We start from the raw sequence: 110,265 nt of genomic DNA, 5'->3' as shown, positions 1-110,265 counted from the left end.
TGTCACCCGGACATCTAGGCTTCGCAAGGCCCGTGCCATCGGCAGAAACGCTTTGATATCAATCAGTTGGATAATGACCCCGTTTGCACCGCACCAATCCTGTGCAGCAAACGCCCCAACCTGATCGCCCCCGCTTCATTGCAAGGCGAAGTACTCGCCTATCACCAGCATAGTCAGAGTTGATTTCACTGCCCGATAGTCGATACCGATAATCCGTGCATCCGCTGCAAAACCTGACCGAAACTTCCCTTTAGCCGCCTGCTCAGGCGGTTTTTTTTTGCGCCGGATTCTTGTTTCAGGGTTTTGCCGAGGGGATTGCCGGCCACACAAACGAAAACGGCCAACCCGAAGGTCAGCCGTTGCTGAGCGTTGTCACTGTTCATAGCATTATGCGAGTAGCCCTCGTACCTCCTGCTTGACGCCCCACCCTTCGATGATGCCGCCCAGAGGCTCGACCACTGCCTCGAAATCCTGCTCAAAGTCGCCAATCCCGTCATAGGTGGCATACATCACTTTGCTCAGTTCCAGGGCCCATGCGCCGTCATCGCGCACGCTGATTTGTGCATTCAAGGATTCACCACAGTAATGCCCTGCCGCCCTGCGTGCCCGCTCCTCATCCGGGAAAATGGCGTAGAACTCGATGGGATGGAATCGTGAAAAGTCAAAACCGCCTTCTTTCATGCGGCGCAACACGCTGCTGCTGATGTCTTCTTGATAGGCTGTGCTCATGAAACGTCCCCCTCAAATTGATGGATAGACTTTCCGTATTCCCGGCACTCGCAACCGATGGGTGCGAGCGATGCGGCAACGATGTTGCCGGTGGGAAGCAAGCATGTAGCTGACAAGACCAGACCTTAGCGATCCGTTCGCTGATCTCGAATGCAGAGTAGCCCCAACTCAGAGCCGCTGCCAAGGCCTGGTGTTTCAAGAATGTGCCAGAAGGTGTATCAGACGGGAGCAATACCGAGGATTTCAATGCTGTTTTGGGCTTTTAGACTTTTGACACTCGCATCAGCCGTTCGCCCTTCCAGATCATTCAGATCCAGTTTGGCGGCGACAGGAAAAAGTCTTTCCTTGAGGAGTTCGGCGGCTTTCTCGTTATCCGGGCAATCGTCGCACTCGAAGACTTCGTCGACTGTTTCACCGTGATCATCCACGAAAGTGATTTTCCACTTTTGCATCAGTGCCTCCTCGAACAAACCCGCAAATGGGCTTACCTCTATCTGGACTTTTGGCCTGACTGATCGTTCAACGGACTACACCGTAAACGCATGAAATATATAACCTGTGGGCGCGAGCCTGCTCGCGCCCACAGGGTCATGAGTACATCTTCAGTTTAGTCGTTGCTCGGCTTGTTCACGGCTTGCAGCACGTATTGCGGCAAGGCGAAGGAGCCGATGTGGATTTCCGGGTTGTAGTAGCGGGTGACGATGCCGCTGCCGGCGAAACGCTGTTGCAGGGTTTCACGGGACAGTTTGCGATACGCGGTATTGGTCGCGCCCCACGCAAAGGTCATCGAGCCACCGATGTAGGTCGGCACCGCGGCCTGATAGAAGTGCCAGTCCGGGAACAGGCTGCGCAAGCGGCCGGCGGTGGTTTTGACTTCTTCGATCTGCATGAACGGCGTGCCGTTCTGCGTGACCAGAATGCCGCCTTCGTTGAGGCAGCGACGGCACGCCTGGTAGAAGTTTTCCGAGAACAGCACTTCACCCGGACCGATCGGATCGGTGGAGTCGGAAATGATCACGTCGAATTTTTCAATGGTGGTGGCGACGAAACGCATGCCGTCGTCGATCACCAGGTTCAGGCGTGGATCATCGAACGCACCTTTGGAGTGGTTCGGCAGAAATTCCTTGCACATGTCGACCACAGTACCGTCGATCTCGACCATGGTGATGTGCTCGACGCCGCCGTGCTTGGCCACTTCACGCAACATGCCGCCGTCGCCGCCACCGATGATCAGTACGCGCTTGGCGCTGCCGTGCGCCAGGATCGGCACATGGGTGAGCATTTCGTGGTAGATGAATTCATCGGCTTCGGTGGTCTGAATCACGCCGTCCAGCGCCATCACTCGACCCATGCGCGGGTTTTCGAAGATCACCAGGTGCTGGTGTTCGGTGCGCACTTCGTGCAGCAGCTTTTCCATGCGAAAACGCTGGCCGTAGCCTTCGTAGAGGGTTTCCAGGTATTCGCTGGTCGGGGTCGTGCTCATGGGAAGTGCTCCGAGGAATGCGGATGGCAACGGACGGTTACCCGCCCATGATGGCCAATCGATCGGCACGATTGACCGGGAAAGGCGCGCATTCTACGTCGCGGAATATGACAGGTCGAACCTTCGTCGGCCGGGTAGACACAGCACATTGTGGGAGCGAGCCTGCTCGCGATGCCGTCACCGCTGTTATTCAGTCAAACCGCGTTATCGTTCATCGCGAGCAGTCTCGCTCCCACAGGGGAAAGCGAGTCTGTTTTGATTGCGTGCTCAGATTCGGACGTTACCCCGTGGCCCGGCAATGGCCCAGATGATCAGGCCCAGCACCGGCAGCAGCAGGATCAGCAGCACCCAGATGATTTTCATCCCTGTTTCAGCGCCACTTTTGAGCACGTTGATGATTGCCCAGATATCCAGGGCAAGAATGATCAGGCCAACCAGACCGTTGAACGTGGAACCCATGGTGTCGCTCCTAAGAGTGGTATGCACTCTTAGGATAGCCGGGCCTTGCGAGGGTTCCGTTATTTAAACGTGAATCGCGACTTTGAGGGCTTCGAGCGAAGGCGCGGCAGCGATTCCGACTTCGGCGCACAGCTCCAGCACGCGAGGCACGTCGTTGCCGAAGACCAGCACCACTTGCAACTCGTCATCGAGCAACTGACTGAAGTTCATCAGCGTGTAACCGCCGTTTTCCTTGTTCATGCTGCCCATCTGCACCTGAATGCGGTTGAGCGCGGTCAGGGCTTCGGTTTTCGCCAGCTGCTTGGGTTTGATGTTGAAATCCACCCCGGGGCCGAACGAGGCGACGATCTGCGCGAACAAATCCATGTAGGTGTCGGCCTGGAACAGCACGGTCTCCGGCAGGCTGCCGACAACCACCCACTCGCCCAGCGGAATCGGGAAGGTGTCGTCGTAGTTGATATCCGGATTGGCCGTCAGAAAAGCTTCGGGATCGGCGTAGGCCTGGGCCGCTTCCTCAGCGACTTTCAGGATTTCGTCATCGCTCATGCACCCGGAGCTGATTTTGCTGATGAGTTCGACGAGTGCGGCTTTCATGGGCGGATCCTGTAGCGAGTGAAATTTGAGGGCGCGAAGGATAGCGCATTACGCCCCCCAATCCGTAGCCGATCAGCCGAGCAGTTTCTGCAATTGCGCGGTGGTATCGACGGCGCCCATCGTTTTCGCAGCGTCCAGCGCCGACACGCCATTGGCGTCCCTGGCTTTCGGGTCGGCGCCTTTGCTGATCAGGTAGTCGACGATTTCGACGCGGTTGAACATCGCCGCCATCATCAGCGCAGTGCGACCTTCAAACGACGAGCCTTCGACTTGTGCGCCACCGTCCACCAACGCCTTGACCACCGCCAGGTCGCCTTTGAACGCAGCACCGGCAATCGGGCTCTGGCCGTTGTCGTTGCGGATTTCCGGGTCGGCCTTGTGTTCCAGCAGCACTTTTACCGTGTCCACATGACCGTGGTACGCGGCGAGCATCAACAAGGTGTCGCCCTTGTGGTTGCGCAGGTTCGGCGGCAGCCCTTTGCTCAGCAGCGCGGCCATCATCGCCGCATCGCCCTCGCGCGCTTTGTTGAAGACCTGCTCGGCAAATTCGGCGGCTTCTTCGGGGGTCATCTGGCGGCTTTGGTCTGACATCGGGCACTCCACGTTCGGTTATTCGCAAAGGCGACAGTTTCCCGAGCAGCCCCGAAGCTGTCACTTCTTTTTTCTCAAGCGCCGCCATAGCCACCTTCAATAGCGCTGCTTTCAATAACGAAAAGCGCCGCCGTGAATATCCGCCAGCAACTGCGGAGTGACTTGCACATAAGTCTGGGTGCCGGGCAGCCACGCATAGATCGGGTCGCCGCCGGTTTTAGCCGGGTCGAAGGCTTCGTCCTTGAGCCGGGTCTTCTGGTACTTGAAGGTACCGGTGGTCTCCATTTTCACTTTCACCCGCAGGAAAAGCGGCACTGCATACGCGGGCATTTGCTCGCGGGCAAACGCTAACAGTTCGCTGAAGTCCAGGGTCGCCAGGGACTCCGCCGGTGTGATTGCGGCCATGCCGGCTCGTCCGTTGGTGTTGCGGATTTCGACGCCGTAGGCCACGGCTTCGCAAATATTCGGGTGTTGCAGGAGGATGTTCTCGACCTCGGTGGTCGAAACGTTCTCACCCTTCCAGCGGTAGGTGTCGCCCAGCCGGTCGACAAATTGCGCGTGACCAAAACCAATGTTGCGCAGCAGATCGCCGGTGTTGAAGTAACGGTCGCCTTTAACGAACACGTCGTGAAGGACGACTTTCTCGGTCTTTTGCGGATCGGTGTAACCGTCCAGAGGCGCCTTGTCGTCAATCCGCGCCAGCAACAGGCCCTGCTCGCCTTTGCCGACTTTGCGCATGAACCCATTGGCGTTTCGCGTCGGCATGCCGCTGTCATGGTCGTAGGCCACCAGCTCCCAGGCCATCAAGGAGAAACCGATGGTGTTGTCAAAGTTGAGAATGTTGCTGAACCCGATGTTGCCGTCGCTGGCGGCATACAGCTCACAGATGTGCCCGACGCCAAAGCGCGTCTTGAATTCGCGCCAGGCGCCGGGACGCAGGCCGTTGCCGATCATCTTGGTCGCCGGGTGCTGGTTGTCGTCGGCGCTGGGTGGTTGATCCACCAGGTAGCGGCACAATTCACCGACATAGCCCAGGGTGGTCGCCCGATACTTGCGCACGTCATGCCAGAATTGGCTGGCGCTGAATTTGCGGCGGATGGCAAATCCTGATGCGCCGTTGATCGCCGAGCCCCAACACACGCAAAGCCCGGTGGCGTGATACAGCGGCAAGGTGCAATAGACCACATCCTCGGGCTGCATATTCAGGGCGATCAGGCCGAAGCTGACCGAGCTGCGCATCCAGCGACCGTTCTTGAAGACGCCCGCCTTGGGCAATCCGGTGGTGCCCGAGGTGTAGATATAGAAACAAGGATCGTCGAAAAAGACCTGCCGGCTGCTGACGGGGTTCTCGCTGGACGCGTTGGCGGCGTCAGTCATCAGATTGATGAACCCGGCGGGCGCGACACCGGGACGGCTGTAGGTGTCTTGATCGGCAACGAACCAGGTGCGCGTCGTCTCGATCGATACCCGTTCGCGGACCGCATTGAAGGCCGGGACCAGTTCTTCACCGACGATGATCGCCACAGGCGTCACCAGGTTCAGGCTATGGGCCAGTGTGTCGCGGGTTTGCGAGGTATTGAGCAAGGCACTGATCGCACCGACCTTGGCCACGGCCAATATCGTCACCAGCAGTTCCGGGCGGTTCTCGAGAAAAACCGCCACCACATCCCCCTTGCCGATGCCTTGGGCAACCAGGTGATGAGCGATGCGATTGGCCCACTGGTTGACCTGTGCATAACTCAGCACCACATCGCCCTGCAGCAACGCTGGGCCATCTGGATTGCGCAAGGTCGCTTGCTCGAACGTCCAGCCGAGGCCACACGGTTGGGTCGGGTCCTTGACGTTGGCGACCTTCATGCCTTTCACCACGCGGGGAATGGTTTTGGCAATGGTAGGCAGCTTACGGAGCATCATGCCCCAGGTAATCGTGTCGCTCATGCGTGCTCCCGTTAGTTCTTTTTTATTGTCGGGCGGCGTTCTATGAAACCGAAAATACGTCAGCGGTTCTTGAGCTGTACACGCGGTTTTTGAAATGTTTTGTATCTGCATAGCGGGTTGAAAACCGTGAACCTCAGCGCGGCCAAATGGTTCCATTGAATCGTGCCCGACCACGCAAAATGCAGGATGCACGATGGCCTTTCATGCAGTTTGCACGAATCCAAAAAACCACCTAAAAATTAACTCGTTGATTTATAAGGATTTTTAAAAAATCGTGTGCTGGCACAATCGCTGCAACTACCTCTCCATGCTTGCTAATCAAGTGCTAACGGAGCTGATAGACATGAGCCTGATCCAAGAAAAATTTACCTCCCTGTTCTCCAACTTCGAAGTGACCACCCAGCCGCGTCCTGACGGTGGCATCCTGCTGACCTTGCGCAGCACCGAAGGCAAAGTGTTCAAGCGTTCGATTTCCTACCAGCAATTGCATGCTGGCGATCAGTTGTCCTGGGTGATCAGTGCGATCCGTCGTGACCTGGCCGAACAAGCCAGCGAACTGCCGCAGATTTCCATGCTGCAAAGCCAGCAACGGTTTGCCCTGCCGACGTATCACTCGGCGTAAAACCTGCGGTTGTATAAGTCAGTACGCAGCAAACAAACAGGCCGTGAGCGCTTTCGCTCCACGGCCTGTTTTGTTTAAGACGGTACACCGATCCCCTGTGGGAGTGAGCTTGCTCGCGATGGTGTGTCAGGCGACATTAATATTGACTGATACAACGCTATCGCGAGCAAGCTCGCTCCCACAGGTTACGGGGTTGGACCTTAGAAAGTGGAAGGGTCGATCCGCGCGAAACTGTCGACGGTCGTATGCCCCGCCAGCTCCCCGCCCTCTCGCGCCAGCCCGCAAGTCGCCATGCCGGCCGTGCGCGCCGCATCAAGTTCTTCGACGATGTCGGACAAAAACAGAATCTGCGACGGCTCGACGCCGATGGCCTGGGTGATGCGCGCATAAGACGACGCTTCACGCTTGGGCCCCGACGTGGTGTCGAAATAGCCGCTGAACAGTGGCGACAAATCCCCCGCCTCCGAGCAGCCGAAAATCAGCTTTTGCGCCTGAATCGAGCCCGAGGAATAAACAAACAGTTTGAAACCTTCCTGATGCCAGCGCTTGAGCGCTTCAACGGCGTCCGGATAAACGTGGCCTTTCAACTGCCCGGCCTGATACCCCTGGGCCCAGACCATTCCTTGCAACGCCTTGAGCGGCGTGGCCTTGCGGTCTTCGGCGATCCAGCCCAGCAGAATGTCGATCACACGTTCGACGTTCGCGTCCGGCTCATGGCTGTCCCGGCGTACGGCCGTCAGTTGCTCGGCCACATCGGCGCGTTCGGTGTGTTGGCGAACGAAGTCCGGCAAGTGTTTGGCCGCGTAGGGAAACAGCACGTCGAACACAAAACTCACCGCGCTGGTGGTGCCTTCAATGTCGGTGAGAATCGCCTTGATCGACATCGGCTCAGTCCTCAAGACGCGGGAAGCGGTTGGCGATGTCTTCGCCGGTGAAGTTGGCCACCCAGCCTTCAGGGTTGTTGAACAGGCGTATCGCCACGAAATGCGGATGCTCGCCCATGTCGAACCAGTGAGGTGTGCCGGCGGGTACCGAGATCAGGTCGTTCTTTTCGCATAGCACCGCATAGACGTAATCGTCGATGTGCAGGGTAAACAGCCCACGGCCAGCGACGAAAAATCGAACTTCGTCTTCGCCATGGCGGTGTTCGTCGAGGAACTTGGCGCGCAATTCGGCTTTTTGCGGGTGATCACTGTTCAGGCTGATCACATCGACCGTGATGTAACCGCGTTCGGTCATCAGTTTGTCGATCTGCTCTTGGTACGCGGCAATCACTTCTTCCTGGCTGGCGCCGGGCTGGATTTTCGCTGTGGCTTGCCAGCGGTCGAAACGCACGCCTTGCTCGGCCAGGGTCGAGGCGATGTCTTCGAAATGGGTCAGCACCTTGTTCGGAATATCAGGGCTTGAGACGTGGTAAACGGACAGGCTGCTCATCAGGGCAACTCCTTAACGGTTCATGCATTACGGTTAAAGAGCGAGCGCGTCTTCAACTCGCACTCGAACAAAAATTCAAAGGCCTCGATCTGTCGCAGCGCATCGCTCATGCGTGCGCCCCAGGTGTAGAGGCCATGGCCGCGAATCAGGTAGCCGACGCAATCCGGATGGGCTTCAAGCCAAGGCTGCACCTTGGCGGCGAGGCGCGCAATGTCCTGATCGTTGTCGAAAATCGGCACACGCACCCGGGATTCATGGGTCGAGATACCACTGAAAGCTTTTTGCAGCTCGTAGTCTTCAAAGTCGATGAACTCACCCGGCGTCAGGCGTGACAGCACGGTGGCATTCACCGAATGGGTATGCAGCACCGCGCCGATTTCCGGGCGCCAGTTGTAGAGCTGGGTGTGCAGGAGGGTTTCGGCGGAAGGCTTTTTGCCCGGCTCCAGACTGTTGCCCGACAGGTCGGTGGCTAACACATCCTCCACACCGAGCTGGCCTTTGTGCTTACCGGACACGGTCAACAATGCTTCGGTCGCCGACAGGCGGGTCGAATAGTTGCTGCTGGTGGCCGGCGACCAGCCGCGGCCATACAGAAAACGCCCGGCGTCGATGATTTCCTGGGCGAGGTGTTCACGGGTAAGGCTCATGGCCTGTCCTCTTGCAATCGTGTAGCAATGATAACGGCAGCCGCCAGCGCTGCGAGGCTTGCAATACTAAAGGTCAATGTCGCGCCAAGGGCGTTCCAGCTGTAGCCGGCATATAAAGCGCCCAATGCGCCACCGGTGCCGGCCAGCGCGGCGTACAACGCCTGGCCCTGCCCTTGCTGGCGCGCGCCGAAGCTACGTTGCACGAACTGGATGGCAGCGGCGTGAAAGCTGCCGAATGTCGCCGCGTGCAACACTTGGGCAAACAGCAGCACCCACAGAAGCTCGGCGAACGAGCCCAACAACAACCAGCGCAACGCCGCCAGCAGAAAACTCGCCAGCAGCACCCGACGCACCGAGAAACGCGCGAGGATCTTGCTCATGGCCAGAAACATCAGGACTTCGGCAACCACGCCGACCGCCCAGAGCATCCCGATAACGCCACGGCTGTAACCGAGTCGCTCAAGGTGCAACGTCAGAAAGGTGTAATACGGACCGTGACTCATCTGCATCAGCGCCACGCACCCGTAAAACGCCAGTACCCCGGGGCTGCGCAGTTGCTTGAGAAACCCGTCCGCCGCGGGTCGCTCACCGTGAACGGGTTGGGCGTTGGGCACCCACAAGCTGCTCACGACGATCCCGGCCATGATCAGCACCAGCGCCACCGGGTAAATGTCGAGACTCAGCCATTCGAACAACCGGCCGAGCGCGACCACGGTGATGATGAATCCGATGGAGCCCCAAAGACGGATCTGACTGTAGCGCGACGTCTGCCCTTTCAAGTGTGCCAGGGTGATGACTTCGAACTGCGGCAACACCGCGTGCCAGAAGAATGCGTGCAAGGCCATGACCATCGCCAGCCAGGCGTAGGTCTTGCTGACGAAAATCAGCGAGAACGTCAGCAGCGTGCACACGGCGCCGAAGCGCACGATGGCCAGGCGTCGGCCGGTGTAGTCGCCGAGCCAGCCCCAGATGTTCGGCGCCACGCAGCGCATCAGCATCGGGATCGCCACCAGTTCGCCGATGCGCGCGCTGGAAAAACCCAGGTGATCGAAGTACAGCGCCAGAAACGGCGCCGTCGACCCGAGCAAGGCGAAATAGAACAGATAGAAACTGGAAAGCCGCCAGTACGGGAGCGCCGCCACGTCGTCAGACCGCAGCGGCATTAAGGTCAGCCATTAAAGCTGACCCAGCACCGGCGTGCTCACACGCACGTCGGCATTCTGCCCGCGATGACGCAACAGGTGATCCATCAGCACGATGGCCATCATCGCTTCGGCGATTGGCGTTGCGCGGATACCGACGCAAGGGTCGTGGCGACCTTTGGTGATGACATCCACCGGGTTGCCGTGGATGTCGATGGAACGGCCGGGTGTGGTGATGCTCGAAGTTGGCTTGAGCGCCAGGTGCGCAACGATCGGCTGGCCCGACGAGATCCCGCCCAAAATGCCGCCCGCGTTGTTGCTGAGGAAACCTTGCGGGGTCATTTCATCGCGGTGTTCGGTGCCACGCTGGGCCACGCTGGCGAAACCGGCGCCGATTTCCACGCCTTTGACCGCGTTGATGCTCATCAGCGCATGGGCCAGTTCGGCGTCGAGACGGTCGAAGATCGGCTCGCCGAGGCCCGGCATCACGCCTTCGGCGACCACGGTGATCTTCGCGCCGACCGAATCCTGGTCGCGGCGCAACTGGTCCATGTAGGTTTCCAGCTCCGGCACCTTGTCCGGGTCAGGGCAGAAGAAAGCGTTCTCTTCTACCGAATCCCAGGTCTTGAACGGGATTTCGATCGGACCGAGCTGGCTCATGTAGCCGCGAATGACAATGCCTTGGGTGGCCAGGTATTTCTTGGCGATTGCACCCGCCGCCACGCGCATCGCTGTTTCACGCGCCGAGCTGCGACCGCCGCCACGGTAATCGCGCTCGCCGTATTTGTGGTGGTAGGTGTAATCGGCGTGGGCCGGGCGGAACAGATCCTTGATCGCCGAGTAGTCCTTGGACTTCTGGTCGGTGTTGCGGATCAGCAGGCCGATGGAGCAACCGGTGGTACGCCCCTCGAACACGCCCGAGAGGATTTCGACTTCGTCGGCTTCCTGGCGCTGAGTGGTGTGGCGGCTGGTGCCGGGCTTGCGGCGATCCAGATCGCGCTGCAAATCCTCAAGGGAGATCTCCAGCCCAGGCGGGCAGCCGTCGACAATGGCGACCAACGCCGGACCATGGCTTTCGCCCGCGGTGGTGACAGTGAACAGCTTGCCGTAGGTATTGCCGGACATGCAGGACGCTCCGTGAAATGAACCTGAATACGTAATGCGCGCCAGTATACGCAGGCTACCCAAGTAGTTCATCCTCGAACCTTATGGGTGCCTGCGAGTCCAACCGGCACCTTTGTGAATGATGGCGTGATGATGCTGCGAGTTCTAGTCTTGACTCTTACCCTGTTTACCGGCTTTGCCCAGGCCACGGTCCTGCAACGCCCGATCACCCTTGATACCGGTAGCGGAGAGCTTTTCGGCTCGCTGTTGCTGCCAAAGTCCGACACTCCAGTGCCGGTTGTCCTGATCATTTCCGGCTCCGGTCCTACGGATCGTGACGGAAACAACATCGAAGGCGGACGCAACGACAGCCTCAAACGGCTGGCCTGGGTGTTGGCCAAACACAACATCGCCAGTGTGCGTTTCGACAAACGCGGGGTGGCGGCGAGCCTTGCGGCGACGCCAGACGAGCGCAACCTGTCGGTGGAAGCCTATGTGGCCGACGCCGAGGCTTGGGCCCGCAAGCTCAAAACCGATCCACGTTTCGGCCAGCTGATTTTGCTGGGCCACAGCGAGGGCGCGCTGATTGCCACCCTCGCCGCTCCGAGCGTCGATGCCGCGGCGGTGATTTCCTTGTCCGGCAGCGCCCGGCCGATCGACCAGGTCATACGCCAGCAATTGAGCAACCGCCTGCCGCCACCATTGATGCAGCGCAGCAATGAGTTGCTCGACAGCCTCAAGGCGGGCCACGCCGACGATAACGTGCCGCCGCAACTGGAGGTGATTTTCCGCCCGAGTGTGCAGCCGTACATGATTTCACTGTTCCGCCAGGATCCGGCCGCAGCCTTTGCGAAGCTGAAGATGCCAGCGTTGATCATCCAGGGCAGCAACGACATCCAGGTCGGCGTGGGTGACGCCAAAATGCTCAAGGCCGCCAAACCGGACGCCGAACTGGTGGTGATCGAAGGCATGAACCACGTCATGCGCATCGTGCCCAACGATGTAAAACGGCAACTGGCGTCCTACAAGGATCCACAATTGCCACTGGCCGCCGAACTCGGCACGCGGATCATCGAGTTTATTGACGGACTTCACACCCGTTAAGCGACCAGCCCTCCAGTCCTGAAAAAAACGGCCGATAAGCCTTTGTCGCCAGCGCTATGGCGGGCGACAAGCAGAGCTTGGACAGGACTCGCCGCGATGACAGATACCCAGACTTCACCCGACACCACCGCTGAAAAAGACGTACCGCCAGCGGTTGAGCTGCCGTGGGCGGACGTCCACGTCGAGCACCACAAGATGCTCCGCCTGGCGCCGCTGCAAACCGACCGCAACACAGGTGGCCGGCCGTTGCGCTTTGTCGAGTTCGGTTACGCCGAGCGTACCAGCAAGGAATACAGCCTGATGCGCATGAGCATCACGCTGCCCGGCCAGCGCGTGCGCAAAGAGCAGAATCATCTGGATGTGTGGGTCGATCACACGACCAAGTGTGTGCATTTCGGGCCGGACAGCGGCCTGCAGGTCGAACCGGTCAACCGTGGCATCGGCCGCTTCATGGCCGCGCAAGGCATCACTTGGGCGAAGAAGCGCTGGCCCGGCTACACCGTTGATGGCACTGACCTGAACAATAAAGATGCGCTGAACGAAGACACGCGCCTGCGCCGCGATAACTTTCTCAAAGCGCACGGCTTTGAGGTGGTGTACGCCGACGCCCAGCATCTGAAAGGCAGCGTCAAAGAGGTTCAGGTCGGCGACCTGAAGGGTGACTGGAACAGCGAAAAGCTGCAGGTGGTGGAAATCATCGAGGCGGCGCAGATGCTTCAGCAGGCCGAGCAGAATCTGGCCGAGCAGGAAGTGAAGCTCAAGAAACACGAAGAGAAAGTCAGCAAGTACAAGCGTGAAGACGCCGGGCTGCGCTTCACCATTACGTGCCTGGTGGCGTTTGCGGTGTTTCAGGCGGGGTTGTTGATCTGGATTGCGACGCACCGGTAATGATCTGAGACCGCGGCGCGGCCATCGCGGGCAAGCCACGCTCCCACAGGATCTACGTCGTGCTCAAATTACGCGGCACGACACAAAACCTGTGGGAGCGGGCTTGCCCGCGAAGGCGTCCTAAAGTCAGACGCGGGAAGCGAACAGCGCTTGATGATCGCGGCACTGCTCAGCCGTCAACATGAACACGCCATGCCCGCCGCGCTCGAAATCGAGCCAGGCGAAGTCGACTTCCGGGTACAGCGCCTCGACGTGCACCTGGCTGTTGCCTACTTCAACAATCAGCAGGCCCTTCTCGGTCAAATGATCCGCCGCCTCGGCGAGCATCCGTCGCACCAGGTTCAAACCATCATCGCCACAGGCCAGGCCCAATTCCGGCTCATGCTGGTATTCATCCGGCATGTCGGCGAAATCTTCCGCATCGACGTAGGGCGGGTTCGACACGATCAGGTCGAAACGCTGACCCGGCAAACCGTCAAAACCATCGCCCTGAACGGTGTACACCCGCTCATCCACGCCGTGACGCTCGATGTTCTGGTTGGCCACCTCCAGCGCTTCGAACGACAGGTCGGCCAGCACCACTTCGGCCTTCTGGAACTCGTAGGCACAGGCGATGCCGATGCAACCGGAACCGGTGCACAGGTCAAGAATCCGCGCAGGTTCGGCGCCCAACCAAGGCTCGAAACGTTTTTCGATCAGTTCGCCAATTGGTGAACGCGGGATCAGTACGCGCTCGTCGACGATGAACGACATGCCACAGAACCAGGCCTCGCCCAGCAAGTAAGCGGTGGGAATGCGTTGTTCGATGCGACGCTTGAGCAAGCGTTGCAGATTGACCACCTCGTCCTCTTCCAGATTGCAGTCCAGATAGCTGTCGGCGATTTCCCACGGCAAGTGCAAGGCACCGAGCACCAATTGACGGGCTTCGTCCCAGGCGTTGTCGGTCCCATGGCCGAAAAACAGATCCTCCCCATGGAAGCGGCTGACGGCCCAACGGATATGGTCACGCAGGGTACGAAGGCGGGAAGTGATCACGGGGGTAGACTCCAGAAAAAACGACTGGCGATTCTAACAGCCAAAACGCGCCACGACGACGCAGGAAAAATACCGGATCAGATGTAGGACATATCCATTTTTGCCCGTGGCTATTGAACAAAATGTGCATCTTGACAAGGCTGCACGCCAGCAACGACGGCGTTTGCGATAGTAGCGATTCACAGAACCGCTCAGCCAGAGGACAATGTCGCAAAAGCCCCACTCCAAGGAGCCCCAGAATGTCCGTTCCAAAAACGATGTTTCAACTCAGCGGCCGCGGTTACGCAGCAGCCAATCTGGGTCATGCGACCCTAGTCATCATCGATGCCCAGAAAGAATACCTCAGTGGTCCTTTGGCCCTGAGCGGCATGGATGCTGCCGTCGCGAACATCAAGCAACTGGTCGCCGCTGCCCGCGCGGCAGGTCGGCCGATTGTGCATGTGCGTCACTTGGGTACCGTGGGTGGCCTGTTCGATCCACAAGGCGAACGCGGTGAGTTCATCCCGGGGCTTGAGCCACAGGGCGACGAAACCATCATCGGCAAACTGTTGCCGAGCGCGTTTCATGGCACCCAATTGTACGATCGACTGCAAGAACTGGGCTCCCTGGACCTGATCGTTTGCGGTTTCATGAGTCATTCCAGCGTTAGCACCACCGTGCGCGCGGCGAAAAACCTGGGCTTTCGCTGCACGTTGGTGGAAGACGCCTGCGCGACCCGCGATTTGCCCTACAAGGGTGGCGTACTCACGGCCGAGCATGTGCAGCAAACGGAAATGGCGATCATGGCGGATAACTTCGCCACCCTCGCGCTGACTCACGATCTGATCTGATCGGCCTCGGTGAGCGGTCGATACCGCCGCTCATCCACAAAAGCCTCTGATTTGCTGCAATTGACTTAGCCTCAGGAACAACCCGGACAACTCCCGGTCGAAGGGCCGATACCCATTGAGGAAGGTCGGAATGAAGTTATCCGATGGTTTTGATGCACGCCGCCTGCGGCCCAAAGGGCAACGCAATTGGCGTTTTCGATTCGGTGCCGCGTTTGCGGCTTTGCTGGCAACCTGCGGTGTGTTGCTGGCCATGGCGGGTGCCGCCAGCCTGCTGGGTCGTCCACCGGCCCTGGGCGAGCTGAATGCCAGCCGGCTGGGTTCGGCGATCATTCTGGCCGTCGGCCTGTTGGTGCTCTATATCGGTGTGTGGTTGTGGCGCCGCTGCCGTCGCCGCTCGCGCCAGTCGCGAGAGTTGAACATCTCCCCGCACCTGATGAAAAAACACGACTGAATCCAGGCCCGCCCTTTGGCGGGCCTCAATTGTTATGGATAGCGCCCCGACTTGGGTAAACTGGCCGCCCTTCGCGGAGGCTGACATGCAAGACGACGATTTTTCCCTGTTCAAAAGTGCGATCCAAGGCGTCAAGCCGATCAAGCACGATCGCGCCGACACCGGCAAACCCAAGGCCGACCGCGCGCAAATCGCCAAGCTGCGCCAGGCCGCGACCGTGCGCACCGACGCCACTACCGTTGATGGCTTGTCCGATCAGTTCGTCATCGACGTCGGCCCGGAAGACGAGTTGATGTGGGCGCGTGACGGTGTTCAGGAAAGCCAGATGCGCAAGCTCAAGATCGGACAGATTCCGTTCGAAGGCAGCCTGGACCTGCATGGCATGACCGTGGAAAAGGCCCGGGAAACCCTCTGGGCGTTTCTGGCCGAAGCGACCAAATTCGAAATCCGCTGCGTGCGTGTCACCCACGGCAAAGCCGTGCGCCTGGACGGCAAGCGGCCGATGATCAAAAGTCACGTCAACACCTGGCTGCGCCAGCATTCGCAGGTGCTCGGCTTCACCTCGTGCCAACCCAGGCACGGTGGCGCCGGCGCCGTTTATGTGATGCTCAAACGAACCATGATGGAAGGCCGCGACGAGTAAAGCTGCCGCTTCACGCTTGCGGCGCCGTGCCTTATGGCAATTTTCCTTAAAACGACTCGACTGGCTTATTTGCCTGCTGATCCAGCTTTTTTTGGTCAAGCTTTGGAAAGGAAAACTTTAAAATCAAATAAGCATCTTTACCTACGCTATCGGCGATCAGATCTACAGTCCTCACATTGTCAGGCGCAAATTCCAATAATCGACGAAAACTTTTAGCATATCCAATCGAAACTCTATTATCTATGAAAGTATAAGTAACATGCCCTCCAGCCAAGGCCATACTTTCATAATTAGAAGCTCCGATTTTTAAAAACTCGGGTTTTGACACTTTGCTCGCCATCAAAAGTACATCGAAAGTATCTTGCCCATTGCCAATCACTACCATGCCAAAGCTCTTCCTAATGGCCGCCATGGCGCGCAGGTACAACTCACGCTCAAACGGGGAGCGTAGCGAAACCATCGAAAGCTTGTCATTTTTGAAAACTAGCGACGCTGTGAATTTATTTTCAATAAAAACTAATTCAGTACATTTAGCCGTCGTACCTACCTGCGACGAACAATCATAATAACCGTTAGTCTCAGTGTAATTTGAGATAGGTGAGTCATAAGCGTATTTCTTAAACAGGTAGTCAGTTGCAACTGCATTCTGCGCACCCGAGATAATGGCTACCATGGACAGGGCCAGCGCACAGGTTTTTTTAAACATGGATTCCATTCCTAGGATAGAGGGCAAGGGATAGCGCAATGCTATCAGCACCGGATCAGATTTGTCTCTTCAACCCAAGCAGGCCGGTGTGGTCTACAGATACCTCAGGTCAGCACCGACCGGATTGAAGGTTCACGCCCGCCGGCCATACAACTGCCGACACACTTAAGCTACCATGTGCAGCACGACGGGTATGAAACCCTGCAATCACTGCCTTTAAGCTCGGTCAAAGCGTCAGATGCTGTCGACCTATGCCCTGTGGACCTCCAGCACCAACCGGATGACCTAGGCAAACGAAACAGCTCGATTGATACAAAATTGGTACAGACAGAATAAGTACCCTCCTGAAACCCTTATGGAATCAGCCTCTGTGACACTGGAACAGAATTACACCGCGATTCTCGGCCAATTGGGCGAGGACGTCTCCCGCGAGGGCCTGCTCGACACGCCTAAGCGTGCCGCCAAAGCCATGCAGTACCTCTGCCGCGGCTATGAACAGACACTGGAAGAAGTCACCAACGGTGCCTTGTTCAGCTCAGATAACAGCGAAATGGTGCTGGTCAAGGACATCGAGCTCTACTCGTTGTGCGAACACCACCTGCTGCCGTTCATCGGCAAGGCTCACGTCGCCTACATTCCGAGCGGCAAAGTGTTGGGCCTGTCGAAAGTCGCACGGATCGTCGATATGTACGCCCGCCGCCTGCAGATCCAGGAAAACCTTAGCCGCCAGATCGCCGATGCGGTCCAGCAAGTCACCGGCGCCCTGGGCGTTGCGGTGGTGATCGAGGCCAAACACATGTGCATGATGATGCGCGGTGTGGAGAAACAGAACTCGTCGATGATCACCTCGGTGATGCTGGGTGAGTTCCGCGAAAACGCGGCGACCCGCAGCGAGTTTCTCAGCCTGATCAAGTAATTCGCAGCACGAAAAACCGGCATTCATCGCCGGTTTTTTTTCGCCTGTGAAAATCAGGTAAGCTGCGCGCCTTCTGTTTGCCCCTGTGAGGCTTATACCGTGTTCGTAAAAGCGCTTCGTGTCGGCCTTGGCCAACTGATCATCTTCATCGACTTCATCACCCGTCCAGGCAAGAAACAGCGTCCTGCCGAGGTTCAGGCCCAGGTCAACACGGCGGCCAAGAGCTTGACGCTGTATCAGTTTCACGCCTGCCCGTTCTGCGTGAAAACCCGCCGCACCTTGCGCCGTCTGAATGTGCCGGTGGCGTTGCGCGATGCGAAGAACAATGAACAGGATCGCCAGACCCTGCTGCAGCAAGGCGGCAAGATCAAGGTGCCGTGCCTGCGCATTGAAGAGAATGGGCAGACCACCTGGATGTATGAGTCCAAGGTGATTATTGATTATCTGGATAAGCGATTTGCTGCGGCCTGATGGTTTTGTGGTGCACTGACTGACGCCATCGCCAGCAGGCTGGCTCCCACCGTGGATTCGTGTTGCTCACAAAACCTGTGGGAGTGAGCCTGCTCGCGATGAGGACACCGCAAATCCCAGACAAAAATAAACCGGCCCATGAGCCGGTTTATTGGTTTCTATCCTCCCCTCAAGCCGCTTTCGCCGCGTGGGCCTGGCGTATCACCGCCGCCAATCGACTGAGCCCTTCGTCCAGCCGCGCCGGGTCGATGTGGCTGAAGTTGAGCCGCAGGTGCCCCGGATTGTTGTCCGGATCGGGAAAGAACGGTTCGCCCGGCATGAACGCGACATCCGCCGCCAGTGCTGGCTTGAGCAACGTCCGGGTGTCCATCGGTTGTTTGAGCGTCAGCCAGAAAAACAGCCCGCCCTGCGGCACGTTCCAGTCCGCCAGATCGGAAAAATGCGTTTGCAGAGAACACTGGAAAGCATCCCGGCGCACACGATAGAAATCCCGCAACTCGCGCAAATGTTGGTCGAATTTCTCAGTGCCAATCCACTGCAACGCTTGCCACTGCCCCACGCGATTGGTGTGCAGGTCCGCGGACTGCTTGAGTTTCAACAAGTGCGGGAACAGGTCTGGACTGGCAATCAGGTAACCGACCCGCAAGCCTGGCAATAAGGTTTTCGACACCGTGCCGGTGTAGATCCAGCTGCTCTTTTTCAGGCGACTGACAATCGGCATCGCACTGCCGCCATCGAAGGTCAGCTCGCGATACGGCTCGTCTTCGATCAAGGTCACGCCGAATTCATCCAGCAACGCCGCCACCGCATCGCGCTTGGCTTCGCTGTAGCGCACCGCCGAGGGATTCTGGAACGTCGGGATCAGGTAGATAAACGCCGGACGATGCTTTTCCAGACGTGCACGCAACAGCTCCAGGTCAGGGCCATCCGCCTCCAGCGGCACGGTGATGCAGTCCGCCCCGAACAACTGGAAAATCTGCAAAGCCGCCAGGTAGGTCGGTGCTTCCAGCAAGATCTCGGTGCCTTTGTCGATGTACAGCTTGGCCGCCAGATCGAGGGTTTGCTGGGAGCCGCTGACCACCAGGACCTGACTCGCTTCGCACGGCACGCCCAGCGCCCGCGCCTCGGCCGCCAAGGCTTCACGCAGTGCCGGCTCGCCCTCGCTCATGCCGTATTGGCCCATCGACAGCGGCATGTCGACCCACTCGACTTTCGGCAGCATGGCTTCGGCCGGCAAACCGCCAGCGAACGACATCACTTCCGGACGCTGGGCGGCGGCGAGGATTTCACGGATCAAAGAACTTTTAAGGCGCGAGACACGTTCGGAAAAAGCCATGGGGGTCACCGGTAGCGAGGCCTGAGGAAAATGAGTCAAACTGGTTGACCGAAATTACGACAACTCGAACGGAAACGTCAACATGCTTGACCTTAAAAACCCCGGCACCCAGCAACAAGCCATGGAAGCGTTTTTCTTCGGCTACCAGGCGTTCACCGCGAAGGCTGACGAAATGCTTGAGCGTCGAGGCCTGAGCCGGGTGCATCAACGCATCGTGTTTTTCATCGCCCGCTACCCAAACCTGAGCGTCAAGGAGTTGCTGGCATTGCTGGGGGTGACCAAGCAGGCGCTGAACATGCCGCTGCGTCAGTTGGTGGAAATGCATCTGGTGAACAGCGTCTCGTCCGAAACCGACAAGCGTAAGCGGCTGCTCGAATTGACCGAGGATGGCGCGCGGTTCGAACAGTCGCTGCGGCGCGAGCAGGTGAAATTGCTCGAGCGGGTGTTTGCCGAGGCTGGGGAGTCGGCGGTGAATGGGTGGTTGGCGGTGAATCTGGCGCTGGGGAAAAGTCAGTTGGCTGCTGATTGAGTTTTTCCCTGGTGGATTTGTAGTGGCCAATCTGGCCTCTTCGCGAGCAAGCCCGCTCCCACACTCAACCGCATTCCTCTGAAGGAACCCGATCACCTGTGGGAGCGGGCTTGCCCGCGAAAGGGCCAAAGCAGGCGATATATCCCTATCGCCAAACTTTTCGTCTACAAGATCAAAAACATTATTTGCTTTATTTGTATACAAAAGCATAATCCACTTCGTGCGAGTTCCTGACCAACCGGTCAACAAATTCGCAAGTGCCTCAAAGGGCCGCCGCCACCCTCATGGGTCCGGCCCTGGAAATAACAATAAAACTCTTGAGGAGTACTCGCTGTGGAAAGCCGCAAATCCGAAGCCCCGACGCTGGAACTCTCGCCGCCGTTACGCAATGGCTGGCTGGAGCGCATCTTCAAACTCACCTTGCACGGCACCACGGTGAAGACCGAGCTGATTGCCGGTCTGACAACCTTCATCACCATGGCCTACATCATTTTCGTCAACCCCAACATCATGGCTGACGCGGGGATCGATCACGGTGCCGCGTTCGTCGCGACCTGCATCGCCGCGGCATTGGGCTGCCTGCTGATGGGCCTCTACGCCAACTGGCCAGTCGGCTTGGCGCCGGGCATGGGCTTGAACGCTTTCTTCACCTACACCGTGGTCGGCACCATGGGCTACAACTGGGAGACCGCCCTCGGCGCGGTGTTTGTTTCCGGCGTGTTGTTCATGATCCTGACCTTTTCGCGGATTCGCGAATGGCTGCTCAACAGCATCCCGGTGAGCCTTCGCTTCGCCATGGGCGCCGGCGTAGGTCTGTTTCTCGGGCTGATCGGCCTGAAAACCGCGGGCATCGTCGTCGATAGCCCGGCGACCTTGATCAAGCTCGGCTCCCTGCGCGAACCCGGTCCGCTGCTCGCCGCCATCTGCTTCCTGATGATTGCCGTGCTCAGCTACCACAAGGTATTCGGTGCGATCCTCATCAGCATCATCACCGTGACCCTCGCGGGCTGGGGCCTGGGCCTTGTCCACTACGAAGGCATCATGTCGGCACCGCCGAGCCTGGCGCCCACCTGGATGGCCATGAACATTGCCGGCGTGTTCAACGTCAGCATGATCAGCGTGGTGCTCGCGTTCCTCTTCGTGCACATGTTCGACACCGCCGGCACCTTGATGGGCGTCGCCCAGCGCGCCAACCTGGTGAACGCTGACGGCCGGATCGAAAACCTCTCCCGCGCAATGAAAGCCGACAGCGCGTCCAGCGTCTTCGGGGCAATGGTCGGTGTGCCGCCAGTGACCAGCTACGTGGAAAGTGCTGCCGGTGTCGCGGCAGGTGGTCGGACTGGTCTTACCGCAGTGACCGTAGGTGTGCTATTTATTGCGGCGATGTTTTTCGCACCGCTGGCTGGCATGATCCCCGCTTACGCAACCGCCGGTGCGCTGATTTACGTGGCAATGCTGATGATGGGCGGCATGAAGCACATCGAATGGGACGAAGCGACCGACAGTATTCCGGCGATCGTCACCGCGATCATGATGCCGCTGACCTTCTCGGTGGCTGACGGTATCGCACTGGGCTTTATCACTTACGTGGTGCTCAAGGCGTTCACCGGTAAGCACAAGGAAATTTCCGTCAGTTTGTGGGTGCTGTGCGCGATCTTCATCGCCAAGTTCGTTTTCTTGTAAGCCGCATACGATTCAAAAACAGGATTCAAAACAGCCTCACCCCGTCGGGTGGGGCTTTTGCACAAATGGAGGAAAGTGATGAGTCTGGAAACCTGGCTGCTGTTCAGTGGCGCTGCGCTGGTGGTGATCCTGATCCCCGGCCCCCTGTCGTTGCTGATGATCAGCAACAGCCTGAATTACGGCTTGCGTCGTTCATATCCGGCATTTCTGGGTGGCGTGATTGCCTCGATCTGCTTGCTCAGTGCTTCGGCGTTGGGTCTGGGCGCGCTGTTGCTGGCTTCGGAACAACTGTTCAGCGCCCTGAAAATCGTCGGCGCGTTGTACCTGTTCTACCTCGCCTGGCAGAGCTGGCAGCAATCGCGCCAGCCATCGGTGGGCGCTCAAGTGCCCCAGGCGGCGCCGGTGCCACGCTTTCGCGCACTGTTCGGGCGCGCGTTCGTGCTGGGCGCGAGCAATCCGAAAGACATCCTGTTCTTCGCCGCTTTCCTGCCACAGTTTTTGAATGCCGGGCAGCCGTTCCTGCCGCAATTGCTGGTGATGATTGCGACCTGGACCGTGCTCGATCTGCTGTGCAAATTGGCTTACGGACTGGGCGCACATGGTGCGGCGCGGTATCTGCGCAGCGGCAAGGGCCAGAGCTGGTTCAACCGGGTCAGTGCCGGGTTGTTCAGTGGTGCCGGAGCTGCATCGCTGTTGAGCCGCTAACAGCTAAAAGCATCGCGAGCAGGCTCACTCCTACAGGGGACCGCATACTTCTGCAGGAGCGAGCCTGCTCGCGATAACGCCAGATCTGTCAGCACATTTTTAAAGGCAAAAAAAAGCCCGCAGTGTGAGCGGGCGAAAGACCAAAGAAGCTATATGCGCAGTCGCTTCCAGGTTGAGGCAGCTGCTTGGGGGATCAGCTGCCGCGGTACGTGGAATAGCTGTATGGCGAAATCAGCAGCGGTACATGGTAGTGATCCTGTTCGGCAGAGATGCCAAAACGCAGCACCACCACATCCAGGAACGCCGGCTCCGGGAGCTGAACGCCACGGGCGCGGTAGTAATCGCCCGCATGAAACTGAACCTGATAGACCCCGGAACGGTAGTCATCGCCTTGCAGCAGCGGCGCATCGACACGGCCGTCGCTGTTGGTGATCGCGCTGGCGACCAATTCCAGCTGCGAGCCTTCAACGCGGTACAACTCGACCTTGATCGAGCTGCCCGGGCAACCGTGTGCAGCGTCCAAAACGTGTGTAGTGAAACGTCCCATTGATTCTGCGCGCCCGCCTGCAAAGAGCAGTCAGGCCTCGCGCCTCCCGAAGTCAGTTGAAAAGGAGACCGCACCGATTCGGAGCACGAAACGCTGCGGCGAGCGACTGATTAAGACACTTTTCAAAAAAATTGTACACAATAAAAACGACATTTTTGCAGCCAGTCCCGCCATTGTCGATTTCAAGGTGAATCTGAAGAAAAACCATGCTCTCAGCGGACCTCCCACCCATTACCTGACCAACTGGGCAAGTTTCTTGCAGTAGCATGAGAAGATGACAGTTCATCAAAAATGCAAAAAATCAGGCTTACAAAGTGAATATAAAGTTGTATACAATCAGCCCATCGCTGTGACGCCAGCCTGTCATCTCATCGCCAGGCCGCCACACAACCTGTCAACGAATAAGAAGGAAGACTGCAGTGAGCGCTGACTACCCACGCGACCTGATCGGTTACGGCAGTAACCCTCCTCACCCCCACTGGCCGGGCAATGCCCGCATCGCCTTGTCGTTCGTACTCAATTACGAAGAAGGCGGCGAGCGCAATATCCTGCACGGTGATAAAGAGTCTGAAGCCTTCCTCTCGGAAATGGTTTCGGCCCAGCCGCTGCAAGGCGCGCGAAACATGAGCATGGAATCCTTGTACGAGTATGGCAGCCGTGCCGGCGTCTGGCGGATTCTGAAACTGTTCAAGGAATTCGACATTCCGCTGACCATCTTCGCCGTGGCCATGGCCGCCCAGCGCCACCCGGATGTGATCCGCGCGATGGTCGAGGCCGGCCACGAGATCTGCAGCCACGGCTATCGCTGGATCGATTACCAGTACATGGACGAGGCGCAGGAACGCGAGCACATGCTCGAAGCGATCCGCATCCTCACCGAACTCACCGGCGAACGCCCGCTGGGCTGGTACACCGGCCGCACCGGTCCGAACACTCGTCGACTGGTGATGGAAGAAGGCGGTTTCCTCTATGACTGCGACACTTACGACGACGACCTGCCCTACTGGGAACCCAACAACCCGACCGGCAAGCCGCACCTGGTGATCCCGTACACCCTGGACACCAACGACATGCGCTTCACCCAGGTTCAGGGTTTCAATAAGGGCGACGATTTCTTCGAATACCTCAAAGACGCCTTCGACGTGCTGTACGCCGAAGGCGCCGAAGCACCGAAGATGTTGTCGATCGGCCTGCACTGCCGCCTGATCGGCCGTCCAGCGCGCCTGGCCTCGCTCAAGCGCTTTATCGAATACGCTAAAAGTCATGAGCAGGTGTGGTTCAGCCGCCGTGTCGACATCGCGCGCCACTGGCACGAAACCCACCCGTACCAAGGGGCTGCCCAATGAGCACCTTTCAAACACTGAAACCCTCGACCCTGAGCCGCGACGCGTTCGTCAAAGCCTTCGCCGACATCTACGAACATTCGCCATGGGTAGCCGAAAAGGCTTTCGACCTGGGCCAGGACGCTTCGATCGACGAGATCGAAACCCTGCACCAGCGCATGAGCGACATCCTGTTGAGCGCCGATCATGAAAGCCAACTGGCCTTGATCAACGCTCACCCGGACCTGGCCGGCAAAGCCGCCGTCCAGGGCCAACTGACCGAAGCCAGCACCAATGAACAAGCTGGCGCCGGTATTCACCAATGCACGGCCGAAGAGTTTTCTCGCTTCACCGAGCTGAACGACGCCTACAAGGCCACGTTCAAGTTTCCCTTCATCATGGCGGTAAAAGGCAGCAACCGGCATCAGATCCTCGCGGCGTTCGAAACGCGCATTCACAACCCGGCAGACACCGAATTCAAGTGCGCGCTGGCGGAGATCAACAAGATCGCCCTGTTCCGATTACTGACCCTATAAGCAAGCCTCGCCCGAGTGTTCTTAAACGCGAAGAAACACCCAGGGCCTGGCAAGCATCCCAAGCCAACTTATTAAAGGCAGACAAGAAGAATGAAAGCTTACGCCGTACCTTTCGAGAAGTTCGTCAACCTGGCCGACGCCCGCCTGGGCACCAAAATCATTTCGGTCACCGATGACTGGTTCGCTGATGCCAACCGCCTGTTCCAGCCGACTCCGGCTGTGTGGAAAGAAGGCGTGTTCGATGACAACGGCAAGTGGATGGACGGCTGGGAATCGCGCCGCAAGCGCTTTGAAGGCTACGACAGCGCCGTGATCCGCCTGGGCGTACCGGGTTCGATCAAAGGCGTGGACATCGACACTTCATTCTTCACCGGCAACTTCCCGCCGTCGGCCTCCCTGGAAGCGTGCTTCCTGGCCTCGGGCGAACCGGACGACAACACCCAGTGGACTGAAGTGCTGTCCGCTGTGGAGCTGCAAGGCAACAGCCACCACTACCACGAAATCAGCAATGACCAGGCCTTCAGCCACTTGCGCTTCAACATCTACCCGGATGGTGGCGTGGCCCGTCTGCGTGTGTACGGCATTCCGTTCCGCGACTGGTCTTCTGTCGGCGACAACGAACAAGTCGACCTCGCCGCCGCGCTCAACGGTGGCCGCGCGCTGGCCTGCTCCGACGAACACTTCGGTCGCATGAGCAACATCCTCAACCCGGGCCGTGGCATCAACATGGGCGACGGCTGGGAAACGGCACGTCGTCGCACCCCGGGCAATGACTGGGTGATCGTCGCGTTGGGTCATGCCGGCGAGATCGAAAAAGTCATCGTCGACACCCTGCACTTCAAGGGCAACTACCCGGACACCTGCTCGATCCAGGGCGCCTTCGTGAAGGGCGGCACCGACAGTCAGATCGAAACCCAATCGCTGTTCTGGCGCGAATTGCTGCCGACGCAGAAACTGGAAATGCACGCCGAACACACCTTCGCCGAGCAGATCAAAGCCTTGGGCCCGATCACCCACATCCGCCTGAACGTGTTCCCGGACGGTGGTGTGAGTCGCCTGCGTGTTTTGGGCAAGGTTGCTAAATAAGCGCTGAACACAATCGCCAGCAGGCTGGCTCCCACAGGGGAATGCATTCCAAATGTGGGAGCTGGCTTGCCAGCGATAGCAATAGAACCAACAACACAGAATTCGGATAAGAGACCAGCATGCGCACATTGACGATTGAACCGCTGACCAAAGAAGCCTTCGCCCCTTTCGGTGACGTGATCGAAACCGACGGCAGCGATCACTTCATGATCAACAACGGTTCGACCATGCGCTTTCACAAACTGGCGACGGTGGAAACCGCCACGCCAGACGACAAGGCGATCATCAGCATCTTCCGCGCCGACGCGCAGGACATGCCGCTGACCGTCAGCATGCTGGAGCGTCACCCGCTGGGCAGCCAGGCCTTCATTCCGCTGCTCGGCAACCCTTTTCTGATCGTGGTCGCGCCACTTGGCGATGAACCTGTATCAGGCTTGGTCCGCGCCTTCGTCACCAACGGCAGGCAGGGCATTAATTACCATCGCGGCGTTTGGCACCATCCGGTGCTGACGATCGAAAAGCGGGATGACTTCCTGGTGGTTGATCGCAGTGGCACAGGCAACAACTGCGATGAGCATTTTTTCAAAGAGGATGAGCGTTTGATCCTCGCCCCCCACCAATAAGAGAAGGTCTGATCACTCGACAACAGAGTGACAGGCGAGAGGTAAAGACTGTGGAAGCACATCTGTTGGAATGGCTGAACCTGAGCGTGCGCTGGGTTCACATGATTACTGGCGTGGCCTGGATCGGTGCGTCGTTCTATTTCGTCTGGCTGGAAAACAACCTCAATCGGGTCAATCCGAAAAGCGGTCTGGCCGGCGATTTGTGGGCGATCCATGGCGGCGGTATCTACCACCTGGAAAAATACAAACTGGCTCCACCTACCATGCCGGACAACCTGCACTGGTTCAAATGGGAAGCCTACTTCACCTGGATGTCAGGCATTGCGCTGCTGTGCGTGGTGTTCTACTCCAACCCGACGCTGTATCTGCTGGCACCCGGCAGCACCCTGAGCGGTCCTGAAGGCGTGGCCATCGGTATCGGCTCGCTGTTCATCGGCTGGTTCATCTACTCCTTCCTCTGCGACTCGGCCCTGGGTAAACGCCCTGCCCTGCTCGGTGCCATCCTGTTCGTGCTGATCATTGGCGCCGCCTATGGCTTCAGCAAAGTGTTCAGCGGTCGTGGTGCTTACCTGCACGTCGGCGCGATCATCGGCACCATCATGGTCGGCAACGTGTTCCGCATCATCATGCCGGCGCAGCGCGCACTGGTGGCAGCGATTGCCGAGAACCGCACGCCCGATCCGGCGCTGCCGGCCAAAGGCCTGTTGCGTTCGCGGCACAACAACTACTTCACCTTGCCCGTGCTGTTCATCATGATCAGCAACCACTTCCCGAGCACCTACGGCAGCCAATACAACTGGCTGATCCTGGCCGGGATCGCGGTGCTGGCGGTGTTGGTGCGTCACTACTTCAACACCCGTCATGACAGCCACAAGTTTGCCTGGACGTTGCCGGTGGCAGCGGTCGGCATGATCTGCCTGGCTTACGTGACTGGCCCGGCGCCGATGTCCAGCGCACCTGAAGTGGCCAAGGCACCTGGCGCCATCGAGTACCAGCCGCTGCCGGAAACCGCCCTCGGTGGTGGCGCCAAACCTGAAGCCGCGAAACCTGCAGCTCCGGCTGCCGCACCGGCCCAGGCGTCGAACCAGGGTCCGGCGTTCGACAAGGTGCACAGCGTGATTCAGGAACGTTGCGCGGTGTGTCACTCGGCCAAACCGACCAGCCCGCTGTTCAGTGCCGCACCGGCCGGCGTGATGTTCGACACCCCCGAGCAGATCCGCCAGAACGCACCACGCATCCAGGCGCAAGCCGTTACCAGCCAGATCATGCCACTGGGCAACATCACCCAGATGACCCAGCAGGAACGTGACCTGATCGGCGCCTGGATTGTTCAGGGAGCTCAAACCAACTAACCGTTGAAAAGCATCGCAGGCAAGCCAGCTCCCACAGGATTCAGATGATCCCTGTCGGAGCGGGCTTGCCCGCGATTGGCCGCGCTGCGGTCTACCTGACGCACAAAATCACAAGAATAAAAAGATCCGAGGTGTTGCATGTCCGAGCTATCCGAAGCGCGCATCCCCGACGCACCCGCTATTCAGCGATTGCCCCTTTTGCAACTGATTCTGGTTGGCCTGCAACACGTTCTGCTGATGTACGGCGGCGCCATCGCAGTGCCTCTGATCATCGGACAGGCTGCCGGCCTGAACCGCGAAGAAATCGCCCTCCTGATCAACGCCGACCTGCTGGTAGCCGGGATCGCCACCATCGTGCAGTCGCTGGGTATCGGCCCGATGGGCATTCGCATGCCGGTGATGATGGGCGCCAGTTTCGCCGCGGTGGGCAGCATGGTCGCCATGGCCGGCATGCCGGGCATCGGTCTGCAAGGGATCTTCGGTGCGACCATCGCCGCCGGTTTCTTCGGCATGATCATCGCGCCCTTCATGTCCAAAGTCGTACGCTTCTTTCCGCCCCTGGTGACAGGCACCGTGATCACCTCGATCGGTTTGTCGCTGTTCCCCGTGGCCGTCAACTGGGCCGGTGGTGGCGCTGGCGCCGCTCAATTCGGTTCACCGGTTTACCTGGCCATCGCCGCGTTGGTGCTGGCCACCATTCTGTTGGTACACCGCTTCATGCGCGGTTTCTGGGTCAACATTTCCGTGCTGATCGGCATGTGCCTGGGCTACGTGATTTGCGGGCTGATCGGCATGGTCGACCTGAGCGGCATGGCCCAGGCGCCATGGCTGCAGATCGTCACCCCGCTGCACTTCGGCATGCCAAAATTTGAACTCGCGCCGATCCTGTCGATGTGCCTGGTGGTGGTGATCATATTCGTCGAGTCCACCGGGATGTTCCTCGCGCTGGGCAAAATCACGGGGCAGGAAGTCTGCCCACGGATGCTGCGTCGCGGCTTGCTGTGCGATGCCGGCGCCTCGTTTTTTGCCGGTTTCTTCAACACCTTCACTCACTCCTCTTTCGCCCAGAACATTGGTCTGGTGCAGATGACCGGCGTGCGCTGCCGTTCGGTGACCATCGTTGCCGGTGGTTTGCTGGTGGTGTTGAGCCTGCTGCCGAAAGCGGCGTTTCTGGTGGCGTCGATTCCCCCTGCGGTATTGGGCGGCGCAGCGATTGCGATGTTCGGCATGGTCGCGGCCACCGGCATCAAGATCCTTCAGGAAGCCGACATCGGTGACCGTCGCAACCAGTTGCTGGTGGCGGTGAGCATCGGCATGGGACTGATTCCGGTGGTGCGACCGGAATTCTTCGCCCACTTGCCGTTATGGATGAGTCCGATCACCCACAGCGGCATTGCGATGGCGACCTTGAGTGCGCTGTCCCTGAACCTGCTGTTCAACATCCTCGGCGGCAAAGAACGCGCGGCCATCAACGACTGTCCCGCTCACCCGCATTAACCCACCAGCGCCACGAAAACCTGTGGGAGCGGGCTTGCCCGCGAAGGGGCCATCAGCCTCAACATCTTTGTTGACTGACACACCGCTTTCGCGAGCAAGCCCGCTCCCACAGGTCAGGGCTGCCTGTGCCTCAAACAATAAAAACGAGAGGGAGCAACAGATGATTCGGACACAGACAAACATGCTGTTAGGCGGTGGTCTATTGGCCGCCAGTCAGGCCATGGCCGGCGATTTGCTGCTGTGGCAGACCAACAGCCTGAGCTACCTGTATGGCAAGGACTTCGCGGTCAACCCTTCGATCCAACAGACGATCACCTTTGAACACGCCGACCGCTGGAAGTACGGCGACAACTTCCTGTTCCTCGACAGCACTTACTACAACGGCGAGAAAGACCGGAACAAAGGCGTTCACGCCTATTACGGCGAATTCAGTCCGCGCCTGTCTTTCGGCAAAATCCTCGACCGCCATTTCGGATTCGGCCCGATCAAGGACGTGTTGCTGGCCATGACCTACGAGAATGGCGAAGACGACACCGAAGCCTATCTGATCGGCCCCGGTTTCGACCTCGCGGTACCGGGGTTCAATTTTTTCACCTTGAACTTCTACTATCGCCAGACCGAAGGCTCGCGTCCCGGCGACGATGTCTGGCAGATCACGCCAGCCTGGTCCTACACCCTGCCATTGGCCAACTCTAACCTGTTGATCGACGGTTACATCGACTGGGTCGTGGATAACGACCAGAACGCACATGGCACCTACCACGCCAACCTGCACTTTAATCCGCAGATCAAGTACGACCTGGGCAAAGCCCTGGGCTGGCGGGAGAAACAGGTCTACGTCGGCGTCGAATACAGCTACTGGAAAGACAAATACGGCATCGAAAACAGCGCCCGCCTCGACACGAATGAGAACACCACCAGCCTGCTGGTGAAGGTGCACTTTTAAGATGGCCCGCAACCGTGCTCCAAACCTGTCGTCGGTGCGCTGTTGCGGGGCACTTGAGACCTGGCCAAGGAGTCAGTATTCTCCGCGGCCGCCTGAATCCGCGTTAAAAAAAAGCCCGGATTTAATTCCTGACCAGAAAGCCAACTTATCCCGGCTCTGGACGGTACCAAGGCCCTCCAAAATCCCTCTCAATCGACTGCTCTTGAGCCGCCGAGCGGGCGTTTTTTTGCTTTTTGAAAGCCTTGGCGCAGCTCTTGCTAACAGCTCTAAAGCTGACCGGATGGATAATTTTTTACAGCTAAAGAAAAAGGCGCCACACCAGAGCGCCGACCTTAGAAAAATAACGTGGAACCACCTTCTTTTTGGGAGCAACCGAATGAAACGTACGTGCACCAGCCTGATGCTCGCGGGTTCGTTACTGGCCGGGGGCCAGGCAATGGCCGGCGACTTGCTGCAATGGCAGAACAACAGCCTGACCTACTTGTATGGCAAGGACTTCAAGGTCAACCCGGCCATCCAGCAAACGGTCACCTTCGAGCATGCCGACGCCTGGAAATACGGGGATAACTTCTTCTTCGTCGACAAGATCTTCTACAACGGTGCCGCGGACCATAACGTTGGCTCGAACACCTACTACGGTGAATTCCAGCCACGTATTTCCCTGGGCAAAGTGCTCGACCAGAAGATCGAATTCGGCCCGATCAAAGATGTATTGCTGGCGATGACCTACGAGTTCGGTGAAGGCGATGTCGAGTCTTACCTGATCGGTCCGGGTTTCGACCTGGCGATTCCCGGCTTCGACTACTTCCAGCTGAACTTCTACCAGCGCCACACCGACGGTTCGCGCCCGGGTGACAACGTCTGGCAGGTCACACCCGTGTGGTCCTACACCATTCCGGTCGGCGACTCGAGCATCCTGATCGATGGTTACATGGACTGGGTGATGGACAACGACGTCAATAACAAAGGCGAATACCACGCCAACCTGCACTTCAACCCACAGGTCAAATACGACTTGGGCAAAGCGCTGAATATCGGCGCGAAGCAGCTGTATGTCGGTGTTGAGTACGACTACTGGAAAGACAAGTACGGGATCGACGATACCCGTGCATTCACCACCAATCAGAACGTGACGAGCTTCCTGGTCAAGTTCCACTTCTGATTTTGAAAGGGCAGGCGTCTGCAAGGACGCCTTCGCGAGCAGGCTCGCTCCCACAACTCGGTCAATTGTGGGAGCGAGCCTGCTCGCGATAGCCGCACCGCCAATCTCAAGCCGAAACCACAGGCTCCGCCAACCCGAGAAACCGGCACAGCTCCTCGCGCTTGGCCAACGCATCCCGGCGCCCCAGGTCGATCAATTCGCTGCAATATCCCGCCTCGAACAGCAAATAACTCAACACCCCCGCTCCGCTGGTCTTGGTCGCCCCTGGCCCGCGCAGAAACAGACGCAACGCCGCCGGCAACTCCTGCCGATGCCGCGCCGCAATCTCGTCGATCGGCTGACTCGGCGAAATCACCAACACCTCCACCGGCGCCACACCCAACGCACGGGTCGGCGTGCCATCGGGCAGCAGGTGACTGAACTGATTCAGACGCTGCAGCAACTCGATGTCACTTTCCAGGCTGTCAATGAACGTACTGTTGAGCATGTGCGCACCGATTTGTGCCAGCGATGGCTGCTGCCCCGTGTAAGCGCGTTGCAGCGGCTGCTCCGGGTCGACACCGCGCGGGTTGCCGCTGACGCCCACCACAAGCACTCGGCTCGCGCCCAAGTGCAGCGCGGGACTGATCGGTGCGGATTGGCGTACCGCGCCATCGCCGAAATACTCCTCGCCGATTTTCACTGGCGCGAACAGAAGCGGAATCGCGGAGCTGGCCAGCAAGTGCTCGACGCTGAGTTGGGTGGGAATGCCGATGCGCCGATGACGCAACCAGGCGTCGATGGTCCCGCCGCCCTGATAGAACGTGACGGCCTGTCCGGACTCGTAACCGAACGCTGTGACGGCGACCGCGTGCAATTGCTTTTGCGCGATGGCCTCGGCGATGCCGCCCATGTGCAATTTGTCGTTGAGCAAACCGCGCAGCGGCGAACTGTTGAGCAACGCGACCGGCACCGGCGCCCCGAGCCCCAGCAAACTGTGGCTGACAAACCGGGTGGCCTGGCTGATCACGCCGGGCCAGTCACTGCGCAACACCAGATGACTGCGAAAGCCCTGCCAGAAAGCGGTCAGGCGCTCGATCGCACCCCGAAAATCCATCGCCCCGCTGGCCAGGCTGACCGCATTGATCGCCCCCGCCGAGGTGCCGACGATCACCGGAAACGGATTCGCCGCGCCCATCGGCAATATCTCGGCAATCGCTGCCAGCACGCCCACCTGATAAGCCGCCCGAGCCCCACCGCCGGAAAGAATCAACCCTGTAACCGGTTCAGCAGGACTCATCGCAACACTCCATGGCGCTTAAGGGAATCGGTGACTCAACCGCGTTTCTTATACAGCTTCGGCTCGCCCGGCGGACGGCTCTTGAAGCGCCGATGGGCCCAGAGGTATTGCTCCGGACATTCGCGCAACGCACCTTCGACCCACTGGTTGATGCGAATGCAATCGGCCTCTTCGGTCTCGCCGGGAAACCCTTCGAGCGGTGCATGGATCACCAGTCGATAACCGCTGCCATCGGCCAGGCGGCGCTGGGTGAACGGCACGACAAGTGCCTTGCCCAATCGCGCAAATTTGCTGGTGGCGGTGACGGTCGCTGCCTGGATCCCGAAAAACGGCACAAAAATGCTTTGCTTGGCGCCATAGTCCTGGTCCGGTGCGTACCAGATCGCCCGTCCGGACCGCAGCAGCTTGAGCATGCCGCGCACGTCGTCGCGCTCCACCGCCAGCGAATCAAGATTGTGGCGCTCGCGGCCACGGCGCTGGATGTAATCGAACAGCGGATTCTTGTGTTCGCGGTACATGCCATCGATGGTGTGCTGCTGCCCCAGCAGCGCCGCGCCGATTTCCAGCGTGGTGAAATGCACCGCCATCAGGATCACGCCCTTGCCTTCACGGTGCGCCTTTGTCAGATGCTCCAGCCCTTCGACATGGGCCAGCTTCGCCAGACGCTGGCGCGACCACCACCAACTCATGGCCATCTCAAAGAACGCGATGCCGGTGGAGGCAAAGTTTTCCTTGAGCAGGCGCTTGCGTTCGGCAGCGGATTTTTCAGGAAAACACAGTTCCAGATTGCGTTTGGCAATGCGCCGTCGGTCGCCCGCCAGCCGATACATCAATGCGCCCAGAAGGCGACCGATAAACAGCAATACCGGATACGGCAACTGAACAATCAGCCACAACAGCCCCAAGCCACACCACAGCGGCCAGAAACGCGGCATAAGAAATGTTTTTCGAAAACGCGGGCGATCCATTAAATGTTCCGGAAAGACAATGGCCGCGCATTCTACATCGTTCGACCCGGCTTGCGGCTTGCGGGCGTTCTCGTTATAAGTCTCGGCACTTTTAGTGACAAGCCGTTGTATGCCGACCATGAGCCAAACCGAACCGCTAGACCAAGATCCCGTGTTCCAGCTGAAGGGCAGCATGCTCGCCATTACGGTGCTGGAACTGGCCCGCAACGACCTCGAGAACCTTGATCGGCAACTGGCCGCCAAGGTTGCTCAGGCGCCGAATTTCTTCAGCAACGCGCCGTTGGTGCTGGCCCTGGACAAACTCCCGGCCAGCGAAGGCGCGGTCGATCTGCCGGGGCTGATGCGCGTTTGCCGCCAGCATGGCCTGCGCACCTTGGCGATTCGCGCCAGCCGCATCGAAGACATCGCGGCCGCCATTGCCGTCGATTTGCCGGTGCTGCCGCCGTCCGGTGCCCGTGAGCGTCCCCTGGACTCACTGGAAGGCCAGGTGAAGAAAAAACCGGAAAAGCCACCTGAGCCGACGATCAAACCGACAAAAGTCATCACGTCGCCAGTACGTGGTGGCCAGCAGATATATGCCCAGGGTTGCGATCTGGTGGTGATTTCGTCGGTCAGTCCGGGTGCGGAACTTCTCGCCGATGGCAACATCCATGTATACGGCCCGATGCGCGGTCGCGTGTTGGCCGGCGTCAAAGGCGACACCAAAGCCAGGATTTTCTGTCAGCAAATGAGCGCTGAACTGGTCTCCATCGCCGGCCACTACAAGGTTTCCGAAGATTTGCGCCGCGATCCTTTATGGGGTTCGGGTGTGCAAGTCAGCCTGTCAGGCGACGTGTTGAACATCATTCGGCTTTAACGGATACTGCCGCATTTTCCAAGCATCTCTAAAACGTAGCGAAAACGGCTCAAACGAAGTAGGAAAAAGGCCAAAAGCAGTGTTTATCGCTGTTCTGGACCGGATTCCAGCCAAGGCTGTCCGACTGCAGTAGTTTTTCAAGAGATGTTTTTCAGGGGCTAAATGTCCTTTTTCCTTAGGGGTGAAACACCTTGGCCAAGATTCTAGTGGTTACATCCGGCAAGGGTGGTGTGGGTAAGACCACCACCAGCGCCGCTATCGGTACCGGCCTCGCTCTGCGCGGTCACAAAACAGTTATCGTCGACTTCGACGTTGGTCTGCGTAACCTCGACCTGATCATGGGTTGCGAGCGTCGCGTGGTGTATGACTTCGTTAACGTGGTCAACGGCGAAGCCAACCTGCAGCAAGCGCTGATCAAAGACAAACGCCTCGAAAACCTCTACGTGCTGGCCGCCAGCCAGACTCGCGACAAAGACGCGCTGACCGTCGAAGGCGTGGAAAAAGTCCTGATGGCGCTCAAGGAAGACTTCGAATACGTGGTCTGCGACTCCCCGGCCGGTATCGAGAAAGGCGCCCACCTGGCGATGTACTTCGCTGATGAAGCGATTATCGTGACCAACCCGGAAGTGTCCTCGGTACGTGACTCGGACCGCATGCTCGGCCTGCTGGCCAGCAAATCCCGTCGCGCCGAAAACGGCGAAGAGCCGATCAAGGAACACTTGCTGCTGACCCGCTACAACCCGCAACGCGTCAGCGATGGCGAAATGCTGGGCGTGGAAGACGTCAAGGAAATCCTGGCAGTCGCCCTGCTGGGCGTCATTCCGGAGTCCCAAGCGGTACTCAAGGCTTCCAACTCGGGCGTGCCCGTGATTCTCGACGACCAGAGCGACGCCGGCCAGGCGTACAGCGATGCGGTCGATCGTCTGCTGGGCAAAACCGTGGAACATCGTTTTCTCGATGTGACGAAGAAGGGTTTCTTCGAGCGCCTGTTTGGAGGTAGATAATGAATCTTTTTGACTTCTTTCGTGCCAGCAAAAAGGTCAGCACCGCGTCGGTAGCGAAAGAGCGTCTACAGATCATCGTGGCGCATGAACGCGGCCAACGCAGTACACCGGACTACCTGCCAGCCTTGCAGAAGGAACTGGTGGAAGTAATCCGCAAGTACGTCAATATCGGGTCCGATGACGTGCACGTCGCTCTGGAAAACCAGGGCAGCTGCTCGATCCTGGAACTCAATATCACCCTGCCGGATCGCTAGTCGATCCAGCGGGAGCCACGGCGGCTCAGGGCCCTTCTTTCATTGGAAGGGGCCTGAGTCGCCGTTGGCGTTTGTTACGAGGCTGTTTTAATGCCGCTGTCCAACATCCGCATCATCCATCAGGACGCCGCCGTACTGGTGGTGGATAAACCGACCCTGTTGCTCTCTGTCCCTGGCCGGGCCGATGACAACAAGGATTGCCTGATTACCCGCCTGCAAGAAAACGGCTACCCGGAAGCACGAATCGTCCATCGCCTGGACTGGGAAACGTCGGGCATCATTCTGTTGGCCCGAGACCCGGACACTCATCGCGAGCTGTCTCGGCAGTTTCACGACCGCGAAACCGAAAAGGCCTACACCGCTCTGTGCTGGGGCCAGCCGGAACTGGACAGCGGCAGCATCGACCTGCCCTTGCGCTACGATCCGCCGACCAAGCCGCGCCATGTTGTCGATCACGAATTCGGTAAACATGCCCTGACGTTCTGGCGTGTGCTGGAGCGTTGTGGCGACTGGTGCCGCGTCGAGTTGACGCCGATCACCGGTCGCTCCCACCAGTTGCGTGTGCACATGCTCTCCATCGGTCATCCGCTGCTGGGCGACGGCCTCTATGCCCACGAGCAAGCCCTGGCAGCCTGGCCACGATTGTGCCTGCACGCCAGCATGCTCAGCTTCACCCATCCTCAGACCGGCGAACGCTTGCGCTTCGAGTGCCCGGCACCGTTTTAAGCGCAGGCAATAACCCTGTGAAAGCGAGCTTGCCCGCGATGGCGATGCATCAGCATCAACGGTGAATGTGAGTCCGCTTTCGCGGGCAAGCCCGCTCCCACAAGTTTTGCGCCGCCGCACTTTGCGCTTTCAATACGGTAAACTTGCGCCACTGCTGTCTGGAGCTTCTTATGCGCGAAGAGTTGAACCAAGGCCTGATCGACTTCCTCAAGGCCTCCCCTACCCCGTTCCATGCCACCGCCAGCCTTGCCCAACGCCTGGAAGCGGCGGGTTTTGTGCGTCTGGACGAGCGCGAGCCGTGGACCACCGAAGCCAACGGTCGTTACTACGTCACCCGCAATGATTCCTCGATCGTCGCGTTCAAGATGGGACGCCATTCGCCCCTGCATGGCGGGATTCGCCTGGTGGGCGCCCACACCGACAGTCCGTGCCTGCGGGTCAAACCCCAGCCGGAGCTGCAGCGTCAGGGTTTCTGGCAGCTGGGTGTCGAAGTCTACGGCGGTGCGCTGCTGGCGCCGTGGTTTGACCGCGACCTGTCCCTGGCCGGCCGCGTGACGTTCCGCCGCGACGGCAAGGTCGAAAGCCAGCTGATCGATTTCAAGGCTCCGATCGCCACGATCCCGAACCTGGCTATCCACCTCAACCGTGAAGCCAACATGGGCTGGGCGATCAACGCACAGACCGAACTGCCGCCGATCCTCGCGCAATTTGCCGGTGACGAGCGGGTGGACTTCCGCGCCGTGCTGACCAATCAGCTTGCGCTGGAGCACGGTTTGAATGCCGATGTGGTGCTCGACTACGAGCTGAGCTTCTACGACACCCAAAGCGCCGCCGTCATCGGCCTGCATGGCGACTTTATCGCCGGCGCGCGCCTGGACAACCTGCTGTCGTGCTATGCCGGCCTGCAAGCCTTGCTGACCGCCGAAACCGACGAAACCTGCGTGCTGGTGTGCAACGACCACGAAGAAGTCGGCTCCTGCTCGGCGTGCGGCGCCGATGGCCCGATGCTTGAGCAAACCCTGCGTCGTCTGCTGCCCGAAGGTGACGAGTTCGTACGCACCATTCAGAAATCCCTGCTGGTCTCGGCCGACAACGCCCACGGCGTGCACCCCAACTACGCCGACAAGCACGATGCCAACCACGGCCCGAAACTCAACGCCGGCCCGGTGATCAAGGTCAACAGCAACCAGCGCTATGCCACCAACAGCGAAACCGCCGGGTTCTTCCGCCATCTGTGCATGGCCGAAGAAGTGCCGGTGCAGAGCTTCGTGGTGCGCAGCGACATGGGCTGCGGCTCGACCATCGGCCCGATCACCGCCAGCCATCTGGGCGTGCGCACCGTGGACATCGGCCTGCCGACGTTCGCCATGCACTCGATCCGCGAACTGTGCGGCAGCCACGACCTGGCGCACCTGGTCAAAGTGCTGAGCGCGTTCTACGCCTGCCAAGAGCTGCCGTAATCACTGACGCTATCGCGGGCAAGCCCGCTCCCACACTGGAATGCATTTCAATGTGGGAGCGGGCTTGCCCGCGATGGCGTCGGCTTAGACCCCGCTGATTTAAAGATCCAGCACACCTCACCAACGGTCGTCCAAAAGCCACCTAGACTTTAAATACCCGTCCGACAAGGCAGTCACCCATGATCACGTTGTCTTCGTTCCACGCCATGCTGATCCCCATTCTTGCAGGGATGATCCTGCTGGCAATCGGCTTCAACTTTCGCGACAAAAACGCCGGTGTATTCGCCATGTGGATCGGCATGCTGACGATCCTGGCGACGGTAGTGTTCAAGATCCTCGCCAAACTCAACGAATAAATCCTCCCCCGACTCGCATTGATTTTGACGGGCTCGTACACTCGGCCAATCCGTTCATCCCGAGGTTGACCGCCTAGTGCTCGCTCGTCTTTTCGCCCTGCCGTATTTTTTCCTTGTCTGCCTGATGACGCTGCTGCCGATGGCGCCTGCGCAAGCGGTTGGTTTGCCGAGCCTGCTCGGTAGTTCAACCAAGGCCCAGCCAGAAGCACAGGCCCCGCTGGGACAATCGCTGGACGAAGTCATCAAGTCGCTGGAGAACGATCAGCAACGGACAAAGTTGCTGGCCGACCTGAAGAAACTGCGCGATGTCACCAAAAAAGCCCAGCCGACCGCAGAGGAAGGCGTTCTCGGCCTGATCGGCGGCACGCTGGCCACTTTCGAAAAGCAGTTTTCCGGGGCCGACAGCCCGCTCACGCGCTGGTCCGAGGAGTTTGCCCTGGCCGAGGATGAGCTGATGGACTTGATGTTGCCGGCCAATGAATGGCTGCCGATCATCTTCGCTTTCGCCATGATCCTGATGGTCTGGAGCCTGCTGGCCGCCGCGCTGATCTGGGTCGGTCACCGGGTGCGCATGCGCTTCGGCCTGACTGAAGAGCTGCCGCAACACCCCAAGGCCCTGGACATGTTGCGCTTTGCCCTGCGCAAACTCGGGCCGTGGCTGATTGCCTTGGTCATCACGGTCTACATGAGCTACGCCCTGCCCTCGTCACTGGGCAAAAGCCTGGCCATGGTGCTGGCGTATGCGCTGGTGGTCGGCACCTGTTTTTCGGCCATCTGTGTCATCGCCTTTTCCGTGCTCGATGGCCCCCATCGCCATCGCGCCTTGTACATCCTGCGGCATCAAGCGTTTCGGCCATTGTGGCTGATCGGCAGTTTTGCGGCCTTCGGTGAAGCGCTGAGCGATCCGCGCCTGGTCACCAGCCTCGGCACGCACCTGGCTCACACCGCAGCCACCGTGGCCAACGTCCTGGCGGCGCTGTCCACGGGGCTGTTCATCCTGCGCTTTCGTCGACCGATCGCGCACCTGATCCGCAACCAACCGTTGTCCCGCCGCCTGACCCGCCGCGCGCTCAGCGACACCATCGATATTCTGGGGACCTTCTGGTACGTGCCGGCCCTGGTGTTGGTGGGCATCTCGCTGTTCGCCACGTTTGTCTCGGCCGGCGATACCAGCACCGCACTGCGTCAGTCGCTGATCTGCACCGTGCTGCTGGTGCTGTGCATGGTCATCAACGGCCTGGTGCGGCGCCATTCGCTGAAACCGCAACGCGGGGTGAAACGTCATGCGCTGTATTCGGAGCGCCTGAAAAGCTTCTTCTACAACCTCGCCCATCTCTTGGTTTGGCTGGCGTTCATCGAGTTGGGCCTGCGTGTCTGGGGCATGTCGCTGATCGGCTTCACCGAAGGTGAAGGCCATGAAATCAGCGTCAAACTGTTCAGCCTCGCTGGCACGCTGATTTTTGCCTGGCTGGTCTGGATCCTCAGCGACACCGCCGTGCACCACGCCCTGACCCGCTCACGCAAAGGCCTGGCAAACGCGCGCGCGCAGACGATGATGCCGCTGATCCGCAACGTGCTGTTCGTGGCGATTTTCATCATCGCGCTGATCGTCGCGCTGGCGAACATGGGCATGAACGTCACGCCGCTACTGGCCGGTGCCGGTGTGATCGGCCTGGCCATCGGTTTCGGTGCACAGTCGCTGGTCGCGGACTTGATCACGGGCCTGTTCATCATCATCGAAGACTCCCTGGCCATCGACGACTACGTGGACGTCGGCGGTCACCTGGGCACCGTCGAAGGCCTGACCATCCGCACCGTGCGGCTGCGTGACATCGACGGCATCGTCCATACCATTCCGTTCAGCGAAATCAAAAGCATCAAGAACTATTCGCGGGAATTCGGCTACGCGATCTTCCGGGTCGCGGTGCCTTCCAGCATGGACATCGACGAAGCGATCAAACTGATGCGCGAAGTCGGTCAGAAAATGCGCACCGACCCGCTGCAACGCCGCAACATCTGGTCGCCACTGGAGATCCAGGGTGTCGAGAGTTTCGAGTCCGGCAACGCGATTCTTCGTGCCCGGTTCAAGACCGCGCCGATCAAGCAGTGGGAAGTTTCACGGGCGTTCAATTTGTCGCTCAAGCGGCATCTGGATGAGGCTGGAATGGATCTGGCGACACCGCGCATGAGCGTGCAGGTGATCACGGCGGGCGGCGGGCAGGAAAAACAGGAGTGACTGCACGGACGCCATCGCGAGCAAGCTCGCTCCCACATTTGGTCCTGGCCAGCCGCAAAATTGCATACTCAGGAGATCTACTGTGGGAGCGAGCTTGCTCGCGATAGGGGCACCCAGGTCTTCCAGACAAACCCGCCAGTCAAACCACATCCACCCCGACATGAATTGCGTCATGCCGCCAGAACTCCAGGTCACAATCGATCAACCGCTCATGCTGGTCATAATTGACCCGGGCAATCCGCAGCCCCGGACTTCCCACCGACACCCGTAAGGCCGCCGCCGCATCCACCGACAACGCCGTCGGCACGATCTCGAAACGAACCCGCCCGTAGTGCAAGTCGTAGTGCCTGGCGTACAGCTCGGTAATCGACTGATTCAAATCAAACTCCAGAATCCCCGGAAAATACTGCGGATTGAGGTAGTGCTCCACGTACAACACCAGCCGCTCATCGATACGCCGCGCCCGGCAGATCTGGATCACGCTCGACAACGCCGGCAACTGCAACCAAGCACATACCGCCGCCGACGCCGGTTGCAAGCGCGCCGAAATCACCTCGGTGGACGGCACACGCCCCTGGGCGCTGACCATCGCGTGAAAGTGACTGCGCTGCATCAGGTTGTAAGCCAGGCGCGGCGGCGACACGAACCAGCCACGGCGCTCCTCGCGATAAATCTGCCCTTGGGCCTCCAGTTGCAACAATGCTTCACGCACAGTGATCCGCGTGGTACCGAACAACTCACTGAGTTTGCGCTCGGACGGCAGCTTGCTACCGGACGCCAGCAGGCCGTGGTCGAGCTGTTCCTGTAGAACCTGACCAATGGCTGTCACCGCTTTGGTGGTCTCAATGCGCATCAACGTTACCTATCTGGACTAGACCAGCACTGTTTCGGGGCGGAACCGTCGCTCAAACCGGCTCCATCAACTCCCTGCAAGCCTAGGCACTGCGTGTGACTGGCAGATGACAAAGCCGCCGAACGGTTGAGTCAGACATCTGCAAAATCACGGCCAAGTCCTTTCGTATCAGCCCTTTAGCCATGGTCTACGCTTACCCGCAAGCCTGAGCATTAGCGTTTGAAAAATAGTGGCCGACCACTCATCGACATCAAAATGTCATCAGCGGCGCCTAAATTGGCTCAGGTATTGCTGACCTAGACCAACACAACCGCAATCGCAGCGTTGAAAACGCCCAAAGGAGCTTCGGATGAAAAAGCTTTTCCTGGCATCACTGTTAGGCTCGACCATTGCCATGTGCACCGCCGCAATGGCCGCTGATGATTTGAAAACCCTGGAAGCCGCTGCGAAAGCGGAAGGCGCGGTCAATAGCGTCGGCATGCCCGATGACTGGGCTAACTGGAAAGGCACCTGGGAAGACCTGGCCAAGAACTACGGCCTGAAACACATCGATACCGACATGAGCTCGGCGCAGGAAATTGCCAAGTTCGCCGCTGAAAAGGACAACGCCAGTGCCGACATCGGCGACGTTGGCGCCGCTTTCGGCCCTATCGCTGTCAAACAGGGCGTGGTGCAACCTTACAAGCCAAGCACTTGGGATCAGGTTCCGGAGTGGGCCAAAGACAAGGACGGCAACTGGGCACTGGCCTACACCGGCACCATCGCCTTCATCATCAACAAAAAGCTGCTGCACGAATCCGATGCGCCTACCAAATGGGCTGATCTGAAAACCGGTAAATACAAGGTGTCTATCGGTGACGTGAGCACCGCGGCCCAGGCCGCCAACGGTGTACTGTCCGCAGCACTGGCCAATGGTGGCGACGAGAAGAACCTGCAACCTGCGCTGCTGTTCTTTGCAGACATTGCCAAGCAGGGCCGCCTGTCCATGGCCAACCCGACCATCGCTACGATGGAAAAGGGTGAAATCGAAGTCGGCGTGGTCTGGGACTTCAACGGCCTGAGCTACAGGGCCAAGATGGCCAACCCGGATGACTACGTGGTGGTGATCCCTTCCGATGGCTCGGTGATTTCCGGCTACACCACCATCATCAACAAATACGCGAAGAACCCGAACGCCGCCAAGCTGACTCGCGAATACATCTTCAGCGATGCCGGTCAGATCAACCTGGCGAAAGGCAACGCCCGTCCGATCCGCGCCGAGCACATCACACTGCCGGAAGACGTCAAGGCCAAGCTGCTGCCGAACGAGCAGTATAAAAATGTCACGCCGATCAAGGACGCGGATGCATGGGAGAAGAGCTCCAAGGCCCTGCCGCAGAAGTGGAACGAAGAAGTCATCGTCGAAATGAAGTAATCCTGCAGCCCGCCATCTGACGGGCTAATGGAGATCCCTGTGGGAGCGAGCTTGCTCGCGATGGCGGACTTACATTCAACGGTGATGTTGACTGGACAACCGCTATCGCGAGCAAGCTCGCTCCCACACGGGTCCGTGTGAATTTCAAGTTTTTCGAATGTCTGTTTCGCGGAGTTTTGCCCCTATGAAGCACAACGTCATCCTTGTCGTGCTCGACGGCCTCAACTACGAGGTCGCGCGCCACGCCATGGGGCACCTGCAGGCTTATGTCGGCGCAGGACGCGCGGCGCTCTACAAACTGGAGTGCGAACTGCCGGCCCTGTCCCGCCCCCTGTACGAATGCATCCTCACCGGCGTTGCGCCCATCGAGAGCGGCATTGTCCATAACAACGTCTCGCGCCTGTCCAACCAGCGCAGCATTTATCACTACGCCCGCGATGCCGGCCTGACGACAGCCGCCGCGGCCTATCACTGGGTCAGCGAGCTGTACAACCGTTCGCCGTTCGTGGCTGCACGGGATCGCCACACCGACGCCCCCGATCTGCCGATCCAGCACGGTCACTTCTACTGGACAGATCACTACCCCGATTCACACCTGTTCGCCGACGCCGAAAACCTGCGCCTGCGTCATGACCCGGCGTTTTTACTGATTCACCCCATGAACATCGACGACGCCGGGCACAAGCACGGCCTCGACACCCCGCAATACCGCAACAGCGCCCGCTCGGCCGACATCATCCTCGCCGATTACCTGCAAGGCTGGCTCGACAGCGGCTATCAGGTGTTGGTGACCGCCGACCACGGCATGAACAACGACCGCTCCCACAACGGCCTGTTGCCGGAAGAGCGCGAAGTGCCGCTGTTCGTCCTCGGCGACGCCTTCAGCTTCAACGCCGGCGCCACGCCGAAACAGACTGAAATCTGCGGCACCGTCTGCGAACTGCTGGGTGCGCCCCATGACAAACCTGTGTGCCGGGAGCTGCTCAAGTGAATGCCATGACTCGCGGCAAATGGCTGGCAGCGTTATGCCTGGTGCCCTTCGTATTGTTCTTTATCGTGTTCGAGATCGCGCCACTGGTCTGGGTGATGATCAACAGCCTGCAATCGGAAGAGTTCGGCTGGGGGATCGCCAACTTCACCAAGATCTTCAATTCGAAGTTCTATATGCAGGCGATCCAGTACAGCCTCGAGATCAGTTTCTGGTCCAGCGTATTCGGCATCATCATCTCGGTGTTGGGCGCTTATTCCCTGCGCCGGGTCGACTCTAAACTGCGCAATTTCGTGAATGCGTTCGCCAACATGACCAGCAACTTCGCCGGCGTGCCTTTGGCCTTTGCGTTCATCATTCTGCTGGGCTTCAACGGCAGCTTCACCATCATGCTCAAGCAGGCCGGAATCATTCAGGATTTCAACCTGTACTCGAAAACCGGGGTGATCATTCTCTACACCTACTTCCAGATTCCATTGGGCGTATTGCTGCTCTACCCGGCCTTCGACGCCTTGCGCGAAGACTGGCGTGAGTCCGCCGAACTGCTCGGGGCCAACAGCTGGCAGTTCTGGCGGCATATCGGCCTGCCCGTGCTGACGCCGGCATTGCTCGGCACTTTCGTGATCCTGCTGGCCAACGCTCTCGGCGCCTACGCCACGGTCTACGCGCTGACCACTGGCAACTTCAACGTGATGCCAATCCGCATCGCGGCGATGGTCTCCGGCGACATCTCGCTGGACCCTAACCTGGCCAGTGCCCTGGCCGTGGTGCTCGTGGCATTGATGACCCTGGTGACCATCGTGCATCAGCTGCTGTTGAAGAGGAGCTACCATGTCTCGCGTTGAACTGGGCCCTGTCGGTGTCTATCACCGCGTCGTGGTGTATCTGCTGTTTGCGATTCTGTTACTGCCGCTGGCCGGGACGTTGATTTATTCGATCGCCAGCAATTGGTCGGCGACGATTCTGCCCAGCGGCTTTACCTTCAAGTGGTACATCCAGCTGTGGAGCGATCCACGTTTTCTGCATGCGTTCGGGCAATCGTTGCTGGTGTGCGTCGGCGCGCTGATCCTGTCGGTGGTGCTGATCCTGCCGCTGCTGTTCGTGGTGCATTACCACTTCCCCAAACTCGATGCGCTGATGAACATCCTGATCCTGCTGCCCTTCGCGGTGCCGCCGGTGGTGTCGTCGGTGGGGCTGTTGCAGCTCTACGGTTCCGGGCCGTTTGCGATGGTGGGTACGCCGTGGATCCTGATCGGCTGCTACTTCACCATCGCGCTGCCGTTCATGTACCGGGCGATCACCAACAACCTGCAAGCGATCAACCTGCGCGACCTGATGGACGCCGCCCAACTGCTCGGCGCCAGCACCTGGCAAGCCGCGTTCCTGGTGGTGCTGCCCAATCTGCGCAAGGGTTTGATGGTGGCGTTGCTGCTGTCGTTCTCGTTCTTGTTCGGTGAGTTCGTGTTCGCCAACATCCTGGTCGGCACCCGCTACGAAACCCTGCAGGTCTACCTCAACAACATGCGTAACAGCAGCGGCCACTTCACCAGTGCGCTGGTGATCTCCTACTTCTTCTTTGTGCTGGTTCTGACCTGGGCGGCCAATATCTTGAACAAGGACAAAAGCGAATGAGCTATGTCAGCGTCCAACACCTACAGAAAAGCTACGCGGGCACCACGGTGTTCAGCGACATCAACTGCGAAATCCAGAAAGGTGAATTCGTCACCCTGCTCGGCCCGTCCGGTTGCGGCAAATCCACACTGCTGCGTTGCATCGCCGGCCTGACCTCGGTGGATGGCGGCAAGATTCTGCTGGAGGGTGTCGATCTCGTGCCGATGAGCCCGCAAAAACGCGGAATTGGCATGGTGTTCCAGAGTTACGCGCTGTTCCCCAACATGACCGTGGAACAGAACGTCGCCTTCGGTTTGCGCATGCAAAAGGTCAACGCCGACGACAGCCAAAAACGCGTGACCGAAGTACTGAGTCTCGTGGAGCTCAACGACTTTGCCGCCCGCTACCCGCATCAACTGTCAGGCGGCCAGTGCCAACGTGTGGCCCTCGCCCGCTCGTTGGTCACGCGGCCTCGGTTGTTGTTGCTGGATGAGCCGTTGTCGGCCCTGGATGCGCGGATTCGCAAGCACCTGCGCGAACAGATCCGTCAGATCCAGCGTGAACTGGGCCTGACCACGATCTTCGTCACACACGACCAGGAAGAAGCGCTGACCATGTCTGACCGGATTTTCCTGATGAATCAGGGAAAAATCGTACAGAGCGGCGACGCCGAAACCCTTTACACCGCCCCGGTGGATGTCTTTGCCGCCGGTTTTATCGGCAACTACAACTTGCTCGACCCTGCCAGCGCAACCAAGCTGCTACAGCGGCCAATCACCCATCGCATCGCGATTCGCCCGGAGGCCATCGAGCTGAGCCTGAACGGCGAGCTTGACGCGCAAGTGCGCAGCCATAGCCTGTTGGGCAACGTGATTCGCTACCGGATCGAAGCCCGGGGCGTGGAATTGGTGGTGGATGTGCTGAACCGCTCGGCGGCCGATTTGCATCCCGATGGTCAGCGCCTGGCACTTTCCATCGATCCGACGGCCCTGCGTGAAGTAGCTTGAAAGCAGCGGCAAGCTTCAAGCCATAAGCTTCAAGTTGTAGACTTCCGAGCAACTCAATCCACTCTTGCAGCTTTTAGCTTGAAGCTTGAAGCTGTTCGCGAAGAGAACACCACTGATGGCCCTGGCAATTTTTGATCTGGACGAAACCCTGATCCACGGCGACTGCGCCACCCTCTGGAGCGAGCAAATGGGCCGCCTGGGTTGGGTCGACCCGGAGTCGTTCATGCGGCAGAACAACGAACTGATGGACGCCTACAGCCACGGCAAGCTGCGGATGGAGGAGTACATGACCTTCAGCCTGGAGCCGATGATCGGGCGTACACCGGAAGAAGTGGACCATTTGGTCGGGCCTTGGGTGGAAGATTTCATCGAGCCGATCATCTTCAGCGACGCCACCAAGGCCATCGCCGCCCACCGCAAGGCTGGCGACCGGATTCTGGTGATTTCGGCGTCAGGCACGCACCTGGTCCGGCCGATTGCCGACCGGCTGGGCATCGACGAGATTCTCGGGATCGAACTGGAAGTCGCGCACGGGGTTTATAGTGGCAACACCGTCGGCACCCTGACCTACCGCGAAGGCAAGATCACCCGGTTGCTGGAGTGGCTGGATGCGGAAGAGGAAAACCTCGAAGGCGCGAGCTTCTATTCCGACTCGCGCAATGATTTGCCGCTGCTGCTAAAGGTGGATTTCCCCCACGTGGTCAACCCGGATCCGGTGTTGCTTGAGCACGCCGAGAAAGCCGGCTGGCCGATTCATCTCTGGAAATAACCCAAAAACCCTGTGGGAGCGAGCCTGCTCGCGATTCAAGCGACGCGGTTTAGCTGGAAAACCGCGTCATCGTTCATCGCTAGCAGGCTAGCTCCCACAGATTTTGTATAGTCAGGCCAGGCTTGCGTCGATTATCAGCACCAACTTCCCCGCCACTTTGTTGCTCGCCAACTCCGCAAACGCCGCCTCGGCATCCTTGATCGCAAACGTCTTCGCCAACTGCGGACTCAACCGCCCTTCAGCAAACAGCGGCCAGACGTGCTGACTGAGGTCACTGAACAAATCCGCCTTGAACTGATCGTCGCGACTGCGCAACGTCGAACCCAGCAGTTGCACGCGTTTGGCCAGCACCTGCGCCAGATCCAGCTTCGCCTCACGACCGCCCATCAGGCCGATCAGCACCCAACGGCCATCCAGGGCCAACATTTTCAGATTAAGCGCCGCGTAGTCACCGCCGACCGGGTCGAGGATCACATTGAACGGTCCCAGATCCCTCAAACTGTCCAGATCCGTTGTACGCACTGCCCCGCCCTGGGCACCCAGTGCTTCACAATAGGCCAAACGTTCGGCGGAACCGACGCTGACCCAGCACGGGTTGCCAAATGCCTTGCACAGCTGAATGGCGGCTGAACCGATTCCACTTGCTCCGGCATGCAGGAGAACTTTCTCACCCGGTTTGAGCGCGGCCAGTTGAAACAAATTAAGCCAAACTGTCGCGTATACCTCCGGCAACGCAGCGGCCTCGGCCAAGGACATTCCGTCGGGAACCGGCAGCACATGCCGTCCGTCGACAACTACCTCTTCGGCCATCCCACCCCCGGCCAGCAAGGCGCAGACCCGATCACCGACCTGCCAGGACGAACCCGCGCCGACCTCGCTGATCACCCCCGAACACTCAAGACCCAGTGCCTGACTGGCTCCCGGCGGTGGCGGATAAAGACCGGCTTTCTGTAACAAATCGGCTCGATTGAGTCCCGCAGCCGCCACTCGAATCCGAACTTGTCCTACATCACACGCAGGACTGGGCTCTTCAACCCACACCACTTGATCTTCCACGCCTTGCAATGCTTTCACAGTGCCTCCATAGTGAGTCTGGACTGAGCCCGTAGCTGTAGCGCCGGGCTTTCTTGCATTATGCGACCGGCTCTCGTAGAACCGGCGACTTCAAAGACGGCCTAATATGCGTGATCAATTGTCCCCGCGTCGAATCAGCATGAAGCACTTTTTCCCAAGCACCGCCCTAGCCCTGTTCATTGGTATCGGTCTGTTGCCGATGTCGAGCAATTCGTTTGCCGCCAATAGCTGGGACAAGCTTCAGCCTGATCGTGACGAGGTAATCGCCAGTCTGAACGTCGTCGAGTTGCTCAAGCGTCACCACTACAGCAAGCCGCCGCTCGACGACGCGCGCTCCGCGATTATCTATGACAGCTACCTCAAGCTGCTGGATCCGTCGCGCAGCTACTTCATGGCCAGCGACATTGCCGAATTCGACAAGTGGAAAACCCAGTTCGACGACTTCCTCAAAAGCGGCGACCTGAACGCCGGGTTCACCATCTACAAGCGCTATCTGGACCGCGTCAAGGCGCGTCTGGACTTTGCCCTTGCCGAGCTGGACAAAGGCGTCGACAAGATGGACTTCACCACCAAGGAAACCTTGCTGATCGATCGCAAGGACGCCCCTTGGCTGAAGTCCACCGCAGAACTTGACGACCTGTGGCGCAAACGCGTCAAGGACGAAGTCTTGCGGCAGAAGATCGCGGGCAAGGACTCCAAGCAGATCCAGGACACCCTGACCAAGCGCTACAAGAACCAGTTGACGCGCCTGGACCAGACCCGCGCGGAAGACATCTTCCAGGCGTACATCAACACCTTCGCCATGTCCTACGACCCGCACACCAATTATCTGTCGCCGGATAACGCGGAAAACTTCGACATCAACATGAGCCTGTCCCTCGAGGGCATCGGCGCCGTGTTGCAGAGCGATAACGATCAAGTGAAAGTCGTGCGTCTGGTGCCTGCCGGCCCGGCGGACAAGACCAAACAAGTCGCACCGGCTGACAAGATCATCGGCGTTGCCCAAGGCAACAAAGAGATGGTCGATGTGGTCGGCTGGCGTCTGGACGAAGTGGTCAAGCTGATCCGTGGTCCGAAAGGCACCGTGGTGCGCCTGGAAGTCATTCCGGCCAGCAATGCGCCAAATGACCAGACCAGCAAGATCGTGCCGATCACCCGCGAAGCGGTGAAGCTTGAAGACCAGGCTGTGAAGAAATCGGTCCTCAACCTGAAACAGGATGGCAAGGACTACAAGCTCGGCATCATCGAGATTCCGGCCTTCTACCTCGACTTCAAGGCGTTCCGTGCCGGCGATCCGGATTACAAGAGCACCACCCGCGACGTCAAGAAGCTGTTGACCGAGTTGCAGAAAGACAAAGTCGACGGCGTGGTCATCGACCTGCGCAACAACGGCGGAGGTTCCTTGCAGGAAGCCACTGAGCTGACCAGCCTGTTCATCGACAAAGGTCCGACCGTACTGGTGCGTAACGCCGATGGCCGGGTCGATGTGCTGGAAGATGAAAACCCGGGCGCCTTCTACAAAGGCCCGATGGCGTTGCTGGTCAACCGTTTGTCCGCCTCGGCTTCGGAGATTTTTGCCGGCGCGATGCAGGACTACCACCGTGCACTGATCATCGGCGGCCAGACCTTCGGTAAAGGCACCGTGCAGACCATTCAGCCGCTGAACCATGGCGAACTGAAACTGACCCTGGCCAAGTTCTACCGGGTTTCCGGTCAGAGCACCCAGCATCAGGGCGTCCTGCCGGACATCGATTACCCGTCGATCATCGACACCAAGGAAATCGGTGAAAGTGCCCTGCCGGAAGCCATGCCGTGGGACACCATCAAAGCCGCGATCAAGCCGGCGGTCGACCCGTTCAAACCGTACATCGCGCAGCTCAAGTCCGAGCATGACGTGCGCTCGGCCAAGGACGCGGAGTTCGTGTTCATCCGCGACAAGCTGGCCCTGGCCCAGAAGCTGATGGCAGAAAAAACCGTCAGCCTCAATGAAGCCGATCGCCGTGCCCAACACGCCGATATCGAAGCCAAGCAACTGGCGATGGAAAACATCCGTCGCAAGGCCAAGGGCGAAGAGCCGCTTAAAGAGCTGAAGAAAGAAGACGAAGACGCGATCGCGGCAGAGCCAGACAAGACTAAGCCAGAAGACGATGCCTACCTGAGCGAGACCGGGCGGATTCTGCTGGATTACTTGAAACTCAACACGGCGGTCGCCAAGCACTAAGGAGCTGATGGCAATTTAATGCTGACGCTCCCCGGAGCGTCATCAAACAGTCATCATTCTGTCGTGAAATAAAGGATTGGGAGCCCTCTTTATCCAAGAGAGCGCTCCCAGTCCTTTTTTTATCGCCAGAGAATGCCATGACCACTACCGAACAGCTGAGTGCGTTGAGTTCAATACTGGCTCAAAGCGGTTTGCACAGCCTGTTCCAGCCGATCATTTCTCTCTCTGAGCGACGCATTGTCGGCTATGAAGCCCTCACTCGTGGCCCGTCAAACAGTCCGCTGCACTCCCCCATCGCATTGTTCGCCGTAGCGCGCCAGGCCGGTCGTTTGAGCGAGCTGGAAATCGCTTGCCGGGAAAGTGCCTGCCGACGGTTCAACGACCAACAACTGCCGGGCAAACTGTTCCTCAACGTGTCGCCCGAATCGCTGCTCGAAGTCGCTCACCAACCCGGTCGCACCCTGCAATTGCTGCAGGATTTCGGTATTCCGCCCGATCAGGTGGTGATCGAACTCACCGAACAAACCCCGACCGATGATTTTCAGTTGCTGCAAAATGCCCTGCATCATTACCGGGCGATGGGGTTTTCAATTGCGCTGGATGACCTGGGCGCGGGTTACTCGAGTTTGCGCCTGTGGTCCGAGCTGCGCCCGGACTACGTGAAAATCGACCGGCACTTCATCGACGGCATCCACCAGGACGCGCTCAAGCGCGAATTCGTCGGTTCAATCCTGCAAATCGCCAAGGCCTCGCGGGCCAAAGTGATCGCCGAAGGCATCGAACTGCCCGAAGAACTTGCGGTGTTGACCGAGATGGGCGTGGACCTGGTCCAGGGCTATTTGCTGTGTCGCCCGCAGGAACAGCCACCTCGCGATGCCCGCGCCTTGATGCCCAAGCACGACAGCACTGCCGTGGCGCTGAACGACGAAGGCAGCGACCTCAGCGCCTTGCTCAACGAGCAACCGGCCGTGACCCGCGATACACCGACGGCCACGGTGCTGGAAGCCTTCCGCCGCCAGGCCAACCTGAACTCGCTGGCGGTGCTCGACGAGCAAGGCCACCCCTGTGGCATCGTCCACCGGCATTCGCTCTCGGACGCGCTGCTCAAGCCCTTTGCCACCGACCTCTTCGCCCGCAAGCCGATCAGCCGTTTGATGAACGATGATTTTCTTGCCGTGGAAATGAGCCAGTCGCTGCAACAGGTCAGCCGCCTGATCACCAGTCGCGCCCGACAACGTATCGAAGAGGATTTCATCATCACCCTCGACGGCGGTTATTTGGGATTGGGCCGGGTGATCGATGTGCTCAAGCTGATTACCGAACTGAAAATCCAGCAAGCCCGCTACGCCAACCCGCTGACCTTGCTGCCGGGTAACGTGCCCATCCAGCAGTGCCTGACCCGGCTGCTGCAACAACAGCGCGAATCGGTGATCTGCTACGTCGACATCGACAGTTTCAAACCCTTCAACGACATCTACGGCTACGGTCGTGGCGATGAAGTCCTGCTGTGCCTGGCGCAATGCCTGAACGACCGCGTCGACCCGTCCCGCGACTTCGTCGGCCATATTGGTGGCGACGATTTCCTGATGGTGCTTGGCCCACAAGACTGGCGTAAACGCCTGAACCAATTGCTCGAAGACTTCCAGAGCCAGTGTCGGCGTTTCTACCGCAGCGAACACCTGGAAGCCGGCTGCTTTATCGCGCCGAACCGCCAGGGCGTGCGTCAGGAGTTTCCACTGTTGTCACTGTCGATCGGCGTGGTTCATTTGCATCCGCAGGCCTGTGGACAACTTGATGCAAGCCAGTTGGCGGAGATGGCTTCGCAGGCCAAACATCACGCGAAGAATGTGCCAGGGTATAGCGTGCATGTGATTGATAGTCTGGTGCCGCGGCAGCACGAAGAGTTGCTCATGGGGCAGCGGTGATTGGGCTGACGCCTTCGCGGGCAAGCCCGCGAAGAGGCCCGACCAGACAACCAAAATCTGCGGATCTAATCAGCCGACGACTGCGCCCCCAACCGCCGCCCAACCACATCCAGCACATCACACCCATCGCGCAGTGGAATGGCGCAGAGCAGCGCAAAGTCGCTGAGAATCATGGAATCGCACTCAACCGAACCGCGCATGGAAAGGTTCTCCAGCACTTGGGTAACGGCACGGATTCGGTAGCAGGCAGCGTCGGTCAATATATCGAGCGGCGCGTGGGTGTCGACGAACAGGGTGGGCATGTCGCTGCAGTTGCTGGTCAGCGCCATGAAGCGGTTGTCGGGATGGGGAGTTAAAGGGGTATACGGCGGATCTGGCGTAAGCGTTTTCATTGTTTTACTTCCTAACGTATGGATTGGAGCCGCCAGAAATCACTTCCACGCAATAGGTGGCGGCTGAACGCGGGTGTGGAAGACCGAGACGTTAGGCACTCGGCGCACTCGAAAGCGCCCCGCGCACAGCCACCATAAAACACAGACGAAAAAACGCCGAACTGGTGGCGCTTGACGCGACTAACGATAGAAGGGCTTCCACACCCTGTCACTGAATTTGCAGTGACAGCCAGAAGACTATCGATGAGACACATCACGCACCAGTTCATGAAAGCCGCTACAACTCGAAGGAAATCTCCGACGGACTTACACAGCAATAAACGCGCAGGACTTTGCGGGGGATCAATCCGGAAAGAAGTCAGGGAAGGACGATCTTGGCGTAGGGCAATTCTCTAATGCACCGTCTCTAATAATCCAGACGCCAGAAACGCAAACGTGGCGAGAAGTTTCCCTCACGCCACGTCTGTATGTCGGCATCGATGATTTACCGCGTATCACCCCGAGTCGCCAGCTCTTTAAGCTTCATCTCAGCCAACGGATGCCCGGCCTTCGCCGCCATGCCCCAAAATTTCGCCGCTTCAACCGGATCCGGCGCCTTGCTCGGCGTTCCCGCCAAACTGATCACGCCCACTTGATACGCCGCTTTGCCATCCCCCGCCAAAGCCGCCAGGCGCAGCAATCGCACACCTTCCTCACGAGCGCCTAGGCCGACACCGCGAAAGGCCAGGATGTGGCCATAGAAGCTTTGCGCACCGACATCGCCCAGGTTGGCCATGCGCGCGAACTGGCCTTCGAGCCAGCTCCAGCCACGGGGCTGTCGTACGAACCACGACCAGTGAAACAGCCGGCGGGCCAGCCAGTAAGAGGCCCGCGCCTTGAGCTTTAAAAACACTCAGGCCTCCGCTGATTCGGGGTATTCGTATTCGAAGACTCGCACTACTTCCGAAGCGTGCCACGAGGCGGCAGCAACGCCGTCGGACGGCCCGGAAAATCGACCCAGACGTTCGACGCACTCGAAGAAACCGGTCCGTGGCAGACGACTGGCGCCCTGGCTGATCACCAGGGAGCTGCGCAGCGGCTGCTCGGCCTTGGCGTCCAGCGCAGCCAGATGCTCGAGTGCTGCGGTCAGGGTTTGCATGGCCGGCGTGGGCAATTGCAAACGTTCCAGCAAGGCCCGGTAAGTCAAAAGATGTCGCTGACGGCGCGCCTGATCCAGCTCACCCAGCAACCCGTCCCAATGTTGACGACTGATGCGTACGCTCACGATTCCTCCCTCCACCCTGGCACCGTCAACTCCCAGGCCAGGCTGCGGCGAATCGCAGCGTCGGGTTGACGCTCGCCACTTTCGATCAAGGCCAGATAAGACGGGCTGATGCCTACCGTGCGGGCCAGCGCCTCAATGGCGATGCCCTTCCCTTCGCGCAAACTGCGTAGTTGATCCAGACCGGGCAAAATCTGGTCTGGTGATGCGGCCTGACGTCGCGGTGCATCGGGCACCGGCTGCTCATTAATGCCTGCTGCTTTCAGTAGAGCCTGATACTGAGCCCACGGCAAAACCGCATATTCGGGCTCGCCTTCGCGTGTGATTATCTGAATATCCATGACTTCCCCGTAGGACAACGACACTTAGCGAGTCGGCACTTTTCCCTAGAAGTGTAATCCTAACAGCGGCCAAGGTCGCGCGGGGGCATGAAATAGGGGCGATGTCCCATCAAATCATGCTTTTTTCGGTCCCTGAAGCTGAAGTTGTTCGGGGGTGTCAGGAAGGCGTTCGACCACCGCGAGCTTCTCCGGCTGCTGACGATTGCGCCATGCGCGGAAGCCGTTGAGTTCATCGTCGAGGACTTTCATCACCCAGGCCAGCACGGCGATGTCATCGAGCATGCCAAATACCGGAATGAAATCCGGGATCGCATCGACCGGGCTGAGGAAGTACATCAGGCCTGCCACCACCGAAATCATCGCCTTCGGGCTGATGGCGCGGTACTCGCCGCGCCAGTACGCCAGGCAGAGCGCCTGCAACAAGCGCAGATCATCTTTGAGCTTGCCCAGTCGGTTGCCCTGACTCGCACCTTTGCTGGCGACGGCGAACAACAGTGTCGGCAAACGGCCCCGGGCAAGCAGTCGTCCGGCGAGGGGGAGGAAACGCTCGAAATTCCAGGGTGCTTTCATCATTCCTCCGACTGAAATGTTATCCACACAAATTGTGGATAACCTTGTGAACAGAGCTATTTTTCACGGCTGAAAGCCCCGTTTCATAAGGGCTCAACTCAGATCGGGCGTTTTTTACTCACATAAAAAAACCCAAGAATTCATTGACTTGGCGCTCCAGCGCGGATAGCGATGGCGCCTCAATGGCTATGACTGCACTGTGTGGCATCCGTTCGCTTTGTTTACCCTTGCTGAACGCCAGATGCAACAACGCCCCGCATAAAGCGAGGCGTTGTTTTTGGAGCAGACGCGTATTACTTGGCTGCGTCTTCTTTTGCTGGATCTTTGATCCCCAGCAGTTCCAGGTCGAATACCAGCACCGAGTTGGCTGGAATCGCCGGGCTTGGGCTTTGGGCGCCGTAAGCCAGTTCGCTAGGGATGTACAGTTTGTACTTCTCGCCAACGTGCATCAGTTGCAGGCCTTCGACCCAACCCGGGATCACGCCGCTGACCGGCAGATCAATCGGGCTGCCACGCTCGACGGAGCTGTCGAATACGGTGCCGTTGGTCAGCTTGCCGGTGTAGTGAACAGTCACTACGTCAGTCGGCTTAGGCTGTGGGCCATCGGCTTTCTTGACCACTTCGTATTGCAGGCCCGAAGCAGTGGTGGTGACACCGGCTTTCTTGGCGTTGTCTTCGAGGAATTTCTTGCCGGCAGCAGCCGACTCTTCGCTCATTTTGGCCATGCGCTCTTCAGCACGCTTTTGCAGCGCTGCGAAGGCTTCGACCAGTTCGTCATCCTTCAGCTTCTGTTCTTTCTTGCCGACGGCATCTTCGATGCCTTGGGCTACGGCCTTGGAGTCGAGGTCATCCATGCCTTCCTGAGCCAGGCTCTTGCCCATGTTCAGGCCAATCCCGTAGGAAGCTTTTTGCGCCGGGGTTTTCAGCTCTACGCTGGTCTGCGAATCACAACCCGCAAGTACCAGGCTAACCAGGGCCACCGCCGCCGCCAACCGATGCTGTTTCATGCTATTTCCTTGTTCATGCGCCTAAAGGGCAATCGAGTAAAGCCGCGAGCTTATCAGGCGGCCACGACCAATGGCTACCGGCATGAGAGCAGGAAACATCCGATAAGTTCAGGTGTTTTAACGCATTTCCCCCATGCAACGATGAAGCTTCTGTCATCTAACGCCCATCGGATGATGCTGTATCCCCCTACATCTGGCGTAATGGCCACTTGCCGCCACCTTGGGCGCTGAGGCATAAGAGAGCCATAAATCGACAAGGATGTTTATCTTGCGCCTCTTATTGCGTTTACTCGCCCTGCTTGCAGTGCTGCTGGTGCTGGGCCTGGCCGTGGTGCTGTATTTCGTCGCCAATCCGAAATTGCCGACAGAATCACCCGGCCGGCAGGTGCATTACCTGGACCAGTGGAGCGACGCTGACCGCCAGGTTTTCTACTTCACACCTCAGGGCACCGAGGTCAAAGGGTTGCGCTATGACTGGTTCCGAGCCCTTGAACTGCCCTTCTCGACACAACGATTCGCCGCCCCCGAATACCTCGCACGCTTTGGTTTTCTGATTGACCCTGAGCAGAAAGCCACGCCAGATAACCCCGGCAACTTGCCGGTGGGGTTTGCCCGGCATAAAAAACCTGGCAGTCAGGAAGAGTATCTGGACATCACCTGCGCCGCCTGCCACACCGGGGAATTGCGCTTCAACGGCCAGGCCGTGCGCATCGATGGCGGCTCGGCGCAGCATGTCTTGCCTTCCAGCGTTCCGACATTGCGTGGTGGCAGTTTCGGGCAAGCGTTGGTGGCAAGTTTGGCCTCGACGTATTACACCCCCTGGAAATTCGAACGTTTCGCACGCAACGTGCTTGGCGACGACTACGACACCCGACGCCAACAACTGCGCAAGGATTTCAAAGCCTCGCTCGACACCTTCGTGAAGGTGGCCTGGAACGACACCCATCGCGGACTTTATCCAACAGAGGAAGGCCCCGGCCGCACCGACGCCTTCGGTCGTATCGCCAACGCCAGCTTCGGTGACGCGATTTCGCCCCGCAATTACCGTGTGGCCAATGCCCCGGTGGACTACCCGCAACTGTGGGACATGTGGACTTTTGACTGGGTGCAATGGAACGGTTCGGCGCAGCAACCGATGGCCCGCAACATCGGCGAGGCACTGGGGGTCGGCGCCACGCTGAACCTCTTCGACGCCAATGGCCAACCGCTCAAAGGAGACGATCGCTACCCCTCCAGTGTGCGGTTGCACGACTTGCACCTGATCGAACAAACCCTGCAACGGCTCAAGCCTCCGGCCTGGCCGGAAGCGCTGTTGGGAGCAGTCGATAAACCTCTGGCGGCTCAAGGGCGCGAATTATTCAGCGAAAACTGCGCCGGCTGCCACGTACCGCGATCGGTGCAAAGTGACGGACGCTGGGTGCAGCATCTCAAAATGCTGCCGGTGGACTACATCGGCACAGATCCGGGCGCGGCCAACAACATTGCCGACCATCGCTTCGACCTCAGCGCGTTGCAATGGGACCCGGCGGAACTGGCGAAACTGGATGTCCAGTTGCAGCCAACGCCCACCGAACCGTTGGACTTGAGCAAACTCTCGTCAGCCAGAGGATTGGCCTACATCACCGCTTTCGTCAGCAACCGGGCCTACCTCGACGCGAACATTCCCCTCGCCCAGCAACCCGCGATGAATGGCTTCGGCCTGCCCATCGGCGTACGTGAAATGCGCGCCTACAAGGCACGGCCCTTGGCCGGTATCTGGGCAACGGCGCCGTTTCTGCACAACGGTTCGGTGCCAAGCCTTTATCAGCTGCTCTCGCCCCAGGATGAGCGCGCGACAACCTTCTATAAAGGCACGTTCGAGTACGACCCCAGGCACCTGGGGTATCGCACCGAGGCTTTCAGCAATGGTTTCGTGTTCGACACGCGCATCACCGGCAATCACAACAGCGGCCACGAATTCCGTGCCGGCAAGCGTGGCAATGGCGTGATTGGTCGTCTGCTGGACCCGCAGGAGCGCTGGGCGCTGCTGGAATACCTGAAAGTGTTGGGCGGCCCGTTGGAGGCACAATTGCCATGAGCAGACTCTGGATGCGCCTTGGCGTCTTTTTCGGCAAATCCCTGTTGTGCTTGCTAGGCCTTGGATTGCTCGGCTGGGCGCTGGCCACGGCATGGTTCGCCTGGCAGCACAGAGGACCGGTCTCGACTGAAGAATTGATTCCGGACGGCGAAGCGGCGATGACTCAGGACATCATTCAGACCGCCGTGCGCATTGTCGATCAGCACCGTGAAAACACTCGCTACCTGCGCGATGCGCATGCCAAGGCCCATGGCTGCGTGAAGGCCGACGTTCAGGTGCTGCCGGATCTGGCGAGTGAACTGCGTCAGGGTGTGTTCAGCGAACCCGGGAAAACCTGGCAAGCGACGGTGCGGCTGTCCAACGGCAATGCCTACCCGCAATTCGACAGCATCCGCGATGCCCGCGGCATGGCGATCAAGTTGATGGATGTGCCGGGCAAACAATTGCTGGACGATCAGCAAAGTCGGCATGAGCAGGACTTCGTGATGTTCAGCCATCCGAATTTCTTCGTCAGCGATGTCGCCGAATACCGGCAGAATGTGGCCGCCCAGGCAGACGGCAAGACGTTGATGGCGTTCTTCCCTGGCTGGGATCCGCGCACCTGGCAGGTCCGACATTTATTTGTGGCCTTGGCGACACTCTCCCCCGCCCCGCAAAGTCCGACGCAGACCACTTACTTTTCGGTTTCGCCCTACAAGTTCGGTGAAGCCAATGCCAAGTTCCGCGTGGCGCCGGATCCTGACAGCTGCCCGACCTACGCCCTGCCCGCTCAAAACCAGAAGCTGCCGAACTTCCTGCGCGCTGCGCTGAATCAGCAATTGTCGACGGATCGGGTGCCGGCGTGCTTCGTCTTGCAGATCCAGCGACAGGATCCGCGCCAGTACATGCCGATCGAAGACACCAGTATTGAGTGGCAGGAAAACGATGCACCGTTCCAGACCGTGGCGCGGATCAAGCTATCTGCCCAGGACTTCGACACGCCGGCTCTTAACCTGCAATGCGACAACCAGTCGTTCAATCCGTGGTTCGGGCTGGAGGCGCATCGACCGATTGGTGGCATCAACCGCCTGCGCAAAGCGGTGTATGAAGCCGTGAGTGATTACCGCCACAGCCGTAACGCCGAACAATAAAACCCAAATCCCAGACAGCAAAAAGCCCGCATAAAGCGGGCTTTTTCCGTGGTTACCTGGCGTTCAGCGTTCCAGATTACCGAATATGGCGCAGCGGACGGGACTCGAACCCGCGACCCCCGGCGTGACAGGCCGGTATTCTAACCGACTGAACTACCGCTGCGCGTAACATTGAAAGTAGTGGTGGGTGATGACGGGATCGAACCGCCGACCCTCTGCTTGTAAGGCAGATGCTCTCCCAGCTGAGCTAATCACCCTTTACCTTCGTTGCGGGGCGCATTGTGCCACAGATTTTCATAAAGTGTTGATTTAATTAAAAAATTTATTAAAAAAATCTGAAAATCAATGAAACGACGCATCCAGCAGGAACAACAGGCAGAAAAAAGCCCGCGTTTAAGCGGGCTTTTCTGTGGTGACCTGGCGTTCAGCGTTCCAGGTTACCGAATATGGCGCAGCGGACGGGACTCGAACCCGCGACCCCCGGCGTGACAGGCCGGTATTCTAACCGACTGAACTACCGCTGCGCGTAACACTTGAAGCGAATGGTGGGTGATGACGGGATCGAACCGCCGACCCTCTGCTTGTAAGGCAGATGCTCTCCCAGCTGAGCTAATCACCCTTCACTTTCGGTGTGGCGCGCATTCTACGGAGCGACCACATCGCTGGCAAGCACTTTTTTAAATAATTTTCTCAGGCCTTCCAAAGGCTTAGCGAAGGGTTGGCCTATGGCTTCGCTAAGAGAATAATGCCCCCCTTTGTATATAAGGAGAGACTCACCCCATGTGGTTCAAAAACCTGCTTATCTATCGCCTGACCCAAGATCTGCCTTTTGATGCCGAGGCGTTGGAAACTGCACTGGCCACCAAACAGGCGCGTCCATGTGCAAGCCAGGAGTTGACCACCTACGGTTTCGTCGCGCCATTCGGCAAAGGCGAAGATGCTCCGCTGGTGCACGTCAGCGGCGATTTCCTGCTGATCTCCGCTCGCAAGGAAGAGCGCATCTTGCCGGGCAGCGTCGTGCGTGACGCGGTGAAGGAAAAGGTCGAAGAGATCGAGGCCGAGCAAATGCGCAAGGTCTACAAAAAGGAACGCGACCAGATCAAGGATGAAATCATCCAGGCGTTCCTGCCGCGCGCCTTTATCCGTCGCTCGTCGACCTTCGCCGCCATCGCGCCGAAACAGGGCCTGATCCTGGTCAACTCGGCCAGCCCGAAACGTGCCGAAGACCTGCTCTCCACCCTGCGCGAAGTGATCGGCACACTGCCGGTACGTCCGTTGACCGTGAAAATGTCGCCGACCGCCACCATGACGGAATGGGTCACCACCCAGAAAGCCGCGGACGACTTCTTTGTGCTGGACGAGTGCGAGCTGCGTGACACTCACGAAGACGGCGGCATCGTGCGTTGCAAGCGTCAGGACCTGACCAGCGAAGAAATCCAGCTGCACCTGAGCACCGGCAAAGTGGTTACTCAGCTGTCGCTGGCCTGGCAAGACAAGCTGTCTTTCGTCCTCGACGACAAGATGGTGGTCAAGCGCCTGAAGTTCGAAGACTTGCTGCAAGACCAGGCGGAACAGGACGGCGGCGAAGAAGCCCTCGGCCAACTGGACGCCAGCTTCACCCTGATGATGCTGACGTTCGGCGACTTCCTGCCGGCGCTGGTTGAAGCATTGGGCGGTGAAGAGACCCCGCAGGGTATCTAAAAGCTTGTGATCTCAATTGTGGGAGCGAGCTTGCTCGCGATGGCGGAGTTTCAGTCAACATCATTGTTGAATGTCAGTCCCTCATCGCGGGCAAGCTCGCTCCCACAGTTGTTTTGTGGTGCTACTTAATAAAAAGGATCAGACCATGCGCGCACTGGCTGCATTGAGTCGTTTTGTCGGCAACACCTTCGCTTACTGGGTGCTGATTTTCGCGGTCGTGGCCTTTGCACAACCGACGTGGTTCATCGGCCTGAAAGGCGCAATCGTGCCACTGCTGGGCCTGGTGATGTTCGGCATGGGCCTGACCCTCAAACTCGAAGACTTCGCCGAAGTCGCTCGCCACCCGTGGCGCGTGGCCCTGGGCGTGGTTGCGCATTTCGTGATCATGCCCGGTGTGGCGTGGTTGCTCTGCCAGGCATTTCACTTGCCGCCGGAAATTGCGGTCGGCGTGATTCTGGTCGGTTGCTGTCCAAGCGGCACCTCCTCGAACGTCATGACCTGGCTGGCTCGCGGCGACCTGGCGTTGTCGGTGGCCATCGCGGCGGTCACCACCCTCCTCGCGCCACTGCTGACACCGGCGTTGATCTGGTTGCTGGCTTCGGCCTGGTTGCCGGTGTCCTTCATGGAGCTGTTCTGGTCGATCCTGCAAGTGGTGCTGCTGCCAATCGTGCTCGGCGTGGTTGCCCAGCGCTTGCTCGGCAGCCGGGTTCGTCATGCAGTGGAAGTGTTGCCGCTAATTTCGGTGGTGAGCATCGTGATCATCGTCACCGCCGTGGTAGCCGCCAGCCAGGCGAAAATTGCCGAGTCGGGCCTGTTGATCATGGCCGTGGTGATGCTGCACAACAGCTTCGGTTACCTGCTGGGCTACTTCACCGGACGGCTGTTCAAACTGCCGCTGGCGCAGCGCAAATCCCTGGCGCTGGAAGTCGGCATGCAGAACTCCGGTTTGGGCGCTGCGCTGGCCAGTGCGCATTTCTCGCCACTGGCGGCGGTGCCTAGCGCTTTGTTCAGCGTCTGGCACAACATTTCGGGCGCGCTGCTCTCGACGTATTTCCGCCGTATGAGCGAAAAAGAAGACCGTAGAATCGCTGCTGAGCAGGCGGCGGACTGACCCGAAAACTTGATCCCCGGATCAATGATGGGCACTCTATCGCCCAACGCGAGGACGACCTCGCGGCTCGATCGAGTCATTAATCTGGGGACGACCCCGTCAATCGATGGAGGTCTCTCATGTCCTGGATCATTCTGTTTTTCGCCGGCCTGTTCGAAGTAGGCTGGGCCGTCGGCCTGAAATACACCGACGGTTTCAGCCGCCCTCTCCCGACTGCACTCACTGTCGCCGCCATGGCCATCAGCCTCGGCTTGCTGGGCCTTGCCATGAAGGAATTGCCGCTGGGCACGGCCTATGCAATATGGACTGGAGTGGGCGCCGTGGGCACAGTCATCGCCGGGATCATTCTGTTTGGCGAATCCATGGCGCTGTTCAGGCTGGCCAGCGTGGCGTTGATCGTTGCCGGGTTGATTGGCCTGAAGGTCAGCGCGTAGGCAACTACCGCTATCGCGGGCAAGCCCGCTCCCACACCGGATATGTGTTATTCACAAATCCCTGTGGGAGCCGGGCTTGCCCGCGATGAGGCCCTGACAGTCACCGACTATCTAACAGTCCCGCGCAACTCGCCAACCATCGCCTGCAACTTCGCTGGCTCCGCCGCTTCGACCGCCACCGCCGGCCCCGCCACCAACGTCACCCGCGACCACAACCGACGAAACAATCCCTTGCCCGGATCGCGGCTGAAAAAACTCCCCCACAATCCTTGCAACGCCAGTGGAATCACCGGCACCGGTGTCTCTTCGAGTATCCGCGTCAGCCCGCCCTTGAACTCGTCGATCTCGCCGTTGGCGGTCAATTTGCCTTCGGGGAAGATGCACACCAGCTCACCATCCTTCAGGTATTCAGCGATCCGTTTGAAGGCTTTTTCGTAGATTTGAATGTCTTCCTGACGTCCCGCGATAGGAATTGTCCCGGCGGTGCGAAAGATAAAGTTCAGTACCGGCAGGTTGTAGATCTTGTAATACATCACAAAGCGAATCGGCCGACGTACTGCGCCGCCAATCAGCAACGCATCGACAAACGACACATGGTTACAGACCAGCAATGCGGCGCCTTCATCGGGAATCAGTTCCAGGTTGCGATGCTCCACGCGGTACATGGAATGGCTGAGCAGCCAGATCATGAAACGCATGCTGAACTCGGGAACGATGCTGAAGATGTAGGCGTTAACGCCGATGTTCAGCAGCGACACCACCAGAAACAGCTGCGGGATCGACAGCTTGACCACGCTCAGCAGGACAATCGAGACAATCGCCGAGACCACCATGAACAGAGCGTTGAGAATGTTGTTGGCGGCAATCACCCGCGCGCGCTCGTTTTCGGGAGTGCGCGACTGGATCAGCGCGTACAGCGGCACAATGTAGAACCCGCCGAAAATCCCCAGCCCCAGGATGTCGATCAGCACCAGCCAGGCGTGGCCAAAACCGAGGACTTCGATCCAGCCATGGCCATTGACGCTGTCCGGAATACCGCCCGAATGCCACCACAGCAGCAGACCAAACACGGTCAATCCGAACGAACCAAACGGCACCAGACCAATCTCGACTTTGCGCCCCGAAAGCTTCTCGCAGAGCATCGAGCCCAATGCGATGCCGACCGAGAACACCGTCAGAATCAGTGTCACCACGGTCTCGTCACCGTGCATCCACTCCTTGGCATACGCCGGAATCTGCGTCAGATAAATCGCTCCGACAAACCAGAACCACGAGTTGCCGACGATGGACCGCGACACGGCGGGCGTTTGCCCCAAACCCAGTTTCAACGTGGCCCAGGACTGGCTGAAAATGTTCCAGTTCAGGCGCATTTGCGGCGATGAGGCCGCCGCCCGCGGAATGCTGCGACTGGCCAGGTAACCCAGCACCGCGACACCGACAATCGCCGTGGAAACGACAGGCGCGTAATGACTGGACGACATCATGATCCCGGCGCCGATGGTTCCGGCGAGGATCGCCAGGAAGGTGCCCATTTCCACCAGGCCGTTGCCCCCCACCAACTCTTCGTCACGCAGGGCTTGAGGCAGGATCGAATACTTCACCGGCCCGAACAGTGCCGAGTGCGTGCCCATGGCGAACAGCGCCACCAGCATCAGCGACAAGTGATCGAACAGAAAGCCGACGGCGCCGACCGCCATGATGGCGATCTCCCCAAGCTTGATCAGACGAATCAGCGCGTCCTTGGCGAATTTTTCCCCGAACTGGCCGGCCAGCGCCGAGAACAGAAAGAACGGCAAGATGAACAGCAGCGCACACAGGTTGACCCAGATCGAGCGGTCACCCTCGATCGTCAGCTTGTACAGAATGGCGAGGATCAACGACTGCTTGAAGATGTTGTCGTTGAATGCCCCGAGGGACTGTGTCACGAAGAACGGCAGGAAGCGCCGGGTGCGAAGCAAAGTGAACTGTGAGGGGTGGCTCATCTTCCATGTGTCCCTGATGTTAGGTGAAGCGTGGCGTGGAATTTGTTATTGGAATGTCGTACGTCGATCCAGGCCACACATTACCTAATCTTTGCAGGTTATTTGTTTAATCCTGCAATGCACGGCGAGACAAACAGCTCACCGCGCCACGCACCTTGTACGGTCCGTTTCGAGACGATCAGCCACATCACCGCCAGCATCGCCACCAGCACGCAGCCAAAGACACTGAAAAACGTCAGGTTCAAAGTGCTGCCCAGTTTCAATGTCGCCAGAGAATAGACGCCCAGCGGGAAGGTGAAGCCCCACCAGCCGAGGTTGAAAGGAATACCGGCGCGCAAGTAACGCACGGTGATCAGCACCGCCATCAGCATCCACCACAAGCCGAAGCCCCAGAGAGTGATCCCGGCCACCAGCCCCAACCCCGCAGCCATTTCGCCCATGCCCGGCAGGCCGTTGGCCGCAAAGATGGCGGGCGCATCGGCACCCAGCAGCAACATGCCCAATGCCCCGGTGCCAATCGGACCGAGCGCCAGCCAGCTGGAGGCGGCCATGTTTTCGTGAGGCAATTTGTGCAGCGCCATGCGCAGCAACAGGATGGTCAGAATGCTGAACGCCACCGGCAGGGAAAACGCCCAAAGCACATAGCTGGTCACCAGCATCACCAGTTGCGAATGGGCATCGGCCAGGTGCGGTGCCAGCAAACCACCGCTGGCGGCGGCCACCTCTGCTGCGACTACAGGCAACAGCCAGACGGCGGTCATCTGGTCGATGCTGTGTTCCTGGCGGGTGAACATCATGTAGGGAATCAGCACGCCGCAGGCCAACGACAGGGCCACATCAAGCCACCACAGCATTTCAGCGATATGAATCACGCCGTTGCCCCAGCGCGGCAACCCGAACACCAGAAAGCCGTTGATGATCGTCGCCAACCCCATGGGAATGGTGCCGAAAAACATCGATACCGTGGAGTGACCGAAAATCCGCCGGGCCTCATCAAAGAACAGCACCCAGCGTGCTGTATAGGCTGCGGTAAAGAGTGCGAACAGCAGAATGTTAAATAGCCACAACCCCTCGGCTATGGCATGCAGGCCGGGCATGGCAACGGGCAGTTGCGCCAGCGCCAATGCGAGCACGCCCGTGCCCATGGTCGCGGCGAACCAGTTCGGGGTGAATTGGCGGATGGCCTCGAGCGGGTGCTGCAAATGGCTGAGCGGTTTAAAACCGAGGGTGTTGCTATTGGAGCAGGTCATGGCGAATTCCTCTCCTCTTGTGAGGTGGAATTCATGGTAGATCCGAATCGAATATCTATATAACGGGTAATATCTCTAACTGTTATCTGTTTTGCAGATATACGTCACACGCTGCCTTCGGATTCGATCACCAGGATTCTCGCTGCGCCCAGCGGATGAGCGACGTGTTCGGTGTCGACAGACGCATAGAAGATATCGCCAACTTCCAACAGCGCCTGTTTTTCCACGCCCTCCTCGCGATAACGCATCTGCACTTGCCCATCGAGCACCACAAACACTTCCTGACCGTCATTGACGTGCCATTTGTAGGGCTGATCGGTCCAGTGCAACCGCGTGGTGATGCCGTTCATGTTGGCGATATCCAACGCGCCCCAGGCTCGGTCAGCGGTGAAGGATTTGCTGCGAATGATCTTCATGGGACGCTCCGTTGATATGAGTCGCGGCGCCAAGACTAATCCATATCGGCGAACAGCTGAGCCAGCCAGTCGATAAATACCCGCACCCGATTGCTCTGATGCCGATTTGGCGGGTACAGGACATGGAATGGATACCGCGGTGGCCGCCAGTCCTGGAGGATCGGCACCAGTTCGCCACGCTGCAGGTGCGCCTGCACGGTATAGGTAAACGTATGAATGACCCCCAGCCCCGCCACCCCGGCCGCCAAGTGGGCATTGCTCTCGTTGACCGTGAAAATTCCCGGCCCGCGAACCTCCAGTTTTTCCCCGTTACGCTCGAAACGCGCCGGCATCACCCGCCCGGTGCTGGCTGAGTGGTAACTGACGATGTGATGATTTTTCTCGAGGTCTCGCGGATCGCTCGGGAGGCCAAAACGCTGCAGATACTGCGGCGATGCACAGGTGGTCCATGACGACATTCCTAACGGTCGCGCAGCCAGGGACAGCTCGGTCAACGGCCCACCACGAATCACGCAGTCGACGTTTTCGCTGATCAGGTCCACCGGCCTGTCGCTGACGCCCATGTCGATCTGAATATCCGGATAGCGCGCGTAGAAATCCGGCAACGCGGGAATGATCAAAAGGGTCGCCACCGAGCCACCCACGTCGACGCGGATCTTGCCGCGCGGATGACCTTGGGCGCTGGCGAAACTGTTGTCCAGGTCATCCAGTTCCACCATCAGTTGCATGGCGCGTTCGTAATAAGACATCCCGTCCGCCGTCACGGTGAGCCGGCGGGTGGTGCGTTGCAGCAGCCGCGTACCGAGGTGTTCTTCCAGTTCGGCCACCAGTTTGCTGACTGAGGTTTTCGGCAGGTTCAACGAGTCGGCGGCTTTGGTAAACGAGCCGGCTTGCACGACTCGGGCAAAGACACGCATGGCCAATAATTGATTCATCACAAACCCTCAAGGCGACGTGCCCTGAGTATTGTCCACAACCATGTACAAACAAACCCGATTCAGATGATTTTTCGGCCGAATCTTTGGGCATAGAGTTTGTTCAACGGCTCATAACATGGCCGGCAAATTCCTAAACGACTCACCGGAGATTCACACCATGAGCAGTACACTCAAAGGCAAAATTGCACTGATCACAGGCGGCACCACCGGCATCGGCCTGGCGTCGGCTCAAGCCTTCGTCGACCAGGGCGCCACCGTCTTCATCACCGGACGCCGTCAAGCCGAACTGGATGCAGCAGTCGAGAGCATCGGCCACCACATCACCGGGATTCAGGGCGACGTGGCGAACCTTGCCGACCTGGACCGGATTTTCGAAGTGATCAAGGCGAAGGCCGGCCATCTGGACATCGTGTTTGCCAACGCTGGCGGCGGAGATATGCTGCCACTCGGCGCTATCACCGAGGAGCATTTCGACCGGATTTTCGGAGTCAACGTCAAAGGCCTGCTATTCACCGTGCAGAAATCCCTGCCACTGCTCAAGGACGGCGGTTCGGTGATCCTCACCGCATCTACTACCGCCACCAAAGGCACGGAAAATTTCAGCGTTTACAGCGCCAGTAAAGCTGCGGTACGCAACTTCGCCCGCTCATGGTTGCTGGACCTGAAAGCCCGCAGGATTCGCGTGAACGTCATCAGCCCCGGCCCGATTCACACCCCGGGCCTGACTGAACTGGCACCGCCGGATCAGCAGCAGGGCTTGCTGGACTTCCTGGCCAGCCAAGTGCCGATTGGCCGCCTCGGAACGCCATCGGAAGTGGGGAAAGCAGCGGTTTTCCTGGCCTCGGATGACAGCAGCTTTATCAACGGCATCGAGCTGTTTGTCGATGGCGGGTTCGCGCAGATCTGATCGCTGCCAACAAAAAACGCGGCGCCTTGAAAGGCGCCGCGTTTTTTTATGGCTGACCGGTGACGCTGCAGGCCTGGGTGGTGCGCTGTCGCATCAATGCCGACAAGGCGAAGATGGCCAGGACGATCAGCGTGGCGCCGTAGCCATCGGTCGTTGCCACCAGACCAAAGGCCCGCGTCAGATTCCCCGCCAGCAACGATGGCAGGCAGAACGCCAGATAACTGAGCACGTAATACGCCGACATCAAGCCGGCACGCTCGTGAGGCAAGGCCAATGGCACCACGCTGCGCAACGACCCGAGAAAACTGGCGCCGAACCCGCAACCGGCCACCAGCGTGCCGATAAAAAACAGCGGCAGGCTGGCGCTGTGTACCGCCAGTAAAATCAATGCCACGCCCACCGGCAGCGTACTCGTACCGATCCACAAGACCTTGTCGGCGGCACGACTGCGCAACGTGTAGATCATCAACGCGCCAGTGACGGTCAGGACGGCCACTGTCGCACCGCCAATCAGGTTCGAGGTCGATCCGGTGGCCGTGCGAACCAGGGACGGCGCGAGGGAGGCGTAAAAACCACCGAGCGCCCATGTGGCAGTGTTGATTGGCAGCACCCGCCACAGCGCACGCCGTGCCTGGACCGGCACATGCAAGGTCGGACGCAGCGAAGCCAATGCCCCGGATTGCGCACTGACGCTTTCCGGCAGACGCCAGACGTACAACGCCTGTAACCCGAACAACGCGAGCAGCACCCAAAAGGTCAATTGCAACGGCAGTGGCGCAAACTCGGCCAGCAAGCCGCAGCCCATCGCGCCCACCGCCATGCCCAGCAATGGCGCCACGCTGTTGACCAGCGGACCCTGCTGGCGATCAGTGTCCAGCAGCGCCGCGCCTAACGCTGCCGTGGCCATACCGGTCGCGAAGCCCTGAAGCACCCGCGCGCCGATCAACCAGGCGACGCTATCGGCATTGATAAACAGCAACATCGCCAGCATGTTCAGCAAGACGGCGGTGAAAATCACCGGTTTGCGCCCCAGGTAATCCGAAAGTGATCCCACGGTGAGCAATGCCGCCAGCAGGCTGAGGGCATACACGCCGAAAATCAGGGTCAGGGTCGCCGCCGAGAATTGCAGATGGTCCTGATACAAGTGATACAACGGCGTCGGTGCCGTGGAGGCGGCCAGAAAACTGAGTAAAGTGATCGCCAGAAACCACAGGCTGGAACGTTTGGATACTGAACGGGACATGCGCACACTCCGCAAAAGCTAACTTTTTGCTTTTGCGGAGTGTGCTACTGGGCAGCGCTTAAAGCAAATTCTTTGTGTTAAGGTCCGATGCATGGCTATTAAAGAAGGTTTACGCCCTGGCGGCCGTAGCGCCCGGGTGCAAGAGTCGGTTCATTGCGCCGTTCGCCAGCTCCTCGAAGAGCAGGACCGCACCACTGTGACCGTCCCGCAGATCGCTGCGCGCGCGGGCGTTACGCCGTCCACCATTTACCGGCGCTGGGGCGATTTATCGGTATTGCTGGCCGACGTCGCCCTCGCCCGCATGCGCCCCGAAAGCGAACCGGCCAACACCGGCAACCTGCGCAGCGATGTGCGCGCCTGGGCGGAGCAATACCTCGACGAAATGAGTTCCGAGCCCGGCCGGAACATGCTGCGCGATGTGCAATGCAGCACCACGCCGGTCTATTGCACGACGATCATTGGCGGACAGTTGCAGGCGATTCTCGACCGTTACCCGGATGAACCGAAACCGAGTGTCGATCGATTGATCAACCTGTTGGCGGCACCGACAGTGTTTCGCATCCTGTTTTCGGAGGCGGCGCTGGAGGTTGAGGAGTTGCATCGGTTGATCGATATTGCGTTGCAGCCTTGATGCCGCCAATCGCGGGCAAGCCCGCTCCCACATTAGTTGTTCTGTGGGAGCGGGCTTGCCCGCGTAGAGGCCCTATTGAACGCCACAGATCCAACCAGCAAACACCCTGCGACACCCCGCCACGCCACGACCTTGGTCGACACTGACTAACCCCTGCCATCGTGCGAGACTGTCTAACCGGGCTGCAATCCCGGGTGTCTTTTGTCTGGAGTTACCATGTCGCTGTCCAGCGGGCTGATCGCCGCCGTCGCCCTGGCCTATATGGCCATCATGTTTGCCATCGCCTTTTACGGCGACCGTCGCAGCACACCGTTGCCGCCGCGAGTGCGTGCGTGGGTGTACAGCTTGTCGCTGGCGGTCTATTGCACCAGCTGGACGTTCTTTGGCGCCGTGGGCCAGGCCGCCGAACAACTCTGGTCGTTCCTGCCGATCTACCTCGGGCCAATCCTGCTGCTGGTCTGCGCGCCGTGGGTCCTGCAAAAAATGGTGATGATCAGCAAGCAGGAGAACATCACCTCCATCGCCGACTTCATCGCCGCCCGCTACGGTAAATCGCAGTCGTTGGCGGTCGTGGTGGCGCTGATCTGCCTGGTGGGGGTGTTGCCTTACATTGCCTTGCAGCTCAAGGGCATCGTGCTCGGGGTGAACCTGCTGATCGGCGCCGGCGCTGACGCGATGGGCACCCGCGCTCAGGACACGGCCCTGATCGTGTCCCTGGTCCTGGCGCTGTTCACCATCGTCTTCGGGACTCGCAACCTAGATGCCACGGAACACCACCGTGGGATGGTGCTGGCGATTGCCTTCGAGTCGCTGGTCAAGCTGTTCGCGTTCCTCGCCGTCGGCGCGTTCGTGACTTACGGCTTGTACGACGGCTTTGACGACCTGTTCGACCAGGCCATGCTCGCGCCACGCCTTGAGCAATATTGGAAAGAAACCATCAACTGGCCATCGATGGTGGTGCAAACCGGCGTCGCCATGATGGCAATCATCTGCCTGCCCCGGCAGTTCCACGTCACCGTGGTGGAAAACATCGATCCCCAGGATTTGCGCCTGGCCAAATGGGTCTTCCCGGCTTATCTGGCACTGGCGGCGTTGTTTGTCGTCCCGATCGCCCTCGCCGGTCAGATGCTGCTGCCCAGTTCCGTGCTGCCGGACTCGTTCGTCATCAGCCTGCCACTGGCCCAATCCCACCCGGCCTTGGCGATGCTGGCCTTCATCGGCGGCGCCTCGGCGGCGACCGGCATGGTGATCGTGGCCAGCGTTGCGCTGTCGACCATGGTCTCCAACGACATGTTGCTGCCGTGGCTGCTGCGCCGAAACAACGCCGAGCGACCGTTCGAAGTGTTCCGCCAGTGGATGCTCTCGGTGCGCCGCGTCAGCATCGTGGTGATTCTGCTGCTGGCCTACGTCAGCTATCGACTGCTGGGCTCAACCGCCAGCCTGGCGACCATCGGCCAGATCGCGTTCGCCGCCGTGACCCAACTGGCCCCGGCGATGCTCGGCGCGCTGTACTGGAAACAGGCCAACCGCCGGGGCGTATTCGCCGGTCTCGCCACCGGGACGTTCCTGTGGTTCTACACCTTGATCCTGCCCATTGCCGCCAACAGTCTCGGCTGGTCCTTGAGCAGTTTCCCCGGTCTGGCCTGGCTGCACAGTAACCCGTTACATCTGCCAATCACCCCGCTGACCCAAGGCGTGGTGTTGTCACTGGCCGGTAACTTCACATTGTTCGCCTGGGTCTCGGTGCTCTCGCGCACCAGGGTTTCGGAACACTGGCAGGCGGGACGGTTTATCGGCCAGGAAATCAGCGCTCGCCCCAGCGCGCGCTCGATGCTGGCAGTGCAGATCGAGGACTTGCTGCAATTGGCCGCCCGCTTCGTCGGTGAAGAACGCGCCCGGCAGAGCTTCATCCGTTTTGCCTACCGCCAAGGCAAAGGCTTCAACCCGAACCAGAACGCCGACGGCGAATGGATCGCCCACACCGAACGCTTGCTGGCCGGCGTACTCGGCGCTTCGTCGACGCGCGCGGTGGTGAAAGCCGCCATTGAAGGTCGGGAAATGCAGCTGGAGGACGTCGTGCGGATCGCCGACGAAGCCTCGGAAGTGCTGCAATTCAACCGCGCCCTGCTACAAGGCGCGATAGAAAACATCACCCAAGGCATCAGCGTGGTCGACCAATCGCTGAAACTGGTGGCCTGGAACCGGCGTTATCTGGAGCTGTTCAACTATCCCGACGGCTTGATCAGCGTCGGCCGGCCGATTGCCGACATCATTCGCTACAACGCCGAACGTGGCCTGTGCGGTCCCGGCGAAGCCGAAGTGCACGTCGCCCGTCGCCTGCACTGGATGCGTCAGGGCCGCGCCCATACCTCTGAACGATTGTTCCCCAACGGACGGGTGATCGAGCTGATCGGCAACCCGATGCCTGGCGGCGGTTTTGTCATGAGCTTCACTGACATCACCGCGTTCCGTGAAGCCGAGCAAGCGCTGACAGAAGCCAATGAAGGCCTGGAACAGCGGGTCATCGCTCGAACCCAGGAGCTGTCACAACTCAACGTTGCCTTGACTGAAGCCAAGGGCGTCGCGGAATCGGCGAACCAGTCGAAAACCCGTTTTCTGGCAGCGGTCAGTCATGACTTGATGCAGCCCCTGAATGCCGCGCGGCTCTTCTCTGCCGCCCTTTCCCACCAGGACGACGGCCTGTCCAGCGAAGCGCAGAAACTGGTGCATCACCTCGACAGCTCACTGCGCTCGGCAGAGGATTTGATCAGCGACCTACTGGACATTTCGCGCCTGGAAAACGGCAAGATCAACCCCGACCCCAAGCCTTTCGTGCTCAACGAGCTGTTCGATGCCCTCGGTGCCGAGTTCAAGGCGCTGGCGCAGGAACAAGGGCTGAAATTCCGCGTCCGGGGCAGCACTTTGCGGGTCGACAGCGATATCAAACTGCTGCGACGGATCCTGCAGAACTTCCTGACGAATGCTTTTCGCTACGCCAAAGGCCCCGTGCTGCTCGGCGTTCGACGGCGCAAGGGCGAGTTGTGCCTGGAAGTCTGGGACCGTGGACCGGGGATTGCCGAAGACAAACAGCGGGTGATTTTCGAAGAATTCAAACGCCTCGACAGCCACCAGACCCGTGCCGAGAAGGGCCTGGGCCTGGGGTTGGCGATTGCCGATGGCTTGTGTCGCGTGCTGGGTCACAGCTTGCGCGTACGCTCCTGGCCGGGGCGCGGCAGCGTGTTCAGTGTCAGCGTGCCGCTGGCCCGGACGCAAACGGTGGCACCGGCCAAGGTTCACGAGCTCAATGGCCATGCGTTGAACGGTGCGCAGGTGCTGTGCATCGATAACGAAGACAGCATCCTGATCGGCATGAACAGCCTGCTGACACGCTGGGGTTGCCAGGTCTGGACCGCGCGTAACCGTGACGAATGCGCGGCCCTGCTCAACGACGGCATGCGTCCACACCTGGCGCTGGTGGATTACCACCTGGACCATGGCGAGACCGGGACGCAATTGATGGCGTGGCTGCGCACGCAACTGGGAGAACCGGTACCGGGCGTGGTCATCAGCGCCGATGGCCGGCCGGAGATGGTGGCCCAAGTGCATGCGGCGGGTCTGGATTACCTGGCCAAACCGGTTAAACCTGCGGCGTTGCGGGCGTTGTTGAGTCGGCATTTGCCGTTGTGATACGTCAGGCTTCAGCTCTGCGGTGTCTGAAATGACGCCATCGCGAGCAAGCTCGCTCCCACAGGTTTTCGTGTCGGCAACAACACTTATCCACTGTGGGAGCGAGCTTGCTCGCGATGCTTTTTAGCTATTCAGGCAACTCAGCCAATCCATCGACATCGGTCATCGCCCGCTCCAGCAAGTCCGCGGGCAAGCTCTTGCTCGCCCGCGCGCCCAGCAACTTCAACTGCTCGCTGCGACTGACCAGATTGCCGCGCCCTTCTGTCAGCTTGTTGCGCGCAGAGCTGTAAGCCTTGTCCAGTTGCTGCAAGCGATTGCCGACTTCGTCCAGATCCTGAATGAACAACACGAACTTGTCGTACAGCCATCCGGCGCGTTCGGCGATTTCCCGGGCGTTCTGGCTCTGGCGTTCCTGCTTCCACAGACTGTCGATGACTCGCAGCGTGGCCAGCAAGGTGGTCGGACTGACGATGACGATGTTGCGGTCGAACGCTTCCTGGAACAACGTTGGCTCGGCCTGCAACGCCGCCGAAAACGCCGCTTCAATGGGCACGAAGAGCAAAACGAAATCCAGGCTGTGCAAGCCGTCGAGTCGCTTGTAGTCCTTGCCGGCCAGGCCTTTGACGTGAGTGCGCAAGGACAGCACGTGCTGCTTGATGGCGATTTGGCCGATGGCATCGTCTTCAGCCGCGACGTATTGCTGATAGGCCGTGAGGCTGACCTTGGAGTCGACCACCACCTGCTTGTCGCCCGGCAGATAAATGATCACGTCGGGCTGGAATCGCTCACCGTCCGGCCCCTTGAGATTGACCTGGGTCTGGTACTCGCGGCCCTTCTCCAGCCCGGCATGTTCGAGCACACGCTCGAGAATCAACTCACCCCAATTGCCTTGGGTTTTCTGCCCTTTCAAGGCGCGAGTGAGGTTGGTGGCTTCGTCGCTCAAACGCAGGTTCAGTTGCTGCAGGCGCTCCAGTTCTTTGGCCAGGGAAAAGCGCTCTCGGGCTTCGGCCTGATAGCTTTCCTCGACACGTTTTTCAAAAGACTGGATACGTTCTTTCAGTGGGTCGAGCAACTGGCCCAGGCGTTGCTGGCTGGTTTCGGCGAAGCGCTGCTCACGCTCGTCAAAAATCTTCCCTGCCAGCTCGGCGAACTGCGCTCGCAGCTCGTCTCGCGAGCCTTGCAGGTCATTGAGGCGTTGCTGATGGCTTTCCTGCTGTTCACGCAGCTCGGCGTTGAGCGAGGCCGCCTGGGCGTCGAGACGCCGCAGTTCGGCCTCTTTGCCGGCCCGCTCGATGTTCCAGGCGTGAGCCGCATCGCGGGCGTCGTCGCGTTCGATCTGTAGCAGTTCAATTTCACGGCGCATGGCGGCCAGGTCCGCCTGCTTGGCAGCATTAGCCTGGCCCAGATCGCCGATTTCATCGCGACAGGCTTCGAGCTGAGCGTTCAAGCCGTCCTGCGCCAATTGCGACATGGCCAGGCGCTCTTCCAGCAATGCACGCTCGGCTTGCCCCTCGCTCGCCCGACGCTGAATGCGCCAGGCCAGCACCAGCAATGGCAGTGCAGCGCCCGCCAGACCGAGCAAAATGCTGGTCAAGTCCATAGCCATAGCGACTCCTGCCGATGAGATAAAGCTTGAAGGTTAACCAAGGCGTCAGAACTTGGACAGTTCAGTCTTCGATCAGCCCCAGTTCCTGTTGAGCGCGCCGATCTCCTGCGCGAGCAGCCTTGTGCAGCAAGTCCTGGCCAATGCGACGATCACGGGCGTTCCCGCATTCGCGGCACATCAGCTGGCCGAGGCGACTTTGTGCGGCCACGACACCTTCACGCGCCGGCTGTTTGAGTAACCGCCCAGCGAGGTGTTTGACGTTAGCGTTTTCACCCAGGCGCGGGCTGTCCAGCAACCACTCGGCCACGCGCATTGAGAAACGCTTGGGCGGGGTAACACGAGGTGGTGTGGAAGTGGCAGAAACTGATACTGAGCGAAACTTCATAAAGCACTGTGGGACAGATCGGAGGGCGCGCCACTCTACTCTTTTTTTCTTACAGGTAAAGCCTAAAAAAACCCTGCACGCCCGTGCTAGAGCAAGCGCTCGGGACAATCCACAGAAGCTGTGGATAACTCAGTGGACAACCGCCCTTGAACTCGCGCAAAGCCCTGTGGAATGGGGCTCTCAGTCAAACTGACGATTTTTTCACCAGTAAAAAAAAGCGATGTTTTTCATTGACTTAAATTTTCAATACAGGCACCCACTGTGGTCGAGGCGCGGATTACAGTCCGGTTACAGTCTGCGCAACTTATGTGCACAACTGCCTTCGAGTCGGTTATATCGATGTACTTTTTCGGAGCGTTTTGTCGGACGTTTCTGGGGATAACTTGGTCAAACCCTTGCCCCAGGCGCGTGCCGAAGCGACGACCAACAGTCGGAAATTGCTCCATGGCGTGATCTATTTGCCGGACCCGGAAATTAATTTGCAGTCGTGCTTCACTTCTCCAACTCGATCCGTTACTATCCGCGGCGTTAGTACCAAGCTGAAAGTCAATTCTGGTCGAACAAATCCTCCCGGTCAGCCTTCCCAACGGAAGCCTCTACCGAATAAGCGGGATCGACCACCTCGATGGTTTCCAGGTAAACCTTGCGCCAACACTGCCTTTGAATCGAAAGCAAAGGGTGTTGCGAAGCTCACTTACTCTGACCGAACCAGCCTGCAAATTGATCAGGATCTTCACCCCGGGCCCAGAACCTTTGCCCTTGATGTGTTGCCTGCCCTCCTAAGTACCTACCTGCCAGCCCAAGCGCGCCAATTATCAGCGCTTCAAACTGGCTGCTTTGTTCCAGTCGGGTTCTTCGTTCGACCAACGGTGGTCGTCGTCACTGGAACGTTTTAATTTTGCACGGCTCTTATCCGTGTCGCTTGTAGGAACACCCAGAACATGACTACTCAAATCCATACCCAGGATGCTATCCGTACCCTGACCAACGCTTTTGCACCAATGAACTGCCTGATCATGGCCGCTCGCAAAGGCTGCTTCAGCTTCACTCTGGTCAACGAACACGGCATCGCTCGTCACAGCGAACGCCTTTACCCCGATCAGTACTCCAGCGCCGAGCCGCTGCAGGCAGTGATCGAGCGTACTCGTCAGGCACTGGTTGCCTGATACGCCAGAAAGGCTGAAACCTCAAAAGCCCTGCTTGAACAGCAGGGCTTTTTATTGCCCGAAATTCCTCATCCAACGGCACGGGGCTAAGCACAAACCGATATAACGGTTATAACTCGAAGCCGGAAATATTTTAAAAACAGTCCTTTACAGCGCGAATATGACACTACACTTCAACTCAAGCGGTGCAAGCCGCTTCCGGCGAGCCTGATTCGATTCACCCGCTGCCAACGCTTAATTCAGGTATCGCCGACCACTTCATGTTTCGAGGGCTTTATGGGTATCGCTGCCAGCGAACTGTGCCGTTATGTGATTCGTCCGACCTTGATCTACCTCGGACGCCATAGCGCGACTGCCGAATCCCTGCTGCTGGGCATCGCCGCCAGCCAGTCAGCCCTTGGTTCCGCCCTGCATGACCGCCGTGGACACGGCCTGTATCGAATCGCCGAACCCCGCCACCAGGCACTCTGGGATCACTACCTGGCACTGGACCCCGAACGCGCAAGCCTGGTTCGCGGCCTGGCCAGCCAGCATGCCTTTCTCAGCGGGCCGCACCTTGAGTTGACCGTCAACCTGCGTTACGCCACTGCCATCGCCTGGCTGCTGGTAGAAGAACAGAATACCCCCCTCCCCGCCGCCGATGACTTGATGGGAATGGCCCGAATCTGGCGCCAGACTTTTCAACCTCAAGGCCGTCTGCGCGACTTCACCTACGCCTGGCAAACCTGTGTTTCACCGCTGAATCAGGTCGCCTGCTGACCCGCCGACTTCACAAAATCCCGCAACGGGTCGCGATTTCGGTCTGATTGTCCTACAAAACCGCTCTAACTCAAGCGATACAGGCTATGGCGCTGGGACGAAAATGTTGGTAATTTTCGCCCCGGTGATCACCAGGAGTTCTAATAATGAAAAAAGTAATGCTCAAAACCACCCTTAGCCTCGCTGTTACCTTGGCATCCACCCAGATCTTCGCAAGTGGCTTTGCCATCAACGAACAAAGCATCAGCGGGATGGGTACAGGTTTTGCCGGGCGATCTTCCTCTGCCGATGACGCAAGCACAATTTTTGGCAACCCTGCCGGCATGTCCCGCCTCAAGCGTGAACAAGTCACCGGCGGCGCTGCATTTCTAGACGCACACACTGACATCAGCCACGCCTCTTCCAGCCCGAACAAAGGCAGCAACGACGGCGACATGGTTCCGTTCATCGCCGTGCCTATGGGCTACTACGTCAAGCCAATCGACGACCATTGGGCATTCGGTATCGGCATGTACGCGCCGTTCGGCCTGGTGACCGACTACGAAAACGGCTTCGCCGGCCGTTACTTCGGCAGCAAAAGCGAAGTTAAAATCATCACCCTGCAACCGACTGTCAGCTATGCCTTCAACGACAAGGTGTCGATTGGTTTCGGCCCGACGATCAACCGCATCGACGGTACCCTGGAATCGAACCTTTCGATCACCCAGGCTGCACCAGACGGCAAGGTCAAGATCAAAGGCGACGACACGGCGGTGGGCTACAACATCGGCATCCTGGCTCAGGTGACCGATAGCACTCGTGTCGGCCTGACCTACCACTCGAAAGTGAAGTACAAGCTCGACGGCGACACCAAGGTCAACTACAACGTCCTGGGCCTGATCGGTCAGAACCCAAACCAGAAGTACGACGCCTCGCTGGACCTGACCACCCCTGAATCGGTGGACTTCTCGCTGACTCACCAGTTCGACGACAAGTGGACCGTTTACGCCGGTAGCACGTGGACTCGCTGGAGCCGCCTGAAAGAAATCACCGTCGAAAACAAAGGTGTTCCGGCGGTCCTCAACGGCCAATTCGGCACCATCACCGAAGAACAGAACTGGCACGACACCTGGGCTCACGCCATCGGCGCGTCCTACCAGCTGAACAAGGAATGGGTACTGCGCACCGGTCTGTCCTTTGACCAGGCACCGACCAACAACGTCGACCGCTCCCCACGCATCCCGACTGGCGATCGCAAGATTTTCAGCCTCGGTGCCGGTTGGAGCCCAACCAACGACCTGACCATCGACGTAGCGTACTCGTACCTGCGCGAAGAGTCGGTCACGATCAAAAACAGCAACGACCGTGGCCAGACTTACAACGCCAAGTATGAAAACTGGGCGAACGGTTTTGGTGTTGGCGCGACCTACCGCTTCTGATGATTCACGGCGAGCCTGAAACGCTCGCCACCTGAATCAAAAAAAAGCCCCGCTCTCTTGTAAAGAGGCGGGGCTTTTTAATGGGCTTCGATCAGGGTTGCGAAGCCAGGGCCTTTTCCACCGCTGCGATGAATTCAGGATCATCAGGCGTGGTCAGGCTGGAGAAATTGGCAATGACCTTGCCCTTGCGATCAACCACATATTTGTAGAAGTTCCACTTCGGTGCGCTGGACTGTTTGGCGAGGACCTTGAACAGATGAGTGGCGTCGTCGCCGCGTACTTTCTGCGGCTCGGTCATGGTGAACGTCACGCCATAGTTCACGTAACAGACCTTGGCCGTCTCAGCGCCATCCTTGGATTCCTGCTTGAAGTCATTGGACGGCACGCCAATCACCTCCAGCCCTTGATCCTTGTAACGCTGATTCAGCGCCTCAAGGCTTTTGAATTGCGGGGCAAAGCCACAGAAGCTCGCCGTGTTGACCACCACCAGCGGCTTGCCCTCATACCGCTGGCACAGGTCGATGGACTCCTTGGCGCGCAGCTTGGGTAACGAGCCCTGCAATAGCTCCGGGCACTCGGCCGCTTGTGCCAATCCGGTAAACGCCATCAGCAACGCGGGGACTGCAATCCAGCGCATCAGCATGTCAGTGCATCCTTGTTCAGTTGTCCAAAACGAAGTTACTCGCCCTCGCCTGCTCCTAGCAAGCACCCATGCCCAACTGCATCAGCGCCAAGCCGCCCTGATGCCAGCCCCACCACGCGAATGCCAGCAGCAAGGCGCCGGCAGCGGCAACAGCGATCCGCGGCCAGAGACTGTTCATATCGCGCTCATCTGGGTTTGCAGGCGCGCGACCGGTCGCTCACGCACGGGCCAGTTCAGGGCCGCTGCCATCAGACTCAAAAGAATCGCCACTTGCCAGATCAAGTCATAGCTCCCGGTTCGGTCATATACCACCCCGCCCAACCATCCGCCGAGGAACGAGCCGAGCTGGTGGAAGAGGAAAACGATCCCGCCGAGCATGGACAGGTTTCGCACCCCGAACAAGGTGGCCACGGTGCCATTGGTCAACGGCACCGTCGACAGCCACAGGAAGCCCATCGCCATGCCGAACAGGTACGCGGTGGTCGTGGTGACCGGCGCCCACAGAAACAGCGAAATCACCACCGCTCGCAGCAGGTACAGTCCCGTCAGCAAACGTGGCTTGGACATGCGCCCGCCTAGCCAGCCGGCGGTGTACGTGCCAAAGATATTGAACAAGCCGATCAGCGCCAGCACCGTAGTGCCCACCGTGGCCGGAAGGTGCTGATCCACCAGATAGGCCGGCAAATGCACGCCGATGAACACCACCTGGAAACCGCAGACAAAAAAGCCGAACGCCAGCAACCAGAAACCCGAATGGGAACAGGCTTCGCGTAGCGCTTCGGGCAGCGTTTGATCATGGCCAAGCACCGGCAATGGTTTGTCCTTGAGCATGCTCACCAACGGAATGATCAACGCCACAAGCAGGCCCAGCACCAGCAAGGCGGCGGACCAGCCGAGCCAGCCGATCAGACCCAGCGTACCGGGCAACATGGCGAACTGGCCGAAAGAACCGGCGGCGCTGGCAATGCCCATGCCCATGCTGCGTTTCTCCGGTGGCACTGCGCGACCGACCACGCCGAGGATCACCGAGAACGAAGTGCCGGACAGTCCGATGCCGATCAACAGGCCCGCGCTCAAGGACAAGGTCACCGCCGAATCGGACAGGCCCATGAACACCAGGCCCAAGGCGTACAGCACGCCGCCGATCAACACCACTTTCGCGGCGCCAAAGCGGTCGGCCAATGCCCCCGTGAAGGGCTGCGCCAGACCCCAGATCAGGTTCTGCAAGGCGATGGCAAACGCAAACGTCTCACGCCCCCAGCCGAACTCGGCACTCATTGGCGCCAGAAACAGCCCGAAGCCGTGCCGCACGCCCAAAGACAATGCCAGAATCAGCGCACTCCCCACCAAAACCCAACCACACGTACGCCACATCGATGTCATTTCTTATTCTCCGGTCGCGGGTATATACCCGCTTAAGATCGGAAAAACCGGCATCAAGCCAGTTCGTCCAGCAATCGCAGCAAGGTTTCGCGTTTCTCGGCGCCCAAACGGTCGATCAACCGTTGTTGCGCCGCCTCCCAGGCCGGCAAGGCTGCAGCCAGGCGTTGTGCACCCGCCTCCGTCAGCCGAACGATGCGGTTACGCATGTCCTCGCCTTCGACCAATGCCACCAGGCCTTCACCTTCCAGCACCCGAAGATTGCGCCCCAAGGTGCTGCGGTCCAGCCCCATGGCTTCGGCCAGGGTGGAAATACTCGGTTCATTCAGTCGCTGCAGATTGCACAGCAAAGAATACTGGGCGACGTTGATCCCGAAGCCGTCGAGAGCGCCGTCGTAATGCCTGCTGACGCCACGGGCGGCGCGACGCAGGTTGATGCATAAACATTGGGAGTCGAGCATAGTGCGTGTATATACCCGCGAGTGTGTTAAATCAAGTTACAGTTGGATTCAGTCAGAAGAACGGGAGTGTCAGGCAGACCGCCTTCGCGAGCAAGCTCGCTCCCACAAATGACCGCATTCCCCTGTGGGAGCGAGCCTGCTCGCGAAGTGGCCAGCACACCCAACACAGAAACATCAGACCAACGCCAGTCCCACCAGCACCGCCATCTCCAGCAACTCCAGCAATGCGCCTGCGGTGTCCCCGGTCGTCCCACCCAATCGCCGCAGCATCACCTGCCGCAACCAGACGAACGTCCCGCCCGCCAGCACCAGCGCCCAGACGCCGCTGAAACCGGCGATCAGCACACACGCCAGTGCGCTGACCGCCAACACCTGTTTACCGGCCGAGCGCGGCAGATGATCAGCCAGTGCCTGACCCAATCCGCCGGCACGCACGTAAGGCGTGGTCAGGAATAAGCCCAGCATCGCGCTGCGGCCGATCAATGGAACGATGATCAGCCAAACGCTGTGCTGCTGCTCGATCAACGCCAGCAACGCCGTGAACTTGAGCAGCAACACCAGCACCAGCGTCACCACCGCGATCGGTCCGCTGCGAGGGTCTTTCATGATCGTCAGCGTGCGTTCACGGTCGCCGAAACCACCGAGCCACGCATCGGCGCTATCGGCCAGGCCGTCCAGGTGCAACGCGCCGCTGAGCAATACCCAAACCGTCAGCAGCAACGCGGCGTGAAGCAACAACGGCGCGCCCAGCAACAGCCCGTTCAGCGCCCATAAAATGACGCCGAACAGCAGCCCGACCAGCGGATAAAACAGCAACGAACGCCCAAGCTCTTGAGGCACAGGCATGCCCGGAAGACGAATCGGCAAACTGCTGAGAAATTGCAGGGCGATCCAGAACGGCAACATGGTCAGAGGACTTCCTTGAGTGTCACGCCAGCCTCGACGCTCAGCGAGAAAAGCGCACCGTGGCCGACTTCAACGTTGAGCAATTGCTCACGCGGCAACCCCCGCGCTTGAGCCAGCAGCAGACGCATGACACCACCATGGCTGATCAGCAAAATCCGCTCGCCCGCATAGACAGCGTACAGCCGCTCTACAGCGGCCAATACACGCTTGGAAAAATCTGCCACCGGTTCACCGTCAGGCGGCGTGAACGCATAAGGATCAGCCCAGAACAGGCCCAACGCCTCGGCATCGGTCTCCATCAATGCCGCTGCGCTTTGCCCTTCCCAAGCGCCGAAGTGCAGTTCCTGCAGATCTTTATCGAGCACCACCGGCAAACCCGATTTCGCCCCCAACTCTTCAGCGAAGCGCGCGCAGCGCTGCAACGGCGAACTGATCAGTCGATCCCACGGACCCTGTTCAAGCACTGCCGCGCGCATCTGCTCCCAGCCCTTGCTGGTCAGGGCATCATCGAGACTGCCGCGCAAACCGCCGCCCAGTTCGGTTTCACCGTGGCGCAGCAAGTCCAGGCGCAGCGTCATGCCGGACGGTCCGCCACGGCCGCTTCGGCAAAGGTTGCCATCTGCCCGTGAAGATCGCAGGCCAGACGCAACAACGGCACGGCCAACGCCGCACCACTGCCCTCACCCAGGCGCAGGCCAAGGTCCAGCAGTGGTTCGGCTTTCAGGGTTTCCAGCACATGACGATGACCCGGCTCGGCACCACGATGACCGAACAACAGCCATTCACGGCATGCCGGATTCAAGCGTACGGCCACCAACGCGGCGACGCTGCAAATAAAACCGTCCACCAACACCGCGATGCCTTCCTGGGCACACGCCAGGTACGCACCAACCAATGCCGCAATTTCAAAACCACCGAGGTTGAACAGCGTCTGCAAGGCATCACCGCGCTGAGCGCCGTGCAAGGCCAAGGCGCGCTCGATGACCTGAGCTTTATGGCTGACACCCGCCGCGTTCAAGCCTGTGCCGGGGCCGGCCAGATGCACCACTGGGCAATCAAGCAAGGCACACGCCAGCGCGCTGGCCGCCGTGGTATTACCGATGCCCATCTCGCCGCCGATAAACAACTGCGCGCCCGCCGCGAGCGCACGCTGCACGCTGTCGCGGCCAGCCTGCAAGGCGAGTTCGCCCTGGGCCGACGTCATGGCCGCGCCTGCGACGAAATTGGCAGTGCCCGGGCCGATGTTGAGGTGACGCACGCCCGGCAAATTCAACGACGGCGTCACCGTGCCAAGGTCGACCACTTCAAGGGAAGCACCGAGCTGGCGCGCCAGCACGCTGATTGCTGCACCGCCGCTGACGAAGTTGTGCAGCATTTGCCCGGTGACTTCCTGGGGAAACGCCGACACGCCTTCTGCGACGACGCCATGATCGCCGGCAAAAATGGCGATCCACAGTTGATCGAGACTCGGCTTGACCTGACCTTGCAGCCCCGCCAATTGCACCGCTACCGATTCGAGCCGGCCGAGAGAACCGGCGGGCTTGGTCAGTTGCTGTTGCCGCGCCTGCGCCTGTTCAACAGCTTGCGCATTGATCGGCTTGCACGGTTTCAGCCACCAGGATTGAGTCATAACGCAGTTCCTTTCAAAGTCAGGGGCAGGCCGGCGACGGTCAGGACGACACGTTGGCAGCGCTCGGCCAAGGCTTGATGCAGCCAACCGGCTTCATCGACATAGCGGCGAGTCAATTCGCCCAGCGGCACGACACCCATTCCGGTCTCGTTGCTGACAAAAATGATTTCACCCGGCAATGACGCCAGGCAATCCAGCAAAGCATCGCGTTCGGCAATCAGACGCTGATCGTCTTCGAGCATCAGCAGATTGGTCATCCACAGGGTCAGGCAGTCGACCAGCAGGCAACGGTCGACGCGGGCGGTGTCGCGCAACACGCGGGAAAGTTCGATCGGTTCTTCGATCAACGCCCATTCGGCAGGGCGACGGGCGCGGTGATGAGCGACCCGTTCGTTCATTTCACCGTCCAATGTCTGGCTGGTGGCGATGTAGGTGACGGCCAGCGCGCTGTCGCAAGCGAGTTTTTCGGCAAGACGACTTTTGCCGGAGCGAGCGCCGCCGAGGATCAGTTGCAGCATGGTTGATTCCTTAAAATCATCGGTGAGGCGAAAGGCCCCATCGCGGGCAAGCCCGCTCCCACAAGGATTGAGGTTGTTCGCAAAACCTGTGGGAGCGGGCTTGCCCGCGATGAGGCCAGCAAAACTCACCTCAAATCCCGCAAAGTTCGCGCAGCAGCGCGGTATCCAGATGCTTCTCCACCAAATCCGCCAACCGTTCGATATCGCGCTCACGCAACCCGTGGTAATCCACGTCCTGCACCTGCTGCAAACCCGCCCAGCGCAGTAAGGCGCTACACGCCGCCGGGGATTCAAACAGACCATGCAGGTACGTGCCCATAATCTGTCCGTCAGCACTTTGCGCACCGTCGCAGCGACCGTCGTCCAGCTGCACGACGGCGTTTTCCAGCGCCGGCCCGGTGGTCACGCCGGCATGAATTTCGTAGCCGCTGACCTCGGCATCTTCCAACACCAGACGTCCGCGCACATTGCGCAATTGCTTCTCTTCTTCGAGCTGTGTTTCGAACGCCAGCAACCCCAGGCCAGCACTGGAACCCGGGGCACCTTCAAGGCCCAGCGGATCATGCACTTGCTCGCCGAGCATTTGCAGGCCGCCGCAAATCCCCAGCACTTTCCCGCCGTACCGCAAATGACGACTGATCGCTGTATCCCAGCCATTGGCCCGCAGGTACGCGAGGTCGCTGCGCACGCTTTTTGAACCGGGGAGGATGATCAGGTCAGCCGGCGGGATCGCCTGGCCGGGGCCGACGAATTGCAGGTTCACTTGCGGGTGCAGGCGCAGCGGGTCGAAATCGGTGTGGTTGCTGATGCGCGGCAGTACCGGCACCACCACGTTCAACACCCGGTCTGCCTTGTCAGTCTGGCGCTGATCGATGCCGTCCTCGGCTTCCAGGTGCAAATCCATCACATATGGCAGCACGCCGATCACCGGTTTGCCGGTGCGCGCTTCGAGCCAGTCGAGGCCCGGTTGCAGCAACGCGAGGTCGCCGCGAAAACGGTTGATGATGAAGCCTTTGACCCGTGCCTGCTCGGTCGGCGACAGCAGTTCCAGCGTGCCCACCAGATGCGCGAAAACCCCACCGCGATTGATGTCGGCGATCAACACCACCGGGCAATCCACCGCTTCGGCGAAGCCCATGTTGGCGATATCGCCGGCACGCAGATTGATCTCGGCCGGCGAACCCGCGCCCTCGACCATCACCACCGGATAGGCCGCGCTCAATCGTGCATGGGAGGCCAGCACCGCTTGCATGGCGATGGCTTTGTAGTCGTGATAGGCGACGGCGTTCATCGTCGTGACCGCACGACCATGAATGATCACCTGGGCGCCGGTGTCGCTGTTGGGTTTAAGCAGCACCGGGTTCATGTCGGTGTGCGGCTCTAGATTAGCCGCTTGAGCCTGCACCGCCTGGGCGCGGCCGATCTCGCCGCCGTCGGCAGTCACGGCACTGTTGAGCGCCATGTTCTGTGGTTTGAACGGCACCACACGCACGCCCTGACGCGTGACCCAACGACACAGCGCCGTCACCAGCGTGCTTTTGCCGGCGTCGGACGTGGTGCCCTGCACCATCAACGTAGTCATTGGGTTTCCTTGTCGTAGGCTGCAAACGCTTGCTCGAGACGCTGCCAATCCGCTTCATCCCCAGGCAAGCCGAAACGCAGGCTGCTGTTGTGGGCGAACAAGCGCAGCAAGATGCCGCGCCGCGCCATGAAGTCGTGAAGGACTTCGGCGCGCTCGGTGATCAGCCATTGAAACAAGGCGCAGCCGCCCTGAGGCTGGAAGCCGTGCCGTGTGAGCAACAGCGCCAGGCGCTCGCTCGCCGCTTCGCTGCGCAGGCGTTGCCGGGCATGGCCTTCGGTGTCCAGCAGACACGCTTGGCCGACCACGCGAGTCGGCCCGCTGACCGCCCAGGGCCCGACCTGCTCGGCGAGCAATTTGAGCAACTTGCGCTCCGCCAGCACAAAGCCCAGTCGCACACCGGCCAGACCAAAAAACTTGCCAAAAGAGCGCAGCACGATCAGGCCGACAAGGTGAGTAAAAGGCGCCAGACTCAACATCGGCGTGTTGTCCATGAACGCCTCGTCCACCACCAGCCAGCCCCCGCGAGACGCCAGTCGGGCATGCCAGTCGAGCAGACGACTCGGGGTCAGGCTCAGGCCCGTCGGGTTGTTGGGGTTGACCACCACCAGCACGTCGAGGCTGTCGAGATAGAAGTCGACTTCCTGCTCCAGCACTTCACGCACGATATAGCCGTTGCGTCGCCACGCTTCGGCATGTTCGGCGTAACTGGGTGACAGCACGCCGACCTTACCGGCGCGGCGTAAACGCGGCAGCAATTGGATGGCCATCTGCGAACCGGCAACCGGCAGCACCTGGGTTGTGCCGTAATAGTCGCAAGCGGCCTGCTCCAGACCGTCTTCGGTTTCGGGCAATCGCGCCCAGGCCCGCAACGGGATCTCAGGGATCGGGAACGGCCAGGGCGCGAGGCCACTGGACAGGTCCAGCCAGTCGGCTTCTGCAATAGCGTATTCGAGCGCTGCCTTGCGCAAGCGGCCACCGTGCTCAAGCATAGAATTCAGCCCCCACGCAGAGGATCAGCAACCATAACCATACCCCGCGCTGGACCAATTGCCAGCCCCGGTCGATGGAGTCGGCATCCGCTGGCACACCCTCGCCCAACTGTGGACGTTGATGCAGTTCACCGTGATAGATCGCCGCCCCGCCCAGCTCGACGCCGAGCGCGCCAGCACCGGCGGCCATCACAGGGCCGGCGTTCGGGCTGTCCCAGGTCGGGCCCTGGCTGCGCCAGCACTTCAACGCCAGTCGGGTTTTGCCCAGCAGCGCGTAGGTCAACGCCACCAGACGTGCAGGAATGTAGTTGAGCACGTCGTCGATCTTCGCCGCCGCCCAGCCAAACCGTTCGAAGCGCTCGTTGCGATAACCCCACATCGCGTCCAGGGTGTTGCTCAAACGGTAGAGCACCACACCGGGCGCGCCGGCCACGGCAAACCAGAACAGCGCGGCGAACACCGCATCGCTGCCGTTCTCCAGGACGGATTCAGTGGCGGCGCGGGCGACTTCGGTTTTATCCAGTTCGCTGGTTTGACGGCTGACCAGATAACCGACCCGTGTGCGCGCTTCAACCAGATCATCACTGCGCAGGGCCTTGGCCACCGGCTCGACATGTTCGCCGAGGCTGCGCATGCCGAGCGCGCAATAAAGCGCGAGGATCTCGACGATCCAGCCGACGTAAGGCGCCCAGGAAAATGCCGTCGCCAGCAAAGTCAGCGGCACGACGGCGATCACCCAGGCGGTGACGCCGTGGCTGCGCCAGCCGCGCCCTTCACCGTTGAAACGTTGTTCGATGCGATCGGCAAAACGGCCGAACGCCACCAGCGGATGCCAGCGTTTGGGCTCACCCAGCAGCGCGTCCAGCGCCACTGCGGCGACACTCAATAACGCCACACTCATTGACTCACTCCCCAATAGTTTTCATACAGCAACTCACTGAGCGGACGTGCCTGTGCCCACCCTTCGAGCACCAGCATCGGCGCTGGATAGAATTCCTTGACCGGCCCAAGACAAAGCACCGCCAACGGCTTGGCCCCGGCCGGCAACCCCAGCAGATCCGCCAGCGCTTGCGGCTCGAACAGTGACACCCACCCCATCCCCAGCCCTTCAGCGCGAGAGGCCAGCCAGAGGTTCTGGATCGCGCAGGACAACGAGGCCATGTCCATTTCCGGCAAGGTGCGACGACCGAAAATATGGCGTTCGCGATCGTCCATGAGTGCAGCGACCAGCACCTCGGCGCAGTCGTTGATGCCTTCGACCTTGAGCTTCATGAATTCGTCGGTGCGCTCGCCGAGGGCTTCGGCGGTGCGGATGCGCTCCTCTTCGACCAGAGACTGGATCTTGCCGCGCAGGGCGCGGTCGCTGATGCGGATGAAACGCCAGGGCTGCATCAGGCCGACGCTTGGCGCTTGATGCGCGGCTTCGAGCAGGCGCCTCAATAGTTCGGGCTCGACCGTGCCACCGCTGAAGTGGCGCATGTCGCGGCGTTCGGCGATGGCTCGGTAGACTGCATCGCGTTCGGACTGGCTGAATGCGTTGTCGGTCATGGCCTCTTCGCGAGCAGGCTCGCTCCCACAGTGGAAGGCGTGCTGTCTGCAGAAACACAGTCACCTGTAGGAGTGAGCCTGCTCGCGATGGCGTCCTCAAGGTCAGGCGAAAACAATGCGGCTATCGCCGACGGATTCGACGGAAAATAGAAGTGCACATAAGAGGCCGTCATCCGCCCCTCACGATAAACCGCCTCCGCCCCACGCCCGCCGTTCGGGCTCAGGCCCCGAGCAATGGGCTCAAGCTCGGTGCTGGTCAGCGAATGGTGATAGGTGTGGCCACGCAGCGAACCTTCCGGCAGTTCCACCGCTTGCAACGCCAATGCCGCCAGACGCTTTTGCATCACCGCATCGCCTTTGAGCAAGCCGACCAGCTCAGCGCGCGTGCCTTCGACATCGGTCAACGAATCCAGCAGATACAACATCCCGCCACACTCGGCCAGCAACGGCTTGCCGGCGGCATGATGCGCACGGATCGCGTCGAGCATCGATGTGTTCCGTGACAGCGCCACATGGTGCAATTCCGGATAACCACCCGGCAGATAAAGGCTGTCAGCCTCGGGCAATTGGCTGTCGCGGATTGGCGAGAAAAACGACAACTCGGCGCCCATGGCCCGCAGCAAATCCAGACTCGCGCCGTAAGTGAACGCGAACGCCTCGTCACGGGCCACGGCGATGCGCACGCCGGCCAGCAAAGGCTCGGCAACGATTATTTCAGGTGCTGCGAATTCCACGGGCGGTGGCAGCGTCACGTCGCAACTGCTGGCCAGTGATTCGGCGGCCGCATCGAGGCGCAGATCGAGGTCATTCAACTCACTGGCCTGAACCAGACCGAGATGGCGACTCGGCAATTCGATCCCGGTTTCCCGCGACAAGGCGCCGTACCAGCGCAAGCCTTCGGTGAGGCTGCCTTCAAGCAGTTGCGCGTGACGCAATGTGCCGACGCGGTTGGCCAGCACTCCGGCAAACGGCAAGTCCGGTTGATACCTGGCCAATCCCAACGCCAGCGCACCAAAGGTCTGCGCCATGGCGGTGCCGTCAATCACCCCGAGCACCGGCACACCAAAGTGCCGCGCCAGGTCGGCGCTGGACGGCGTGCCGTCGAACAGCCCCATGACCCCTTCGATGAGGATCAGGTCCGCTTCACCGGCGGCTTCCCACAACAGCCGACGACTTTCCTGCTCGCCGACCATCCACATGTCCAGCTGATACACCGGCGCACCGCTGGCACGCTCAAGAATCATCGGGTCGAGAAAGTCCGGGCCGCATTTGAACACGCGAACCTTGCGCCCCTGGTTGCGATGCAAACGGGCCAGCGCAGCGGTGACGGTGGTCTTGCCCTGGCCGGAGGCCGGCGCGGCGATCAGTACTGCCGGGCAATGACGTATGCTTTTCATAAAATAGTATTCACAGCTCGACGCCTTTTTGCGCTTTGATCCCGGCCTGGAACGCGTGCTTGATCACGCCCATTTCGGTGACGGTGTCGGCCAGCTCAATCATTTCCGGTTTGGCGCCGCGACCGGTGACGACCACATGTTGCATCGGCGGACGTGCCTGCAAGTCAGTGAGCACCTGATCGAGGTCGAGATAACCGTGCTTGAGGGCGATGTTCAGTTCATCCAGCACCACCAGGCCGATGGACGGATCGCGCAACAACTCACGGGACACCGCCCAAGCTGCTTCAGCGGCGGCGATGTCGCGCTGGCGGTCCTGGGTTTCCCAGGTGAAGCCCTCGCCCATCACATGAAAACGCACCTGCTCCGGGAAGCGGCGGAAGAACAGTTCTTCGCCCGTGCTATTGCGGCCCTTGATGAACTGCACCACACCGCACTGCATACCGTGGCCCATGGAGCGGGCGAGCATGCCGAAGGCCGAGCTGCTTTTGCCTTTGCCGTTGCCGGTCAACACCAGTAGCAATCCGCACTCGTTCGGGGAATTGGCGATGCGTTCGTCGATCACGGCTTTTTTGCGCTGCATGCGCGCCAGATGGCGTTCGTCACGATCGGGGGAATCAGTCATGGGGGAGCTCTCCGTTGAGGCTGGATAACGGCGGGCAGGCACAAGAATAGACGGCAAAAAGCCTGGCATCGCCCACCGTGATGCCGCTGGATGAATCAGGCCGGTCTCCGGGCTCATGAGCGGCGTTCGCCTGACTGCGCGCCTTCCCATGTCAGTCGACACAGTGGCTCAAAGCGCAGCTTTTCACTCATTTACCGTTGCGGGGGCAGCGCCGGGATCGTGCTGTTCATGAGTTGAACCAACGCACTCACCGGCTTCCCTGTTTCACTCTGTCGACCAAGGCCACAGAGCACCTGAAACAAGCCGCGAAGGTTAGAGGGTTGGGGGTGGAGCGTCAATTAAAGCCGGGGCGCCACCGGGCGAATAACAGCCGTTGATCAAAAATATGACGCCAATCTTGTGCCACGCGCGCCGCAATGATATCAAAGAGCCACAATCCCACATCACAATAACAAGGGTAAGCCACATGCAAGGCATGATCATCAGCAATCCGAAGCTGGAATTCCTGCGCCCGCTACTGGAACGCTGGTTTGACTGTATCGACCGCTACAACGCGGTGCGCGGTGATAACGACACACCTTATTGGTACGACGAAAAAGCCAACCTTGGCCTGCTCGCTGCCGCGGCGTGGATGGCGGAAATGGTTACGTTGCAGCAGACCCCGACGCGCAAGCAAACCGAAGAAGGCGAACGCAACGGTCGCGCCGATCTGTTTATCGCCACCCCCGAGGAGCGCGCCTACCTCCAGGCCACTCAACGCTGGCCACGGGTCAATAACCTGAACCTGACGCAGGCCTTGCAGGACATTACCTGCGATGCCAAACGGATCAGCTATGCCAGCGACCTGAAACTCGGCTGCCTGTTCGTCGCGCCGCAAAAGACCCAACAAAGCGCGACACCGGAAGAACTGCAGGACATGGTCGACGACCTGCAAAAGGAACACTGCTGCGCCGTGGCCTGGTATTTCCCGTACGCCTACCGCAAGTTGCGCAGCGAAGCCGGCAACTATCACCCGGGCATTGCCGTGCTGCTCAAGGAAGCCCGCGGCTGATGGGTTGAACCATCGCACCACTGATCTTCTCTATGATTAAGTCACTGCATTCATAGGGAAGATCAGTATGCGCAAGCCCCAGCTCGTTCTCGTTATCGCGCTCGCCGGAGGGCTCGCCGCTTGTGGTGAAACTTCCAGCCTGCAAGTCACCGACGGCACCGGCCCGTCCCCCAAGCTGCCCGAACCGAACAAAACCCTGATTCCGACGGTGAATATCGCCCCGGCAATCGGCTGGCCGGCCGGTGCAAAACCCACTGCCGCGCCAGGCACTCAAGTGGCCGCGTTCGCCGAAGGACTCGATCACCCGCGCTGGCTTTATGTGCTGCCCAACGGCGACGTGCTGGTGGCTGAAACCAACGCGCCACCCAAACCCGATGACAGCAAAGGCATTAGAGGCTGGGTGATGAAGAAAGTCATGGGCCGTGCCGGTGCTGGCGTCCCCAGCCCCAATCGCATCACCTTGCTGCGAGACAAGGACCATGACGGCATCGCCGAAACCCGCACGGTGTTCCTGGAGAACCTCAACTCACCCTTCGGCATGACCCTGGTCGGCAATGACCTTTACGTGGCCGACACTGATCGCTTGCTGCGCTTTCACTATGAAAATGGCGACACGGCGATCAAATCGCCGCCCATCAAAGTGGTCGATCTGCCAGGGGGCACGCTGAATCACCACTGGACCAAAAACGTCATCGCCAGCAAGGACGGCAGCAAGCTGTACGTCACTGTCGGTTCCAACAGCAACGTCGGTGAAAATGGCCTGGACAAGGAAGAAGGTCGCGCGGCGATCTGGGAAGTTGATCGGGCCACCGGCAATCACCGGATCTTCGCCTCGGGGATTCGCAATCCCAACGGCCTGGCCTGGGAGCCGCACACTGGCGCCCTGTGGACGGCAGTCAATGAGCGCGACGAAATCGGCAGCGATCTGGTGCCGGACTACATCACCTCTGTGAAGGATGGCGCGTTTTACGGCTGGCCTTTCAGCTATTACGGCCAGCACGTCGATGTGCGTGTCGAACCGCAAAACCCTGACCTGGTGGCCAAGGCAATCGCACCGGATTACGCGGTTGGCCCGCATACCGCATCGCTGGGATTGTCTTTCGCCGAGGGCAACACACTGCCGGCGCAATTCAAGGAAGGCGCCTTCATCGGCCAACACGGCTCATGGAACCGCAAGCCGCACAGTGGCTATAAAGTGATTTTTGTTCCCTTCGCAGGAGGCAAACCGAACGGGCAACCGGTGGACGTGCTGACCGGCTTCCTTAACGACGATGAGAAAGCCATGGGTCGGCCAGTGGGCGTGGTGATTGATCAGCAAGGCGGCTTGCTGGTGGCCGATGATGTGGGGAACAAGGTGTGGCGCGTTTCGGCCGCGAAGTAACTGCAACACACACCTTGTAGGAGTGAGCCTGCTCGCGATTGCGTCAGCATAGCCAGCAATGACGTAGCCTGACGGATCGCTATCGCGAGCAAGCTCGCTCCCACAGGGGCATCGCGTTTAGCGTTTGCGGCACAGTGTCAGTCCATCCCCCAACGGCAACAACGACAGATCCACCCGCGAGTCATCCTTCAAGGCGCGATTGAGCGCCTGGATGGCTCGCGTGTCCGCACTCTCGGGATTGTGCTCCAGCACTCGCCCGCTCCACAGCGTGTTGTCGAACACCGCCAGACCGCCGATGCGCAACAGACGCAATGCATGCTCTAGATAATTCGGGTAGTTGGCTTTGTCGGCATCAATGAAGATCAAATCGAACTGCCCCGGCTCATCCAGTGCAGCAAGAGTTTCCAGTGCAGGCGCAAGGCGCAGATCAATTCGTCTTGCGAGCCCTGCTTCCTGCCAGTAATGACGTGCGATGGCGTTGTAGTCGCCCGGAATATCACAGCAGATCAACGAACCGTCATCGGGCAACGCAGCGGCCATGCACAGGGCGCTATAACCGGTGAACGTACCGACTTCCAGCAGACGCTTGGCGCCGATTAGTTTGACCAATAGAGCGAGGAACTGCCCCTGCTCCGGCGCCACCTGCCAACGAGCCATCGGCATCGCCTGGGTTTCATCACGCAGGCGTTTAAGCAGCGGCGTTTCCCTCAGGGAAACGTCGAGCAGGTATTGGTACAGGGAATCATCGAGATTGAGTGTGCGAGCGGTCATGACACCCTCCTCGGAGAGAACGTTATGGATTGCGCGCCAAGTGCTCAGGCTGCAGAACGCGCTTGGCGCTCAGATAAGCCTTCTGCCAATAAGCCTTGGACAAGCTGTCGAGCTTCACCGTGCCGCCGGTGGCCGGCGCATGGACGAAACGACCTTCGCCGACGTAAATCCCGGCGTGGCTGACCTGAGAACCGCCGTTGGTGGCGAAGAAAATCAGATCACCGGTTTGCAGGCCTTCCTTGCCAACGTTGGCCGCCTGCATGGTGATCAACTCGCGAGTGGTGCGCGGCAGGGAAATGCCGGCGACATCACGGTAGACGTAGCCGATCAGGCCGCTGCAATCAAAACCCGAATCCGGCGTGTTACCGCCCCAACGATACGGCGTACCCACCAGACCCAGCGCGCGGAACAGCACATCTTCCGCCTCGGGCGAAAAGGGTTGCGGATTGCCGAAGACAATCGGCGCCCGGATCACCGCAGGAGCAGGTGGCGGTGCATGGCTGGCGCAGGCGCTGAGCAGCGCTGCGAAAAACATGAGTGCGAGGCGTGCCGACATAGTCATAAACAGAACATCCTGATCTGGCGGCGGCTTTTTTTGCCGAAAAGGCTGAAAAGAAAACCGCCTGCGCAGGACGCAGGCGGTTTGCCATCAATAATAGATCAGGATTCTAGCGACTATGGGCCAAACTTCAAGTAAGACTTTAAGTTCACCTTACAAGTTGTCCGCCTACTCCCTTGCAGAGAGGCGTTTTGTCGCCACCCAGGTGGCGACAGACTGAATATTTACTTGCGCGCGGTGACCATGGTCGGGGCCATCGCGAGGGCGCGCTTGGCTTCGATAAAGGTTTTGCTCCAGTAGCTGTCGCCCAGGCTATCGACCCGGACACCACCGCTTTTGCGGCTGCTGGAGTGGATGAACTGGTTGTCACCCACATAGATCCCGGCGTGACTGACACGACCGCGACGACCATTGGTGGCGAAGAACAGCAGGTCACCCGGCTTCAGCGCGCTGCGAGCTACCAGCGGTGCGTCGACGTTGATCATTTCGCGAGTGGAACGCGGCAAGTTCATGCCGGCCTGTTCACGAAACAGATAGCCGATGAAACCGCTGCAATCGAAGCCAGCTTCGGAGGTGCCACCGAAACGGTAACGGGTACCGATCAGAGACATGCCACGTTCGAGGATGCTGTCGGCCAGAACCGGAAGCTGGTATGACTTGCCATCGGCGAAGTTTGCCAGTTCTTTATCGGTGGCCACGCCGTCTTGGTAAAGCTCTTCCTGGAAAAGAACGGAAGAAGACTGGGCGGTCATTGAATTCTTGAACTGTTGTTGTTGCTCTTGCTGGGACACTGGAGAGTGAGCAGCGCAACCGAACAACAGGGTGACGAGTGCGAGAGGCACGAGGGGTGCGAAGCGCTTTAGCATGGGCACGACCGTGGCTGATTAGTTGTGAAGAAGCCGCGACTATGCCCGCTATCATCCTCATTTGCAAATTCAATCGAACTTTATGTGACTTCTCGGTTTCGCGTAAACATCTAAGCGCTTAAGCCCCATTTAGACACCTGCGCAGCCTACAGCCTGTAGGAAAGCGGATTTTCTGGCGCCTGAAATATGCCGAAACCCGTGCCAGGCTTGGGTTTTACCAGCCTAAAGTTTCTTTCAGGAACGGAATGGTCAGCTTGCGCTGAGCTTGAAGAGAGGCCTGGTCGAGGCGTTCAAGCAGCTCGAAAAGTGCACTCATGCTGCGGGTGCCGCGAGTCAAAATAAAATGCCCGACCTCATCGGTCAGGTGCAGGCCGCGACGGGATGCACGCAGTTGCAAGGCACGTAATTTGTCTTCGTCCGAGAGCGGACGCATCTGGAAAATAAGAGCCAGGGTCAGGCGCGATTTCAGGTCCGCCAGCTTGACCGGCAATTCGCGTGGCGAGGTCGAGGCCGCAATCAGCAGACGTCGACCGCTGTCGCGCAGACGATTGAACAGATGGAACAGCGCCTCTTCCCAATCCGCACGGCCGGCGACCGCCTGCAAATCATCCAGGCAGACCAGTTCGTATTGTTCAAGGTTATCGAGGATCGAGATGCCGCGATCCAGCAGCTCGGCCAACGGCAGATACACCGCCGGCTCCCCCAGTTGTTCGAAGCGCAGGCAAGCCGCCTGCAACAGATGCGTGCGCCCAACCCCGTCCTTGCCCCAGAGATAAATCAGGCTTTCGGTCCAGCCGGCGTCGGCTTCGCATAGCCGCTCGACATAGCCGAGTGCAGCGGCATTGGCGCCTGGGTAGTAATTGATAAAGGTAGCGTCGTCACGCAGACGCACACCTAGGGGCAGCTGAATCGGTTTCATGCTGACTGAACAGTTCCAAAGGAACCGTTAGTGGCCTCTGTGTAAAGTTTGCGAAGTTTATACCCGTGAGGCGGGTCGCACAATGCGACAGACCATAAGCAAAATCAAAGGTTTGCGTTAGCGCCCGGGTTTTATGACAGTTTCTTTGGCGGGGAATGTGACAGCGGCGCAAGGGAAGCAGGCCAGCCCGGCATCAAACCGGGCCGCCCGCGACAGGTCATCAACGCACCTTATAGCTCAGGTTCGTCGACTCCACTGTACATATCGGAATCCTTATACAAATCATGCACATGGCGCACCAGCACCATGATGACCGCCGCCACCGGCAATGCCAGCAGCACACCGGTAAAACCGAACAGCTCGCCACCCGCCAGAATGGCGAAGATTACCGCTACCGGGTGCAGACCGATCCGGTCACCCACCAACAGCGGCGTCAACACCATCCCTTCCAGCGCCTGACCGACCATGAATACCGCGACGATACCCAGCATGGGGTAAAGGTCACCACCGAACTGGAACAGTCCGGCAATCAATGCCGCGCCGATCCCGATGACAAAGCCCATGTACGGCACGATCGCCGCCAGGCCTGCGATCATTCCGATCAGCAACCCCAGCTCCAGCCCTAGCAGCATCAGCCCGGTAGCGTAAATCACACCCAACGCCAGCATCACCAGCAATTGCCCGCGAACAAACGCCCCAAGCACCTCGTGGCACTCGCCCGCGAGAATGACGACACGCTCTTCGCGATCACGGGGCAGCAGGCTGCGGATCTTGGCCATCATCACATCCCAATCGCGCAGCAAGTAGAAACTCACCACCGGGATCAATACCAGATTGGCCAGCCAGCCGATCAATGCCAGTCCCGACGCTGTCGCCTGACTCAGCACCACCCCGACAATGTCGGTAGTCTGGCCCATGTGTTCACTGATCGCAGCCTTGAGCTTGTCGAACTTCCAGAAGTTATCCGACAGCCCGAATTTCGATTGCGCCCACGGCAGTGCGGTGTGCTGCAACCAATCGAGCATTTGCGGCGCCAATTCATACAAGCGAAACAACTGCTTGGCGAGCATCGGCACCAACACCAGCAGCAGCGTCGTGAAGATCAGGGTGAACAGCGCGAACACCGCCACCACGCCCCAGGTGCGTGACAGACCCGCCTTCTCCAGCCGGTCAACGAGCGGATCGAACAGATAGGCCAGCAGCAACGCAACCAGAAATGGCGTGAGGATCGGATGCAACAACCAGACAAACGCGCAGAGCAGAACCACTCCACCCAACCAGAACCAACGCCGCGTATCGGCCATGTGCCACTCCCTATGCATCTATATAAAGAAAGAAAACCTTACCAACGGAATCGCAACTGCGGCACCGGTGCCGGGGTTGGCGCGACCGCAGGCGCCGAACCCTCGGCCAGCGGCTGCACAGGCGTCGCCGGTGCTGGCGCCTGACCCGCAGGAACCTCTTGCAACTTCGCCAGGGACAGCTGCGAACGCAACTGCTCAACGCTGCCTTTGACCCGATAAAGAATGCGCTCACCGTCAACACTTTGCAGATGCGCACCAAAGGGCTCCAGCAAGCGCCCGAGCGCGGCGTATCGCTCCAGGTTCATGCCCTGAACTTCCAGCAACTGTTCCCCTGAAGCTCCCGGCTTGACGACAAACCGCGGCGCCAGCCGCTCACTGACGGCCAGCATCACCGCATCGGCCACAGTGGCCTGATCCGCGCCCTGCACGCTGCCCGCCTCTTTTTTGTCGCCCAGCCACAAATTCCACTTTGCCTGCCACTGACCACCCTCTTCACGGGCATGCACCGCGAGCAAGGCATCAGCGTTGTAACGATCCGATGCAGCACGCAGGGGCGTCGCGTCCGTGCCTTCAAGATGCGGTGCCGTGGCGACCAGTTGCTCGCTCAAGTCCGCCAACGGCAATCGCAGCGGCAGACCACGGTGTTGAGCCGCGCGACGCAGCGGCGCCGCGCTGGCCTGGCCATCGCCCACCAGGCTGGAACCCTCGGCGGAGTCGTTCAGCCACCAACTCAGGATCGAGGGCCGATTCGCCCCCCATAACGACAACCCGGCCCGGCGCAGCGCCTGCTCGGTGGTGGCCGGGTCGAAATCGACCTTCAGCACTTGCGGCGGGCCGGCGTCAAAACCGTACTGACTGATGATCTGCTGCGGGTCCTTGCGCAGTGCTGCCAGCCCCGGGCTTTGCACCGACTTAGGATCGCCCGTCAGGCGCAGCACCAGTGTGTCCAGCGCGCGCTGCGTCGCCTGGTCACGCTCCTCGGCCGACTGACTGCCGACAGGCTCGCGCACCTGATAAAGGCCTTTGACGGTTTCGGCATGACTCGCCAGGCTGACCAGTGATAAACAGCCTGCAAACACATATCTGGAAATAAAACGCATGGAAGATTCCTGACGACAAGAGCGGCTGGAACAGACCGCATGAAGACGATCGAGCAAGGCTGTGACCACGGCCCTGCGCAAAACATTCACCCCGATCTGACGAAGTTTTCGCACTGTCATAACGATAGACGGTTAATCGCGCTACCTTATACAGCCATCAAGGAGGCGACCAACACGGGCCATAACGGTTTTTTTCAACCGATATGCCCCTGCCGTCGGCCTGAGGATGGCCGCTGCCCCTCAAGCCTGATAAAATCGCGCGCCTTCGCAGACCGGCAACAGCCGGGCACCCTGAAATTCGCGGACGGCACTCGCCTTCGTTAGTTTCAGCGGTCCCACTGGACTCGGTCGTTACCCCTGAATCCCCCCTAAAGGCCTGGATCATGAGCAAGCAACCCTCCCTGAGCTACAAGGACGCCGGTGTAGACATCGACGCCGGTGAAGCATTGGTCGAACGCATCAAGAGCGTCGCCAAGCGCACTGCGCGCCCGGAAGTCATGGGCGGCCTGGGCGGTTTCGGCGCCCTCTGCGAAATCCCGGCCGGCTACAAGCAGCCCGTGCTGGTTTCCGGCACCGACGGCGTTGGCACCAAGCTGCGCCTGGCACTGAACCTGAACAAGCACGACAGCATCGGCATCGATCTGGTGGCCATGTGCGTTAACGACCTGGTGGTCTGCGGCGCCGAGCCGTTGTTCTTCCTCGACTACTACGCCACCGGCAAACTCAACGTCGAAACCGCGACCCAGGTCGTGACCGGCATCGGTGCAGGCTGCGAATTGTCCGGCTGCTCGCTGGTTGGCGGCGAAACCGCTGAAATGCCAGGCATGTACGAAGGCGAAGACTACGACCTGGCCGGCTTCTGCGTCGGCGTCGTGGAAAAATCCGAAATCATCGACGGTTCCAAAGTCGCTGCCGGCGATGCCCTGCTGGCCCTGCCATCCTCCGGCCCGCACTCCAACGGTTACTCGCTGATCCGCAAGATCATCGAAGTGTCCGGCGCTGACATCGAAAACATCCAGCTCGACGGCAAACCGCTGACCGACCTGCTGATGGCCCCGACCCGCATCTACGTGAAGCCACTGCTCAAGCTGATCAAGGACACCGGCGCGGTCAAGGCCATGGCCCACATCACCGGTGGTGGCCTGCTGGACAACATCCCGCGCGTGCTGCCAAAAGGCGCCCAAGCGGTGGTTGACGTTGCGAGCTGGACCCGTCCTGCCGTATTCGACTGGCTGCAAGAGAAAGGCAACGTCGACGAAAACGAAATGCACCGCGTGCTGAACTGCGGCGTGGGCATGGTCATCTGCGTCGCTCAAGAGCACGTTGAAACCGCGCTGAACGTGTTGCGTGAAGCCGGCGAGCAGCCTTGGGTCATCGGTCAGATCGCCACCGCTGCCGAAGGCGCAGCCCAGGTTGAACTGAAGAACCTCAAGGCTCATTGATGTCCCAGACCTGTGATGTGGTGGTGCTGTTGTCCGGCACCGGCAGTAACTTGCAGGCCTTGATCGACAGCACGCGGACCGGCGACAGCCCGGTCCGCATCGCTGCGGTGATTTCCAACCGCGCCGACGCCTACGGCCTGCAACGCGCCAGGGACGCGGGTATCGAAACCCGCTTCCTGGATCACAAGGCTTACGAAGGCCGCGAGGTCTTCGATGCCGCGCTGATCGAACTGATCGACGCTTTCAATCCCAAACTCGTGGTACTGGCCGGTTTCATGCGCATTCTCAGCGCTGACTTCGTGCGTCACTACGCGGGTCGCCTGCTCAATATCCATCCCTCGCTGCTGCCCAAATACAAAGGGTTACACACTCATCAGCGCGCGCTGGAGGCCGGCGACACCGAGCACGGCTGCTCCGTGCACTTCGTCACCGAGGAACTCGATGGCGGACCACTGGTCGTACAGGCAGTAATACCGGTAGAGTTGCATGACTCGCCGCAGAGTCTGGCGCAGCGGGTCCATGCTCAAGAACACCTGATCTACCCAATGGCCGTACGCTGGTTTGCCGAAGGGCGTTTAGCGCTCAGCGAGCAAGGTGCTTTACTGGATGGAAAGTTACTCGCGGCCAGCGGCCACTTGATTCGAACCTAGGAGATTTTATGCGTCGCGCCCTGCTCTTCGCTTGCGCTCTGCTCGCCCTGCCGTTTGCGCAGGCTGCAGAACTTCAACCCTTCTCCGCCAGTTACACTGCAGACTGGAAACAGCTGCCCATGAGCGGCACCGCTGAACGCAGCCTGACCAAGCAAGCCAACGGCGCCTGGAAGCTCAGCTTCAAGGCGTCGATGATGATCGCCAGCCTTACCGAAGAAAGCACCCTGACTCTGGACAAGGACACCTTGCTGCCACAGTCCTACCACTTCGAACGCGGCGGCCTGGGCAAAGCCAAGAAAGCCGACCTGGACTTCGACTGGACCAACAAGATGGTAACCGGCACCGATCGCGGTGACCCGGTCAAGGTCCCGCTTAATCGCGGCATGGTCGACAAATCCACTTATCAGCTGGCCCTGCAACACGACGTGGCCGCTGGCAAGAAAAGCATGAGCTATCAGGTTGTCGATGGTGGCGAAGTCGATACCTATGACTTCCGCGTACTGGGTTCGGAAAAAGTCGACACCAAGGCTGGCCAGATCGATGCGGTCAAGGTCGAGCGCGTGCGTGACCCGACGCAAAGCAAGCGCATCACCGTGCTGTGGTTCGCCAAGGACTGGGATTACCTGCTGGTCCGCCTGCAACAGGTTGAAACCGACGGCAAGGAGTACAACATCATGCTCCTGGACGGTACGGTCAACGGCAAGACTGTCAAAGGCAGCTGATCCGGTTTGACACAAGAATCCGGAATCCACCAAGGATTCCGGATTTTTTTATGCCTGCTGTTTTTCAGATCTTCGCCAACGCCTGGGCCAGATCGGCGCGCAAGTCTTCGACATCCTCGACCCCCACGGACAAACGCACCAGCGCATCGCCGATGCCAAGCTGCGCGCGGGTCGCAATGGGAATGGTGGCGTGAGTCATGATCGCCGGGTGCTCAATCAGGCTTTCCACCCCGCCCAGGCTCTCGGCCAAAGCGAATATCTGCACGTTTTCAAGGAAGCGTCGGGCCCCAGCCAGGTCGCTGTTCAGATCAAGGGAAATCATCCCGCCGAATCCGCGCATTTGCTGCCGAGCCAGTTCGTGCTGCGGGTGCGACGGTAAACCTGGATAGTAGACGCGCGCCACCTGCGGCTGACGCTCCAGCCATTGCGCCAGCTCCAACGCGTTGCTGCAATGGCGTTCCATACGCAGCGCCAGGGTTTTCACGCCACGCAGGGTGAGGAACGCATCAAACGGCCCGGCGATCGCGCCGACCGAGTTCTGCAGAAAACCCAGGCGCTCGGCCAGCTCCGGGTTCTGCCCGACCACCGCGATGCCGCCGATCACGTCGGAGTGACCATTCAAATACTTGGTGGTCGAGTGCAGCACGATGTCGAATCCCAGCTCCAGCGGACGCTGAATCCAGGGGCTGGCAAAGGTGTTGTCAGCAACACAGATGATGCCCCGCTGGCGGCAGATACGCGCGACAGCGGCGAGGTCCGTCAGGCTCAGCAACGGATTGCTGGGTGTCTCGACCCAGACCATTTTCGTCTCGGGCTGCAGTGCCGCTTCGAATCCCGCCAGGTCAGTCAGATCGACGAAGCTGAACCGATGCCCGGCACTGCGTTTGCGCACCTTGTCGAACAGTCGAAAAGTGCCGCCATACAAATCATTGCCGGAAACGATGTGCGAGCCCGCGTCGAGCAACTCCAGCACCGTGGAAATCGCCGCCAGCCCGGAGGCGAACGCGAAAGCCTGGGTGCCGCTTTCAAGGTCCGCCACGCAACGCTCCAGCGCGAAGCGCGTCGGGTTATGCGAGCGCCCGTAATCGAAGCCCTTGTGCACGCCGGGACTTTGCTGCAAATAAGTGGAGTTAGCGTAAATCGGCGGCATTAACGCACCGGTGGTAGGGTCCGGGGTCTGTCCGGCATGGATCACACGGGTGCCGAAGGCACGGGGCGCAGCGGTTTCATCGTGTTGACTCATTTAAGGGATCTCCGTAAGTGATTGAGCATGTCGACTCGGGTAATCAAACCGTGGAACCCCGCAGCATCGGCGATGATCGCCACCAAACCGCGATCGAGCTCCGCTTGCAGTTCGGCCAGACTGGCGGCGGCAGGCAGAGTTTGCAATTTGTCGGTCATGGCGCTGGCCACGGGCATGCGCAAGTGCGAAGCGTCTTCGTGTACGCCCAGCAGAATATCGGACTCATCGATCACGCCGACCAGGCGCTTTCCGTCCGCCAACACTGGCAGTTGTGACACATCCGCCAGGCGCATGCGCTGAAAAGCCGTCAGCAGCGTGTCATCCGGGCCGACGCTGATCACCCGGCCATCCTCGAAGCGCCGCGCAATCAGGTCGCGCAAGTCGCCATAGCGCTTGTACTGCAACAGGCCTTGATCGTTCATCCACTGATCGTTGTAAACCTTCGACAGATAGCGGGTGCCGGTGTCGCAGACGAAGCTGACCACGCGCTTGGGCTCGGTTTGCTCTCGGCAGTAACGCAGCGCTGCCGCCAGTAATGTGCCGGTCGACGAGCCACCCAGAATGCCTTCGGCGCGCAGCAATTGACGGGCGTGATCGAAGCTTTCCTCATCGCTGATCGAGTAGGCGTGGCGCACGCTGGACAGGTCGGCAATCGACGGAATGAAGTCTTCGCCGATGCCCTCCACCGCCCACGAGCCCGCCTTGCCGAGGACGCCGCTGCGACTGTATTCAGCCATCACCGAACCGACCGGATCGGCCAGCACCATCTCAAGGTTGGGTTGCACACGCTGAAAGAAACGGGTCAAGCCGGTCAACGTGCCAGCCGAACCGACACCGACGACAATGGCGTCGAGGTCATGCTGGGTCTGCGCCCAGATTTCCGGCGCGGTGCTGCACTCGTGGGCCAGCGGATTGGCCGGGTTGTTGAACTGATCGGCGAAGAACGCATCGGGAATTTCCTGCGCCAGTCGCGCCGCCACGTCCTGGTAATAATCGGGATGGCCCTTGCCGACATCCGAGCGAGTGATGTGCACCTCGGCGCCCATCGCCTTGAGGTGCAAGACCTTCTCGGTGGACATCTTGTCCGGTACCACCAGCACCACGCGATAACCCTTGGCGCGTCCGACCAGGGCCAAGCCGAGGCCGGTGTTGCCGGCAGTGGCCTCGACGATGGTTCCGCCAGGGCGCAGGCGGCCATCGCGCTCGGCGGCGTCGATCATCGCCAGGCCAATACGGTCCTTGATCGAGCCGCCGGGGTTCTGTGATTCGAGCTTGAGGAACAGGGTGCAGGGACCGGTATCGAAGCGGCTGACGCGCACCAGCGGCGTGTTGCCGATCAGTTCGAGCACGGCAGGGCGGGAGTCGTTTGGCATGTCGTAACCTCACTGCGAAAATCCGCATTGGATGGACAGCAACGGGCGATGAAACTTGTGCCAATCGCCGGTAATGCCTCGCATGGAACATAGGCACGGATTGCCTCCTCCGCAACCTTCTGCGGCTGGCCGGTCACATCGCCGGCTCATGGCCGCGTGTAAGAAAGTGGAACGCGCAAGTGCTGCAATGCTCTATACCTTCAAGGTCTTTTTTGATCGAATGTCCTTTCCTGATGCCTGCGAGGTTTCCCATGACCGTTACCGTCAATACCGTTTCCGCCGATGGTTTGCGCCACAGTGTCCAGATCGATGACCACGAACTGTTTGCCGATGCGCCAATCTCGGCGGGCGGCGAAGGCTCGGCACCCGAGCCACACGATTATTTCGATGCGGCACTGGGTGCCTGCAAAGCCCTGACGCTGAAGATGTATGCGAAGAAAAAAGACATTCCCCTGACCGGCGTGACGGTCGAGGTCAAGCGTGACAACAGCGAAGAGCAGAAAGGCAAATACGCCCTGCACGTCAAACTGACCCTCAAGGGCGTGCTCACCGATGCTCAGCGCGAAGAGCTGCACCGCGTGGCGGATCGTTGCCCGGTGCATAAACTGATGACCAGCACTGAAGTCAGCATCGAAACCCATCTGTCCGAAGGTGCCTTCAGCCAATAGCGGCAACGGCTGCGCAAGCGGGTTATGCTCCCTGCGTCACCCGCTCAGCCTGGAATGCACCATGAACACGCCACTCGTGATCCGCCCCCGCGCCGAAGATGTCGAAGGCCAGCCGATTCTGCGCCCATTGCCGTCAGCCAAGTGCCGCAGCGTCGGGCCTTTCGTGTTTTTTGATCACATGCTCGAAACCCGTTACGCGCCGGGTAAAGGCATGAACATCCGCCAGCATCCGCATATCGGCCTGTCCACCCTCACCTATTTGTTCGAAGGAAAAATCCAGCACAAGGACAGTCTCGGTTCCGACCAAGTGGTGGAAGCGGGTGATGTCAGCTGGATGACGGCGGGCAGCGCGATAGCTCATGTCGAACGCACGCCTGAAGCCTTGAAGGCCAGCGGCTTCACGATGCACGGTTTGCAGATCTGGCTCGCCTCCCCCAAGGAACATGAACAGGGGCCGGGGCACTACAGCCATCATCCCGCGGCAACACTGCCAGTCAGCGATAACCTTGGGGTGAAGATCCGGATGATTGCCGGGTCAGGCTTCTGCCTGGAATCGCCGGTCCCGGTGCTTTCTCCTACGCTGTATGCGGAATTGAACCTGCAAACGGCGACCACTTTGCTGATTCCCACCGAGCATGAAGAACGGGCGCTGTATGTGTTAAGTGGCGACGTGCAGCTGGAGGGCGAGTTGCTGGAGCCGCACTCGCTGGTGGTCTTGCCGGCCGGGGAGGAAATGACGTTGTTTGCCGAGAGCGACAGTCATGCCGTGCTGTTCGGTGGGGCGCCACTGGATGGGCCACGGCGGATCAACTGGAATTTTGTGGCAAGCGATCCGGCAGCGATCGATGAAGCGCGCCGACGCTGGGCAGCCGGGGACTGGCCGACGGTGCCGGGGGAAACCGAGCGGATCGAATTGCCTCAGGATCTTCGGCGTTAGTTACACCGCCATCGCGGGCAAGCCCGCTCCCACATGGGAATGCATTCCAATGTGGGAGCGAGCTTGCTCGCGATGAGGCCAGCCCTGACACCGACGATGTCAGGGCTTAACAGCAATCAGGCTTTAAACACCTCATCCAGCAAGTTGTGCATCGAGGTAAACGCCCGAGCGGCTGTCTTCGCGTCATACATCATCTTGCCCGGCACATTCGCATGCGGATCAGTAAACGAATGCACCGCGCCACCGTAGCTCAGCAATTGCCAATCCACCTCCGCCGCATTCATTTCCGCTTCGAACGCCGGCAGTTGTTCTTTTGGCACCAATGGATCGGACGCCCCATGCAACACAAGCACCGAGCCCTTGATGTTTTTCGCATCGTTGACGTTCGGCGTATCCAGGGTGCCATGGAACGAAACGGCAGCTTTTACCGGCGCGCCCGTGCGGGCCAGTTCCAGCGCACAGCAACCGCCGAAGCAGAAACCGAACGTCGCCAGTTTAGAGGTATCGACCGCCGCCTCGCCCTGCCCTTGCAACTGCTCGAACGCCGCCTGCATGCGCGTGCGCAGCAACGCGCGGTCGTTCTTCAGCGGCATCATTGCCGCGCCCGCCTCGTCGCCGTTCTGCGGACGCACCGCTTGACCGTAAAGGTCCGCGATCAACACCACATAACCCTTGGAGGCCACGGATTTGGCAATGGCCTCGGCACCGGCGCTGACGCCCATCCAGTTCGGCGCCATCAACAGACCCGGGCGCGGGCCCTTATGGTCAGCATCGAAGGCCAGACGGCTTTCATACGACTGGCCATCAATCTGATAGGTGACGGAACGAACAGTGATTTGGCTCATGACAAACTCCCAGTTAAAGACCCCAGAATGAAAAAAACCCGCCGAAGCGGGTTTTTGTACAACGCCGTTAAACCGACAGTTCAACCAGCAGCTTGTTGAGGCGGCGCACATACGCGGCCGGGTCTTTCAAGCTGTCGCCGGCTGCCAACGCGGCCTGATCGAAGAGGATGTGCGACAGGTCGCCGAAGCGCTCGTCGCTCTGCTCGTTGTCGAGCTTCTCGATCAGCGGGTGGCCCGGGTTGAATTCGAAGATCGGCTTCGAATCCGGAACCTTCTGGCCGCTGGCTTCGAGGATCTGACGCATCTGCATGCCCAGGTCCTGCTCGCCGATGGCCAGAATCGCCGGGGAGTCGGTCAGACGATGGGAAACCCGTACTTCAGCGACAGAATCGCCCAGTGCGGTTTTCAGACGTTCAACCAGACCTTCTTTGGACTTGGCGACTTCTTCCGCGGCTTTCTTGTCCTCTTCCGAGTCCAGGTTGCCCAGGTCCAGGTCACCACGCGCCACGTCGACAAAGCTCTTGCCGTCGAAATCGCTGAGGTAGCTCATCAGCCACTCGTCGATACGGTCGGTCAGCAGCAGCACTTCGATGCCTTTCTTGCGGAAGACTTCCAGGTGCGGGCTGTTTTTGACTTGCGCGTAGGTTTCGCCAGTCAGGTAGTAGATCTTGTCCTGACCTTCCTTGGCGCGAGCCAGGTAATCGGCCAGACCCACAACCTGTTCGCCTTCATCACCGCTGGTCGATGCGAAACGCAGCAGGCCGGCGATTTTCTCTTTATTGGCGAAGTCTTCTGCCGGGCCTTCTTTCATGACCTGACCAAAGTTTTTCCAGAAGCCTTTGTATTGCTCAGGCTCGTTCTTCGCCAGTTTTTCCAGCATGTCCAGAACGCGCTTGGTCAGCGCCGACTTCATGGAATCGATGATCGGGTCTTTCTGCAGGATTTCCCGCGACACGTTCAGCGACAAGTCGTTGGAATCGACCACACCTTTGATGAAGCGCAGGTACAGCGGCAGGAACGACTCCGCCTGGTCCATGACGAACACGCGCTGCACGTACAGCTTCAGGCCTTTAGGCGCTTCACGCTGGTACAGATCGAACGGAGCACGGGTCGGCACGTACAGCAGCGAGCTGTATTCGAGCTTGCCTTCGACCTTGTTGTGGCTCCAGCTCAGCGGATTTTCGAAATCGTGAGCGATGTGTTTGTAGAACTCCTGGTATTCCTCGTCCTTGATTTCAGTGCGAGGACGGGTCCACAGGGCGCTGGCGCGGTTGACGGTTTCCCATTCAACGGCTGGCTTCTCTTCGCCTTCGACGGCAGCCACTTCTTTAGGCAACTCGATCGGCAAAGCGATGTGGTCGGAGTATTTCTTGATGATGTTACGCAGACGCCAGCCATCGGCAAATTCGTCTTCACCGGACTTCAGGTGCAGGACGATGCGAGTACCGCGCTCGGCTTTTTCAACGGTGGCAACTTCAAAATCGCCTTCGCCCTTGGAAGACCAGTGCACGCCTTCGCTGGCGTCAGCACCGGCACGACGGCTGAACACGTCTACTTTGTCGGCGACGATGAAAGCCGAGTAGAAACCCACACCAAACTGACCGATCAAGTGCGAATCTTTCTTCTGATCGCCCGACAGGTGTTTCATGAAGTCGGCTGTGCCGGATTTGGCGATGGTGCCCAGATGGGTGATCGCATCTTCGCGGCTCATGCCGATGCCGTTGTCTTCGAGGGTGACGGTTTTCGCGTCCTTGTCGAAGCTCACACGGATTTTCAGTTCGGCGCCGCCTTCCAGCAATTCAGGCTTGGACAGGGCTTCGAAACGTAATTTGTCGACAGCGTCAGAGGCGTTCGAGATCAATTCGCGAAGGAAAATTTCCTTGTTGGAATACAGCGAATGGATCATGAGGTGCAGCAGTTGCTTCACCTCGGTCTGGAAGCCCAGGGTTTCCTTTTGAGTTTCCACACTCATGGTCATCAAACTCCAATCAGATGGCAGTGGCCACGACCATCAGGGTCGGCGGCGGGTTGTCATCAGAGTTTGGGGCTGAGTTCAGGATTTCAAGGGCTCTTCAATTTTGAAATGGGCGCGGGCCGTGGCAATCGGTTCGGCCTGGGTGGTTTGCCAGGCGGTAATCGCGACGTTGGCAACGCGCCGGCCCTGGCGGCACACCTGGCAGCGGGCCCACGTATCGCGAAACTGCCCTGCGCGCAGATAGTCGAGGGAGAAGTCGATGATCTTCGGCACACCGGGCGAACCGGTGAAAATCAACAGGTGCAGTGCGGCACTAAGCTCCATGAACCCGGCAATCACCCCGCCATGTATTGCAGGCAGTAAAGGGTTACCAATGTTGTCCTTGTTGGCAGGCAGGCGAAACAGCAGTTCATCGCCGACACGCGAACACTCAACGCCGATCAACTTGGCGTAGGGAAGCAGGTGCAGCAGCGAGGCGTAGTCACCTCGCTCATGGGCCTGCTGAAGCTGTTCCTTGAAGGTGTCAGTCATTTCGCCTCTCCGGCGATCACGCCGCCAAATCCCTTGGTGCCTTTGACGGCCTTGCCCATGCGCATGAAGGTGCCGACGACATGCGCGATGGGCTGCTCGGGGTCGTCCTGATAAGCGAAGCCTCGAGCGAAGATCACGTCGGTGGTGACCCGGTAGCATTGGGCAAAACCGTAGACATCCTTATGTGGCTCGGCGGCATGCATGTAGTCGATGCGCAAATCGAGAGTCGGACAGACTTCAAATTCGGGCAGCACGCAGAGGGTCGACATGCCGCACGCGGTGTCCATCAACGTCGTCAACGCCCCGCCATGGATAACGCCGGTTTTTGGGTTACCGACGATCTGTGGACTGTAAGGCAGGACAACCGTCAGTCCTTCGCTGCTGGCGCTGTGAACGCGCAGCCCGAGTACCTGACAATGCCGCAGCGCCGACAGGAACCGGGTCGCACGCTCAAAAACGGGGTTTTCAGTCATTCGATAAAAACTCTTGTTAGTTTTTGGACATTGCACTTGGCGTGTTCGGTAAAAGTTCCCGTGGGAATTATCTTATATATCTGAACGAATTGAGGAACTTAACGCTGAGGGCTGCGCTCGAAAGGCCAGTAGATACTTTCCATAAGGAGAAACACCCCATGCGTAAGACTTTAGCTATTGCCTTGATGTTGACCGCTTCCCTCGGTCTCGCTGCCTGCGATAAAAAATCCGAGGACAAAGCTCAAGATGCAGCCAAACACTCTGAGCAAGCTCAGCAAGACATGAACAAAGCGCAGGATAAAGTGAACGACGCTGCGAAAGAAAACGCCGAAGCTGCCAAAGCTCAGGCTGAATCGAACGCAGCCGCTGCGAAAGAAGCACCTAAAAACTAAACCGGTTTTTAGCGTGATAAAGAAAACCCGCCAAGTGCGGGTTTTCTTTTGCCTGCCTTTTATCCTGTTAGAGCAAAATAGTTCTAAAAGTCGGACTAATCATTAGCAGCAACGAACACACAAATCCGACAATCCATACCAGACTCCGCTGCCAGGCCAGATCAGCCCAATAACACAGTAAATAAATAACTCGGCTAATCACAAAGATGATTGCCAGCATATCGATCAGCCATCCCGCCGTCTGCGTGGTATGCGCCATCAGCACCCCGACCGCAAACAGAATGAACGCCTCGAAGCAGTTCTGGTGCGCCGCCACCGCACGGGCGCCGAAGCCTGTGAGTTGCGCCTGTTGCTGTCGCGGCAGGTGATTGTTGTAACCGCCCTGCTCTTTCATGGCCTTGGCCACCGGCATACGCGCCACGTAAATCAGCAAGGCGCTGATAAACACACACCAGAACGGAATACTCATCAAGCAACCTCTTTGTTCAACTCGGGCACTGGCGCCTCTGTAGGGGTATAGACCATCACGTCGAGAACGTCGGAATGAAACTCCCGGCGATACAGCACCAGCACCACCCCGGCACTCATCAACATAAACAGCCATGGGCTGACAAACCAGGCCAGCATGGTCATACCGAAGTAATAGGAACGCAGGCCGAAGTTGAACTGGTTCGCGGCCATGGAAATGACCCGGGCCGCTCGGGAAGCGAAGGCTTTACGCTCTTGCTCGGACACATGCCGCTCACCGATCATCGGTGCCGAGCCAACCAGGATTGCCGCAAAGTTGTACTGACGCATGCACCAGCTGAACGTGAAGAACGCATAGACAAACACCAGCGCCAGGCAGAGCAACTTGATCTCAG

Annotated in this window: 115 protein-coding genes, 4 tRNA genes and 1 riboswitch (1 of these 120 cut by a window edge); of the genes, 53 read left to right on the top strand and 66 right to left on the bottom strand. The window is 59.3% G+C overall.

Translation table 11 applies throughout. From position 1 onward, the window contains the following. Positions 1 to 185 precede the first annotated feature (185 nt). From ACM6I0_RS20370 to ACM6I0_RS20335, 8 genes are all read right to left on the bottom strand, one after another. Positions 186 to 383 carry a hypothetical protein gene (locus tag ACM6I0_RS20370; protein WP_414923111.1) on the bottom strand — a complete coding sequence of 66 codons (198 nt, stop codon included), beginning with the start codon at positions 381 to 383 and terminating at the stop codon, positions 186 to 188. 4 nt (positions 384 to 387) lie between these two features. Beyond that, positions 388 to 729 carry a ribonuclease E inhibitor RraB gene (locus ACM6I0_RS20365; RefSeq protein ID WP_090181832.1) on the bottom strand — a complete coding sequence of 114 codons (342 nt, stop codon included), beginning with the start codon at positions 727 to 729 and terminating at the stop codon, positions 388 to 390. Between the two features lie 218 nt (positions 730 to 947). Beyond that, positions 948 to 1,181, bottom strand: coding sequence for a hypothetical protein (locus tag ACM6I0_RS20360; RefSeq protein WP_414923110.1), 234 nt, complete (start codon positions 1,179 to 1,181; stop codon positions 948 to 950). Between the two features lie 155 nt (positions 1,182 to 1,336). Beyond that, on the bottom strand, positions 1,337 to 2,212 hold the full coding sequence (gene speE, locus ACM6I0_RS20355) for a polyamine aminopropyltransferase (RefSeq protein ID WP_414923109.1): 876 nt from the start codon (positions 2,210 to 2,212) through the stop codon (positions 1,337 to 1,339). Positions 2,213 to 2,479: 267 nt separating this feature from the next. Further along, a complete protein-coding gene (locus tag ACM6I0_RS20350) occupies positions 2,480 to 2,671 on the bottom strand; it encodes a PLDc N-terminal domain-containing protein (RefSeq protein WP_054048570.1) in 192 nt (63 codons plus the stop codon). 63 nt (positions 2,672 to 2,734) lie between these two features. After that, complete coding sequence (locus ACM6I0_RS20345) at positions 2,735 to 3,265, bottom strand: hypothetical protein (protein ID WP_414923108.1); 531 nt, start codon at positions 3,263 to 3,265, stop codon at positions 2,735 to 2,737. Positions 3,266 to 3,337: 72 nt separating this feature from the next. Then, positions 3,338 to 3,856, bottom strand: a complete 519-nt coding sequence (locus ACM6I0_RS20340; RefSeq protein ID WP_414923107.1) for an ankyrin repeat domain-containing protein — start codon at positions 3,854 to 3,856, stop codon at positions 3,338 to 3,340. Between the two features lie 111 nt (positions 3,857 to 3,967). After that, on the bottom strand, positions 3,968 to 5,794 hold the full coding sequence (locus tag ACM6I0_RS20335; protein ID WP_414923106.1) for a long-chain-acyl-CoA synthetase: 1,827 nt from the start codon (positions 5,792 to 5,794) through the stop codon (positions 3,968 to 3,970). 343 nt (positions 5,795 to 6,137) lie between these two features. Between ACM6I0_RS20335 and ACM6I0_RS20330 the strand changes: the two genes are divergently transcribed. Next, complete coding sequence (locus ACM6I0_RS20330) at positions 6,138 to 6,416, top strand: DUF3509 domain-containing protein (protein ID WP_208671975.1); 279 nt, start codon at positions 6,138 to 6,140, stop codon at positions 6,414 to 6,416. A 200-nt stretch (positions 6,417 to 6,616) separates the two neighbouring features. On the opposite strand, the gene mtnC is transcribed toward ACM6I0_RS20330, so the two are convergent. Genes mtnC through aroC form a run of 5 tightly spaced genes read right to left on the bottom strand, consistent with a single transcriptional unit; the run spans position 6,617 to position 10,764 of the window. After that, complete coding sequence (mtnC, locus tag ACM6I0_RS20325) at positions 6,617 to 7,300, bottom strand: acireductone synthase (protein ID WP_414923105.1); 684 nt, start codon at positions 7,298 to 7,300, stop codon at positions 6,617 to 6,619. Between the two features lie 4 nt (positions 7,301 to 7,304). Then, the gene (locus ACM6I0_RS20320; protein ID WP_414923104.1) at positions 7,305 to 7,850 is read right to left on the bottom strand and encodes a 1,2-dihydroxy-3-keto-5-methylthiopentene dioxygenase; all 546 of its coding nucleotides are present in this window, start codon (positions 7,848 to 7,850) and stop codon (positions 7,305 to 7,307) included. A 20-nt stretch (positions 7,851 to 7,870) separates the two neighbouring features. After that, on the bottom strand, positions 7,871 to 8,497 hold the full coding sequence (locus tag ACM6I0_RS20315) for a methylthioribulose 1-phosphate dehydratase (RefSeq protein WP_414923103.1): 627 nt from the start codon (positions 8,495 to 8,497) through the stop codon (positions 7,871 to 7,873). Further along, positions 8,494 to 9,660 carry an MFS transporter gene (locus ACM6I0_RS20310; RefSeq protein WP_222585367.1) on the bottom strand — a complete coding sequence of 389 codons (1,167 nt, stop codon included), beginning with the start codon at positions 9,658 to 9,660 and terminating at the stop codon, positions 8,494 to 8,496. The genes ACM6I0_RS20315 and ACM6I0_RS20310 overlap by 4 nt, the downstream gene beginning before the upstream one ends. Positions 9,661 to 9,672: 12 nt before the next feature. Further along, positions 9,673 to 10,764, bottom strand: a complete 1,092-nt coding sequence (gene aroC, locus ACM6I0_RS20305; protein ID WP_285436464.1) for a chorismate synthase — start codon at positions 10,762 to 10,764, stop codon at positions 9,673 to 9,675. Between the two features lie 129 nt (positions 10,765 to 10,893). On the opposite strand from aroC, the gene ACM6I0_RS20300 reads away from it, so the two are divergent. Together ACM6I0_RS20300 and ACM6I0_RS20295 are read left to right on the top strand one after the other, a co-directional pair. Further along, positions 10,894 to 11,847, top strand: a complete 954-nt coding sequence (locus ACM6I0_RS20300; protein WP_285436463.1) for an alpha/beta hydrolase — start codon at positions 10,894 to 10,896, stop codon at positions 11,845 to 11,847. A gap of 96 nt (positions 11,848 to 11,943) precedes the next feature. Next, complete coding sequence (locus ACM6I0_RS20295; RefSeq protein ID WP_285436461.1) at positions 11,944 to 12,735, top strand: hypothetical protein; 792 nt, start codon at positions 11,944 to 11,946, stop codon at positions 12,733 to 12,735. A 126-nt stretch (positions 12,736 to 12,861) separates the two neighbouring features. Here the strand turns inward: ACM6I0_RS20295 and prmB are convergent, their stop codons facing one another. Next, positions 12,862 to 13,770 carry a 50S ribosomal protein L3 N(5)-glutamine methyltransferase gene (gene prmB / locus ACM6I0_RS20290; protein ID WP_090181807.1) on the bottom strand — a complete coding sequence of 303 codons (909 nt, stop codon included), beginning with the start codon at positions 13,768 to 13,770 and terminating at the stop codon, positions 12,862 to 12,864. A gap of 239 nt (positions 13,771 to 14,009) precedes the next feature. Between prmB and ACM6I0_RS20285 the strand changes: the two genes are divergently transcribed. The 3 genes from ACM6I0_RS20285 to ACM6I0_RS20275 all read left to right on the top strand — a co-directional run bounded on the left by ACM6I0_RS20285 (position 14,010) and on the right by ACM6I0_RS20275 (position 15,694). Beyond that, on the top strand, positions 14,010 to 14,600 hold the full coding sequence (locus ACM6I0_RS20285; RefSeq protein ID WP_259150920.1) for a cysteine hydrolase family protein: 591 nt from the start codon (positions 14,010 to 14,012) through the stop codon (positions 14,598 to 14,600). 130 nt (positions 14,601 to 14,730) lie between these two features. After that, positions 14,731 to 15,051, top strand: a complete 321-nt coding sequence (locus tag ACM6I0_RS20280; protein WP_222585363.1) for a hypothetical protein — start codon at positions 14,731 to 14,733, stop codon at positions 15,049 to 15,051. 85 nt (positions 15,052 to 15,136) lie between these two features. Then, positions 15,137 to 15,694: a Smr/MutS family protein gene (locus ACM6I0_RS20275; RefSeq protein ID WP_222585362.1), complete on the top strand. Its 558-nt coding sequence runs from the start codon at positions 15,137 to 15,139 to the stop codon at positions 15,692 to 15,694. A gap of 46 nt (positions 15,695 to 15,740) precedes the next feature. Here ACM6I0_RS20275 and ACM6I0_RS20270 read toward each other — a convergent pair whose 3' ends face one another. Then, a complete protein-coding gene (locus tag ACM6I0_RS20270; protein WP_414923102.1) occupies positions 15,741 to 16,400 on the bottom strand; it encodes a hypothetical protein in 660 nt (219 codons plus the stop codon). Between the two features lie 370 nt (positions 16,401 to 16,770). Here ACM6I0_RS20270 and folE point away from each other — a divergent pair, with 370 nt between their 5' ends. Both folE and ACM6I0_RS20260 read left to right on the top strand, forming a co-directional pair. Then, a complete protein-coding gene (gene folE, locus ACM6I0_RS20265; protein WP_010456659.1) occupies positions 16,771 to 17,316 on the top strand; it encodes a GTP cyclohydrolase I FolE in 546 nt (181 codons plus the stop codon). A gap of 99 nt (positions 17,317 to 17,415) precedes the next feature. Next, positions 17,416 to 17,787 (top strand): glutathione S-transferase N-terminal domain-containing protein, encoded by a 372-nt coding sequence (locus tag ACM6I0_RS20260; protein WP_222585361.1) that lies wholly within the window; start codon positions 17,416 to 17,418, stop codon positions 17,785 to 17,787. A gap of 169 nt (positions 17,788 to 17,956) precedes the next feature. Here the strand turns inward: ACM6I0_RS20260 and ACM6I0_RS20255 are convergent, their stop codons facing one another. After that, positions 17,957 to 19,123 (bottom strand): PLP-dependent aminotransferase family protein, encoded by a 1,167-nt coding sequence (locus tag ACM6I0_RS20255; RefSeq protein WP_414923101.1) that lies wholly within the window; start codon positions 19,121 to 19,123, stop codon positions 17,957 to 17,959. Between the two features lie 82 nt (positions 19,124 to 19,205). Here ACM6I0_RS20255 and ACM6I0_RS20250 point away from each other — a divergent pair, with 82 nt between their 5' ends. The 3 genes from ACM6I0_RS20250 (at position 19,206) to ACM6I0_RS20240 (ending at position 22,040) form a co-directional block, all read left to right on the top strand. Next, entirely contained in the window at positions 19,206 to 19,652 is a 447-nt protein-coding gene (locus ACM6I0_RS20250; protein ID WP_222585359.1) for a MarR family winged helix-turn-helix transcriptional regulator, read from the top strand. Between the two features lie 333 nt (positions 19,653 to 19,985). Then, entirely contained in the window at positions 19,986 to 21,335 is a 1,350-nt protein-coding gene (locus ACM6I0_RS20245) for an NCS2 family permease (RefSeq protein WP_222585358.1), read from the top strand. Positions 21,336 to 21,413: 78 nt separating this feature from the next. Then, on the top strand, positions 21,414 to 22,040 hold the full coding sequence (locus tag ACM6I0_RS20240; RefSeq protein ID WP_222585357.1) for a LysE family translocator: 627 nt from the start codon (positions 21,414 to 21,416) through the stop codon (positions 22,038 to 22,040). Positions 22,041 to 22,233: 193 nt separating this feature from the next. Here ACM6I0_RS20240 and uraH read toward each other — a convergent pair whose 3' ends face one another. Next, positions 22,234 to 22,587 carry a hydroxyisourate hydrolase gene (gene uraH / locus ACM6I0_RS20235; RefSeq protein ID WP_414923100.1) on the bottom strand — a complete coding sequence of 118 codons (354 nt, stop codon included), beginning with the start codon at positions 22,585 to 22,587 and terminating at the stop codon, positions 22,234 to 22,236. A gap of 419 nt (positions 22,588 to 23,006) precedes the next feature. Here uraH and puuE point away from each other — a divergent pair, with 419 nt between their 5' ends. The 8 genes from puuE to ACM6I0_RS20195 all read left to right on the top strand — a co-directional run bounded on the left by puuE (position 23,007) and on the right by ACM6I0_RS20195 (position 31,111). Then, positions 23,007 to 23,933, top strand: coding sequence for an allantoinase PuuE (puuE, locus tag ACM6I0_RS20230; protein WP_259150928.1), 927 nt, complete (start codon positions 23,007 to 23,009; stop codon positions 23,931 to 23,933). Beyond that, positions 23,930 to 24,445: a 2-oxo-4-hydroxy-4-carboxy-5-ureidoimidazoline decarboxylase gene (gene uraD, locus ACM6I0_RS20225; RefSeq protein ID WP_285436449.1), complete on the top strand. Its 516-nt coding sequence runs from the start codon at positions 23,930 to 23,932 to the stop codon at positions 24,443 to 24,445. Before puuE ends, uraD begins: the two co-directional genes overlap by 4 nt. A 90-nt stretch (positions 24,446 to 24,535) precedes the next feature. Continuing rightward, the gene (alc, locus tag ACM6I0_RS20220) at positions 24,536 to 25,531 is read left to right on the top strand and encodes an allantoicase (RefSeq protein WP_414923099.1); all 996 of its coding nucleotides are present in this window, start codon (positions 24,536 to 24,538) and stop codon (positions 25,529 to 25,531) included. Positions 25,532 to 25,650: 119 nt separating this feature from the next. Further along, entirely contained in the window at positions 25,651 to 26,154 is a 504-nt protein-coding gene (locus tag ACM6I0_RS20215; protein ID WP_090181784.1) for an ureidoglycolate lyase, read from the top strand. A 50-nt stretch (positions 26,155 to 26,204) separates the two neighbouring features. Further along, on the top strand, positions 26,205 to 27,506 hold the full coding sequence (locus ACM6I0_RS20210) for a urate hydroxylase PuuD (RefSeq protein WP_285436448.1): 1,302 nt from the start codon (positions 26,205 to 26,207) through the stop codon (positions 27,504 to 27,506). 138 nt (positions 27,507 to 27,644) lie between these two features. Continuing rightward, positions 27,645 to 29,003 carry a nucleobase:cation symporter-2 family protein gene (locus ACM6I0_RS20205; RefSeq protein ID WP_414923098.1) on the top strand — a complete coding sequence of 453 codons (1,359 nt, stop codon included), beginning with the start codon at positions 27,645 to 27,647 and terminating at the stop codon, positions 29,001 to 29,003. A gap of 160 nt (positions 29,004 to 29,163) precedes the next feature. Further along, positions 29,164 to 29,949, top strand: coding sequence for an outer membrane protein OmpK (locus tag ACM6I0_RS20200; RefSeq protein ID WP_414923097.1), 786 nt, complete (start codon positions 29,164 to 29,166; stop codon positions 29,947 to 29,949). 376 nt (positions 29,950 to 30,325) lie between these two features. After that, the gene (locus ACM6I0_RS20195) at positions 30,326 to 31,111 is read left to right on the top strand and encodes an outer membrane protein OmpK (protein ID WP_285436444.1); all 786 of its coding nucleotides are present in this window, start codon (positions 30,326 to 30,328) and stop codon (positions 31,109 to 31,111) included. 106 nt (positions 31,112 to 31,217) lie between these two features. On the opposite strand, the gene ACM6I0_RS20190 is transcribed toward ACM6I0_RS20195, so the two are convergent. Together ACM6I0_RS20190 and ACM6I0_RS20185 are read right to left on the bottom strand one after the other, a co-directional pair. Beyond that, complete coding sequence (locus ACM6I0_RS20190; protein ID WP_285436442.1) at positions 31,218 to 32,390, bottom strand: patatin-like phospholipase family protein; 1,173 nt, start codon at positions 32,388 to 32,390, stop codon at positions 31,218 to 31,220. Positions 32,391 to 32,425: 35 nt separating this feature from the next. Next, positions 32,426 to 33,358, bottom strand: a complete 933-nt coding sequence (locus ACM6I0_RS20185) for a lipid A biosynthesis lauroyl acyltransferase (protein WP_285436441.1) — start codon at positions 33,356 to 33,358, stop codon at positions 32,426 to 32,428. Positions 33,359 to 33,476: 118 nt separating this feature from the next. On the opposite strand from ACM6I0_RS20185, the gene minC reads away from it, so the two are divergent. From minC to ACM6I0_RS20150, 7 genes are all read left to right on the top strand, one after another. Next, positions 33,477 to 34,214: a septum site-determining protein MinC gene (gene minC, locus ACM6I0_RS20180; RefSeq protein ID WP_414923096.1), complete on the top strand. Its 738-nt coding sequence runs from the start codon at positions 33,477 to 33,479 to the stop codon at positions 34,212 to 34,214. A gap of 191 nt (positions 34,215 to 34,405) precedes the next feature. Next, positions 34,406 to 35,218 carry a septum site-determining protein MinD gene (gene minD / locus ACM6I0_RS20175; RefSeq protein WP_090181772.1) on the top strand — a complete coding sequence of 271 codons (813 nt, stop codon included), beginning with the start codon at positions 34,406 to 34,408 and terminating at the stop codon, positions 35,216 to 35,218. Continuing rightward, complete coding sequence (gene minE, locus ACM6I0_RS20170) at positions 35,218 to 35,472, top strand: cell division topological specificity factor MinE (protein ID WP_007898843.1); 255 nt, start codon at positions 35,218 to 35,220, stop codon at positions 35,470 to 35,472. The genes minD and minE overlap by 1 nt, the downstream gene beginning before the upstream one ends. A gap of 90 nt (positions 35,473 to 35,562) precedes the next feature. After that, entirely contained in the window at positions 35,563 to 36,198 is a 636-nt protein-coding gene (locus ACM6I0_RS20165; RefSeq protein ID WP_030131660.1) for an RluA family pseudouridine synthase, read from the top strand. A 170-nt stretch (positions 36,199 to 36,368) separates the two neighbouring features. Next, on the top strand, positions 36,369 to 37,658 hold the full coding sequence (locus ACM6I0_RS20160; protein WP_285436435.1) for a M18 family aminopeptidase: 1,290 nt from the start codon (positions 36,369 to 36,371) through the stop codon (positions 37,656 to 37,658). 179 nt (positions 37,659 to 37,837) lie between these two features. After that, on the top strand, positions 37,838 to 38,014 hold the full coding sequence (locus tag ACM6I0_RS20155; RefSeq protein ID WP_167360485.1) for a hypothetical protein: 177 nt from the start codon (positions 37,838 to 37,840) through the stop codon (positions 38,012 to 38,014). 76 nt (positions 38,015 to 38,090) lie between these two features. After that, positions 38,091 to 40,250, top strand: a complete 2,160-nt coding sequence (locus ACM6I0_RS20150; RefSeq protein ID WP_285436434.1) for a mechanosensitive ion channel family protein — start codon at positions 38,091 to 38,093, stop codon at positions 40,248 to 40,250. A 139-nt stretch (positions 40,251 to 40,389) separates the two neighbouring features. Here the strand turns inward: ACM6I0_RS20150 and ACM6I0_RS20145 are convergent, their stop codons facing one another. Further along, positions 40,390 to 41,103, bottom strand: a complete 714-nt coding sequence (locus ACM6I0_RS20145) for a UTRA domain-containing protein (RefSeq protein ID WP_090181765.1) — start codon at positions 41,101 to 41,103, stop codon at positions 40,390 to 40,392. 349 nt (positions 41,104 to 41,452) lie between these two features. Here ACM6I0_RS20145 and ACM6I0_RS20140 point away from each other — a divergent pair, with 349 nt between their 5' ends. The 6 genes from ACM6I0_RS20140 (at position 41,453) to ACM6I0_RS20115 (ending at position 46,892) form a co-directional block, all read left to right on the top strand. Continuing rightward, positions 41,453 to 42,517 carry an ABC transporter substrate-binding protein gene (locus ACM6I0_RS20140; protein ID WP_285436433.1) on the top strand — a complete coding sequence of 355 codons (1,065 nt, stop codon included), beginning with the start codon at positions 41,453 to 41,455 and terminating at the stop codon, positions 42,515 to 42,517. A 184-nt stretch (positions 42,518 to 42,701) separates the two neighbouring features. Then, positions 42,702 to 43,508: an alkaline phosphatase family protein gene (locus tag ACM6I0_RS20135; protein WP_414923095.1), complete on the top strand. Its 807-nt coding sequence runs from the start codon at positions 42,702 to 42,704 to the stop codon at positions 43,506 to 43,508. Then, on the top strand, positions 43,505 to 44,350 hold the full coding sequence (locus ACM6I0_RS20130) for an ABC transporter permease (RefSeq protein WP_222585344.1): 846 nt from the start codon (positions 43,505 to 43,507) through the stop codon (positions 44,348 to 44,350). Before ACM6I0_RS20135 ends, ACM6I0_RS20130 begins: the two co-directional genes overlap by 4 nt. Further along, the gene (locus ACM6I0_RS20125; protein WP_285436430.1) at positions 44,337 to 45,137 is read left to right on the top strand and encodes an ABC transporter permease; all 801 of its coding nucleotides are present in this window, start codon (positions 44,337 to 44,339) and stop codon (positions 45,135 to 45,137) included. The genes ACM6I0_RS20130 and ACM6I0_RS20125 overlap by 14 nt, the downstream gene beginning before the upstream one ends. After that, a complete protein-coding gene (locus ACM6I0_RS20120) occupies positions 45,134 to 46,123 on the top strand; it encodes an ABC transporter ATP-binding protein (RefSeq protein ID WP_285436429.1) in 990 nt (329 codons plus the stop codon). Before ACM6I0_RS20125 ends, ACM6I0_RS20120 begins: the two co-directional genes overlap by 4 nt. Before the next feature lie 115 nt (positions 46,124 to 46,238). Continuing rightward, positions 46,239 to 46,892: an HAD family hydrolase gene (locus ACM6I0_RS20115; protein WP_008145849.1), complete on the top strand. Its 654-nt coding sequence runs from the start codon at positions 46,239 to 46,241 to the stop codon at positions 46,890 to 46,892. A 111-nt stretch (positions 46,893 to 47,003) separates the two neighbouring features. Here ACM6I0_RS20115 and ACM6I0_RS20110 read toward each other — a convergent pair whose 3' ends face one another. Beyond that, the gene (locus ACM6I0_RS20110; RefSeq protein WP_414923094.1) at positions 47,004 to 47,966 is read right to left on the bottom strand and encodes a zinc-binding dehydrogenase; all 963 of its coding nucleotides are present in this window, start codon (positions 47,964 to 47,966) and stop codon (positions 47,004 to 47,006) included. A gap of 139 nt (positions 47,967 to 48,105) precedes the next feature. On the opposite strand from ACM6I0_RS20110, the gene ACM6I0_RS20105 reads away from it, so the two are divergent. Together ACM6I0_RS20105 and ACM6I0_RS20100 are read left to right on the top strand one after the other, a co-directional pair. Continuing rightward, the gene (locus ACM6I0_RS20105) at positions 48,106 to 50,187 is read left to right on the top strand and encodes a carboxy terminal-processing peptidase (RefSeq protein ID WP_285436427.1); all 2,082 of its coding nucleotides are present in this window, start codon (positions 48,106 to 48,108) and stop codon (positions 50,185 to 50,187) included. A gap of 137 nt (positions 50,188 to 50,324) precedes the next feature. After that, positions 50,325 to 52,112, top strand: a complete 1,788-nt coding sequence (locus ACM6I0_RS20100; RefSeq protein ID WP_414923093.1) for a bifunctional diguanylate cyclase/phosphodiesterase — start codon at positions 50,325 to 50,327, stop codon at positions 52,110 to 52,112. A gap of 65 nt (positions 52,113 to 52,177) precedes the next feature. Here ACM6I0_RS20100 and ACM6I0_RS20095 read toward each other — a convergent pair whose 3' ends face one another. From ACM6I0_RS20095 to ACM6I0_RS20070, 6 genes are all read right to left on the bottom strand, one after another. Beyond that, the gene (locus ACM6I0_RS20095) at positions 52,178 to 52,504 is read right to left on the bottom strand and encodes a hypothetical protein (RefSeq protein ID WP_414923092.1); all 327 of its coding nucleotides are present in this window, start codon (positions 52,502 to 52,504) and stop codon (positions 52,178 to 52,180) included. A 484-nt stretch (positions 52,505 to 52,988) separates the two neighbouring features. Next, positions 52,989 to 53,396, bottom strand: a complete 408-nt coding sequence (locus ACM6I0_RS20090) for a sel1 repeat family protein (protein ID WP_414923091.1) — start codon at positions 53,394 to 53,396, stop codon at positions 52,989 to 52,991. Continuing rightward, positions 53,397 to 53,768 carry a hypothetical protein gene (locus tag ACM6I0_RS20085; protein WP_003223109.1) on the bottom strand — a complete coding sequence of 124 codons (372 nt, stop codon included), beginning with the start codon at positions 53,766 to 53,768 and terminating at the stop codon, positions 53,397 to 53,399. Further along, a complete protein-coding gene (locus ACM6I0_RS20080; protein ID WP_414923090.1) occupies positions 53,765 to 54,106 on the bottom strand; it encodes a helix-turn-helix domain-containing protein in 342 nt (113 codons plus the stop codon). The genes ACM6I0_RS20085 and ACM6I0_RS20080 overlap by 4 nt, the downstream gene beginning before the upstream one ends. Before the next feature lie 114 nt (positions 54,107 to 54,220). Then, a complete protein-coding gene (locus tag ACM6I0_RS20075; RefSeq protein WP_414923089.1) occupies positions 54,221 to 54,676 on the bottom strand; it encodes a YkvA family protein in 456 nt (151 codons plus the stop codon). A gap of 293 nt (positions 54,677 to 54,969) precedes the next feature. Further along, positions 54,970 to 55,683, bottom strand: coding sequence for an FKBP-type peptidyl-prolyl cis-trans isomerase (locus tag ACM6I0_RS20070; RefSeq protein WP_090181737.1), 714 nt, complete (start codon positions 55,681 to 55,683; stop codon positions 54,970 to 54,972). 268 nt (positions 55,684 to 55,951) lie between these two features. Between ACM6I0_RS20070 and ACM6I0_RS20065 the strand changes: the two genes are divergently transcribed. Together ACM6I0_RS20065 and ACM6I0_RS20060 are read left to right on the top strand one after the other, a co-directional pair. Further along, positions 55,952 to 57,760 (top strand): di-heme-cytochrome C peroxidase, encoded by a 1,809-nt coding sequence (locus ACM6I0_RS20065; protein ID WP_414923088.1) that lies wholly within the window; start codon positions 55,952 to 55,954, stop codon positions 57,758 to 57,760. After that, a complete protein-coding gene (locus tag ACM6I0_RS20060; protein ID WP_414923087.1) occupies positions 57,757 to 58,890 on the top strand; it encodes a catalase family protein in 1,134 nt (377 codons plus the stop codon). Before ACM6I0_RS20065 ends, ACM6I0_RS20060 begins: the two co-directional genes overlap by 4 nt. 86 nt (positions 58,891 to 58,976) lie before the next feature. On the opposite strand, the gene ACM6I0_RS20055 is transcribed toward ACM6I0_RS20060, so the two are convergent. The 4 genes from ACM6I0_RS20055 to ACM6I0_RS20040 all read right to left on the bottom strand — a co-directional run bounded on the left by ACM6I0_RS20055 (position 58,977) and on the right by ACM6I0_RS20040 (position 59,509). Further along, positions 58,977 to 59,053 (bottom strand) — tRNA-Asp (locus ACM6I0_RS20055). A gap of 18 nt (positions 59,054 to 59,071) precedes the next feature. Next, positions 59,072 to 59,147 (bottom strand) — tRNA-Val (locus ACM6I0_RS20050). Between the two features lie 190 nt (positions 59,148 to 59,337). Continuing rightward, positions 59,338 to 59,414 (bottom strand) — tRNA-Asp (locus ACM6I0_RS20045). A gap of 19 nt (positions 59,415 to 59,433) precedes the next feature. After that, positions 59,434 to 59,509: transfer RNA gene (locus ACM6I0_RS20040), tRNA-Val, on the bottom strand. A 161-nt stretch (positions 59,510 to 59,670) separates the two neighbouring features. On the opposite strand from ACM6I0_RS20040, the gene rdgC reads away from it, so the two are divergent. The 3 genes from rdgC to sugE all read left to right on the top strand — a co-directional run bounded on the left by rdgC (position 59,671) and on the right by sugE (position 62,136). After that, positions 59,671 to 60,591 carry a recombination-associated protein RdgC gene (gene rdgC, locus ACM6I0_RS20035; RefSeq protein WP_045061665.1) on the top strand — a complete coding sequence of 307 codons (921 nt, stop codon included), beginning with the start codon at positions 59,671 to 59,673 and terminating at the stop codon, positions 60,589 to 60,591. A gap of 145 nt (positions 60,592 to 60,736) precedes the next feature. Continuing rightward, positions 60,737 to 61,702, top strand: a complete 966-nt coding sequence (locus ACM6I0_RS20030) for a bile acid:sodium symporter family protein (RefSeq protein WP_285435534.1) — start codon at positions 60,737 to 60,739, stop codon at positions 61,700 to 61,702. 119 nt (positions 61,703 to 61,821) lie between these two features. Then, positions 61,822 to 62,136 carry a quaternary ammonium compound efflux SMR transporter SugE gene (gene sugE, locus ACM6I0_RS20025; protein WP_208671936.1) on the top strand — a complete coding sequence of 105 codons (315 nt, stop codon included), beginning with the start codon at positions 61,822 to 61,824 and terminating at the stop codon, positions 62,134 to 62,136. A gap of 107 nt (positions 62,137 to 62,243) precedes the next feature. Here the strand turns inward: sugE and ACM6I0_RS20020 are convergent, their stop codons facing one another. The 4 genes from ACM6I0_RS20020 to ACM6I0_RS20005 all read right to left on the bottom strand — a co-directional run bounded on the left by ACM6I0_RS20020 (position 62,244) and on the right by ACM6I0_RS20005 (position 66,719). Then, positions 62,244 to 64,118, bottom strand: coding sequence for an MFS transporter (locus tag ACM6I0_RS20020; RefSeq protein WP_414923086.1), 1,875 nt, complete (start codon positions 64,116 to 64,118; stop codon positions 62,244 to 62,246). A gap of 98 nt (positions 64,119 to 64,216) precedes the next feature. Then, the gene (locus ACM6I0_RS20015) at positions 64,217 to 65,368 is read right to left on the bottom strand and encodes a TDT family transporter (protein WP_414923085.1); all 1,152 of its coding nucleotides are present in this window, start codon (positions 65,366 to 65,368) and stop codon (positions 64,217 to 64,219) included. A 104-nt stretch (positions 65,369 to 65,472) separates the two neighbouring features. Beyond that, positions 65,473 to 65,784, bottom strand: a complete 312-nt coding sequence (locus ACM6I0_RS20010) for a cupin (RefSeq protein ID WP_414923084.1) — start codon at positions 65,782 to 65,784, stop codon at positions 65,473 to 65,475. 35 nt (positions 65,785 to 65,819) lie between these two features. Then, positions 65,820 to 66,719, bottom strand: a complete 900-nt coding sequence (locus ACM6I0_RS20005) for a LysR substrate-binding domain-containing protein (RefSeq protein WP_414923083.1) — start codon at positions 66,717 to 66,719, stop codon at positions 65,820 to 65,822. A 160-nt stretch (positions 66,720 to 66,879) separates the two neighbouring features. On the opposite strand from ACM6I0_RS20005, the gene ACM6I0_RS20000 reads away from it, so the two are divergent. Then, the gene (locus ACM6I0_RS20000; protein ID WP_414923082.1) at positions 66,880 to 67,629 is read left to right on the top strand and encodes an SDR family NAD(P)-dependent oxidoreductase; all 750 of its coding nucleotides are present in this window, start codon (positions 66,880 to 66,882) and stop codon (positions 67,627 to 67,629) included. 46 nt (positions 67,630 to 67,675) lie between these two features. Here ACM6I0_RS20000 and ACM6I0_RS19995 read toward each other — a convergent pair whose 3' ends face one another. Next, positions 67,676 to 68,872 (bottom strand): MFS transporter, encoded by a 1,197-nt coding sequence (locus ACM6I0_RS19995; protein WP_414923081.1) that lies wholly within the window; start codon positions 68,870 to 68,872, stop codon positions 67,676 to 67,678. Between the two features lie 91 nt (positions 68,873 to 68,963). Between ACM6I0_RS19995 and ACM6I0_RS19990 the strand changes: the two genes are divergently transcribed. Both ACM6I0_RS19990 and ACM6I0_RS19985 read left to right on the top strand, forming a co-directional pair. Further along, on the top strand, positions 68,964 to 69,503 hold the full coding sequence (locus ACM6I0_RS19990) for a TetR/AcrR family transcriptional regulator (protein ID WP_285435525.1): 540 nt from the start codon (positions 68,964 to 68,966) through the stop codon (positions 69,501 to 69,503). A gap of 216 nt (positions 69,504 to 69,719) precedes the next feature. Continuing rightward, positions 69,720 to 73,190: a NahK/ErcS family hybrid sensor histidine kinase/response regulator gene (locus ACM6I0_RS19985; RefSeq protein ID WP_414923080.1), complete on the top strand. Its 3,471-nt coding sequence runs from the start codon at positions 69,720 to 69,722 to the stop codon at positions 73,188 to 73,190. Positions 73,191 to 73,317: 127 nt separating this feature from the next. Here ACM6I0_RS19985 and rmuC read toward each other — a convergent pair whose 3' ends face one another. Continuing rightward, on the bottom strand, positions 73,318 to 74,682 hold the full coding sequence (gene rmuC / locus ACM6I0_RS19980) for a DNA recombination protein RmuC (protein ID WP_285435535.1): 1,365 nt from the start codon (positions 74,680 to 74,682) through the stop codon (positions 73,318 to 73,320). A gap of 175 nt (positions 74,683 to 74,857) precedes the next feature. Then, positions 74,858 to 75,181, bottom strand: a complete 324-nt coding sequence (locus ACM6I0_RS19975) for a sel1 repeat family protein (RefSeq protein ID WP_285435522.1) — start codon at positions 75,179 to 75,181, stop codon at positions 74,858 to 74,860. Positions 75,182 to 76,122: 941 nt separating this feature from the next. Here ACM6I0_RS19975 and ACM6I0_RS19970 point away from each other — a divergent pair. From ACM6I0_RS19970 to ACM6I0_RS19960, 3 genes are all read left to right on the top strand, one after another. Beyond that, complete coding sequence (locus tag ACM6I0_RS19970; protein WP_008031832.1) at positions 76,123 to 76,347, top strand: hypothetical protein; 225 nt, start codon at positions 76,123 to 76,125, stop codon at positions 76,345 to 76,347. 276 nt (positions 76,348 to 76,623) lie between these two features. Further along, entirely contained in the window at positions 76,624 to 77,106 is a 483-nt protein-coding gene (locus ACM6I0_RS19965; protein ID WP_259151025.1) for a hypothetical protein, read from the top strand. Positions 77,107 to 77,252: 146 nt separating this feature from the next. Continuing rightward, on the top strand, positions 77,253 to 78,524 hold the full coding sequence (locus ACM6I0_RS19960; protein WP_285435521.1) for an OmpP1/FadL family transporter: 1,272 nt from the start codon (positions 77,253 to 77,255) through the stop codon (positions 78,522 to 78,524). 91 nt (positions 78,525 to 78,615) lie between these two features. Here ACM6I0_RS19960 and ACM6I0_RS19955 read toward each other — a convergent pair whose 3' ends face one another. The 14 genes from ACM6I0_RS19955 to cobO form a co-directional block, all read right to left on the bottom strand. Further along, positions 78,616 to 79,167 carry a glutathione peroxidase gene (locus tag ACM6I0_RS19955; RefSeq protein ID WP_285435520.1) on the bottom strand — a complete coding sequence of 184 codons (552 nt, stop codon included), beginning with the start codon at positions 79,165 to 79,167 and terminating at the stop codon, positions 78,616 to 78,618. Positions 79,168 to 79,222: 55 nt separating this feature from the next. Further along, complete coding sequence (locus ACM6I0_RS19950) at positions 79,223 to 79,345, bottom strand: hypothetical protein (RefSeq protein WP_285435519.1); 123 nt, start codon at positions 79,343 to 79,345, stop codon at positions 79,223 to 79,225. Further along, positions 79,342 to 80,550, bottom strand: a complete 1,209-nt coding sequence (locus tag ACM6I0_RS19945; protein ID WP_285435518.1) for an MFS transporter — start codon at positions 80,548 to 80,550, stop codon at positions 79,342 to 79,344. Before ACM6I0_RS19945 ends, ACM6I0_RS19950 begins: the two co-directional genes overlap by 4 nt. Before the next feature lie 53 nt (positions 80,551 to 80,603). Next, entirely contained in the window at positions 80,604 to 81,008 is a 405-nt protein-coding gene (locus tag ACM6I0_RS19940) for a MarR family winged helix-turn-helix transcriptional regulator (RefSeq protein WP_090181701.1), read from the bottom strand. A gap of 174 nt (positions 81,009 to 81,182) precedes the next feature. Beyond that, on the bottom strand, positions 81,183 to 81,914 hold the full coding sequence (locus tag ACM6I0_RS19935) for an adenosylcobinamide-GDP ribazoletransferase (RefSeq protein WP_414923079.1): 732 nt from the start codon (positions 81,912 to 81,914) through the stop codon (positions 81,183 to 81,185). Between the two features lie 2 nt (positions 81,915 to 81,916). Continuing rightward, a complete protein-coding gene (gene cobC / locus ACM6I0_RS19930; protein ID WP_414923078.1) occupies positions 81,917 to 82,492 on the bottom strand; it encodes an alpha-ribazole phosphatase family protein in 576 nt (191 codons plus the stop codon). Next, complete coding sequence (gene cobT, locus ACM6I0_RS19925) at positions 82,489 to 83,544, bottom strand: nicotinate-nucleotide--dimethylbenzimidazole phosphoribosyltransferase (RefSeq protein ID WP_414923077.1); 1,056 nt, start codon at positions 83,542 to 83,544, stop codon at positions 82,489 to 82,491. Before cobT ends, cobC begins: the two co-directional genes overlap by 4 nt. Then, positions 83,541 to 84,062, bottom strand: a complete 522-nt coding sequence (cobU, locus tag ACM6I0_RS19920) for a bifunctional adenosylcobinamide kinase/adenosylcobinamide-phosphate guanylyltransferase (protein ID WP_285435514.1) — start codon at positions 84,060 to 84,062, stop codon at positions 83,541 to 83,543. The genes cobT and cobU overlap by 4 nt, the downstream gene beginning before the upstream one ends. Before the next feature lie 130 nt (positions 84,063 to 84,192). Beyond that, a complete protein-coding gene (locus ACM6I0_RS19915) occupies positions 84,193 to 85,644 on the bottom strand; it encodes a cobyric acid synthase (RefSeq protein ID WP_285435513.1) in 1,452 nt (483 codons plus the stop codon). After that, complete coding sequence (cobD, locus tag ACM6I0_RS19910; protein WP_285435512.1) at positions 85,641 to 86,633, bottom strand: threonine-phosphate decarboxylase CobD; 993 nt, start codon at positions 86,631 to 86,633, stop codon at positions 85,641 to 85,643. Before cobD ends, ACM6I0_RS19915 begins: the two co-directional genes overlap by 4 nt. Continuing rightward, positions 86,626 to 87,534: an adenosylcobinamide-phosphate synthase CbiB gene (gene cbiB, locus ACM6I0_RS19905; protein ID WP_414923076.1), complete on the bottom strand. Its 909-nt coding sequence runs from the start codon at positions 87,532 to 87,534 to the stop codon at positions 86,626 to 86,628. Before cbiB ends, cobD begins: the two co-directional genes overlap by 8 nt. Beyond that, positions 87,531 to 88,181, bottom strand: a complete 651-nt coding sequence (bluB, locus tag ACM6I0_RS19900) for a 5,6-dimethylbenzimidazole synthase (protein ID WP_222585309.1) — start codon at positions 88,179 to 88,181, stop codon at positions 87,531 to 87,533. Before bluB ends, cbiB begins: the two co-directional genes overlap by 4 nt. Then, on the bottom strand, positions 88,178 to 89,578 hold the full coding sequence (locus ACM6I0_RS19895) for a cobyrinate a,c-diamide synthase (protein ID WP_414923075.1): 1,401 nt from the start codon (positions 89,576 to 89,578) through the stop codon (positions 88,178 to 88,180). Before ACM6I0_RS19895 ends, bluB begins: the two co-directional genes overlap by 4 nt. A gap of 10 nt (positions 89,579 to 89,588) precedes the next feature. After that, complete coding sequence (cobO, locus tag ACM6I0_RS19890; RefSeq protein WP_090181682.1) at positions 89,589 to 90,200, bottom strand: cob(I)yrinic acid a,c-diamide adenosyltransferase; 612 nt, start codon at positions 90,198 to 90,200, stop codon at positions 89,589 to 89,591. 80 nt (positions 90,201 to 90,280) lie between these two features. After that, positions 90,281 to 90,512: riboswitch (cobalamin riboswitch) on the bottom strand. Positions 90,513 to 90,666: 154 nt separating this feature from the next. Here cobO and ACM6I0_RS19885 point away from each other — a divergent pair. Together ACM6I0_RS19885 and ACM6I0_RS19880 are read left to right on the top strand one after the other, a co-directional pair. Beyond that, positions 90,667 to 91,251, top strand: a complete 585-nt coding sequence (locus ACM6I0_RS19885; RefSeq protein WP_414923074.1) for a hypothetical protein — start codon at positions 90,667 to 90,669, stop codon at positions 91,249 to 91,251. A gap of 67 nt (positions 91,252 to 91,318) precedes the next feature. After that, positions 91,319 to 92,632: a PQQ-dependent sugar dehydrogenase gene (locus tag ACM6I0_RS19880; RefSeq protein ID WP_414923073.1), complete on the top strand. Its 1,314-nt coding sequence runs from the start codon at positions 91,319 to 91,321 to the stop codon at positions 92,630 to 92,632. 117 nt (positions 92,633 to 92,749) lie between these two features. Here the strand turns inward: ACM6I0_RS19880 and ACM6I0_RS19875 are convergent, their stop codons facing one another. The 6 genes from ACM6I0_RS19875 to ACM6I0_RS19850 form a co-directional block, all read right to left on the bottom strand. Next, entirely contained in the window at positions 92,750 to 93,403 is a 654-nt protein-coding gene (locus tag ACM6I0_RS19875) for an O-methyltransferase (RefSeq protein ID WP_414923072.1), read from the bottom strand. Positions 93,404 to 93,425: 22 nt separating this feature from the next. Then, positions 93,426 to 93,965 carry a C40 family peptidase gene (locus ACM6I0_RS19870; RefSeq protein ID WP_414923071.1) on the bottom strand — a complete coding sequence of 180 codons (540 nt, stop codon included), beginning with the start codon at positions 93,963 to 93,965 and terminating at the stop codon, positions 93,426 to 93,428. 221 nt (positions 93,966 to 94,186) lie between these two features. Continuing rightward, entirely contained in the window at positions 94,187 to 94,828 is a 642-nt protein-coding gene (locus ACM6I0_RS19865) for a C40 family peptidase (RefSeq protein WP_414923070.1), read from the bottom strand. A 214-nt stretch (positions 94,829 to 95,042) separates the two neighbouring features. After that, positions 95,043 to 95,747 carry a DnaA regulatory inactivator Hda gene (gene hda, locus ACM6I0_RS19860; RefSeq protein WP_010456804.1) on the bottom strand — a complete coding sequence of 235 codons (705 nt, stop codon included), beginning with the start codon at positions 95,745 to 95,747 and terminating at the stop codon, positions 95,043 to 95,045. Between the two features lie 230 nt (positions 95,748 to 95,977). Continuing rightward, positions 95,978 to 97,051 (bottom strand): AI-2E family transporter, encoded by a 1,074-nt coding sequence (locus tag ACM6I0_RS19855; RefSeq protein WP_414923069.1) that lies wholly within the window; start codon positions 97,049 to 97,051, stop codon positions 95,978 to 95,980. Positions 97,052 to 97,089: 38 nt separating this feature from the next. Beyond that, positions 97,090 to 98,151 (bottom strand): DUF2066 domain-containing protein, encoded by a 1,062-nt coding sequence (locus ACM6I0_RS19850; RefSeq protein ID WP_414923068.1) that lies wholly within the window; start codon positions 98,149 to 98,151, stop codon positions 97,090 to 97,092. Between the two features lie 383 nt (positions 98,152 to 98,534). On the opposite strand from ACM6I0_RS19850, the gene purM reads away from it, so the two are divergent. The 3 genes from purM to ACM6I0_RS19835 are packed head-to-tail and all read left to right on the top strand — an operon-like array spanning position 98,535 to position 100,965. Next, positions 98,535 to 99,593, top strand: coding sequence for a phosphoribosylformylglycinamidine cyclo-ligase (purM, locus tag ACM6I0_RS19845; protein ID WP_010456810.1), 1,059 nt, complete (start codon positions 98,535 to 98,537; stop codon positions 99,591 to 99,593). Continuing rightward, the gene (gene purN / locus ACM6I0_RS19840; protein ID WP_414923067.1) at positions 99,593 to 100,243 is read left to right on the top strand and encodes a phosphoribosylglycinamide formyltransferase; all 651 of its coding nucleotides are present in this window, start codon (positions 99,593 to 99,595) and stop codon (positions 100,241 to 100,243) included. The genes purM and purN overlap by 1 nt, the downstream gene beginning before the upstream one ends. A gap of 8 nt (positions 100,244 to 100,251) precedes the next feature. Continuing rightward, entirely contained in the window at positions 100,252 to 100,965 is a 714-nt protein-coding gene (locus ACM6I0_RS19835) for a DUF3108 domain-containing protein (RefSeq protein ID WP_222585299.1), read from the top strand. Positions 100,966 to 101,029: 64 nt separating this feature from the next. On the opposite strand, the gene ACM6I0_RS19830 is transcribed toward ACM6I0_RS19835, so the two are convergent. Together ACM6I0_RS19830 and ACM6I0_RS19825 are read right to left on the bottom strand one after the other, a co-directional pair. Next, positions 101,030 to 102,208, bottom strand: coding sequence for a cystathionine gamma-synthase (locus ACM6I0_RS19830; protein WP_208671908.1), 1,179 nt, complete (start codon positions 102,206 to 102,208; stop codon positions 101,030 to 101,032). Next, positions 102,205 to 103,581 carry a pyridoxal-phosphate dependent enzyme gene (locus tag ACM6I0_RS19825; RefSeq protein WP_285435496.1) on the bottom strand — a complete coding sequence of 459 codons (1,377 nt, stop codon included), beginning with the start codon at positions 103,579 to 103,581 and terminating at the stop codon, positions 102,205 to 102,207. The genes ACM6I0_RS19830 and ACM6I0_RS19825 overlap by 4 nt, the downstream gene beginning before the upstream one ends. A 251-nt stretch (positions 103,582 to 103,832) precedes the next feature. Between ACM6I0_RS19825 and ACM6I0_RS19820 the strand changes: the two genes are divergently transcribed. Together ACM6I0_RS19820 and ACM6I0_RS19815 are read left to right on the top strand one after the other, a co-directional pair. Further along, positions 103,833 to 104,249 (top strand): OsmC family protein, encoded by a 417-nt coding sequence (locus ACM6I0_RS19820; protein ID WP_222585296.1) that lies wholly within the window; start codon positions 103,833 to 103,835, stop codon positions 104,247 to 104,249. A 61-nt stretch (positions 104,250 to 104,310) separates the two neighbouring features. After that, positions 104,311 to 105,186 (top strand): pirin family protein, encoded by an 876-nt coding sequence (locus ACM6I0_RS19815; RefSeq protein WP_414923066.1) that lies wholly within the window; start codon positions 104,311 to 104,313, stop codon positions 105,184 to 105,186. A 116-nt stretch (positions 105,187 to 105,302) separates the two neighbouring features. On the opposite strand, the gene ACM6I0_RS19810 is transcribed toward ACM6I0_RS19815, so the two are convergent. From ACM6I0_RS19810 to ACM6I0_RS19795, 4 genes are all read right to left on the bottom strand, one after another. Continuing rightward, on the bottom strand, positions 105,303 to 106,031 hold the full coding sequence (locus tag ACM6I0_RS19810) for a dienelactone hydrolase family protein (protein ID WP_414923065.1): 729 nt from the start codon (positions 106,029 to 106,031) through the stop codon (positions 105,303 to 105,305). Between the two features lie 67 nt (positions 106,032 to 106,098). Then, positions 106,099 to 108,003, bottom strand: coding sequence for a molecular chaperone HtpG (htpG, locus tag ACM6I0_RS19805; protein ID WP_414923064.1), 1,905 nt, complete (start codon positions 108,001 to 108,003; stop codon positions 106,099 to 106,101). An 81-nt stretch (positions 108,004 to 108,084) separates the two neighbouring features. Then, positions 108,085 to 108,537, bottom strand: coding sequence for a PaaI family thioesterase (locus ACM6I0_RS19800; RefSeq protein WP_090181651.1), 453 nt, complete (start codon positions 108,535 to 108,537; stop codon positions 108,085 to 108,087). After that, positions 108,534 to 109,010 (bottom strand): PaaI family thioesterase, encoded by a 477-nt coding sequence (locus ACM6I0_RS19795; protein WP_285435491.1) that lies wholly within the window; start codon positions 109,008 to 109,010, stop codon positions 108,534 to 108,536. Before ACM6I0_RS19795 ends, ACM6I0_RS19800 begins: the two co-directional genes overlap by 4 nt. Positions 109,011 to 109,168: 158 nt before the next feature. Here ACM6I0_RS19795 and ACM6I0_RS19790 point away from each other — a divergent pair, with 158 nt between their 5' ends. Next, entirely contained in the window at positions 109,169 to 109,402 is a 234-nt protein-coding gene (locus ACM6I0_RS19790) for a hypothetical protein (RefSeq protein WP_090181648.1), read from the top strand. A gap of 67 nt (positions 109,403 to 109,469) precedes the next feature. Here the strand turns inward: ACM6I0_RS19790 and ACM6I0_RS19785 are convergent, their stop codons facing one another. Then, positions 109,470 to 109,871, bottom strand: a complete 402-nt coding sequence (locus tag ACM6I0_RS19785) for an MAPEG family protein (protein WP_414923063.1) — start codon at positions 109,869 to 109,871, stop codon at positions 109,470 to 109,472. Continuing rightward, positions 109,871 to 110,265: the 3' portion of a DUF599 domain-containing protein gene (locus ACM6I0_RS19780; RefSeq protein ID WP_285435488.1), read on the bottom strand. The gene runs 343 nt beyond the window's last position; only the last 395 of its 738 coding nucleotides appear in the window; the start codon falls outside the window, past its right edge — the gene reads right to left on this strand; the stop codon is at positions 109,871 to 109,873. The genes ACM6I0_RS19785 and ACM6I0_RS19780 overlap by 1 nt, the downstream gene beginning before the upstream one ends.

The organism is Pseudomonas sp. IT-P294, from assembly GCF_949767865.1.
Lineage (GTDB): Bacteria > Pseudomonadota > Gammaproteobacteria > Pseudomonadales > Pseudomonadaceae > Aquipseudomonas.
The sequence above is the reverse complement of the archived record's forward strand: the minus strand, read 5'-3'. Positions and strand labels throughout refer to the sequence as shown.

Bases quoted from the DNA above. Each gene is read 5' to 3' on its own strand.
- ACM6I0_RS20185 (WP_285436441.1), bottom strand. From the start codon at position 33,358: ATGGATCGCCCGCGTTTTCGAAAAACATTTCTTATGCCGCGTTTCTGG.
- ACM6I0_RS20320 (WP_414923104.1), bottom strand. From the start codon at position 7,850: ATGAGCAGCCTGTCCGTTTACCACGTCTCAAGCCCTGATATTCCGAAC.
- ACM6I0_RS19850 (WP_414923068.1), bottom strand. From the start codon at position 98,151: ATGCGTTTTATTTCCAGATATGTGTTTGCAGGCTGTTTATCACTGGTC.
- cobT (WP_414923077.1), bottom strand. From the start codon at position 83,544: ATGACTCAATCCTGGTGGCTGAAACCGTGCAAGCCGATCAATGCGCAA.
- ACM6I0_RS20215 (WP_090181784.1), top strand. From the start codon at position 25,651: ATGCGCACATTGACGATTGAACCGCTGACCAAAGAAGCCTTCGCCCCT.
- ACM6I0_RS20075 (WP_414923089.1), bottom strand. From the start codon at position 54,676: ATGAAAGCACCCTGGAATTTCGAGCGTTTCCTCCCCCTCGCCGGACGA.
- ACM6I0_RS20165 (WP_030131660.1), top strand. From the start codon at position 35,563: ATGCCGCTGTCCAACATCCGCATCATCCATCAGGACGCCGCCGTACTG.
- ACM6I0_RS20240 (WP_222585357.1), top strand. From the start codon at position 21,414: ATGAGTCTGGAAACCTGGCTGCTGTTCAGTGGCGCTGCGCTGGTGGTG.
- ACM6I0_RS19865 (WP_414923070.1), bottom strand. From the start codon at position 94,828: ATGCTAAAGCGCTTCGCACCCCTCGTGCCTCTCGCACTCGTCACCCTG.
- ACM6I0_RS19885 (WP_414923074.1), top strand. From the start codon at position 90,667: ATGCAAGGCATGATCATCAGCAATCCGAAGCTGGAATTCCTGCGCCCG.
- ACM6I0_RS19870 (WP_414923071.1), bottom strand. From the start codon at position 93,965: ATGACTATGTCGGCACGCCTCGCACTCATGTTTTTCGCAGCGCTGCTC.
- ACM6I0_RS20195 (WP_285436444.1), top strand. From the start codon at position 30,326: ATGAAACGTACGTGCACCAGCCTGATGCTCGCGGGTTCGTTACTGGCC.
- ACM6I0_RS19830 (WP_208671908.1), bottom strand. From the start codon at position 102,208: ATGAGTCAACACGATGAAACCGCTGCGCCCCGTGCCTTCGGCACCCGT.
- ACM6I0_RS20370 (WP_414923111.1), bottom strand. From the start codon at position 383: ATGAACAGTGACAACGCTCAGCAACGGCTGACCTTCGGGTTGGCCGTT.
- ACM6I0_RS20095 (WP_414923092.1), bottom strand. From the start codon at position 52,504: ATGAAAACGCTTACGCCAGATCCGCCGTATACCCCTTTAACTCCCCAT.
- ACM6I0_RS20120 (WP_285436429.1), top strand. From the start codon at position 45,134: ATGAGCTATGTCAGCGTCCAACACCTACAGAAAAGCTACGCGGGCACC.
- ACM6I0_RS20280 (WP_222585363.1), top strand. From the start codon at position 14,731: ATGAAGTTATCCGATGGTTTTGATGCACGCCGCCTGCGGCCCAAAGGG.
- ACM6I0_RS20285 (WP_259150920.1), top strand. From the start codon at position 14,010: ATGTCCGTTCCAAAAACGATGTTTCAACTCAGCGGCCGCGGTTACGCA.
- ACM6I0_RS20015 (WP_414923085.1), bottom strand. From the start codon at position 65,368: ATGACCTGCTCCAATAGCAACACCCTCGGTTTTAAACCGCTCAGCCAT.
- ACM6I0_RS20020 (WP_414923086.1), bottom strand. From the start codon at position 64,118: ATGAGCCACCCCTCACAGTTCACTTTGCTTCGCACCCGGCGCTTCCTG.
- ACM6I0_RS20340 (WP_414923107.1), bottom strand. From the start codon at position 3,856: ATGTCAGACCAAAGCCGCCAGATGACCCCCGAAGAAGCCGCCGAATTT.
- ACM6I0_RS20190 (WP_285436442.1), bottom strand. From the start codon at position 32,390: ATGAGTCCTGCTGAACCGGTTACAGGGTTGATTCTTTCCGGCGGTGGG.
- ACM6I0_RS19955 (WP_285435520.1), bottom strand. From the start codon at position 79,167: ATGCTGATGCGCTGGATTGCAGTCCCCGCGTTGCTGATGGCGTTTACC.
- cbiB (WP_414923076.1), bottom strand. From the start codon at position 87,534: ATGAGTGTGGCGTTATTGAGTGTCGCCGCAGTGGCGCTGGACGCGCTG.
- uraD (WP_285436449.1), top strand. From the start codon at position 23,930: ATGAGCACCTTTCAAACACTGAAACCCTCGACCCTGAGCCGCGACGCG.
- ACM6I0_RS20135 (WP_414923095.1), top strand. From the start codon at position 42,702: ATGAAGCACAACGTCATCCTTGTCGTGCTCGACGGCCTCAACTACGAG.
- ACM6I0_RS20250 (WP_222585359.1), top strand. From the start codon at position 19,206: ATGCTTGACCTTAAAAACCCCGGCACCCAGCAACAAGCCATGGAAGCG.
- cobC (WP_414923078.1), bottom strand. From the start codon at position 82,492: ATGACGCTGCGCCTGGACTTGCTGCGCCACGGTGAAACCGAACTGGGC.
- ACM6I0_RS20295 (WP_285436461.1), top strand. From the start codon at position 11,944: ATGACAGATACCCAGACTTCACCCGACACCACCGCTGAAAAAGACGTA.
- ACM6I0_RS20030 (WP_285435534.1), top strand. From the start codon at position 60,737: ATGCGCGCACTGGCTGCATTGAGTCGTTTTGTCGGCAACACCTTCGCT.
- speE (WP_414923109.1), bottom strand. From the start codon at position 2,212: ATGAGCACGACCCCGACCAGCGAATACCTGGAAACCCTCTACGAAGGC.
- ACM6I0_RS20310 (WP_222585367.1), bottom strand. From the start codon at position 9,660: ATGCCGCTGCGGTCTGACGACGTGGCGGCGCTCCCGTACTGGCGGCTT.
- bluB (WP_222585309.1), bottom strand. From the start codon at position 88,181: ATGACCGACAACGCATTCAGCCAGTCCGAACGCGATGCAGTCTACCGA.
- minE (WP_007898843.1), top strand. From the start codon at position 35,218: ATGAATCTTTTTGACTTCTTTCGTGCCAGCAAAAAGGTCAGCACCGCG.
- ACM6I0_RS19950 (WP_285435519.1), bottom strand. From the start codon at position 79,345: ATGAACAGTCTCTGGCCGCGGATCGCTGTTGCCGCTGCCGGCGCCTTG.
- ACM6I0_RS19795 (WP_285435491.1), bottom strand. From the start codon at position 109,010: ATGACTGAAAACCCCGTTTTTGAGCGTGCGACCCGGTTCCTGTCGGCG.
- ACM6I0_RS19835 (WP_222585299.1), top strand. From the start codon at position 100,252: ATGCGTCGCGCCCTGCTCTTCGCTTGCGCTCTGCTCGCCCTGCCGTTT.
- ACM6I0_RS20270 (WP_414923102.1), bottom strand. From the start codon at position 16,400: ATGTTTAAAAAAACCTGTGCGCTGGCCCTGTCCATGGTAGCCATTATC.
- ACM6I0_RS20155 (WP_167360485.1), top strand. From the start codon at position 37,838: ATGATCACGTTGTCTTCGTTCCACGCCATGCTGATCCCCATTCTTGCA.
- ACM6I0_RS20080 (WP_414923090.1), bottom strand. From the start codon at position 54,106: ATGGATATTCAGATAATCACACGCGAAGGCGAGCCCGAATATGCGGTT.
- ACM6I0_RS19825 (WP_285435496.1), bottom strand. From the start codon at position 103,581: ATGCCAAACGACTCCCGCCCTGCCGTGCTCGAACTGATCGGCAACACG.
- ACM6I0_RS19945 (WP_285435518.1), bottom strand. From the start codon at position 80,550: ATGACATCGATGTGGCGTACGTGTGGTTGGGTTTTGGTGGGGAGTGCG.
- ACM6I0_RS19810 (WP_414923065.1), bottom strand. From the start codon at position 106,031: ATGAGCCAAATCACTGTTCGTTCCGTCACCTATCAGATTGATGGCCAG.
- ACM6I0_RS20345 (WP_414923108.1), bottom strand. From the start codon at position 3,265: ATGAAAGCCGCACTCGTCGAACTCATCAGCAAAATCAGCTCCGGGTGC.
- sugE (WP_208671936.1), top strand. From the start codon at position 61,822: ATGTCCTGGATCATTCTGTTTTTCGCCGGCCTGTTCGAAGTAGGCTGG.
- ACM6I0_RS20275 (WP_222585362.1), top strand. From the start codon at position 15,137: ATGCAAGACGACGATTTTTCCCTGTTCAAAAGTGCGATCCAAGGCGTC.
- ACM6I0_RS19880 (WP_414923073.1), top strand. From the start codon at position 91,319: ATGCGCAAGCCCCAGCTCGTTCTCGTTATCGCGCTCGCCGGAGGGCTC.
- ACM6I0_RS19875 (WP_414923072.1), bottom strand. From the start codon at position 93,403: ATGACCGCTCGCACACTCAATCTCGATGATTCCCTGTACCAATACCTG.
- rdgC (WP_045061665.1), top strand. From the start codon at position 59,671: ATGTGGTTCAAAAACCTGCTTATCTATCGCCTGACCCAAGATCTGCCT.
- ACM6I0_RS19970 (WP_008031832.1), top strand. From the start codon at position 76,123: ATGACTACTCAAATCCATACCCAGGATGCTATCCGTACCCTGACCAAC.
- ACM6I0_RS20315 (WP_414923103.1), bottom strand. From the start codon at position 8,497: ATGAGCCTTACCCGTGAACACCTCGCCCAGGAAATCATCGACGCCGGG.
- htpG (WP_414923064.1), bottom strand. From the start codon at position 108,003: ATGAGTGTGGAAACTCAAAAGGAAACCCTGGGCTTCCAGACCGAGGTG.
- ACM6I0_RS20205 (WP_414923098.1), top strand. From the start codon at position 27,645: ATGTCCGAGCTATCCGAAGCGCGCATCCCCGACGCACCCGCTATTCAG.
- ACM6I0_RS19800 (WP_090181651.1), bottom strand. From the start codon at position 108,537: ATGACTGACACCTTCAAGGAACAGCTTCAGCAGGCCCATGAGCGAGGT.
- ACM6I0_RS20000 (WP_414923082.1), top strand. From the start codon at position 66,880: ATGAGCAGTACACTCAAAGGCAAAATTGCACTGATCACAGGCGGCACC.
- ACM6I0_RS20005 (WP_414923083.1), bottom strand. From the start codon at position 66,719: ATGAATCAATTATTGGCCATGCGTGTCTTTGCCCGAGTCGTGCAAGCC.
- aroC (WP_285436464.1), bottom strand. From the start codon at position 10,764: ATGTCCGGCAATACCTACGGCAAGCTGTTCACTGTCACCACCGCGGGC.
- minC (WP_414923096.1), top strand. From the start codon at position 33,477: ATGAGCCAAACCGAACCGCTAGACCAAGATCCCGTGTTCCAGCTGAAG.
- ACM6I0_RS20115 (WP_008145849.1), top strand. From the start codon at position 46,239: ATGGCCCTGGCAATTTTTGATCTGGACGAAACCCTGATCCACGGCGAC.
- ACM6I0_RS20140 (WP_285436433.1), top strand. From the start codon at position 41,453: ATGAAAAAGCTTTTCCTGGCATCACTGTTAGGCTCGACCATTGCCATG.
- mtnC (WP_414923105.1), bottom strand. From the start codon at position 7,300: ATGTCGATCAAGGCGATTCTCACCGACATTGAAGGCACCACCAGCGCG.
- ACM6I0_RS19975 (WP_285435522.1), bottom strand. From the start codon at position 75,181: ATGAAGTTTCGCTCAGTATCAGTTTCTGCCACTTCCACACCACCTCGT.
- ACM6I0_RS19965 (WP_259151025.1), top strand. From the start codon at position 76,624: ATGGGTATCGCTGCCAGCGAACTGTGCCGTTATGTGATTCGTCCGACC.
- ACM6I0_RS20160 (WP_285436435.1), top strand. From the start codon at position 36,369: ATGCGCGAAGAGTTGAACCAAGGCCTGATCGACTTCCTCAAGGCCTCC.
- ACM6I0_RS19940 (WP_090181701.1), bottom strand. From the start codon at position 81,008: ATGCTCGACTCCCAATGTTTATGCATCAACCTGCGTCGCGCCGCCCGT.
- hda (WP_010456804.1), bottom strand. From the start codon at position 95,747: ATGAAACCGATTCAGCTGCCCCTAGGTGTGCGTCTGCGTGACGACGCT.
- purM (WP_010456810.1), top strand. From the start codon at position 98,535: ATGAGCAAGCAACCCTCCCTGAGCTACAAGGACGCCGGTGTAGACATC.
- ACM6I0_RS20330 (WP_208671975.1), top strand. From the start codon at position 6,138: ATGAGCCTGATCCAAGAAAAATTTACCTCCCTGTTCTCCAACTTCGAA.
- purN (WP_414923067.1), top strand. From the start codon at position 99,593: ATGTCCCAGACCTGTGATGTGGTGGTGCTGTTGTCCGGCACCGGCAGT.
- ACM6I0_RS20070 (WP_090181737.1), bottom strand. From the start codon at position 55,683: ATGAAACAGCATCGGTTGGCGGCGGCGGTGGCCCTGGTTAGCCTGGTA.
- alc (WP_414923099.1), top strand. From the start codon at position 24,536: ATGAAAGCTTACGCCGTACCTTTCGAGAAGTTCGTCAACCTGGCCGAC.
- ACM6I0_RS19995 (WP_414923081.1), bottom strand. From the start codon at position 68,872: ATGTCCCGTTCAGTATCCAAACGTTCCAGCCTGTGGTTTCTGGCGATC.
- ACM6I0_RS20335 (WP_414923106.1), bottom strand. From the start codon at position 5,794: ATGAGCGACACGATTACCTGGGGCATGATGCTCCGTAAGCTGCCTACC.
- ACM6I0_RS19960 (WP_285435521.1), top strand. From the start codon at position 77,253: ATGAAAAAAGTAATGCTCAAAACCACCCTTAGCCTCGCTGTTACCTTG.
- ACM6I0_RS20010 (WP_414923084.1), bottom strand. From the start codon at position 65,784: ATGAAGATCATTCGCAGCAAATCCTTCACCGCTGACCGAGCCTGGGGC.
- uraH (WP_414923100.1), bottom strand. From the start codon at position 22,587: ATGGGACGTTTCACTACACACGTTTTGGACGCTGCACACGGTTGCCCG.
- ACM6I0_RS19915 (WP_285435513.1), bottom strand. From the start codon at position 85,644: ATGACTACGTTGATGGTGCAGGGCACCACGTCCGACGCCGGCAAAAGC.
- ACM6I0_RS20300 (WP_285436463.1), top strand. From the start codon at position 10,894: ATGATGCTGCGAGTTCTAGTCTTGACTCTTACCCTGTTTACCGGCTTT.
- cobD (WP_285435512.1), bottom strand. From the start codon at position 86,633: ATGCTTGAGCACGGTGGCCGCTTGCGCAAGGCAGCGCTCGAATACGCT.
- cobO (WP_090181682.1), bottom strand. From the start codon at position 90,200: ATGACTGATTCCCCCGATCGTGACGAACGCCATCTGGCGCGCATGCAG.
- ACM6I0_RS20200 (WP_414923097.1), top strand. From the start codon at position 29,164: ATGATTCGGACACAGACAAACATGCTGTTAGGCGGTGGTCTATTGGCC.
- ACM6I0_RS19815 (WP_414923066.1), top strand. From the start codon at position 104,311: ATGAACACGCCACTCGTGATCCGCCCCCGCGCCGAAGATGTCGAAGGC.
- ACM6I0_RS20360 (WP_414923110.1), bottom strand. From the start codon at position 1,181: ATGCAAAAGTGGAAAATCACTTTCGTGGATGATCACGGTGAAACAGTC.
- ACM6I0_RS20060 (WP_414923087.1), top strand. From the start codon at position 57,757: ATGAGCAGACTCTGGATGCGCCTTGGCGTCTTTTTCGGCAAATCCCTG.
- ACM6I0_RS20100 (WP_414923093.1), top strand. From the start codon at position 50,325: ATGACCACTACCGAACAGCTGAGTGCGTTGAGTTCAATACTGGCTCAA.
- ACM6I0_RS19985 (WP_414923080.1), top strand. From the start codon at position 69,720: ATGTCGCTGTCCAGCGGGCTGATCGCCGCCGTCGCCCTGGCCTATATG.
- ACM6I0_RS19990 (WP_285435525.1), top strand. From the start codon at position 68,964: ATGGCTATTAAAGAAGGTTTACGCCCTGGCGGCCGTAGCGCCCGGGTG.
- ACM6I0_RS19785 (WP_414923063.1), bottom strand. From the start codon at position 109,871: ATGAGTATTCCGTTCTGGTGTGTGTTTATCAGCGCCTTGCTGATTTAC.
- ACM6I0_RS19935 (WP_414923079.1), bottom strand. From the start codon at position 81,914: ATGTTGCCGTTCTGGATCGCCCTGCAATTTCTCAGCAGTTTGCCGATT.
- cobU (WP_285435514.1), bottom strand. From the start codon at position 84,062: ATGCTGCAACTGATCCTCGGCGGCGCTCGCTCCGGCAAAAGTCGTCTT.
- ACM6I0_RS19790 (WP_090181648.1), top strand. From the start codon at position 109,169: ATGCGTAAGACTTTAGCTATTGCCTTGATGTTGACCGCTTCCCTCGGT.
- ACM6I0_RS20105 (WP_285436427.1), top strand. From the start codon at position 48,106: ATGAAGCACTTTTTCCCAAGCACCGCCCTAGCCCTGTTCATTGGTATC.
- ACM6I0_RS19820 (WP_222585296.1), top strand. From the start codon at position 103,833: ATGACCGTTACCGTCAATACCGTTTCCGCCGATGGTTTGCGCCACAGT.
- ACM6I0_RS20365 (WP_090181832.1), bottom strand. From the start codon at position 729: ATGAGCACAGCCTATCAAGAAGACATCAGCAGCAGCGTGTTGCGCCGC.
- ACM6I0_RS19895 (WP_414923075.1), bottom strand. From the start codon at position 89,578: ATGAAAAGCATACGTCATTGCCCGGCAGTACTGATCGCCGCGCCGGCC.
- ACM6I0_RS20350 (WP_054048570.1), bottom strand. From the start codon at position 2,671: ATGGGTTCCACGTTCAACGGTCTGGTTGGCCTGATCATTCTTGCCCTG.
- ACM6I0_RS19855 (WP_414923069.1), bottom strand. From the start codon at position 97,051: ATGGCCGATACGCGGCGTTGGTTCTGGTTGGGTGGAGTGGTTCTGCTC.
- ACM6I0_RS20255 (WP_414923101.1), bottom strand. From the start codon at position 19,123: ATGGCTTTTTCCGAACGTGTCTCGCGCCTTAAAAGTTCTTTGATCCGT.
- ACM6I0_RS20145 (WP_090181765.1), bottom strand. From the start codon at position 41,103: ATGCGCATTGAGACCACCAAAGCGGTGACAGCCATTGGTCAGGTTCTA.
- ACM6I0_RS20125 (WP_285436430.1), top strand. From the start codon at position 44,337: ATGTCTCGCGTTGAACTGGGCCCTGTCGGTGTCTATCACCGCGTCGTG.